Source organism: Enterobacter genomosp. O (assembly GCF_001022965.1).
Taxonomy (GTDB): domain Bacteria; phylum Pseudomonadota; class Gammaproteobacteria; order Enterobacterales; family Enterobacteriaceae; genus Enterobacter; species Enterobacter cloacae_L.
The window spans coordinates 1-112,946 of sequence record NZ_LECZ01000025.1 but is presented as its reverse complement, the minus strand read 5'-3'; the positions used below and the strand labels follow the sequence as shown (position 1 = coordinate 112,946).

General features: G+C 56.6%; 110 protein-coding genes, 2 tRNA genes, 4 pseudogenes and 1 riboswitch (1 of these 117 running past the window's edge). Of the genes and pseudogenes, 54 read left to right on the top strand and 62 right to left on the bottom strand.

What is annotated here, in order from left to right:
* The 3 genes from ABR39_RS10540 to pncB all read right to left on the bottom strand — a co-directional run.
* Positions 1-154 carry the start of a porin gene (locus ABR39_RS10540; protein WP_047346899.1) on the bottom strand. It extends 935 nt beyond the left edge of the window, so 154 of the gene's 1,089 nt are visible here — the first part of the coding sequence; it begins with the start codon at positions 152-154; its stop codon lies beyond the left edge, outside the window.
* Between the two features lie 605 nt (positions 155-759).
* On the bottom strand, positions 760-2,160 hold the full coding sequence (gene asnS / locus ABR39_RS10535; protein WP_047346898.1) for an asparagine--tRNA ligase: 1,401 nt from the start codon (positions 2,158-2,160) through the stop codon (positions 760-762).
* 166 nt (positions 2,161-2,326) lie between these two features.
* Positions 2,327-3,529: a nicotinate phosphoribosyltransferase gene (gene pncB / locus ABR39_RS10530; protein WP_047346897.1), complete on the bottom strand. Its 1,203-nt coding sequence runs from the start codon at positions 3,527-3,529 to the stop codon at positions 2,327-2,329.
* A gap of 254 nt (positions 3,530-3,783) precedes the next feature.
* Between pncB and pepN the strand changes: the two genes are divergently transcribed.
* Positions 3,784-6,396, top strand: a complete 2,613-nt coding sequence (gene pepN / locus ABR39_RS10525) for an aminopeptidase N (RefSeq protein WP_047346896.1) — start codon at positions 3,784-3,786, stop codon at positions 6,394-6,396.
* Between the two features lie 87 nt (positions 6,397-6,483).
* Here the strand turns inward: pepN and ssuB are convergent, their stop codons facing one another.
* Genes ssuB through ssuE form a run of 5 tightly spaced genes read right to left on the bottom strand, consistent with a single transcriptional unit; the run spans position 6,484 to position 10,724 of the window.
* Positions 6,484-7,254 carry an aliphatic sulfonates ABC transporter ATP-binding protein gene (gene ssuB / locus ABR39_RS10520; protein WP_047346895.1) on the bottom strand — a complete coding sequence of 257 codons (771 nt, stop codon included), beginning with the start codon at positions 7,252-7,254 and terminating at the stop codon, positions 6,484-6,486.
* Complete coding sequence (gene ssuC, locus ABR39_RS10515; RefSeq protein ID WP_047346894.1) at positions 7,251-8,042, bottom strand: aliphatic sulfonate ABC transporter permease SsuC; 792 nt, start codon at positions 8,040-8,042, stop codon at positions 7,251-7,253. Before ssuC ends, ssuB begins: the two co-directional genes overlap by 4 nt.
* 9 nt (positions 8,043-8,051) lie before the next feature.
* Positions 8,052-9,197: an FMNH2-dependent alkanesulfonate monooxygenase gene (gene ssuD / locus ABR39_RS10510; protein WP_047346893.1), complete on the bottom strand. Its 1,146-nt coding sequence runs from the start codon at positions 9,195-9,197 to the stop codon at positions 8,052-8,054.
* Positions 9,194-10,156, bottom strand: a complete 963-nt coding sequence (locus ABR39_RS10505; RefSeq protein ID WP_047346892.1) for a sulfonate ABC transporter substrate-binding protein — start codon at positions 10,154-10,156, stop codon at positions 9,194-9,196. The genes ssuD and ABR39_RS10505 overlap by 4 nt, the downstream gene beginning before the upstream one ends.
* Positions 10,149-10,724, bottom strand: coding sequence for an NADPH-dependent FMN reductase (gene ssuE / locus ABR39_RS10500; protein WP_047346891.1), 576 nt, complete (start codon positions 10,722-10,724; stop codon positions 10,149-10,151). Before ssuE ends, ABR39_RS10505 begins: the two co-directional genes overlap by 8 nt.
* Before the next feature lie 249 nt (positions 10,725-10,973).
* Here ssuE and pyrD point away from each other — a divergent pair, with 249 nt between their 5' ends.
* Together pyrD and zapC are read left to right on the top strand one after the other, a co-directional pair.
* A complete protein-coding gene (gene pyrD / locus ABR39_RS10495) occupies positions 10,974-11,984 on the top strand; it encodes a quinone-dependent dihydroorotate dehydrogenase (RefSeq protein WP_047346890.1) in 1,011 nt (336 codons plus the stop codon).
* 165 nt (positions 11,985-12,149) lie between these two features.
* Positions 12,150-12,692: a cell division protein ZapC gene (zapC, locus tag ABR39_RS10490; RefSeq protein WP_047346889.1), complete on the top strand. Its 543-nt coding sequence runs from the start codon at positions 12,150-12,152 to the stop codon at positions 12,690-12,692.
* Here the strand turns inward: zapC and ABR39_RS10485 are convergent.
* Positions 12,689-13,798: a YcbX family protein gene (locus ABR39_RS10485; RefSeq protein WP_047346888.1), complete on the bottom strand. Its 1,110-nt coding sequence runs from the start codon at positions 13,796-13,798 to the stop codon at positions 12,689-12,691. The two genes, zapC and ABR39_RS10485, sit on opposite strands and share 4 nt — an antisense overlap.
* A 98-nt stretch (positions 13,799-13,896) precedes the next feature.
* On the opposite strand from ABR39_RS10485, the gene rlmKL reads away from it, so the two are divergent.
* The 6 genes from rlmKL (at position 13,897) to rmf (ending at position 21,823) form a co-directional block, all read left to right on the top strand.
* Positions 13,897-16,005 (top strand): bifunctional 23S rRNA (guanine(2069)-N(7))-methyltransferase RlmK/23S rRNA (guanine(2445)-N(2))-methyltransferase RlmL, encoded by a 2,109-nt coding sequence (rlmKL, locus tag ABR39_RS10480; RefSeq protein ID WP_047346887.1) that lies wholly within the window; start codon positions 13,897-13,899, stop codon positions 16,003-16,005.
* Between the two features lie 12 nt (positions 16,006-16,017).
* Positions 16,018-17,925 (top strand): ABC transporter ATP-binding protein, encoded by a 1,908-nt coding sequence (locus ABR39_RS10475; RefSeq protein WP_047346886.1) that lies wholly within the window; start codon positions 16,018-16,020, stop codon positions 17,923-17,925.
* Between the two features lie 13 nt (positions 17,926-17,938).
* Positions 17,939-19,192 carry a membrane integrity-associated transporter subunit PqiA gene (pqiA, locus tag ABR39_RS10470; RefSeq protein WP_047346885.1) on the top strand — a complete coding sequence of 418 codons (1,254 nt, stop codon included), beginning with the start codon at positions 17,939-17,941 and terminating at the stop codon, positions 19,190-19,192.
* A 4-nt stretch (positions 19,193-19,196) separates the two neighbouring features.
* Positions 19,197-20,837 carry an intermembrane transport protein PqiB gene (pqiB, locus tag ABR39_RS10465; RefSeq protein ID WP_047346884.1) on the top strand — a complete coding sequence of 547 codons (1,641 nt, stop codon included), beginning with the start codon at positions 19,197-19,199 and terminating at the stop codon, positions 20,835-20,837.
* The gene (gene pqiC, locus ABR39_RS10460) at positions 20,834-21,400 is read left to right on the top strand and encodes a membrane integrity-associated transporter subunit PqiC (RefSeq protein WP_047346883.1); all 567 of its coding nucleotides are present in this window, start codon (positions 20,834-20,836) and stop codon (positions 21,398-21,400) included. The genes pqiB and pqiC overlap by 4 nt, the downstream gene beginning before the upstream one ends.
* A gap of 255 nt (positions 21,401-21,655) precedes the next feature.
* The gene (gene rmf, locus ABR39_RS24155) at positions 21,656-21,823 is read left to right on the top strand and encodes a ribosome modulation factor (protein ID WP_013097261.1); all 168 of its coding nucleotides are present in this window, start codon (positions 21,656-21,658) and stop codon (positions 21,821-21,823) included.
* Positions 21,824-21,894: 71 nt separating this feature from the next.
* On the opposite strand, the gene fabA is transcribed toward rmf, so the two are convergent.
* On the bottom strand, positions 21,895-22,413 hold the full coding sequence (gene fabA / locus ABR39_RS10455) for a 3-hydroxyacyl-[acyl-carrier-protein] dehydratase FabA (RefSeq protein WP_047347377.1): 519 nt from the start codon (positions 22,411-22,413) through the stop codon (positions 21,895-21,897).
* Positions 22,414-22,481: 68 nt separating this feature from the next.
* The gene (locus tag ABR39_RS10450) at positions 22,482-24,242 is read right to left on the bottom strand and encodes an AAA family ATPase (RefSeq protein WP_047346882.1); all 1,761 of its coding nucleotides are present in this window, start codon (positions 24,240-24,242) and stop codon (positions 22,482-22,484) included.
* Between the two features lie 186 nt (positions 24,243-24,428).
* On the opposite strand from ABR39_RS10450, the gene matP reads away from it, so the two are divergent.
* Positions 24,429-24,881 (top strand): macrodomain Ter protein MatP, encoded by a 453-nt coding sequence (gene matP / locus ABR39_RS10445; RefSeq protein ID WP_008499929.1) that lies wholly within the window; start codon positions 24,429-24,431, stop codon positions 24,879-24,881.
* Between the two features lie 63 nt (positions 24,882-24,944).
* Here the strand turns inward: matP and ompA are convergent, their stop codons facing one another.
* Complete coding sequence (gene ompA / locus ABR39_RS10440; protein ID WP_123156781.1) at positions 24,945-26,000, bottom strand: porin OmpA; 1,056 nt, start codon at positions 25,998-26,000, stop codon at positions 24,945-24,947.
* Between the two features lie 354 nt (positions 26,001-26,354).
* Positions 26,355-26,864, bottom strand: a complete 510-nt coding sequence (gene sulA, locus ABR39_RS10435; RefSeq protein WP_032649134.1) for an SOS-induced cell division inhibitor SulA — start codon at positions 26,862-26,864, stop codon at positions 26,355-26,357.
* Between the two features lie 217 nt (positions 26,865-27,081).
* On the opposite strand from sulA, the gene ABR39_RS10430 reads away from it, so the two are divergent.
* The gene (locus tag ABR39_RS10430) at positions 27,082-27,708 is read left to right on the top strand and encodes a TfoX/Sxy family DNA transformation protein (protein ID WP_047346880.1); all 627 of its coding nucleotides are present in this window, start codon (positions 27,082-27,084) and stop codon (positions 27,706-27,708) included.
* Here the strand turns inward: ABR39_RS10430 and yccS are convergent.
* Positions 27,665-29,827: a YccS family putative transporter gene (yccS, locus tag ABR39_RS10425; RefSeq protein WP_047346879.1), complete on the bottom strand. Its 2,163-nt coding sequence runs from the start codon at positions 29,825-29,827 to the stop codon at positions 27,665-27,667. The two genes, ABR39_RS10430 and yccS, sit on opposite strands and share 44 nt — an antisense overlap.
* A gap of 19 nt (positions 29,828-29,846) precedes the next feature.
* Positions 29,847-30,293 (bottom strand): YccF domain-containing protein, encoded by a 447-nt coding sequence (locus ABR39_RS10420; RefSeq protein WP_023311032.1) that lies wholly within the window; start codon positions 30,291-30,293, stop codon positions 29,847-29,849.
* A 123-nt stretch (positions 30,294-30,416) separates the two neighbouring features.
* Here ABR39_RS10420 and helD point away from each other — a divergent pair, with 123 nt between their 5' ends.
* A complete protein-coding gene (gene helD, locus ABR39_RS10415) occupies positions 30,417-32,471 on the top strand; it encodes a DNA helicase IV (RefSeq protein ID WP_047346878.1) in 2,055 nt (684 codons plus the stop codon).
* Between the two features lie 83 nt (positions 32,472-32,554).
* Here helD and mgsA read toward each other — a convergent pair whose 3' ends face one another.
* Positions 32,555-33,013, bottom strand: coding sequence for a methylglyoxal synthase (gene mgsA / locus ABR39_RS10410; protein WP_047346877.1), 459 nt, complete (start codon positions 33,011-33,013; stop codon positions 32,555-32,557).
* An 80-nt stretch (positions 33,014-33,093) separates the two neighbouring features.
* Entirely contained in the window at positions 33,094-33,756 is a 663-nt protein-coding gene (gene csgI / locus ABR39_RS10405) for a curli synthesis inhibitor (protein ID WP_047346876.1), read from the bottom strand.
* 173 nt (positions 33,757-33,929) lie between these two features.
* On the opposite strand from csgI, the gene ABR39_RS10400 reads away from it, so the two are divergent.
* Complete coding sequence (locus ABR39_RS10400; RefSeq protein WP_047346875.1) at positions 33,930-34,343, top strand: CoA-binding protein; 414 nt, start codon at positions 33,930-33,932, stop codon at positions 34,341-34,343.
* Between the two features lie 37 nt (positions 34,344-34,380).
* Here ABR39_RS10400 and hspQ read toward each other — a convergent pair whose 3' ends face one another.
* Together hspQ and rlmI are read right to left on the bottom strand one after the other, a co-directional pair.
* Positions 34,381-34,698, bottom strand: a complete 318-nt coding sequence (hspQ, locus tag ABR39_RS10395; protein ID WP_008499919.1) for a heat shock protein HspQ — start codon at positions 34,696-34,698, stop codon at positions 34,381-34,383.
* A gap of 60 nt (positions 34,699-34,758) precedes the next feature.
* Positions 34,759-35,949 carry a 23S rRNA (cytosine(1962)-C(5))-methyltransferase RlmI gene (rlmI, locus tag ABR39_RS10390; protein WP_047346874.1) on the bottom strand — a complete coding sequence of 397 codons (1,191 nt, stop codon included), beginning with the start codon at positions 35,947-35,949 and terminating at the stop codon, positions 34,759-34,761.
* A 173-nt stretch (positions 35,950-36,122) separates the two neighbouring features.
* Between rlmI and ABR39_RS10385 the strand changes: the two genes are divergently transcribed.
* The 3 genes from ABR39_RS10385 to yccX are packed head-to-tail and all read left to right on the top strand — an operon-like array spanning position 36,123 to position 37,772.
* Positions 36,123-36,680, top strand: a complete 558-nt coding sequence (locus ABR39_RS10385) for a kinase inhibitor (protein ID WP_047346873.1) — start codon at positions 36,123-36,125, stop codon at positions 36,678-36,680.
* Between the two features lie 10 nt (positions 36,681-36,690).
* Complete coding sequence (locus ABR39_RS10380; protein WP_047346872.1) at positions 36,691-37,479, top strand: AraC family transcriptional regulator; 789 nt, start codon at positions 36,691-36,693, stop codon at positions 37,477-37,479.
* An 11-nt stretch (positions 37,480-37,490) separates the two neighbouring features.
* The gene (gene yccX / locus ABR39_RS10375) at positions 37,491-37,772 is read left to right on the top strand and encodes an acylphosphatase (protein ID WP_047346871.1); all 282 of its coding nucleotides are present in this window, start codon (positions 37,491-37,493) and stop codon (positions 37,770-37,772) included.
* On the opposite strand, the gene tusE is transcribed toward yccX, so the two are convergent.
* The 6 genes from tusE to ABR39_RS10345 all read right to left on the bottom strand — a co-directional run bounded on the left by tusE (position 37,769) and on the right by ABR39_RS10345 (position 44,003).
* Positions 37,769-38,098: a sulfurtransferase TusE gene (gene tusE, locus ABR39_RS10370; protein ID WP_047346870.1), complete on the bottom strand. Its 330-nt coding sequence runs from the start codon at positions 38,096-38,098 to the stop codon at positions 37,769-37,771. The genes yccX and tusE overlap by 4 nt on opposite strands.
* 69 nt (positions 38,099-38,167) lie before the next feature.
* On the bottom strand, positions 38,168-38,719 hold the full coding sequence (locus tag ABR39_RS10365; protein ID WP_047346869.1) for a LuxR C-terminal-related transcriptional regulator: 552 nt from the start codon (positions 38,717-38,719) through the stop codon (positions 38,168-38,170).
* Between the two features lie 10 nt (positions 38,720-38,729).
* Positions 38,730-39,887 carry a CfaE/CblD family pilus tip adhesin gene (locus ABR39_RS10360; RefSeq protein ID WP_052952192.1) on the bottom strand — a complete coding sequence of 386 codons (1,158 nt, stop codon included), beginning with the start codon at positions 39,885-39,887 and terminating at the stop codon, positions 38,730-38,732.
* 1 nt (position 39,888) lies between these two features.
* Positions 39,889-42,606 carry a TcfC E-set like domain-containing protein gene (locus ABR39_RS10355; protein WP_047346868.1) on the bottom strand — a complete coding sequence of 906 codons (2,718 nt, stop codon included), beginning with the start codon at positions 42,604-42,606 and terminating at the stop codon, positions 39,889-39,891.
* Between the two features lie 72 nt (positions 42,607-42,678).
* The gene (locus ABR39_RS10350; RefSeq protein ID WP_047346867.1) at positions 42,679-43,185 is read right to left on the bottom strand and encodes a CS1 type fimbrial major subunit; all 507 of its coding nucleotides are present in this window, start codon (positions 43,183-43,185) and stop codon (positions 42,679-42,681) included.
* Positions 43,186-43,259: 74 nt separating this feature from the next.
* Entirely contained in the window at positions 43,260-44,003 is a 744-nt protein-coding gene (locus tag ABR39_RS10345) for a fimbrial protein (RefSeq protein WP_047346866.1), read from the bottom strand.
* 308 nt (positions 44,004-44,311) lie between these two features.
* On the opposite strand from ABR39_RS10345, the gene ABR39_RS10340 reads away from it, so the two are divergent.
* Both ABR39_RS10340 and ABR39_RS10335 read left to right on the top strand, forming a co-directional pair.
* The gene (locus ABR39_RS10340) at positions 44,312-45,067 is read left to right on the top strand and encodes a winged helix-turn-helix domain-containing protein (RefSeq protein WP_047346865.1); all 756 of its coding nucleotides are present in this window, start codon (positions 44,312-44,314) and stop codon (positions 45,065-45,067) included.
* A complete protein-coding gene (locus ABR39_RS10335) occupies positions 45,064-45,540 on the top strand; it encodes a hypothetical protein (RefSeq protein WP_047346864.1) in 477 nt (158 codons plus the stop codon). Before ABR39_RS10340 ends, ABR39_RS10335 begins: the two co-directional genes overlap by 4 nt.
* Before the next feature lie 56 nt (positions 45,541-45,596).
* Here the strand turns inward: ABR39_RS10335 and yccA are convergent, their stop codons facing one another.
* A complete protein-coding gene (yccA, locus tag ABR39_RS10330) occupies positions 45,597-46,256 on the bottom strand; it encodes an FtsH protease modulator YccA (protein ID WP_023335168.1) in 660 nt (219 codons plus the stop codon).
* 269 nt (positions 46,257-46,525) lie between these two features.
* Between yccA and ABR39_RS10325 the strand changes: the two genes are divergently transcribed.
* Both ABR39_RS10325 and ABR39_RS10320 read left to right on the top strand, forming a co-directional pair.
* A complete protein-coding gene (locus ABR39_RS10325) occupies positions 46,526-48,154 on the top strand; it encodes an ABC transporter substrate-binding protein (RefSeq protein ID WP_047346863.1) in 1,629 nt (542 codons plus the stop codon).
* Positions 48,155-48,284: 130 nt separating this feature from the next.
* Positions 48,285-48,372 (top strand) — tRNA-Ser (locus ABR39_RS10320).
* A 65-nt stretch (positions 48,373-48,437) separates the two neighbouring features.
* On the opposite strand, the gene ABR39_RS10315 is transcribed toward ABR39_RS10320, so the two are convergent.
* Positions 48,438-48,839 carry a GNAT family N-acetyltransferase gene (locus tag ABR39_RS10315; RefSeq protein ID WP_047346862.1) on the bottom strand — a complete coding sequence of 134 codons (402 nt, stop codon included), beginning with the start codon at positions 48,837-48,839 and terminating at the stop codon, positions 48,438-48,440.
* 312 nt (positions 48,840-49,151) lie between these two features.
* On the opposite strand from ABR39_RS10315, the gene ABR39_RS10310 reads away from it, so the two are divergent.
* Both ABR39_RS10310 and ABR39_RS10305 read left to right on the top strand, forming a co-directional pair.
* Positions 49,152-49,409: a YjhX family toxin gene (locus ABR39_RS10310; RefSeq protein ID WP_047346861.1), complete on the top strand. Its 258-nt coding sequence runs from the start codon at positions 49,152-49,154 to the stop codon at positions 49,407-49,409.
* A gap of 9 nt (positions 49,410-49,418) precedes the next feature.
* Positions 49,419-50,126 (top strand): SAM-dependent methyltransferase, encoded by a 708-nt coding sequence (locus ABR39_RS10305; RefSeq protein ID WP_047346860.1) that lies wholly within the window; start codon positions 49,419-49,421, stop codon positions 50,124-50,126.
* A 45-nt stretch (positions 50,127-50,171) separates the two neighbouring features.
* Here the strand turns inward: ABR39_RS10305 and ABR39_RS10300 are convergent, their stop codons facing one another.
* The 6 genes from ABR39_RS10300 to ABR39_RS10275 all read right to left on the bottom strand — a co-directional run bounded on the left by ABR39_RS10300 (position 50,172) and on the right by ABR39_RS10275 (position 56,420).
* Positions 50,172-51,008, bottom strand: coding sequence for an alpha/beta fold hydrolase (locus tag ABR39_RS10300; protein ID WP_047346859.1), 837 nt, complete (start codon positions 51,006-51,008; stop codon positions 50,172-50,174).
* A gap of 175 nt (positions 51,009-51,183) precedes the next feature.
* Positions 51,184-52,212 (bottom strand): diguanylate cyclase domain-containing protein, encoded by a 1,029-nt coding sequence (locus ABR39_RS10295; RefSeq protein WP_047346858.1) that lies wholly within the window; start codon positions 52,210-52,212, stop codon positions 51,184-51,186.
* Between the two features lie 158 nt (positions 52,213-52,370).
* Entirely contained in the window at positions 52,371-52,589 is a 219-nt protein-coding gene (locus tag ABR39_RS10290; protein ID WP_008499867.1) for an acyl carrier protein, read from the bottom strand.
* Between the two features lie 17 nt (positions 52,590-52,606).
* Positions 52,607-54,040, bottom strand: coding sequence for an AMP-binding protein (locus ABR39_RS10285; RefSeq protein ID WP_047346857.1), 1,434 nt, complete (start codon positions 54,038-54,040; stop codon positions 52,607-52,609).
* Positions 54,037-55,155 carry an MBOAT family O-acyltransferase gene (locus ABR39_RS10280; RefSeq protein WP_047346856.1) on the bottom strand — a complete coding sequence of 373 codons (1,119 nt, stop codon included), beginning with the start codon at positions 55,153-55,155 and terminating at the stop codon, positions 54,037-54,039. Before ABR39_RS10280 ends, ABR39_RS10285 begins: the two co-directional genes overlap by 4 nt.
* A 128-nt stretch (positions 55,156-55,283) precedes the next feature.
* Positions 55,284-56,420, bottom strand: coding sequence for a D-alanyl-lipoteichoic acid biosynthesis protein DltD (locus ABR39_RS10275; RefSeq protein ID WP_047346855.1), 1,137 nt, complete (start codon positions 56,418-56,420; stop codon positions 55,284-55,286).
* Between the two features lie 278 nt (positions 56,421-56,698).
* Between ABR39_RS10275 and ABR39_RS10270 the strand changes: the two genes are divergently transcribed.
* Positions 56,699-56,786 (top strand) — tRNA-Ser (locus ABR39_RS10270).
* A gap of 75 nt (positions 56,787-56,861) precedes the next feature.
* On the opposite strand, the gene ABR39_RS10265 is transcribed toward ABR39_RS10270, so the two are convergent.
* Complete coding sequence (locus ABR39_RS10265) at positions 56,862-57,728, bottom strand: AraC family transcriptional regulator (RefSeq protein ID WP_047346854.1); 867 nt, start codon at positions 57,726-57,728, stop codon at positions 56,862-56,864.
* Positions 57,729-57,957: 229 nt separating this feature from the next.
* Between ABR39_RS10265 and ABR39_RS10260 the strand changes: the two genes are divergently transcribed.
* The 4 genes from ABR39_RS10260 to ABR39_RS10245 are packed head-to-tail and all read left to right on the top strand — an operon-like array spanning position 57,958 to position 62,899.
* Positions 57,958-59,796 carry a DUF2264 domain-containing protein gene (locus ABR39_RS10260; protein ID WP_047346853.1) on the top strand — a complete coding sequence of 613 codons (1,839 nt, stop codon included), beginning with the start codon at positions 57,958-57,960 and terminating at the stop codon, positions 59,794-59,796.
* Positions 59,793-61,073 (top strand): oligosaccharide MFS transporter, encoded by a 1,281-nt coding sequence (locus tag ABR39_RS10255; protein ID WP_047346852.1) that lies wholly within the window; start codon positions 59,793-59,795, stop codon positions 61,071-61,073. Before ABR39_RS10260 ends, ABR39_RS10255 begins: the two co-directional genes overlap by 4 nt.
* Before the next feature lie 13 nt (positions 61,074-61,086).
* Complete coding sequence (locus tag ABR39_RS10250; RefSeq protein ID WP_047346851.1) at positions 61,087-62,277, top strand: glycoside hydrolase family 88 protein; 1,191 nt, start codon at positions 61,087-61,089, stop codon at positions 62,275-62,277.
* Between the two features lie 22 nt (positions 62,278-62,299).
* On the top strand, positions 62,300-62,899 hold the full coding sequence (locus ABR39_RS10245; RefSeq protein ID WP_047346850.1) for a DJ-1/PfpI family protein: 600 nt from the start codon (positions 62,300-62,302) through the stop codon (positions 62,897-62,899).
* Between the two features lie 123 nt (positions 62,900-63,022).
* Here the strand turns inward: ABR39_RS10245 and ABR39_RS10240 are convergent, their stop codons facing one another.
* The 3 genes from ABR39_RS10240 to hpxO are packed head-to-tail and all read right to left on the bottom strand — an operon-like array spanning position 63,023 to position 66,182.
* Positions 63,023-63,967 (bottom strand): PDR/VanB family oxidoreductase, encoded by a 945-nt coding sequence (locus tag ABR39_RS10240; RefSeq protein WP_047346849.1) that lies wholly within the window; start codon positions 63,965-63,967, stop codon positions 63,023-63,025.
* A gap of 12 nt (positions 63,968-63,979) precedes the next feature.
* Complete coding sequence (gene hpxD, locus ABR39_RS10235; protein WP_047346848.1) at positions 63,980-65,017, bottom strand: molybdenum cofactor-independent xanthine hydroxylase subunit HpxD; 1,038 nt, start codon at positions 65,015-65,017, stop codon at positions 63,980-63,982.
* Between the two features lie 10 nt (positions 65,018-65,027).
* On the bottom strand, positions 65,028-66,182 hold the full coding sequence (hpxO, locus tag ABR39_RS10230) for an FAD-dependent urate hydroxylase HpxO (RefSeq protein ID WP_047346847.1): 1,155 nt from the start codon (positions 66,180-66,182) through the stop codon (positions 65,028-65,030).
* Positions 66,183-66,421: 239 nt separating this feature from the next.
* Here hpxO and uraD point away from each other — a divergent pair, with 239 nt between their 5' ends.
* Both uraD and uraH read left to right on the top strand, forming a co-directional pair.
* Positions 66,422-66,922 (top strand): 2-oxo-4-hydroxy-4-carboxy-5-ureidoimidazoline decarboxylase, encoded by a 501-nt coding sequence (uraD, locus tag ABR39_RS10225; RefSeq protein WP_047346846.1) that lies wholly within the window; start codon positions 66,422-66,424, stop codon positions 66,920-66,922.
* Positions 66,919-67,242, top strand: a complete 324-nt coding sequence (uraH, locus tag ABR39_RS10220) for a hydroxyisourate hydrolase (RefSeq protein WP_047346845.1) — start codon at positions 66,919-66,921, stop codon at positions 67,240-67,242. The genes uraD and uraH overlap by 4 nt, the downstream gene beginning before the upstream one ends.
* On the opposite strand, the gene guaD is transcribed toward uraH, so the two are convergent.
* The gene (gene guaD / locus ABR39_RS10215) at positions 67,222-68,538 is read right to left on the bottom strand and encodes a guanine deaminase (RefSeq protein ID WP_047346844.1); all 1,317 of its coding nucleotides are present in this window, start codon (positions 68,536-68,538) and stop codon (positions 67,222-67,224) included. The genes uraH and guaD overlap by 21 nt on opposite strands.
* A gap of 102 nt (positions 68,539-68,640) precedes the next feature.
* On the bottom strand, positions 68,641-70,137 hold the full coding sequence (locus tag ABR39_RS10210) for an NCS1 family nucleobase:cation symporter-1 (RefSeq protein ID WP_047346843.1): 1,497 nt from the start codon (positions 70,135-70,137) through the stop codon (positions 68,641-68,643).
* A 144-nt stretch (positions 70,138-70,281) separates the two neighbouring features.
* On the opposite strand from ABR39_RS10210, the gene ABR39_RS10205 reads away from it, so the two are divergent.
* The 3 genes and pseudogenes from ABR39_RS10205 (at position 70,282) to puuE (ending at position 72,688) form a co-directional block, all read left to right on the top strand.
* Positions 70,282-70,998, top strand: a complete 717-nt coding sequence (locus ABR39_RS10205; RefSeq protein ID WP_047346842.1) for a GntR family transcriptional regulator — start codon at positions 70,282-70,284, stop codon at positions 70,996-70,998.
* Positions 70,998-71,871: pseudogene (gene hpxA, locus ABR39_RS10200) on the top strand (allantoin racemase). The gene ABR39_RS10205 and the pseudogene hpxA overlap by 1 nt, the downstream one beginning before the upstream one ends.
* The gene (gene puuE, locus ABR39_RS10195) at positions 71,789-72,688 is read left to right on the top strand and encodes an allantoinase PuuE (RefSeq protein ID WP_240477067.1); all 900 of its coding nucleotides are present in this window, start codon (positions 71,789-71,791) and stop codon (positions 72,686-72,688) included. Before hpxA ends, puuE begins: the two are co-directional and overlap by 83 nt.
* A 115-nt stretch (positions 72,689-72,803) precedes the next feature.
* Here the strand turns inward: puuE and hpxZ are convergent, their stop codons facing one another.
* From hpxZ to hpxW, 4 genes are read right to left on the bottom strand one after another with little or no spacing between them, the layout of a single operon-like run.
* A complete protein-coding gene (gene hpxZ, locus ABR39_RS10190) occupies positions 72,804-73,190 on the bottom strand; it encodes an oxalurate catabolism protein HpxZ (RefSeq protein ID WP_047346840.1) in 387 nt (128 codons plus the stop codon).
* Positions 73,187-74,584 carry an AtzE family amidohydrolase gene (locus tag ABR39_RS10185; protein WP_047346839.1) on the bottom strand — a complete coding sequence of 466 codons (1,398 nt, stop codon included), beginning with the start codon at positions 74,582-74,584 and terminating at the stop codon, positions 73,187-73,189. The genes hpxZ and ABR39_RS10185 overlap by 4 nt, the downstream gene beginning before the upstream one ends.
* On the bottom strand, positions 74,581-74,769 hold the full coding sequence (gene hpxX / locus ABR39_RS10180; RefSeq protein WP_047346838.1) for an oxalurate catabolism protein HpxX: 189 nt from the start codon (positions 74,767-74,769) through the stop codon (positions 74,581-74,583). Before hpxX ends, ABR39_RS10185 begins: the two co-directional genes overlap by 4 nt.
* Positions 74,770-74,779: 10 nt before the next feature.
* Complete coding sequence (gene hpxW, locus ABR39_RS10175) at positions 74,780-76,363, bottom strand: oxamate amidohydrolase (protein WP_047346837.1); 1,584 nt, start codon at positions 76,361-76,363, stop codon at positions 74,780-74,782.
* 143 nt (positions 76,364-76,506) lie between these two features.
* Here hpxW and hpxU point away from each other — a divergent pair, with 143 nt between their 5' ends.
* The 7 genes from hpxU (at position 76,507) to hpxK (ending at position 82,854) form a co-directional block, all read left to right on the top strand.
* The gene (hpxU, locus tag ABR39_RS10170; protein WP_047346836.1) at positions 76,507-77,346 is read left to right on the top strand and encodes a MurR/RpiR family transcriptional regulator HpxU; all 840 of its coding nucleotides are present in this window, start codon (positions 76,507-76,509) and stop codon (positions 77,344-77,346) included.
* Between the two features lie 191 nt (positions 77,347-77,537).
* Positions 77,538-78,320, top strand: a complete 783-nt coding sequence (locus tag ABR39_RS10165) for a transporter substrate-binding domain-containing protein (protein ID WP_047346835.1) — start codon at positions 77,538-77,540, stop codon at positions 78,318-78,320.
* A 4-nt stretch (positions 78,321-78,324) separates the two neighbouring features.
* Positions 78,325-78,990, top strand: a complete 666-nt coding sequence (locus ABR39_RS10160) for an amino acid ABC transporter permease (RefSeq protein ID WP_047346834.1) — start codon at positions 78,325-78,327, stop codon at positions 78,988-78,990.
* Positions 78,990-79,646, top strand: a complete 657-nt coding sequence (locus ABR39_RS10155) for an amino acid ABC transporter permease (protein ID WP_049008460.1) — start codon at positions 78,990-78,992, stop codon at positions 79,644-79,646. Before ABR39_RS10160 ends, ABR39_RS10155 begins: the two co-directional genes overlap by 1 nt.
* Positions 79,627-80,364, top strand: a complete 738-nt coding sequence (locus ABR39_RS10150) for an amino acid ABC transporter ATP-binding protein (RefSeq protein WP_032638731.1) — start codon at positions 79,627-79,629, stop codon at positions 80,362-80,364. The genes ABR39_RS10155 and ABR39_RS10150 overlap by 20 nt, the downstream gene beginning before the upstream one ends.
* 13 nt (positions 80,365-80,377) lie before the next feature.
* Complete coding sequence (locus ABR39_RS10145) at positions 80,378-81,619, top strand: pyridoxal-phosphate-dependent aminotransferase family protein (RefSeq protein WP_047346833.1); 1,242 nt, start codon at positions 80,378-80,380, stop codon at positions 81,617-81,619.
* Complete coding sequence (hpxK, locus tag ABR39_RS10140; protein ID WP_047346832.1) at positions 81,616-82,854, top strand: allantoate amidohydrolase; 1,239 nt, start codon at positions 81,616-81,618, stop codon at positions 82,852-82,854. The genes ABR39_RS10145 and hpxK overlap by 4 nt, the downstream gene beginning before the upstream one ends.
* Here hpxK and ABR39_RS10135 read toward each other — a convergent pair.
* Positions 82,851-83,966, bottom strand: a complete 1,116-nt coding sequence (locus ABR39_RS10135) for an ABC transporter ATP-binding protein (RefSeq protein WP_024909613.1) — start codon at positions 83,964-83,966, stop codon at positions 82,851-82,853. The genes hpxK and ABR39_RS10135 overlap by 4 nt on opposite strands.
* Before the next feature lie 321 nt (positions 83,967-84,287).
* Between ABR39_RS10135 and ABR39_RS10130 the strand changes: the two are divergent.
* From ABR39_RS10130 to ABR39_RS10105, 6 genes and pseudogenes are all read left to right on the top strand, one after another.
* Positions 84,288-85,501 (top strand): annotated as a pseudogene (locus ABR39_RS10130) (extracellular solute-binding protein).
* Between the two features lie 57 nt (positions 85,502-85,558).
* Positions 85,559-86,863, top strand: coding sequence for a carbohydrate ABC transporter permease (locus tag ABR39_RS10125; protein WP_024909615.1), 1,305 nt, complete (start codon positions 85,559-85,561; stop codon positions 86,861-86,863).
* Positions 86,864-86,874: 11 nt separating this feature from the next.
* Complete coding sequence (locus ABR39_RS10120) at positions 86,875-87,726, top strand: sugar ABC transporter permease (RefSeq protein WP_042715482.1); 852 nt, start codon at positions 86,875-86,877, stop codon at positions 87,724-87,726.
* Between the two features lie 2 nt (positions 87,727-87,728).
* Positions 87,729-88,931, top strand: coding sequence for a glycoside hydrolase family 53 protein (locus ABR39_RS10115; RefSeq protein WP_047346831.1), 1,203 nt, complete (start codon positions 87,729-87,731; stop codon positions 88,929-88,931).
* Between the two features lie 29 nt (positions 88,932-88,960).
* The gene (locus ABR39_RS10110; RefSeq protein WP_047346830.1) at positions 88,961-91,018 is read left to right on the top strand and encodes a beta-galactosidase; all 2,058 of its coding nucleotides are present in this window, start codon (positions 88,961-88,963) and stop codon (positions 91,016-91,018) included.
* Between the two features lie 139 nt (positions 91,019-91,157).
* The gene (locus tag ABR39_RS10105) at positions 91,158-91,400 is read left to right on the top strand and encodes a glucose PTS transporter subunit EIIB (protein WP_072250618.1); all 243 of its coding nucleotides are present in this window, start codon (positions 91,158-91,160) and stop codon (positions 91,398-91,400) included.
* Positions 91,401-91,504: 104 nt separating this feature from the next.
* Here the strand turns inward: ABR39_RS10105 and ABR39_RS10100 are convergent, their stop codons facing one another.
* Positions 91,505-92,770: a maltoporin gene (locus ABR39_RS10100; protein WP_010429455.1), complete on the bottom strand. Its 1,266-nt coding sequence runs from the start codon at positions 92,768-92,770 to the stop codon at positions 91,505-91,507.
* Positions 92,771-93,039: 269 nt separating this feature from the next.
* Between ABR39_RS10100 and ABR39_RS10095 the strand changes: the two genes are divergently transcribed.
* Complete coding sequence (locus ABR39_RS10095; protein WP_047346829.1) at positions 93,040-94,116, top strand: LacI family DNA-binding transcriptional regulator; 1,077 nt, start codon at positions 93,040-93,042, stop codon at positions 94,114-94,116.
* 42 nt (positions 94,117-94,158) lie between these two features.
* Here ABR39_RS10095 and ABR39_RS10090 read toward each other — a convergent pair whose 3' ends face one another.
* On the bottom strand, positions 94,159-95,160 hold the full coding sequence (locus tag ABR39_RS10090; protein WP_047346828.1) for a magnesium transporter: 1,002 nt from the start codon (positions 95,158-95,160) through the stop codon (positions 94,159-94,161).
* 60 nt (positions 95,161-95,220) lie between these two features.
* Positions 95,221-95,390: riboswitch (M-box (ykoK) riboswitch) on the bottom strand.
* 158 nt (positions 95,391-95,548) lie between these two features.
* Here ABR39_RS10090 and ABR39_RS10085 point away from each other — a divergent pair.
* Positions 95,549-96,052, top strand: a complete 504-nt coding sequence (locus ABR39_RS10085) for a DedA family protein (RefSeq protein WP_047346827.1) — start codon at positions 95,549-95,551, stop codon at positions 96,050-96,052.
* 1 nt (position 96,053) lies between these two features.
* Here ABR39_RS10085 and ABR39_RS10080 read toward each other — a convergent pair whose 3' ends face one another.
* Positions 96,054-96,803: an SDR family oxidoreductase gene (locus tag ABR39_RS10080; RefSeq protein ID WP_047346826.1), complete on the bottom strand. Its 750-nt coding sequence runs from the start codon at positions 96,801-96,803 to the stop codon at positions 96,054-96,056.
* Positions 96,804-96,903: 100 nt separating this feature from the next.
* Between ABR39_RS10080 and ABR39_RS10075 the strand changes: the two genes are divergently transcribed.
* Positions 96,904-97,263 carry a winged helix-turn-helix transcriptional regulator gene (locus ABR39_RS10075; RefSeq protein ID WP_047346825.1) on the top strand — a complete coding sequence of 120 codons (360 nt, stop codon included), beginning with the start codon at positions 96,904-96,906 and terminating at the stop codon, positions 97,261-97,263.
* Between the two features lies 1 nt (position 97,264).
* Here the strand turns inward: ABR39_RS10075 and ABR39_RS10070 are convergent, their stop codons facing one another.
* Together ABR39_RS10070 and ABR39_RS10065 are read right to left on the bottom strand one after the other, a co-directional pair.
* The gene (locus ABR39_RS10070) at positions 97,265-98,059 is read right to left on the bottom strand and encodes an SDR family NAD(P)-dependent oxidoreductase (protein ID WP_047346824.1); all 795 of its coding nucleotides are present in this window, start codon (positions 98,057-98,059) and stop codon (positions 97,265-97,267) included.
* A gap of 125 nt (positions 98,060-98,184) precedes the next feature.
* A complete protein-coding gene (locus tag ABR39_RS10065; protein WP_047346823.1) occupies positions 98,185-98,628 on the bottom strand; it encodes a winged helix-turn-helix transcriptional regulator in 444 nt (147 codons plus the stop codon).
* A gap of 152 nt (positions 98,629-98,780) precedes the next feature.
* Between ABR39_RS10065 and agp the strand changes: the two genes are divergently transcribed.
* Entirely contained in the window at positions 98,781-100,022 is a 1,242-nt protein-coding gene (agp, locus tag ABR39_RS10060; RefSeq protein ID WP_047346822.1) for a bifunctional glucose-1-phosphatase/inositol phosphatase, read from the top strand.
* A 34-nt stretch (positions 100,023-100,056) separates the two neighbouring features.
* Here the strand turns inward: agp and ABR39_RS10055 are convergent, their stop codons facing one another.
* Entirely contained in the window at positions 100,057-100,284 is a 228-nt protein-coding gene (locus ABR39_RS10055; protein ID WP_047346821.1) for a YccJ family protein, read from the bottom strand.
* 18 nt (positions 100,285-100,302) lie between these two features.
* Entirely contained in the window at positions 100,303-100,899 is a 597-nt protein-coding gene (gene wrbA, locus ABR39_RS10050) for an NAD(P)H:quinone oxidoreductase (RefSeq protein WP_047346820.1), read from the bottom strand.
* Between the two features lie 391 nt (positions 100,900-101,290).
* On the opposite strand from wrbA, the gene ABR39_RS10045 reads away from it, so the two are divergent.
* Complete coding sequence (locus ABR39_RS10045; protein ID WP_047346819.1) at positions 101,291-101,461, top strand: general stress protein; 171 nt, start codon at positions 101,291-101,293, stop codon at positions 101,459-101,461.
* A 118-nt stretch (positions 101,462-101,579) separates the two neighbouring features.
* Positions 101,580-102,500, top strand: coding sequence for a DMT family transporter (locus ABR39_RS10040; RefSeq protein WP_047346818.1), 921 nt, complete (start codon positions 101,580-101,582; stop codon positions 102,498-102,500).
* 101 nt (positions 102,501-102,601) lie between these two features.
* Here ABR39_RS10040 and rutG read toward each other — a convergent pair whose 3' ends face one another.
* The 8 genes from rutG to ABR39_RS24150 form a co-directional block, all read right to left on the bottom strand.
* Entirely contained in the window at positions 102,602-103,918 is a 1,317-nt protein-coding gene (gene rutG / locus ABR39_RS10035) for a pyrimidine utilization transport protein G (protein WP_047346817.1), read from the bottom strand.
* Between the two features lie 21 nt (positions 103,919-103,939).
* Positions 103,940-104,431: an NADH-dependent FMN reductase RutF gene (gene rutF / locus ABR39_RS10030; RefSeq protein WP_047346816.1), complete on the bottom strand. Its 492-nt coding sequence runs from the start codon at positions 104,429-104,431 to the stop codon at positions 103,940-103,942.
* Between the two features lie 12 nt (positions 104,432-104,443).
* A complete protein-coding gene (locus tag ABR39_RS10025) occupies positions 104,444-105,034 on the bottom strand; it encodes a malonic semialdehyde reductase (protein WP_047346815.1) in 591 nt (196 codons plus the stop codon).
* 9 nt (positions 105,035-105,043) lie between these two features.
* Positions 105,044-105,844 (bottom strand): pyrimidine utilization protein D, encoded by an 801-nt coding sequence (rutD, locus tag ABR39_RS10020; protein WP_047346814.1) that lies wholly within the window; start codon positions 105,842-105,844, stop codon positions 105,044-105,046.
* Between the two features lie 7 nt (positions 105,845-105,851).
* Positions 105,852-106,238 (bottom strand): pyrimidine utilization protein C, encoded by a 387-nt coding sequence (rutC, locus tag ABR39_RS10015; RefSeq protein WP_008499822.1) that lies wholly within the window; start codon positions 106,236-106,238, stop codon positions 105,852-105,854.
* A gap of 11 nt (positions 106,239-106,249) precedes the next feature.
* Entirely contained in the window at positions 106,250-106,939 is a 690-nt protein-coding gene (gene rutB / locus ABR39_RS10010; RefSeq protein WP_047346813.1) for a pyrimidine utilization protein B, read from the bottom strand.
* Positions 106,939-108,030, bottom strand: a complete 1,092-nt coding sequence (gene rutA, locus ABR39_RS10005; RefSeq protein ID WP_047347374.1) for a pyrimidine utilization protein A — start codon at positions 108,028-108,030, stop codon at positions 106,939-106,941. Before rutA ends, rutB begins: the two co-directional genes overlap by 1 nt.
* A 418-nt stretch (positions 108,031-108,448) precedes the next feature.
* Positions 108,449-108,928 (bottom strand): hypothetical protein, encoded by a 480-nt coding sequence (locus tag ABR39_RS24150; RefSeq protein ID WP_048339038.1) that lies wholly within the window; start codon positions 108,926-108,928, stop codon positions 108,449-108,451.
* 622 nt (positions 108,929-109,550) lie between these two features.
* Between ABR39_RS24150 and ABR39_RS25860 the strand changes: the two genes are divergently transcribed.
* Entirely contained in the window at positions 109,551-110,291 is a 741-nt protein-coding gene (locus ABR39_RS25860) for a hypothetical protein (protein ID WP_131701703.1), read from the top strand.
* 339 nt (positions 110,292-110,630) lie between these two features.
* On the opposite strand, the pseudogene ABR39_RS26210 reads toward ABR39_RS25860, so the two are convergent.
* Positions 110,631-110,765 (bottom strand): annotated as a pseudogene (locus ABR39_RS26210) (ISAs1 family transposase); the annotation flags it as partial.
* Positions 110,765-111,191 (bottom strand): annotated as a pseudogene (locus ABR39_RS09995) (tyrosine-type recombinase/integrase); the annotation flags it as partial. The pseudogenes ABR39_RS26210 and ABR39_RS09995, both read right to left, overlap by 1 nt.
* Positions 111,192-111,416: 225 nt before the next feature.
* On the opposite strand from ABR39_RS09995, the gene ABR39_RS09990 reads away from it, so the two are divergent.
* Positions 111,417-112,013, top strand: a complete 597-nt coding sequence (locus tag ABR39_RS09990) for a hypothetical protein (RefSeq protein WP_047346812.1) — start codon at positions 111,417-111,419, stop codon at positions 112,011-112,013.
* A gap of 102 nt (positions 112,014-112,115) precedes the next feature.
* Complete coding sequence (locus ABR39_RS09985) at positions 112,116-112,415, top strand: hypothetical protein (RefSeq protein WP_047346811.1); 300 nt, start codon at positions 112,116-112,118, stop codon at positions 112,413-112,415.
* A gap of 126 nt (positions 112,416-112,541) precedes the next feature.
* Here ABR39_RS09985 and ABR39_RS09980 read toward each other — a convergent pair whose 3' ends face one another.
* Positions 112,542-112,856, bottom strand: a complete 315-nt coding sequence (locus tag ABR39_RS09980; protein WP_052952191.1) for a DUF6678 family protein — start codon at positions 112,854-112,856, stop codon at positions 112,542-112,544.
* Between the last annotated feature and the right edge of the window lie 90 nt (positions 112,857-112,946).

The following is a 112,946-nucleotide window of genomic DNA, read 5'->3' as shown; positions in this document are numbered from 1 at the left end:
TGTTGTCACCTGAAGTCACGAAGTCGTGTTCACCAACCACTTTCCCGTACAGATCCAGTTTGTTGCCGTTTTTGTTATAGATTTCTGCAGCGTTAGCTGCACCGGCTACCAGCAGGGCAGGGATTACCACTGCCAGAATATTGCGCTTCATCATTATTTATTACCCTCATTGGTTTTTTTATGACACTCGCCACTGCCGTCAATAAATTCTGTCAATAAATATTTCCGGAACTATTGATGAGAGTTTGGTGTCTTTATGTATCTGTCAGGCATCTTTCCATTCACCGAAGCGTTTCGCTAGCCTCAAAGTGCTACAATTCTAAAGATTAAGTAACAACAAGAAAATATGTGTAACTAAATATGTATTTTCGGGAACTTTGTGAACCATCTCAAACTTCAGACCTCATTGGCGAATTAAGCGACAGTGCGATTCCTATATATATGAATTCCTTATGATTAATTTGGATAAAGGCAATTCATATAAACAGACGTTAAACGAGTCATTTTTTCTTATGCCCCCAAAGAGACTTCTGGATGGCTGAAAAAGTGGTTGAAATTTGTGCTATTACTTGAGGCTGCAATAATCGCAATAAGAATGGGGTTTATTTTTTGTGGCTGGATATTTCACGGAAACAAAACGTAACAGCTAGTGGTTGTGACGGGGTGAAGGTTTAAAGATGCTGACTTTACGCTGACGAAAACTGACAATGCAGAATAAAATAATGGCCAGCATATGCTGGCCATTTTCTGTTTTGTTGCTTAGAAGCTGGCGTTACGTGGAGTACGCGGGAACGGAATCACGTCACGTACGTTCTGAACGCCCGTAACGTAGGCGATCAGACGCTCGAAGCCCAAACCAAAACCGGCGTGCGGCACGGTGCCGTAGCGGCGCAGATCGCGGTACCAGCTGTAGTCCGCTGGGTTGAGCCCCATCTCTTCCATGCGCGCGTCCAGCACGTCGAGACGCTCTTCACGCTGAGAGCCACCGATGATTTCACCAATGCCCGGCGCCAGGACGTCCATCGCTGCCACGGTTTTACCGTCTTCGTTAAGGCGCATATAGAAGGCCTTAATGTCTTTCGGGTAGTTTTTAACGACAACCGGCGCTTTGAAGTGTTTCTCGGCCAGATAGCGTTCGTGCTCAGATGCAAGGTCAACGCCCCAGTAAACCGGGTTCTCGAACTTCTCACCGCATTTCTCGAGGATCGCCACCGCGTCAGTATAGTCTACCTGGGCAAAGTCAGCAGAGACGAAACGCTCCAGACGGGCCACCGCATCGCTGTCTACGCGTTCAGCGAAGAATTTCATGTCGTCCGGACGCTCTTCCAGAACCGCTTTGAAGACATACTTCAGCATCGCTTCCGCCAGGCCGGCAACATCATCCAGGTTGGCGAACGCCACTTCAGGCTCCAGCATCCAGAATTCCGCCAGGTGACGGCTGGTGTTGGAGTTTTCGGCGCGGAAGGTTGGGCCAAAGGTGTAGATTTTGGACAGTGCACAGGCATAGGTTTCGCCGTTGAGCTGGCCAGATACCGTCAGGAAGGCTTCTTTACCGAAGAAGTCTTTGTCATAGTCCACTTTACCTTCTGGCGTGCGCGGCAGGTTTTCCATGTCCAGCGTTGAGACGCGGAACATTTCACCTGCACCTTCCGTATCAGAAGCGGTGATCAGCGGGGTAGACACCCAGAAATAACCCTGCTCATCAAAGAAACGATGCAGCGCCTGAGCCAGCGTATGGCGCACGCGCGCCACCGCACCAATCAGGTTGGTGCGCGGGCGAAGGTGTGCGACTTCACGCAGGTATTCAATGCTGTGACGTTTTGCCGCCATCGGATAGGTGTCCGGATCGTCAACCCAGCCGGTGACTTCAACGGCAGAGGCCTGAATTTCGAAACTCTGGCCCTGGCCCGGTGATGCCACAACCACGCCGGTCACAATTACGGAACACCCCGTTGTCAGGCGCAGAACGTCATCATTGTAATTGGGCAGAGAATTATTAATGACGGCCTGTACAGGATCAAAGCAGGAACCGTCATAGACGGCAAGGAAGGAGATGCCAGCTTTAGAATCTCGGCGGGTACGCACCCATCCGCGCACGGTGACTTCTGAGTCAACGGCGACACGGCCCTGGAGTACGTCGGCTACAGGCACAACGCTCATAATATTCTCTCTGTTAATAGTCGGAAAAAATAAACACTTGTCCACCCTTATGGGGGGATATCTATGTTACCTGCCATCCGCTATCAGACAAGCAAATTTCGCAGTCAAAAGAGAAGATTTAAGAAATAAATAAGAAGAGGGGAGCCATCAAGGCTCCCTTAAGTGCTTAACTGGCTTTTTTGATCTGGGGGAGATCGAACGCTTTGCGCAACGCGCGGACAAACGCTTTGTCATGGCAGATGGTTTTACCCGGGCTATCGGAGAGTTTTGCAACCGGCTTGCCGTTACATTCCACCAGCTTAATAACGATATTCAGAGGTTTTACCTGAGGAATGTCGCAGGTCAAACGGGTACCAATCCCGAAGCTCAGGTTCACTCTGGTACTGAAATGGCGATAGAGTTCGACCGCTTTCGCCAGGTCGAGGTTATCGGAGAAGACCAGCACCTTGCTCATCGGGTCGATCCCGAGTTTTTGGTAATGGGCAATGGCCTTCTCGCCCCACTCAACCGGATCCCCGGAATCGTGGCGTAACCCCTGGTAACGCTCTGCGAACTCGGGACCAAAGTCGCGCAGGAAGGCGTCCATCGTAATACAGTCGGTGAGGGCGATCCCGAGTTGATTCGGGTACTCCTCAAGCCATGCGGCCAGTGCCGCGCGCTGGCTGTTAGCCAGGTCGGGGCTTATCTGCTGATGCGCCTGGAACCACTCGTGCGCCTGGGTGCCCATTGGCGTCAGGTTGAGGCGACGGGCGAGATCGTAGTTACTGGTACCTACGAACCACGGCTCCTGCTGCAGACGTTTAACGATGGCCTCCTGAACGTCGCGAGAGAAGCGGCGACGGGTGCCAAAGTCCATCAGGCGGAAGCGGGACATGTCCAGCCCTTCGGTCAGCGTGGAGAAGGCCGCGAGTTTGTTTTCCAGCGAGGCAACCGCCTGCTCTACGCCCGTTTCCGGTGAGCGGTAGCGGTGGGCCAGCTCGCTGATCACCGCCAGAAGCGGCACTTCCCACATGATCACTTCCCGCCACGGGCCTTCAAGGCGAATATCCAGCTTGCCATTATCGTTAACCACGGTGACCTGCTCCGGCTTATAGCGGAAGTCGCGCAGCCAGTTCAGATAATCGGTTTTGAAGAAAGGCAGGCCAGAAAGCCACTGATATTCGTCGTCCTGCAGCGTCAGATGCTGCATAGCATCGACCTGTTCACGAATGGAGTCTGCGTAGATACCGAGCAAGTCGTCGCCACGGCAGCGGAATTCCGCCGCGACATGCACGTCATAGTAGTGGTGGAAAACGGCTTGCTGCATATGCAGTTTATACGCGTCGGTATCCAGCAACGTATGCAGAACAGGGGAAGCGAATTGAGTCATAGGTGCGCAGTAGCATCCTCTCACAGGAGCGTTTAGTACAATAAACAACTCCGGAGTATACCTTGTTTAGTGATTTATTGAACCCCGATCACAACATAAGCGCGTTTTATGGTCGAGGGCATTTTGTGCCCCGTGTTATATAAATGTAGCAAAAAAGGGTTTTGTACCTGAAAAGATGAACATTCTGCATAGCGCGTTTTACACAACAGGAATATATTGAAACGTTACTCGACAAACGATGCATAAGGTTTTCTATGACACAACAGCCACAAGCCAAATACCGCCACGACTACCGTGCGCCGGATTACCTGATTAGCGATATCGACCTGACTTTTGACCTGGATGCCACTAAAACCGTTGTGACGGCGGTGAGCCAGGTGACGCGCCACAGCGCGACTGCCGTACCGCTGCGTCTGGATGGTGAAGACCTGACGCTGGTCTCCCTGCATATTAATGATGAAGCGTGGTCTGACTATAAAGAAGAAAACAACCAGCTGGTCATCGACAACCTGCCGGAACAGTTTACGCTGCGCATCGTGAATGAAATCAGTCCTGCCGCCAACACGGCGCTGGAAGGGCTTTACCAGTCTGGCGTGGCGCTGTGCACCCAGTGTGAAGCGGAAGGGTTCCGCCACATTACCTGGTATCTGGACCGCCCGGACGTCCTGGCGCGCTTCACCACCAAAATCATCGCCGATAAAGCGCTCTACCCATTCCTGCTCTCCAACGGTAACCGCGTGGGAGAAGGGGAGCTGGAAAATGGCCGTCACTGGGTTCAGTGGCAGGATCCGTTCCCGAAACCGTGCTACCTGTTTGCGCTGGTGGCGGGTGATTTCGACGTGCTGCGCGATACTTTCAAAACGCGCTCGGGTCGCGAGGTGGCGCTGGAGCTGTTTGTTGACCGTGGCAATCTGGATCGCGCACCGTGGGCGATGACCTCGCTCATCAACTCCATGAAGTGGGACGAAGAGCGCTTTGGCCTCGAATATGACCTCGACATCTATATGATCGTCGCCGTCGATTTCTTCAACATGGGCGCAATGGAGAACAAAGGCCTTAACGTCTTTAACTCCAAATACGTGCTGGCGCGTACCGATACCGCCACCGATAAAGATTATCTCGATATCGAACGCGTCATCGGACACGAGTATTTCCATAACTGGACCGGTAACCGTGTCACCTGTCGCGACTGGTTCCAGCTGAGCCTGAAAGAGGGCCTGACCGTGTTCCGTGACCAGGAGTTCAGCTCCGATCTGGGTTCACGCGCGGTGAACCGCATCAACAACGTGCGTACTATGCGCGGCCTGCAGTTTGCGGAAGATGCCAGCCCTATGGCGCACCCGATCCGCCCGGATAAAGTCATTGAGATGAACAATTTCTACACCCTGACGGTGTATGAGAAAGGCGCTGAAATTATCCGTATGATCCACACCCTGCTCGGGGAAGAGAACTTCCAGAAAGGGATGCAGCTTTACTTTGAGCGTCATGACGGCAGCGCGGCCACCTGCGACGATTTTGTTCAGGCGATGGAAGATGCCTCTAATGTCGATCTCTCGCATTTCCGCCGCTGGTACAGCCAGGCCGGTACGCCAGTTGTCACCGTCAAAGACGATTACAATCCGGAAACCGAGCAGTACACCCTGACCATCAGCCAGCGCACGCCGCCAACGGCGGAGCAGGAAGAGAAATATCCGCTGCACATTCCGTTCAGCATTGAGCTGTACGATAACGAAGGCAAAGTGATCCCACTGCAGAAAGGGGGCCACCCGGTACACCACGTGCTGAACGTGACCCAGGCCGAGCAGACCTTTATCTTCGATAACGTCTACTTCCAGCCGGTGCCAGCGCTGCTGTGCGAATTCTCTGCGCCAGTGAAGCTGGAGTACAAGTGGAGCGATCAGCAGCTAACGTTCCTGATGCGTCACGCGCGCAACGACTTCTCCCGCTGGGATGCGGCGCAAAGCCTGCTCGCAACCTACATCAAGCTGAACGTGAACCGTCATCAGCAGGGCCAGCCGCTGTCGCTGCCTGTCCATGTGGCTGACGCGTTCCGCGCGATCCTGCTGGATGAGACGATTGATCCGGCACTGGCGGCTGAAATCCTGACGCTGCCGTCCGCCAGCGAAATCGCCGAACTGTTTGATATCATCGACCCGATCGCCATCGTGGCGGTGCGTGAAGCCCTGACCCGCACGCTGGCGACCGAGCTGGCCGATGAGTTCCTCGCAATCTACAACGCCAATAAGCTTGACGCGTATCGCGTGGAGCATGCGGACATCGGTAAACGTTCCCTGCGTAACACCTGCCTGCGCTATCTGGCATTTGGTGAAACTGAACTGGCGAACACGCTGGTCAGCAAGCAGTATCACGAAGCGGATAACATGACCGACGCGCTGGCAGCGCTGGGCGCAAGCGTCGCCGCCGAACTGTCGTGCCGCGATGCGCTGATGCAGGAGTACGACGACAAGTGGCATCAGGATGGCCTGGTGATGGATAAGTGGTTCATTCTGCAGGCAACCAGCCCGGCGGAAGATGCGCTTAGCACCGTCCGCAGCCTGCTGAAGCATCGCTCCTTTACCATGAGCAACCCAAACCGCGTCCGTTCCCTGATTGGTGCGTTTGCCAGCAGCAACCCGGCCGCGTTCCACGCCGAAGATGGCAGCGGTTATCAGTTCATGGTGGAAATGCTGACCGAGCTGAACAGCCGTAACCCGCAGGTGGCGTCGCGCCTGATTGAGCCGCTGATCCGCCTGAAGCGCTACGACGCGAAGCGTCAGGCGAAGATGCGTGCCGCACTTGAGCAGCTTAAAGGGCTGGAAAACCTGTCTGGGGATCTGTACGAGAAGATTGCTAAAGCCTTAGCGTAATAACAAAATCGCCCGGTGGCGCTTCGCTTACCGGGCCTACATCTGGTTTTCTCCCTCTCCCCGTGGGAGAGGGCCGGGGTGAGGGCATCAGGCATTAGCCTTAACTCGCTGTAACTCCGTTTCCCCACGTTTCATCACCCGATCCAGCACTTCTGCCTCCAGCTCCGCCAGTCTTGCCGAACCGACGCGACGAGGGCGAGGAAGATCGACCGTCAGGTCCAGGCCAATTTTCCCTTCTTCTATTAACAGCACCCGGTCAGCCATTGCGACGGCTTCGCTCACGTCATGGGTGACCAGCAACACCGTAAAACCATGCACCTGCCAGAGGGAGCCAATTAAATCCTGCATTTCGATCCGCGTCAGGGCATCCAGCGCGCCGAGCGGCTCATCAAGCAACAGCAGGCCGGGGCGATGGATTAACGCCCGGGCCAGCGCCACGCGCTGTTTCTGTCCACCCGACAGCGCCGCAGGCCACTCGCCTGCGCGGTGTTCCAGCCCGACGGCCGCAAGCGCCTGACGGGCCTCATCGCGCCAGCTGCCCTTCAGGCCGAGCCCGACGTTGTCGATGACGGACTTCCAGGGCAGCAGGCGAGCATCCTGAAACATCATGCGAGTATCGTCCTGAATATTGGCCAGCGGCGTCGTGCCAGCCAGAATTTCGCCGCCGTTGGGGGACTCCAGCCCCGCTAAAAGACGCAACAGCGTACTCTTGCCGCCGCCGCTGCGCCCGACAACGGCCACAAATTGCCCGGCTGGAATATGCAGATCCAGCCCGTTAAGAACGGTGTTTTCACCGTAGCGTTTGGTCACGCCGCTGAGCAGCAGCGGTGTACCCTGAGTCAGTCGGGACGTGTTCATGCTTTCGCCTCCTGAGTGGTATAGGCCGGATTCCAGCGCAGCCAGCTGCGTTCCAGCCACTGGGCGCTGACGTCGGCGAGTTTGCCGAGCAGGGCGTAAAGGATAATGGCGACCACAACCACGTCCGTTTGCAGGAATTCACGGGCGTTCATCGCCAGATAGCCAATGCCGGAGTTGGCTGAGATGGTCTCCGCAACAATCAGCGTTAGCCACATCAGGCCGAGTGCAAAACGCACCCCGACCATAATGGAGGGCAGGGCGCCGGGGAGAATCACGTGGGTAAAAAGCGCGAAGCCTGATAAGCCGTAGCTGCGCGCCATCTCGACCAGGCCGCGATCGATGTTGCGGATGCCGTGCCAGGTATTAATGTAAATCGGGAACAGCGTACCCAGCGCCACGAGGAAGATCTTGGCGCTCTCATCAATACCAAACCACAAAATCACCAGCGGGATCAGCGCCAGATGCGGCACGTTGCGCAGCATCTGAATGGACGTATCCAGCAGCCGCTCGCCCCAGCGGGAAAGGCCGCTTATCAAACCCAGCACCAGGCCGATGCTGCCGCCGATGGAAAAACCAATCACCGCGCGCCAGGAGCTGATCGCCAGATGCTGCCACAGCTCGCCGCTGACGCTCAGCGACCAGAACGCTTCTACAACGCCCTCCGGGGAGGGCAGAATACGGCTCGACAGCCAGCCGGTGGACGACGCGAGCTGCCAGATAGCTACAATGCCGACGGGTAAAAACCACGGCGCGGCGCGCAGCAGCCATTTTTGTGAGGTGGCAGACATGGTCACTCCTTAGCTTTGCGCGGCTTTTCGCGGGATAAATTCGTTCGCCACGGCTTCGCCCTGAAGCTGAAGCGGCCGTGGCTGCGGAATTTCCGGAATGGAAACGTCCAGATGCGGGAATAACAGCTCGCCTACTTTATAGGCCTCTTCCAGGTGCGGATAACCGGAGAGAATAAAGCTGTCGATCCCAAGTTCTGCGTATTCATTAATGCGCGCTGCCACGGTCGGACCGTCGCCGACCAGCGCCGTACCCGCGCCGCCGCGCACCAGGCCGACACCTGCCCACAGGTTCGGGCTGATCTCCAGATTTTCACGCTTGCCGTTGTGCAGGGACGCCATCCGGTGCTGTCCGACGGAGTCGGTTTTGGCAAACGCGGCCTGCGCTTTCGCGATGGTTTCATCATCCAGATGGGAGATCAGACGGTCGGCCGCCTGCCAGGCTTCTTCATTGGTTTCACGCACAATCACGTGCAGGCGAATGCCGAAGCGCACCTTGCGGCCATGGGCGGCCGCTTTAGCGCGTACCTGAGCAATTTTTTCTTTCACCAGCTCGGGCGGTTCGCCCCAGGTCAGATAAAGATCGACCTGCTCCGCCGCCAGGTCCTGCGCCACATCCGACGATCCGCCAAAGTAGAGGGGCGGGCGCGGCTGCTGCACCGGCGGGAAGTAGAGCTTCGCGTCGCGAACGTGAATATGCTTGCCTTCAAAGGTGACGGTTTCCCCTTCCAGCAGGCGTCGCCAGACGCGGGTGAACTCGGCGGAGGCTTCATAGCGCTCGGTGTGGTCGAGGAACACGCCGTCGCCCGCCAGCTCCTGCGGATCGCTGCCCGTTACCAGGTTAAACAGGGCGCGTCCGTTAGACAGTCTGTCCAGGGTTGCCGCCTGACGCGCCGCCACGGTAGGCGAGACGACGCTCGGGCGCAGCGCAACCAGGAACTTCAGACGCTGGGTGACCGGGATCATCGACGCGGCAACCAGCCAGGCATCTTCACACGACCGTCCGGTCGGGATCAGCACCCCGGTAAAACCGATTCGGTCCGCCGCCTGCGCAATCTGCTGCAGATAGCCATGGTCAACCGGGCGTGAACCCTCTTCTGTACCAAGATAGTGTCCATCACCGTGGGTGGGTAAAAACCAGAAAAGATTCAGACTCATGATTTTGTTCCTTCTTTTCCAGCGGGTTGCCAGATGCGTTCGCGAATATCCACCTGCTTAGGAACCAGGTGATTTTGATAGAAGAGGTCAGCGGTTTGCTGCTGAAGTGCGGCGACGTGCGCGTCCACGGGCGTAATGGTGGTTGGTGGACGGTGGCTGAGATAGCTCGCAATCACTGGTTCAGGTAAGCCCATGGTTTTTGCCAGCAGGGCAATACTCTCCTGACGCTGGCTCTGGGTCAGCGCATCGGCCTGGGTAAAGGTATCAAGGACGCCCTGAATAAATGCGCCGTTCTTTTCCGCATACGGTCTTGCGGCAAGGTAGAACGAGCCTGTCTGCTTCAGCGTGGTGCCGTCTTTCAGCACGCGAACGCCGCCCTGCAGCAGTGCGGCGGAGTAGTACGGATCCCAGATGGCCCAGGCATCAACGTTCTTCTGCTGGAATGCGGCGCGCGCGTCGGCAGGCGTCAGGTAGACGGGCTGAATGTCGGTGAACTTGAGCCCGGCTTCCTGCAGGGCGCGCAGCAGAAGGTTGTGCGAGCTGGAACCTTTCTGGAACGCGACTTTATGACCTTTAAGATCGGCGACGCTTTTAATGTCGCTATTTTCAGGGACCAGAATCACTTCAGCCTTCGGTTTGGGCGGCTCAACGCCGACGTAGACGAGGTCCGCTCCGGCGGCCTGGGCGAATATCGGCGGAATATCGCCCGTACTGCCGATATCGATACTGCCAACGTTCAGGGCCTCCAGCATTTGGGGGCCAGCGGGAAACTCAACCCAGGAGAATTTGGTGTCCGGGAAGCGTTTTTCCAGAAGCTGGTGGCTTTTCGCCAGCACCATGCTCACGCTGCCTTTCTGATAGCCAATGCGTAAACTTTCAGGCGCTGTATCTGCGGCATGGGCCAGCGACGTAAGCGCCATCAAACCTGCCAGCCCGATGCGGGTTAACGTTTTAAACATGGGCGACTCCTTGAGGCTGACCAAACGCCGGAGCCTGGATATCCCTGCGGTGCAGGGCATGCCAGAAGGTTTCCAGGGCGTTATCGAGGCGTGTTTGCAGATTTGGCGTAAAGTGAGGTTTGTGCTGATAGTCAATGACCTGGGAGTCATCTGCGAAAACGCCGTGGAGGATCTCCTGCGCTTTCAGCGCGTTCAGAACTGGCTTTAGGGCATAATCCACCGCCAGTAAATGGGCCACCGTGCCGCCTGTGGCAAGGGGCAGTACCACTTTGCCATCCAGAGCACGCTCGGGAAGCAGGTCAAGCAGGGTTTTCAGCGCCCCAGAAAAAGAGGCTTTATAAATAGGCGTTGCCACGATTAAGCCATCAGCGCCTTTAAGCTGCTCAATGAGGGTTTTGAGCGCTGGGCTGTCAAAACGGGCATAGAGCAGATCCTCAGGTTCGAAGTTATGCAGGTTCCAGTGGCACACTTCCACATCCAGGGCATTGAGCTTTTCACGGGCATATTCCAGCAGAGCGCTGGAACGCGAAGGGAATCGTGGACTTCCGGCCAGGGTAATGACGCGCATACTTCCTCCTTATAACCAATTGTTTGCTTTTATCTAACATTCATAACAATTTTGAGGAGTGTGACACCGCGCGGTTATTCCACTAAATGATTTATCTGCAATTAAAATGCGAAAAACAGCATAAGAAGTATCCCGACAGGTAAACGTTTGCGTTTTACGCTGCTTTTTTTGCCGCAGGTCAATTCCCTTTCGTGCCGGGATCGCCCATAATCCCCTCCCGGTTTGCACACCGGGAATCCAGGAGAGTTCATGTACTACCCCTTCGTTCGTAAAGCCCTTTTCCAGCTCGACCCTGAGCGCGCTCATGAATTTACATTCCAGCAATTACGTCGCATTACCGGAACGCCGCTGGCCGCTCTGGTGCGTCAGAATGTGCCGGAAAAACCTGTGCAGTGCATGGGTCTGACCTTTAAAAACCCGCTGGGTCTGGCGGCCGGTCTGGACAAAAATGGCGAGTGCATTGATGCCCTGGGCGCGATGGGCTTTGGCTCCATCGAAATCGGTACCGTCACCCCGCGCCCGCAGCCGGGAAATGACAAGCCGCGCCTGTTCCGCCTGGTCGAAGCCGAAGGGCTGATCAACCGGATGGGCTTCAACAACCACGGTGTTGATCATCTTGTTGAGAACGTCAAAAAAGCGCATTTTGATGGGATATTAGGCATCAATATTGGCAAAAATAAAGATACGCCGGTAGAGCAGGGTAAAGATGACTATCTGATTTGTATGGAAAAAGTCTACGCCTATGCTGGTTATATTGCGGTGAATATTTCCTCACCCAATACCCCGGGCCTGCGCTCCTTACAATATGGCGAAGCGCTGGACGATCTTCTGAGCGCCATTAAAAATAAACAAAATGAGCTGCAGGCGATCCACCATAAATATGTTCCGGTGGCGGTTAAGATCGCGCCGGATCTTTCTGCTGAAGAATTGATCCAGGTTGCCGACAGTTTAGTTCGCCATAATATTGATGGCGTGATTGCAACCAATACCACGCTCGATCGCTCCCTTGTTCAGGGAATGAAAAACTGTGACGAAGCGGGTGGGTTAAGCGGCCGTCCGGTACAATTAAAAAGCACCGAAATTATTCGCGCGCTGTCTGCGGAATTAAAAGGACGTCTGCCGATTATTGGCGTTGGCGGCATTGACTCCGTGATTGCTGCACGTGAGAAGATGGCGGCGGGTGCGTCACTGGTACAAATCTATTCCGGCTTTATTTTTAAAGGGCCGCAGCTGATTAAAGAAATCGTTACTCATATCTAATCTTTTCTCCTAATCAGACAACCAGGGCTTTATTTCCGGCCCTGGTTGTTTTATATTCCGTCACTGTTGCTTATTTAGACATTATAGTCTTTTATTAATGGTGTTATAAACGAAGCGGCGAACAGGACATTTTTAGTACAGGACGTTTCGGGACGGGAGAGAAACATGCGAATTAAACCTGACGATAACTGGCGCTGGTATTTTTGCGAAGAGCACGATCGTATGATGCTCGATTTAGCCAATGGCATGTTGTTTCGCTCTCGTTTTGCTCGCCGAATGTTAACCCCGGACGCGTTTTCTCCGTCAGGCTTTTGCGTTGATGACGCTGCGCTGTATTTCTCCTTTGAGGAAAAATGCCGCGATCTGGTTCTCTCTAAAGAGCAGCGTGCCGAACTGGTATTAAATGCCCTGGTGGCTATCCGTTTTCTGAAACCGCAAATGCCCAAAAGCTGGCATTTCCTTGCGCATGGTCTGAGCTGGACCCCGGCAACGGGCGATGCGGCCAGCGTAAATCTGAGCGATACGGCAGAAGAGGTGAGTCTGCTGGTGGTCGAGCCTGGCGAAAATGCTGCGCTCTGTTTGCTGGCGCAGCCCGGCGTGACGATTGCCGGGCGGACTATGCAGTTAGGAGATGCCATTAAGGTGATGAACGACAGGCTGAAGCCCCAGCTTCGCGTGGATGCCTTCAGCCTGGAACAGGCCGTTTAAGCTTCCAGCTGTAGCGATGTTTTTGGAATACAGCTGCAGCACAGAATAGTCCCGTCTTCTGCAATCGCTGATTTTTTCAGCGCACTGACCTCGCCCTCTACCAGCTTGATTCGACAGCAGCCACAGATCCCCGCGCGACAGGAATAGGGTATGCGGATCCCCGCTTGTTCCAGTTGCTCAAGTAAAACCTGCTGGTTATTCCCCCGAATGACGTTACCCTGCCAGTGAATATCGACCGTCGAGCTGACCGGGGTCTCAACGTCGACGAACTCTTCCTCCTGACCTGAGCCGTACACTCTTGCAGGCCCTCGGGCAAGGATTTCAACCTCATCACCGACGCGGATCGCGCCGCTGGAGCGCGGAATAAGGTTCTGACCGAAGTCGACGTCGCCGTTGTCCTGTGCGGTACGAAATGACTGCAGCGTTTTCAGCGGCTCGCCGGAAGGGTGCTTCAGGCCTTTCTCCGGGCTGACGGTGGTAAAGATACAGCGGCTGCAAGGCTTCACCACGTCGAAAATGACGCTGCCGATACGGATGACTTTCCAGGTGTCTTCTTCCCAGGCGTCGGCACCCGTTACCACAAGATTCGGACGGAACTGTTCCATCTGAACGCTGGCTTTGCAGCGGCCTTGTAAATCACGCAGAGAGGCTTCGTTAGTCAGCAGGAAAGGGAAGCCATCGGCAAACGAGAGCGGAACCGCGTCATGGCGCTTAACGCGGCGCGTCAGCTCAGGCCCAACCCATCGCAGCTGCACGTCGCGGGAGAAGAAGCCGCTGAGCCAGCGGTTAATCTCCTCCGGGGCGATGCGCGCGGTAAAATGATTGCCCCACACTTCCGTTGGCGCATCGACAGGCGCAAAATCCGCAAAGCGGGTCACCGCGCTGGAACCGTCCGGTGCGGACAGGTGCAAACCGTCATGAAGCGGGGAAGGGGTAAAGCGAACCATCTGCGGGAACTGGCGTGCGGTAATGAACGTACCGTCCGGCTCGGTGACCATAAAAATACGATCGAAGGCAAATCCGCTCATGTCGGCCAGGGCGTGAGAGACGCCGATACCGCGCATGGATTTCACCGGATGAATAAAAAGCCTGGATAACGTCGCCACTGCACAGTCCCTCGAATGAAAATAAGCCTTCAACTTTATGACATACACGCCATATTAGCTATAATGCGCGACAATTTTCTAAGAGTAAAAGTGACGATATGAATTCTCTGTTTGCCAGTACGGCCCGTGGGCTGGAAGAGCTGTTAAAAACTGAACTGGAAGCCCTGGGCGCGCAAGAGTGCCAGGTAGTTCAGGGTGGTGTCCATTTTGAGGGCGACACGCGGCTTATTTACCAGAGCCTGATGTGGAGCCGTCTGGCGTCGCGCATCATGCTGCCGATGAAGGAGTGCAAGGTCTATAGCGACCTTGACCTGTATACCGGCGTACAGATGATCGACTGGACAGAGATCTTCACCCCGAATGCCACCTTTGCGGTGCATTTCAACGGCGTGAACGACGAGATCCGCAACAGTCAGTACGGCGCCCTGCGCGTCAAAGACGCCATTGTGGACTGCTTTACCCGTAAAAATAAGGAACGCCCTAACGTCGATCGTGAAAATCCCGATCTGCGTATCAACGTCTGGCTCAACGGCGATACCGCGAGTATTTCCCTCGATCTGAGCGGAGCGGGCCTGCACCTGCGCGGCTACCGCGATCGCACCGGTATGGCGCCAATCAAAGAAACACTGGCCGCCGCCATTGTGATGCGCTCCGGCTGGCAGCCGGGCACGCCGCTGCTCGACCCGATGTGTGGTTCCGGTACCTTGCTGATTGAAGCGGCCATGCTGGCCACCGACCGCGCGCCGGGCCTGCACCGCGGGCACTGGGGCTTCAAAGGCTGGGCGCAGCACGATGAAGCGCTCTGGAAAGAGGTCAAAGACGACGCGCAGACCCGCGCGCGTAAAGGTCTGGCGGAGTACACCTCCCACTTCTACGGTTCAGATAGCGACCCTCGCGTCATTGAACGCGCGCGCAGCAATGCCCGTCGCGCCGGTATCGGCGAGCTGGTCACCCTCGAAGTAAAAGACGTGGCGAACCTGACCAACCCGCTGCCAAAAGGCCCGTACGGTACCGTTATCAGCAACCCGCCATACGGCGAACGTCTTGACAGCGAACCGGCGCTGATTGCCCTGCACAGCCTGCTGGGCCGCAACATGAAAGACTATTTCGGCGGGTGGAATCTTTCCCTGTTCAGTGCCTCACCGGAACTGTTGAGCTGCCTGCAGCTGCGTGCCGATCGCCAGTTTAAGGCGAAAAACGGCCCGCTGGACTGCGTGCAGAAAAACTACCATCTGGCGGAGAAAGCGGCGGACAGTAAGCCATCGGGCGTGGCGGAAGATTACGCCAACCGTCTGCGCAAGAATCTCAAGAAATATGAAAAATGGGCGAAGCAGGAAGGGATCGAATGCTATCGCCTGTACGATGCTGACCTGCCGGAATACAACGTGGCGGTTGACCGCTATGCGGACTGGGTGGTGATTCAGGAATATGCCCCGCCGAAAACTATTGACGCACAAAAAGCGCGTCAGCGCATGCTGGACGTCATTGCGGCGACCATCGCCGTGCTGGGTATCGCGCCAAACAAACTGGTACTGAAAACCCGCGAGCGTCAGAAAGGGAAAAACCAGTATCAGAAGATGGGCGAGAAGGGTGACTTCATTGAAGTGGGCGAATACAACGCCCGCCTGTGGGTTAACCTGACCGACTATCTTGATACCGGCCTGTTCCTCGACCACCGTATCGCCCGTCGCATGCTCGGCCAGATGAGCAAGGGCAAAGATTTCCTCAACCTGTTCTCCTATACCGGCAGCGCCAGCGTGCATGCGGGTCTGGGCGGCGCGCGGAGCACCACCACGGTGGATATGTCCCGCACCTATCTGGAGTGGGCGGAGCGTAACCTGCGCCTTAACGGCTTAACCGGGCGTCAGCATCGTCTGATGCAGGCCGACGTGCTGGGCTGGCTGCGTGATACCGACGAGCAGTTCGACCTGATCTTTATCGATCCGCCGACCTTCTCCAACTCCAAGCGTATGGAAGACAGCTTTGATGTACAGCGCGATCACCTGCGCCTGATGACCGACCTGAAGCGCCTGTTGCGTAAGGGCGGCACCATTATGTTCTCGAACAACAAACGCGGTTTCCGTATGGATCATGACGGCTTAGCCGCCCTGGGACTGAAAGCACAAGAAATCAGCCAAAAAACGCTGTCTCAGGACTTTGCTCGTAACCGTCAAATTCATAACTGCTGGTTGATTACCGCGGTCTGAAAGGAAAAATAAATGTCTTTAATTAGTATGCACGGCGCGTGGCTCTCTTTCAGCGACTCACCGCTTCTCGATAATGCAGAGCTGCATATCGAAGATAACGAGCGTGTTTGTCTGGTAGGCCGTAATGGCGCAGGCAAATCGACGCTGATGAAGATCCTTAACCGCGAACAGGGCCTGGATGACGGGCGTATTGTTTACGAGCAGGATCTGATTGTCTCCCGTTTGCAGCAGGATCCTCCGCGTCACGTGACCGGCAGCGTGTACGATTTCGTGGCTGAAGGTATCTCTGAGCAGGCCGAATACCTGAAGCGCTATCACGAGATTTCGCATCTGGTGATGACCGACCCGAGCGACAAGAACCTCAACGAACTGGCGAAAGTGCAGGAGATGCTCGATCACCACGGTCTGTGGCAGCTTGAAAACCGCATTAATGAAGTGCTGGCGCAGCTCGGTCTGGAACCGGATATGGAACTGTCCGCGCTCTCCGGCGGCTGGCTGCGTAAAGCGGCCCTGGGCCGCGCGCTGGTCAGCGGGCCGAAAGTGCTGCTGCTGGACGAACCGACGAACCACCTGGATATCGAAGCGATTGACTGGCTGGAAGGGTTCCTGAAAACCTTCAGCGGCACCATCATCTTTATCTCTCACGACCGTTCGTTTATTCGCAATATGGCGACGCGCATTGTCGATCTCGACCGCGGTAAGCTGGTCACCTATCCTGGCGATTACGATACGTATCTGCTGGAGAAAGAAGAAAACCTGCGCGTGGAAGAGTTGCAGAATGCGGAATTCGACCGCAAGCTGGCGCAGGAAGAGGTCTGGATCCGCCAGGGCATCAAAGCCCGCCGCACCCGTAATGAAGGACGCGTGCGTGCCCTGAAGGCAATGCGCCGCGAGCGTAGCGAACGCCGCGAAGTGATGGGCAGCGCCAAAATGCAGGTGGAAGAAGCCTCCCGTTCCGGCAAGATTGTCTTTGAAATGGAAAACGTTAACTATCAGGTTGACGGTAAAGTGCTGGTGAAAGACTTCTCGGCACAGGTTCAGCGCGGAGACAAAATCGCCCTGATTGGCCCGAACGGCTGCGGTAAAACCACGCTGTTGAAACTGATGCTCGGCCAGCTTCAGGCCGACAGCGGGCGCATTCACTGCGGCACAAAACTCGAAGTGGCCTACTTCGATCAGCACCGCGCGGAGCTGGATCCGGACAGAACGGTGATGGATAACCTCGCCGAAGGTAAGCAGGAGGTCATGGTAAACGGTAAGCCTCGCCATGTGCTGGGCTACCTGCAGGATTTCCTGTTCCATCCGAAGCGCGCAATGACGCCGGTTCGCGCGCTGTCAGGCGGTGAGCGAAATCGTCTTCTTCTGGCGCGTCTGTTCCTGAAGCCAAGCAATCTGCTGATCCTCGATGAACCAACGAACGACCTGGATGTCGAAACGCTGGAACTGCTGGAAGAGCTGATTGACGGTTATCAGGGGACCGTGATGTTGGTCAGCCACGATCGTCAGTTCGTTGATAACACCGTGACCGAGTGCTGGATCTTCGAAGGTGAGGGCAGAATTGGACAATACGTGGGCGGTTATCACGATGCAAAAGGGCAGCAGTCGCAGTCTCTGGCGCAGAAACAGTCAAAGTCCAAAACAAGTTCCGAACCTGCTGTAGCAAAAGCAGAAACTGTCAAGAAAACATCGGCTAAACTAAGCTATAACCTGCAGCGCGAACTGGAGGGGCTACCGCAGCGTCTTGAAGAGCTGGAGGCGGCGCTTGAGGATCTGCAAAAACAGGTTGCCGATGCGTCATTCTTTACCCAATCGCATGACTATACTCAAAAAGTACTGGCTGATATGTCCGCGGCTGAAAAAGCCCTGGAAGAAGCCTTTGAGCGCTGGGAGTACCTTGAGTCTCTGAAAAACGGCGCATAAGCAGGGATAAAATATGTGTGACCAGCACCATGCCGACAGGCATATATTATGCTCGCAATGCGATATGCTCGTGGCGTTGCCAGAGCTTGGTCACGGACATAAAGCCCTGTGCCCACGTTGCGGCGCAACGTTGACAACCGAGTGGGACGCGCCGCGGCAGCGTCCCACTGCTTACGCTCTGGCAGCATTATTCATGCTGCTGCTCTCCAATCTCTTCCCGTTCATCTATATGAAGGTGGGCGGAATGACCAGCCAGGTCGATTTGCTCGAAATCCCGGGCGTGATGTTCTCTGAAGATTACGCCAGCCTCGGCACCTTTTTTCTGCTCTTTGTCCAGATAGTCCCGGCTTTTTGCCTGGTCGTTATCCTGATGCTGGTAAACCGCGTCAGGATGCCGTCGTCACTGAAAATCAAACTCGCGCGTATCCTTTTTCAGCTTAAAAGCTGGGGGATGGCCGAGATCTTCCTGGCGGGTATTCTGGTCAGCTTCGTGAAGCTGATGGCGTACGGTGACGTGGGGATCGGCAGTAGCTTTATTCCCTGGTGTTTGTACTGTGTCCTCCAGCTGCGTGCATTCCAGTGCGTGGACCGGCGCTGGTTGTGGGACGATATCGCCCCGGCTCCCACGCTTTCGCAAACGGTGAAAGTCGGCGTACCGGGTATTCGTCAGGGACTGCGTTCCTGCCCGTGCTGTACCGCCGTGCTGCCTGCCGATCTCGACGTTTGTCCGCGCTGCGAAACCAAAGGTCACGTGCGCCGTAAAAATAGTCTGCAGTGGACGATGGCGCTGCTGGTGACGTCCATCATGCTGTATTTGCCGGCCAATATTTTGCCGATCATGATTACCGATCTGCTCGGCGACAAAATGCCCTCGACGATCCTGGCCGGGGTGATATTGCTGTGGGGCGAGGGATCCTATCCGGTCGCCGGCGTGATTTTTATCGCCAGTATTATGGTGCCAACCTTAAAAATGATCGCGATCGCCTGGCTCTGTTGGGATGCGAAAGGCCACGGAAAACGCGACAGCGAACGCATGCACCTGATTTATGAAGTTGTCGAGTTTGTCGGACGCTGGTCAATGATTGACGTGTTTGTTATTGCCGTTCTCTCTGCATTGGTGCGGATGGGCGGTTTAATGAGTATTTATCCCGCGATGGGGGCTTTAATGTTTGCGCTGGTCGTGATTATGACCATGTTTGCGGCCATGACCTTCGACCCTCGTTTATCGTGGGATCGAGAGCCTGAATCAAGCCATGAGGAAGAGTAAGAGCATGGAAAATAAGAGTGGAGAGGCGAAAGTGCAGAAGGTCAAAAACTGGTCACCGGTGTGGATTTTCCCCATCGTGACGGCGCTGATTGGTGCATGGATCCTGTTTTATCACTACAGCCATCAGGGACCGGAAGTCACGCTTATTACCACCAATGCCGAGGGGATTGAGGGCGGTAAAACGACCATCAAAAGCCGTAGCGTGGATGTGGGCGTGGTCGAAAGCGCAACCCTGACCGACGATTTAACCCATGTGGAGATTAAGGCGCGCCTTAATGCCGGCATGGAAAAACTGCTGCATGGCGACTCGGTTTTCTGGGTCGTTAAACCGCAGGTGGGGCGTGAAGGGATCAGCGGCTTAGGCACGCTGCTCTCAGGGGCCTACATTGAGCTGCAGCCTGGCGCTAAGGGTAACCAGCCAGCCAAATACCAGCTTCTGGATTCACCGCCGCTCGCACCGCCTGATGCTAAGGGTATCCGCGTCATTCTCGACAGCAAAAAAGCAGGTCAGCTCACGGCGGGGGATCCGGTTCTGTTCCGCGGCTACCGCGTCGGGTCGGTTGAGAAAAGCACGTTCGATCCGCAGAAACGTGCGATCAGCTATCAGCTCTTCATTAATGCGCCGAACGATCGCCTGGTCACCAGCAACGTCCGTTTCTGGAAAGATAGCGGTATTGCGGTGGATCTGACCTCGGCAGGCATGCGCGTTGAAATGGGCTCGCTGACCACGCTGTTTGGCGGCGGCGTCAGCTTTGACGTGCCGGAAGGACTGGATCTGGGGCAGCCGGTTGCTGAGAACACCGCTTTCCGCCTGTTTGACGATCAGCGAAGTATTCAGGATGCGCTCTATACCGATCACGTTGATTTCCTGATGTTCTTTAAAGACTCCGTTCGCGGCCTGCAGCCGGGGGCGCCCGTTGAGTTCCGCGGCATTCGTCTCGGTACGGTTGGACAAGTTCCATTCTTCGTTCCGGGGCTTCAGCAGGTGCTGGATGATGATTACCGCATTCCGGTGCTGATTCGTATTGAACCAGAGCGTTTGATCAACCAGATTGGCGAAAATCAGGATATTGCCACCCATATCTCCCAACTGATGGAACGCGGTCTGCGCGGTTCGCTGAAAACCGGCAACCTGGTGACCGGTGCGCTGTATGTGGATATGGACTTCTATCCAAAAGCGCCGCCGATTACCGGTATCCGTGAATTTGGTGGTTACAAAATCATCCCAACGGTGAGTAGTGGTCTGGCCCAGATCCAGCAGCGTCTGATGGAAACACTGGATAAGATTAACAATCTGCCACTGAATCCGATGATTGAAGCGGCGACGAACTCGCTGAGCGAGAGCCAGGCAACGATGCGCCGTCTGCAAACCACGCTGGATAACATCAACAAGATCACGGCAAGCCAGAGTATGCAGCAGCTTCCGCAGGACATGCAGAAAACGCTGCGTGAACTGAACCGCAGCATGCAGGGCTTCCAGCCAGGCTCAGCGGCATACAACAAGATGGTGGCGGATATGCAGCGTCTCGATCAGGTCTTGCGTGAACTGCAGCCAGTTCTTAAAACGCTCAACGAGAAGAGCAACGCGCTGGTGTTTGAAGCGAAAGATAAAAAGGATCCTGAGCCGAAGAGGGCAAAAGAATGAATAAATGGCTATTGATGGCTGGCGCTCTGCTGTTAACGGCGTGCAGTTCAGGTGTAGATAACAAAAGCTACTATCAGCTGCCCGTGGCTACCCAGAGCGGGGGACAAAGCACGGCCAGCCAGGGAAACCGTCAGCTGTGGGTTGAACAGGTTGCCGTGCCGGATTATCTGGCCGGAAACGGTGTGGTCTATCAGACCAGCGACGTTAAATACGTGATTGCGACGAACAATCTGTGGGCCAGCCCGCTGGATCAGCAGCTGCGCAACACGCTGGTGGCCAATCTCGGCAGCCAGCTTCCGGGTTGGGTTGTCGCTTCGCAGCCGCTGGGCAACGATCAGGATACGCTGAACGTCACGGTAACGGGCTTCCATGGTCGCTATGACGGTGCGGTGGTGATCAGCGGGGAGTGGTTGCTGAATCATCAGGGACAGCTGATTAAGCGTCCTTTCCATCTGGAGCTCAAACAGCAGAAAGATGGCTATGACGAAATGGTGAAAGTGCTGGCTCAGGGTTGGGCACAGGAGTCGGCCAGTATCGCAAGGGAAATTTCCCGGCTGCCATAAGTAAAATTCATCATCAAAAACCGCAATTGGTCTGTCGCTGATTGCGGTTTTTTTTCGTTTTCACTTCAGTTCGTTACTTGTGCCGCATCACAATTTTTGTACAAATGATCTTCCAGCTAGCTCACAAATATGACACCCGTATGAATTTTGAACATTGACGCTGCGACTAATTCGGGGTATTCGTTATCTGTGCCTGTGCATTTAGTGCAGACACTGTTTTCTTTCCACCAGACAAAAGAATGAGGGAAACGAGGCATGAAGAGACAGAAACGAGATCGCCTGGAACGGGCTCATCAACGTGGTTATCAGGCCGGCATCGCTGGACGTTCTAAAGAAATGTGTCCTTATCAGACGATAAATCAAAGGTCACAATGGCTTGGAGGCTGGCGAGAAGCCATCGGCGACAGGGCACTCATAGCCTGATAACGTCTCTTTAAAAAAAGAAACCTCCGCAATGCGGAGGTTTCGCCTTTCTGGGGTCTCGAAAAGCAATATCAGAACGCGGAGGTGTCCTGGAACAGACCCACTTTCAGGTCGCTCGCGCTATAGATCAGACGACCATCTACCAGCACTTCGCCATCCGCCAAGCCCATAATCAGACGGCGGTTAACGATGCGCTTGAAGTGAATACGATAGGTCACTTTCTTCGCTGTAGGCAGAACCTGGCCGGTGAATTTCACTTCGCCCACGCCCAGCGCACGACCTTTACCTTCACCACCCAGCCAGCCCAGATAGAAGCCAACCAGCTGCCACATTGCATCGAGGCCCAGACAGCCAGGCATTACCGGATCGCCAATAAAGTGGCAACCGAAGAACCACAGGTCCGGGTTAATATCGAGTTCTGCTTCTACGTAACCCTTATCGAAGTTGCCGCCGGTTTCGGTCATTTTCACGACACGGTCCATCATCAGCATGTTCGGGGCCGGTAACTGCGGGCCATTAGCGCCAAACAGTTCACCGCGACCAGAGGCAAGAAGATCTTCTTTTGTATAGGATTCGCGTTTATCTACCATGTTCTCAATAAGCCTTATTTTAGTGAAGGACGCAGGATAGCTAACACGTGTACGCTGAACAAGTCCGATCAGTTCGAACTGAACCAGCCCAACCAGCGTAACGGCCATGGATAACGATGACGAGCATCCTGCTGTGTCGCCTGAGCAATTCGCTCCTGGATAGTCTGCATCAGGGTGGTCTGCCCTTCGCCATCCCATACCAGGTTTGTCAGTAAGGGTAGTGCATCCTCAATCCCTTCGATGGCCCAGATGGCGAATTGCTCCTGTTCAACGGCATCCAGAATATCCTGGCTGAGGCTTAAATGGCGTGCGTTGGGCGCGGGAATAATTACACCCTGCTTGCCGTTTAAACCGCGCTGCTGGCAGATGGAGAAGAAACCTTCAATTTTTTCGTTGAGGCCACCTACTGGCTGAGCGCGTCCGAATTGATCGACCGAACCGGTGATGGCGATGTTCTGATTGATCGGCACTTCCGCCAGGGCGCTGATTAAGGCGCACAGCTCTGCCATAGAGGCGCTATCGCCATCCACTTCGCTGTAGGACTGCTCAAACGTCAGCGAGGCAGAGAAGGGGATCTGTTGCTCGAGCTGCAGCTCTGACATCAAAAACGCCTGCATGATCATCATGCCTTTCGCATGAATGTTTCCGCCCAGCTCGGCTTTCCGTTCGATATCGGTGAATTCACCATCGCCAATATGCACAACGCAGCTGATTCGGGACGGTTCCCCGAACGCGCGCGGATGGCCAGGAAATTCAATCACCGACAGGGCGTTGATCTGCCCAACGCGTTCACCTTCGGTTTCCACGAGAATTTGTTCCAGCAGAATTTCATCCTGCATACGGTCAGCAAGATAGCCTTCTCGCCACTCTCGCTGAGCCAGCATCTGGGTGAGCTGTTCTCCGCTGAAAGCACCGTTACCGCTGATAACACCCACTTCACGCAGCTGTTTGCCAATCCAGAGCGGGCAGAGTGGCAGCGTTTCCTGGTCACCGGTATAGCGCACCGCTTCGCGAATCAAGCCTGGCCACGCGTCAGCCGCTGGCGTTGGCAATGCAAAACGTTCAGCAACGGCCATCACCCACTGGCACCACTGCGCCATATCGTCTGCATCGGCAATCTGGATGTTGTCTTCGTATTCGCTATACACCGCCTGCTCAGCCATCTCCGGCTCCATTTCCTGGAAGTCAGCCAGAGATTCACGGTCGCCCGTCAGCACGACGGTCAGCGACAGCGGCATAGACGGCACAGAGACGGGCAGGGGACGAGACTCATCGTAGCCGATCCAGTCGAAGCGCTGCTGGTGCACGATGGTTTTCAGACGCATCCACAGCAGCGGCTGCGAGAGCAGGGTGCGCAATGAAATAATGAGGACACCGCCATTTGCGCGATGTACCAGCCCCGGCTGCAGCGACAGTTCGCCGTTAAACTGGCGCAGGCAACCAAAGAGTTGTTCAGCCTCGACCCAGTTAGCGGTAATCACCTCGCCCTTAGCGGCAAAACGGCCATCAGCCTGAGCGGATGGTTCGAAAGTGACATCATGTCCCGCGATACGATATTGGCCGCCAAAGACTGCGTTCGATTCCGGCTGCAGCTGGCGCACGGCGTCCCCAAGCAGCGTCAGGTATTCCGCTTCTTCCGGGGCTTTGAGCAGCATGAAGGGCGCTGTTGCCCACGGGCTTAACACCTGCTCCAGCGCATAATGCAAACGTGGCTGCGTATCGCTAAGGATGAATTCGTTTTCTTTTGCGAGATCTGGCTGTGCAAACAGTTCCTGATAACTTTCGGTATCCGGAACAAGGTCACGCCATGCAAGTTTCGTAATGGTCAAAGTTGATGTTTTTTAGTCAGATGTAAAAGCGTGGAGTATACCGTAAGCGGGGGGCTCTACCCAAGCAGGATTGGGGATTTCGAGAGGGGGATTGGCTGCATTCACTCACAGGATATGATTTCTTTTCAGCAGATTGCTAAAAAACTGATATTCTGAACAGAGTTACGTGGTAACACTGAGATCGCAATGAAATATCAACAACTGGAAAACCTCGAAAGCGGCTGGAAATGGAAGTACCTGGTCAAAAAGCACCGTGAAGGGGAGCTGATCACCTGCTACATCGAAGCCAGCGCTGCGCAAGAGGCCGTGGATATTTTGCTGACCCTCGAAAATGAACCGGTACAGGTTAACGGCTGGATTGAAAAACACATCAATCCTGCGCTGTTAAACCGGATGAAGCAAACTATCCGCGCGCGACGCAAACGGCATTTTAACGCTGAGCATCAGCACACGCGCAAAAAATCAATCGATCTGGAGTTCGTTGTCTGGCAACGCCTGGCGGGACTGGCGCAACGCCGTGGCAAAACGCTGTCCGAAACTATCGTGCAGTTGATTGAGGATGCCGAACATAAAGAGAAGTACGCCAACCAGATGTCGACACTGAAGAACGATCTTCAGGCTCTGTTGGGTAAAAAGTAGATTTTTATTTTCTTCAGACAATAAAAAACCCCGCATTGCGGGGTTTTTTTATAAGACGATAACTTATGCCGCTGGCTGAGTTACAACGTCTTTGATGCCTTTAACTTCGATCTCTACGCGACGATCTGGAGCCAGGCAGTCGATCAGTGCAGCGCGAGCTTTCACGTTGTCACAGGTGTTGCCAGTAACTGGGTTAGATTCGCCCATACCACGTGGGGAGATCTTGTTAGCTGGGATACCTTTAGAGATCAGGTAATCAACAACAGACTGAGCACGTTTCTCAGACAGTTTCTGGTTGTAAGCGTCAGAACCGATACGGTCGGTGAAGCCCAGAACCACTACAGAACCGTCTTTAGGATCCAGGTTGCTCAGCTGGGTGTACAGCTGATCCAGTGCCTGCTGGCCTTCTGGTTTCAGAGTAGCTTTGTTGAAGTTGAACAGAACGTCAGACTTCAGAGTGAAGTGCTTGGTCTGTACTTCTGGAGCTGGAGCCGGCGCTGGAGCAACAACTGGTGCTGCATCTTCCTGCTGGCCGAAACGGTAGGAAACACCTACGCTCAGCATGCCGTTGTCTGGACGAACACCAACGGTGTTGCCGTCGCCGATGTTGTTAACCCACTGGTATTCCAGACGGGTAGCGATGTCACGGGTCACAGCCCACTCAACGCCACCAGCGAATACTGGGGAAACACCGGTGTCATGGTCGTCGCCAGCGTTGCTGTTGCTGGAGTCAGCGCGCCATACCATGCCGCCCAGACGGGTGTACACGTCCAGATCGTCAGTTACTGGGTAACCCAGTTTAGCGGTCAGCTGAACGCCCTGTGCTTTAAAAGCGCCGTTTACGGTGTCGCCTTTGTATGGCATACGACCTAACCAGTCGTAACCCATTTCAAAACCAACATACGGGTTAACCTGATAGCCACCGAACGCACCTGCACCAAGCTGGCTCTCGTGAGTCGGGCCATCATTGTTGTTTGCGCTGTTGTACCAGCCGGTGTCGTGGAACTGAGACCAGCCCAGTTTACCACCTGCATACCAGGTATTATCTTTCGGAGCGGCCTGCGCTACGGTAGCGAAGCCAGCCAGTGCCACTGCAATCGCGATAGCTGTCTTTTTCATTTTTTGCGCCTCGTTATCATCCAAAATTCGCCATGAAAGTCTCAAGAGAGAATCACGGTTAAATCCTTCACCGGGGGGCGTGGTCAAATATAAATCTACCGATATCTTCGGCTTAGGCCGAGCACCCCTGGCGATGTAAAGTCTACAACGTAGCTGAAAACTTACAAGTGTGAAGTCCGTCAGGCATATGAAAAAAAAAGTTCCGTATACCTATTATTTAACATTTCGTGAACGAATTTTGTGCAATAAAATTAAGGAGAACCGCACCAGACAAGCCTTGCCGCAATTTTAAGGCCGGGAACTAAAACCGCATCTTGAGGTCAAAAAAAATTCCAGGAAAAATCTTAATTTCACTCAATGATACAAATTTGAGTGAATTTTTAGCCCAGAAAGTTGTCCTCTGCGGTAAGAATCCGATCGAACCGGACGCATAATAAACCCGATCGCACTCCCTTCTTCGGCCGCTTCAGTCAGACGGAAATGTTCCTCTTCCGTCAGTTCTTCTGATAACCATCCAATCACCACGCTGTAATTTCCGGTGCGTAAAGCACGGATCATCGACTCAACGGTGTCGCAAGGCGAGAGTTGATTAATTTGCATCACCTTCGTCAGCGGCAGACCGGCGGACTGAACCCACTCGCGGCTCAGCTTTTGCTGAGGCGTGAGCCAAAGCTGCCAGCGCGATTGCTGACCGAGCTGTTGTAATAACGGCAACAGCAGTAGTTGCGTCAACAGGGGCTGGTCTTCACGATAAACCACTTCACTGATAAGCCCTGTGGAAACACGCTCGACGGAATTCTGCGCGACATTGCCTGCGGCAGAAGAGAGAGAGATTGCGCGATTTGCATAGCCTGAAGTGTGCATATTCATTCCAGCCCTGTAGTTACTGTATGGATATACAGTAACCCCTGTATGCATAAAGATCAACCTCATTTTCGGAAAGCGACTCGCAAAATTCATTCAATCTTGATGCCCGTCGAAAAATCATCTTGCTCAACGGCGATAAGTTGCCTATTTTCCTGCTAACGGATCCGCTAGTAAGAAATTTCGTTGTTAGTGAATGATTTTAAAAGGAAATATCATGAAAAAGATATCTTATGAACGGATTTATAAATCACAAGAATACCTCTCTCCGCTGGGCGAAATTCATCATCGTGCGCTGTTTGGCGGCTACACCCTGGCGGTGGATGATGCAGTTTTTGCCATGGTGTCAGATGGCGAGCTTTATCTTCGCGCCTGCGAGGAGAGTGCGAAGTACTGTGTAAAAAGTGCCGCCTCTTTTTTGACGCTGATGAAGCGAGGCCGTCCGGTGCTGCTCAATTATTATCGCGTGGATGACGGATTATGGCAGGACAGGGAGCGGCTGCTCCAGCTCTCCTCGTTCGCGCTCAGTGCAGCAAGAAAAGAGCGCTACCAGCGTCATCAACGAAACCGGCTTAAGGATCTGCCGAACCTGACGTTTCAGCTTGAAGTCTTGCTTTTTGAAGCAGGCATTACCAATGAAGAAACACTCCGGACGCTGGGCGCCAGGGCAAGCTGGCTGAAAATGCGGGCTAAAAATAAAGCGCTCAGTATTAAAGTGCTCTTCGCACTTGAAGGGGCTATTGAAGGGCTGCATGAGGCGGCGCTCCCGGCAGGCATTCGCCGGGAGCTGACGGAGTGGTTTAATGGGCTGCCTGAGCCGCAGGATAATCACTCTTCCAGGTAGAGATTTGCTGTTGCAGCCGGCAAATTTCAGGCAGCAAAGCGATGAGCAGGCCTATTTGCTGCAGAACCAGCGGCGCTTTGCTGTCGTTTCCCGGGTCAAGATGCGCAATGCGTTGAGCCAGTTCATCCAGAGCCTGCTGAACGCGTGGTTCATCGGCTGGTCGGTGATGAAGCGCGTCATCGACATAGCAGACGGCGTCATCCAGCAGGTTAAGGATACCGGGGTTGGTGAGTTTCTCACGGTGGGCACCCAGCGTCGAAATATAGCTGGTGAAGGTATGGTTCAGGCAAAGCAGGCGGAAAGCGGTCTCACGAATCTCTGCCGTGGCGCGAGGCTCCGTTGACATATTAGAGACAACAGAGGCCAGTTCTGCGTCGCTGTTGTGCGCATCGCGGCGTGCGATGCGGTATGCCAGACGGTTGTCGCGGCCCTGATGATACTGCTCCAGGATGGCGTCAAGGTAGCGACAGTTGGCGTTCATCGCCCTCTCTACCACGCGCGGCAAATTACGAAAACGCCAGTCCGGCCAGATAAAGCTGACCGCAGCCCAGGCAATAGCGCAGCCAATCAGGGTATCGATCACGCGGGGCAGGGCGACCTCAAACCCTTCACCCAGCAGGTTAAAGCAGAGCAGCACCAGCAGCGTGATGAACATGGTGGCATGCGCATACTGCACGTTGCGAAACGCGAAGAACAGCACGCCGGTGATCACGATCAGAATCAGCTGGCCTTCAATGGAGGGCACGAAATAGAGCAGAGGTAGCCCAATCGCGACGCCGACCAGCGTGCCGATAATACGCAGCGCAAGACGATGCCGCGTAGCGTTATAGTTCGGCTGGCAGACGAACAGGCTGGTCAACAGGATCCAGTAGCCGTGATGCAGCCCGGTTATCTGAATAAAGGCATAACCCACGCACAGCACCAGTGACATTCTTACCGCGTGACGAAAAAGAGCCGACTCCGGCGTAAAGTTGCGGCTCAGCCGTAGCCACATATCGCTAACGCTGTGCACGCTGTCATCAGCAAGCTGATTGTCCACCTCGCTGCCCGGAAGCGCCATTGCCTGCTCGGACTCGATGGTCGCTAACTGAGCATCAATAGCCCGCAGGTTATTGAGCAGAAATCCCAGTGCTTTGATGTTTTCCGGCGACGTTCCGCTGGCCTGAACGCGGTCAAGGGCCGCGTCAAGATGGCTAAATACGCGTTCAAAGCGCGGGTCATGCTGATAGGGAGTGCGCAGCAGAATGGAGCGCGAAAGCTGCTGGCACGCCTGGGACTGCATGGACAGCAGGCGCTGGAAGCGGAACATCACGTCGCTGTAGCGGAACTTCTCGCGCAGGGCGGCATACTGAACGTGTGAGGAGCTGGCGCGTTCATGAATGTCCTGCGCGGCAAAATAGTAGTGTAGGGTCCGTCGCGTTCCGCGCTGGCCGCGATCGCCGCGCAGACGGGTAAGCAGAGAGGCTTTCGTCTGGTTAAGGGTGGCGACCAGTTGACCGTTTGCCAGCGCCAGATCGTAGAGCGGTGCCTGGCTTTCCTCTTCGATATCCGGGTCGAACAGACGGGACTTCAGTTCCAGATAGTGGGCTAGCTGCTCAAAGCTGCGGGCAAGGTTATCCTGCAGGGGGCGAACCGGGAAGATGAGATGACCGGTTAATGTCAGCAGGTTATACCAGATGGCGCCCAGCAACAGCAGAACCGGCTGCTGGTACCACTGGTCGTAAAGGGACACGCCCAGCATGGTGTAGATGGCGATTAGCAATGCACCAAACGCGATGGTGGCATAGCGCTGCCCAAGGCCGCCCAGCAAAATAAACCCGCTGGTTGAGAGCGTAAGACCCAGGGCAAACAGCCAGGGCCATGGGAAAAGCAACTCAACGGAGGCTGACGCAATAAAAAAGCAGATGAGCGTAATGACCAGGTTACGTAAACGCCCGGCCAGACGGTCGTCCAGGTCCGCAAGCGCCCCGGCCACCACCCCCAGCGTAAGCGGAATGGTGAGTTTGACATCATTCAGCCACCAGGGCAGGGCAACCGTGCCGCAAAGCGCGATAAAAATCCTGACGTTATAAAGCCAGGTGCTGTTCCAGGTATAACGGCGAAGCAGTGGGCTTAGCATAAACGCGGCCAGTCCTTATTTACTGAAAACGACGACGTGCGTTTGCTTCACGCGCCGCCTGAGCCACTTCTACCGGAACAACCCTGCGCCCGACGGGCCAAAGAGCGATAGCGGCGATCTTAAAGTTCGCGATCCCCACCGGAATACCAATAATCGTGATGCACTGCGCAATACCCGCAAAAATATGCATGATGCACAGCCACCAGCCGAAGAAAATCAGCCAAAGAATGTTCAGCAGGGTCCCGCCCGTGTTCATCAGGGCGTTTTTGCTCTCCGGGTTCAGCTCGTCAACGTGGATGGCTTCATTCCCGTAAGGGATCAAGGAGAGTTTTGTGATTTCCCAGCAGGAACGAGTCAGGGGAAGCGTGAAAATCAGGACGATGCTCACCAGCGTGGCAAAAAGCCAGGAAAGGGTGGTGGCAAAACCGCCCAGCACAAAATTCAACACATTCAGAACGGTACGCATAAACGCTCACTTCCTTTCGATAAAATTAACGCCCAATGATTGTAACGTTTTTTTAGGCTGGAGCACCTTAAAACTGGCAGTTAAACTGTCAGGTAAATTATCTCTTCGTGGATTTGGCGGGACATGGAACTGAAAGCAACTTCGTTAGGCAAACGCCTGGCGCAACACCCTTACGACAGGGTTGTTCTCCTTAATGCCGGGGTGAAAGTCTCCGGAGAACGCCACGAATACCTTATTCCGTTTAATCAGCTTCTGGCTATCCACTGCAAACGCGGGCTGGTGTGGGGCGAGCTGGAGTTCGTTCTGCCTGATGATAAAGTCGTGCGACTTCACGGCACCGAGTGGGCGGAAACCCAGCGTTTTCATCACCACCTGAACGCGCTCTGGCAGCAGTGGAGCCAGGATATGAGCGTAATTGCCGCCCAGGTGCTGCAGCAGGTGCTGGACGATATCGCGCAAAGCAACGCACAGCACGCGTGGCTGACCCGTCAGCAGACCGCCGGGTTACAGCAAAAAATCAGGCAGGCGCTCGCGGCGCTGCCGTTATCGGTGACGCGTCTCGATGAGTTTGACAATTGTCGCGACGCCTGGCGGCAGTGTCAGGCGTGGCTGAATGACAAGGATAAAAGCCGGCTTGCCCATAACCAGGCGTGGACGGACGCCATGCTCACCCGCTACGCCGATTTTTTCAGTACGGTGGAATCTTCACCGCTTAATCCGTCCCAGGCGCGCGCGGTGGTTAACGGCGAGCAATCCCTGCTGGTGCTTGCGGGTGCCGGTAGCGGTAAAACGTCGGTGCTGGTGGCGCGTGCTGGCTGGCTGCTGACGACCGGGGAAGCGGTCGCCGATCAAATCCTGCTTCTGGCCTTTGGCCGCAAGGCAGCCCAGGAGATGGACGAACGAATTCAGGAACGCCTGCACACCCGGGATATTACCGCCAGGACCTTCCACGCGCTTGCGCTGCACATTATTCAGCAGGGCAGTAAAAAAGTGCCGTCCATCAGTAAGCTGGAAAACGACACGCAGGCGCGGCAGGCTCTGTTTATCAAAACGTGGCGCCAGCAGTGCAGTGAGAAAAAGGCGCAGGCGAAAGGATGGCGGCAGTGGCTGGAGGAGGAGCTTAGCTGGGAGGTGCCAGAGGGCAGCTTCTGGCAGGATGACAAGCTGGCGCGTCGGCTGGGCTCGCGGCTTGACCGCTGGGTGAGTCTGATGCGAATGCACGGCGGATCGCAGGCGGAGATGATTGAGAGCGCGCCGGAGGAGATCCGCGATCTGTTTTCGAAGCGGATCAAGCTTATGGCGCCGCTGCTGAAGGCCTGGAAAACCGCCCTGAAAGCGGAAAATGCCGTCGATTTCTCCGGTTTGATCCATCAGGCCATCATCATTCTTGAGAAGGGGCGTTTTGTCAGCCCGTGGAAACATATTCTGGTGGATGAGTTCCAGGACATCTCTCCGCAGCGTGCCGCATTGCTCTCGGCGCTGCGGGCGCAAAATAAACATACGTCGCTGTTTGCGGTGGGGGACGACTGGCAGGCCATCTATCGCTTCAGCGGGGCGCAGCTCTCCCTGACGACCGCGTTTCACCACTATTTTGGCGAAGGGGATCGCAGCGATCTGGACACCACCTACCGCTTCAACTCACGGATTGGGGAAATCGCCAACCGCTTTATCCAGCAGAACCCGCATCAGCTGGCAAAGCCGCTCAATAGCCTGCGGCCGGGGGATAAAAAAGCCGTCACCCTGCTGGCGGATGACCAGCTGGAGCCGCTGCTGGACAAGCTTAGCGGCTATGCGAAGCCTGATGAACGTATCCTGGTGCTGGCGCGTTATCATCACCTCAAACCCGCGGCGCTGGAAAAAGCCGCCACCCGCTGGCCGAAGCTACAGCTTGAGTTTATGACCATTCACGCCAGCAAAGGGCAGCAGGCCGACTATGTCATTGTGCTGGGGCTGAAAGAGGGGAGCGACGGTTTCCCGGCTCCGGCCCGTGAGTCGGTCATGGAGCAGGCCCTGCTGCCGGTGCCGGAAGACTTCCCGGATGCCGAAGAGCGGCGTTTGCTGTATGTGGCAATGACCCGCGCGCGGCATCGCGTGTGGCTGCTGTTCAATAAAGAGGAGCCATCCGCGTTTGTTGATATTCTGAAGAGTATTGATGTGCCGGTGGCGAGGAAGCCGTAGCGGGATTGCCGGGTGGCGGCTTCGCCTGACCCGGCCTGCAAAACCTGTAGGCCCGTGCAAGCGTAGCGCCGCCGGGCATAAAGCTACTTCAGTCTGTCGGAAAGATAGCGCTGATAGTCCGGAATCAGAATATCAACCGGTGAGTTGAACTGCGGCGATTCGATAATGAAATCCGCCGTCGACAGGTTCGTCGCCACCGGGATATTCCACACCGTCGCCAGGCGCAGCAGCGCTTTGACATCCGGATCGTGCGGAACCGCGTTCAGCGGGTCCCAGAAGAAGATCAGCACATCAATCTTTCCTTCGGAAATCTGCGCGCCTACCTGCTGATCGCCGCCCATCGGGCCGCTCAGCATCGCATTCACCTCCAGACCCGTTTCGCGCTGAATAAGGTTACCGGTTGTGCCGGTCGCCGACAGGGCGTGCTTTTCCAGCGAAGACTGATGGCGGCGAACCCAGTTAAGCAGCATTTGTTTACAGTGATCGTGCGCAACCAGAGCAATGTGTTTGCGTTCCGGCAGCGTGCGTGTTGTCAGTTCCATAATCATATCCATCAGGTTAACTGACTACACGATGACGGGAACCGTCTGACGCTGCAAGAGTAAGGCGTAAAAAATGTGGTTTATGATGAAGGTTGTTGTTTTGCCCACTGCAAAAACCGGGCTCGCGTGTCGGGATCGGCCTGCTGGAACCAGAATTTCAGGCGCTGTTCCGTCAGGGTCTGGGACTGGGGAGGAATAACGTCCAGCTCAGACACGCCGGATAGCAGCGTACTGTCGTCAGCCATCATGGTAGCAAACTGCGGAAGCGAGGCGCGTTTACCCGCTTTGTTGTAGGACTGTGTCGCGGCCTCGTAATCCACGCCTTTCGGTGAGGTCGTCAACGCCAGAATATCCAGCTTCACCGGAATCGGCATTGCATCTCCATCCACAAGCTCAACGCGAGGCGCAGCGTCAAAGGCCGCAGACTCTTTCTCCGTTTCAAGACGAGGCAGGGTAATGTTCACCTGACTGATTTGCTGGGTATTAAAGCTAACAATCAGCGGCGGGGAGATGTACATCCTTTGCTCACGATTGGCCAGCCCGATCGATTTTTCTACCCGGAAAACCAGCTGATGCGGCCCGTTATCCAGCTCAATGCTGTCTGCACCGCGCAATAACGAGCTGGAGACCTTTTTTCCGTCCAGAACCAGGAGATCGATGTCGGTAGAGAGCCGAAGCGTGGTAGCAAAAACGCAGACCGGCATCACTAACGCAATCAGAGCAGTGGCAATACCGGTTTTCATAGAAGGCTCCCGTCAGAAATCCTGTCGCCGCATTAATGTATCTAAATTTTTCGATAATCACGTTTACTAACATATAGACATATTTCGCCGTTTTGCCCTCATACATCTGTATGGGATGGATGGTTGAGATCTGCGGTTTGGCGTACACTTTTAAAAAACCCAGGAGGAAAACCATGAAAGAGAACGATATTGCCGAGATTCTGACATCCACGCGCACCATTGCGCTGGTGGGCGCGAGCGACAAACCCGATCGTCCAAGCTATCGGGTGATGAAATACCTTCTCGATCAGGGTTATCACGTTATCCCGGTGTCGCCAAAAGTGGCGGGGAAAACCTTACTGGGCCAGCAGGGTTACGCCACGCTCGCTGAGGTGCCGGAAAAAATTGATATGGTCGATGTCTTCCGCAATTCCGAGGCGGCATGGGAAGTGGCGCAGGACGCGATTGCTGTAGGCGCGAAAACGCTGTGGATGCAGCTGGGCGTGATTAACGAACAGGCCGCCGTGCTGGCGCGGGATGCGGGGTTGAACGTCGTCATGGATCGCTGTCCGGCGATCGACATCCCCCGTCTGGGGCTGGCGAAGTAATAAAAAAAAGCCCGTTCATCGGGCTTTTTTTACACGCTTAGTTGCGCAGGCGCGGGGCCTGTAACTGTTTGCGGATAGTCTGAGCAAGTTCATCCATCGTGGGTTGCTCCGGATGCTCTTCCTGCAGCTCGCTACTCAGCTGCGCTTCGGCCAGATAGGTGTGGACGGGCTGTCCATCATCACCTTCCATCACCACATGGTACCAGGGCGCGGCGCGAAGCTCTGCGTTCACCGCCAGCTCGTCTGCTGACGGTTCATCAAGGGAATACTCCGGGTCGATATCCACGACCACACCCAAATACCCTAGCAAAGTGTGGCGGACCTGCTGGCCGATACCGAATTTGCTGGCAATCATAGTCACCTCCCGGGAAATACGACTTACACGTTATGTGCGGGCAATATTTCTCTTTTCAAGTTACATGACGCGACAGGCAAACCCTTTCAGATAGAGCCCTTCCGGGTAGGTAGCAATCACCGGGTGATCGGCGGCCTGACGGAACTGCTCTATAAATTGTACATCACGGCCAGCATCTATTGCGGCATCGGCGATGATTTTCTGAAATAAATCTGTGGTCATCAGGCCGGAGCAGGAGAAGGTGAGCAGAACCCCGCCCGGGTTCAGCAGCTGGATGGCCAGCATGTTGATATCTTTGTAACCGCGGCAGGCGCCCATCAGCTGGCTTTTGTTTTCCACAAACTTTGGCGGATCCATCACAATGACGTCGAACTTCTCGCCACCATCGCGATATTTACGCAGCAGCTTGAAGACGTCATCGCGTACAAACTCGGCTTTACTCAAGTCCAGCTTGTTGAGCTCGACGTTCTGTCTTGCCACGTCCAGCGCTTCCTGAGAGGTATCCACGCTGACAACCTGGGCACAGCCGCCCATCAGTGCTGAAACGGCAAAACCGCCGGTATAGGAGAAGCAGTTCAGCACGCGTTTGTCAGCAACGTACTGACGCGTAGCCAGACGGCTGTCGCGCTGGTCGAGGTAATAACCCGTCTTATGCCCGCCCTGAATATCTACCAGCAGCTTCATGCCGTGCTCTTCAATCGGCAGCAGGGCAGGCGGCAGTTCGCCGGTCACAGGGCCTTGCGTCAGCTCCATGCCCTCTTTTTTGCGCACCGCCACATCGCTGCGGTCGTAAATGGCGCACTGCGGGAACAGCGTTTGCAGCGCGCTAATCAGCGCGGCACGCTGATACTCAGCCCCGGCGCTCAGGAGCTGCAGCACCAGGAAGTGACCGAAGCGGTCAATGGTGACGCCCGGCAGACCGTCGGACTCACCGGCAATCAGGCGGTAGCTGTCCAGCCCGTCGCGTTTTGCCAGCCACTCGCGCCACTGCTGCGCCTGCTGCAGGCGGCGGACGAAGAAGTCGATATCGATGGTTTCATCTTTATCGAAGGTCCAGACGCGGGCACGGATCTGGGACGCAGGCGAGTAAGCGCCTCGCGCTAACCATTTCCCCTGATGGTCAACGATATCAATGGTTTCACCGAGGCTAGCTTTGCCTTCCATACGGGCAACCGCGCCGGAAAAGACCCAGGGATGACGGCGCAGTAATGACTTCTCGCGCCCTTTGGCTAACACTAAACGTACACTCATAATTTGCTGTTCTGTCGATTTCAGGAAATGGCGCGTAGATTACCACATTCAGCAAGGCGCAATCATCTGCGGATGCCGTTGAGCGTTTCGGCACAAAATCAAATCGCTTAAGCACATTACGGCACTGCGGCGGGATATACAGTGGGCTTCCGGTTCAGCAAAGGAAACCCCCTATGAAAAAACGCAGTGTAATCGCAATAGCCGCTCTGGCGGCGATGAGTTTTCAGGTTTTAGCCGCAACGCCTTTCAGCATGACCAGTCAGGATATTTCCGGCGAACGGCGGTTAGCGCAACAGCAGGTGTTTGAGGGATTTGGCTGCCACGGTGGGAATACCTCACCGCAGCTGGCATGGACCAATCCGCCCACCGGTACGAAAAGTTTTGCCGTCACGGTCTATGACCCGGATGCGCCTACCGGCAGCGGCTGGTGGCACTGGACCGTAGCCAACATTCCCGTGAAGACGCAGACGCTGCCAGCCGATGCGGGTAACCTGAACGGCGAAAAATTACCCGCGGGCGTTGTGCAGGGGCGTAATGATTTCGGTTATTCTGGATTCGGCGGCGCTTGCCCCCCCGCAGGGGACAAGCCTCACCGCTATCAGATTACCGTCTGGGCGCTGGACGTGGATAAACTGCCCGTCGATAAAAATGCCAGCGGCGCGCTGGTCGGCTTTATGCTTAACAGTCACGTTCTGGCAAAGGCTCAGTTAACAGCAACCTACAGCAGATAAGGATGGCGGGGTGCAGGAGTTTCATTTTCGACATAAACATCTCACGGCGGGTGAAGTGAGTGCCAGCAAAATGCATCGCCTGCACCAGGTTAAACTCTTTTTTCCGGCGATTTGTCATATCACTCACGGCAGTAAGATGATTGTGCAGGACGACAACCGCCTGGTGGCAACCCGGGATGAGCTCATCATTATCCCTGCCAATACGGCGATGGAGATTATCAATCAGCCTGCGAACGGTCTGTTTCACTCGGACTTGCTGATGTTATCGCCGGAAATTGTTGCCGAGTTTAAAGCGCATTACCTGAAATCCTGGCCGCGCACGACGCTGCATTCGCTCTGCGCCCCGCTGAGCGAGGGGCTGGCATTTATGTGGGATAACCTGCTGCACGCCGTGCGTCAGGATTTACCGGAGGCGCTGCAAAAGCATCAGGCCTTCGGGCTTTTGCTGGCATTGCTGCATGACGGCGCGGCAGGCCCGCTGCTTATTGAGCGAAACAATAACCTGACCGAGCAGGTGCGGCAGTTCATTATGCTGTCGCCCGCCAGAGCCTGGACCGCGCAGGATGTCGCCAGCCGTCTGGCCCTGAGCGTGCCGACGCTGCGCAGACGGCTACGTGAAGAGTCGCAGAGTTTTCGCCAGATTGTGGAGGAGGTGAGAATGTCCGTTGCTTTGTCGCAGCTGCAGTCAACCCGATTACCGATTGGCGAAATCGCATTACAATGTGGGTATCTTTCCAGCTCTCGTTTCACCGCCCGTTTCCGGCAACACTATGGCTGTTTGCCGAAAACGCTACGTTAAGGAGAAGAAATATGTCTAAAGTCTGCACCATCGCCTGGGTTCACGGCGTCGTTCAGGGGGTCGGATTTCGCTACAGCACCCAGCGCGAAGCGCTTGAGCTTGGGCTAACGGGATACGCGCGAAACATGGATGACGGCAGCGTTGAGGTGGTCGCCTGTGGCGAAGCTGAGCAGGTTGACAAGCTGGTGGCGTGGCTGAAAGCGGGCGGGCCGCGCAGCGCGCGGGTTGATAAGGTCCTCACGGAACCGCATCAACCCGGTCGGGAATACATGAACTTCGGTATTCGCTATTAAATACACTTCACAGGTTTAGGCAGGCCGGCAATTTTGGTGGCCTGTTTTGCCGGGCCCTTCGGGAACAGACGATAGAGATAGCGGCTGTTGCCTTTCTCTTCACCGAACTTATTGGCCATCGCTTTGACCAGCATGCGGATGGCCGGAGAGGTGTTGAATTCAAGATAGAAGTCGCGGACAAAACGCACCACTTCCCAGTGTTCGGGGGAAAGGGCAATGCCTTCATTTTCCGCAATTTTCTCCGCCAGCGGTTCGCTCCAGAGCGTTGTATCTTTCAGATAGCCTTCGCTATCGGTCTCAATTTCCTGGCCTGCAAAAATGAACATAGTCTTCTGTCGTGTGTGAAAAAATCGGCGACAGTGTAGCAAAAAAGCGGCCTCAGGATAAACCGCGGCCTACAGCAGCAGCTGCAGCAGATTGTTGGCGTTGAGCTTCTTCAGCGCGTTGCACTTATGGGATGAAACCTGTTTCTCTGACATGTGCGTCACGATGGCAATGTGGCGAACCGGCAACCCGGTGAGCATGAGATCGAGCACGTTGAATTCAGGCACGGTAAGGCAGCAGTCCAGGCTTCGAACGCGGCGAGGCTCTTTGGCCAGCAGATATGCTGCATCTGCAACGGCGATCCTGTCATCGATGATATAAAGGGTTAACGTACCGAAACGCTTGCGTAAATGCGTCGCCAGCGCCCACCCCTTTTCGTTGCACACCAGATAAAGGCTCCCTTTCCAGCGGGCGGCCTCCAGCCTGAGCAAAATGTTGATCAGCGATTGATGCGTCGCCGCTACGGAAAAGCGGCAGCGGATGACAAGCACGCGACGGGTAAGCAGCGTTGGCTGCCATTTTACGGTGTCGCTTTGGATCTCTAACTGAACGCCCCGACGCAGCAGCGCGTAGCGCAACCCCTCAGCGTAAAATCGATTATTGTCGAGAATGGCGTAGCTCACGATGACCTCGTTATAACGTGCTGGGCGTATAGATAACGCGCAGTGTGCCGGTGTAGTCACCCGCGTTTTTGCTGCTGGCTGCAAACGCAGGGGTTTTCAGGATAATAGGCGCAGGAATGCACAGCACGCTCTCGCGCCCGCCGGGCAGCACGACCTGCCGCAGATACTGCGGATCGTTGGTACCTTGCCAGACCAGGGTTTTACCGTTCGCGACGGTTTCGGTTGCGCCTGTGATTGGATTGGTAACGGAGACCCAGTAGTCGAGTCGATCCCGCGCGTCGGTCTGGCTTCCACCGCGCCGCCTGATAGAAAATGCACCTTCGGCACGATCCGCTGAGGGGAGTCCGTCATCCTCAAAGCGAAGGTAAGCGCGGGTGCTGGTGCTGTTCTTGCCGTCGTACAGACACATATCCAGCGAGTTTTCCCCCTGGATCTCGCTGCCCCCGGGACGCCCCGGGAAGTTGGTCAGGTTGAGGTTAACGACGGGCGTTGAGTGCGGAAAGGCCGGCAGATAGATCTGCTGATTACCCGGATCGACCACCTCAATGCGAATATTTGCCTGCCACCTGGCGATGGTAAGATAGCCAGGACAGCCGACATTCACGTCATTGAAGTTCCCGCCGCAGTCGGCGCTCCCCCACTGACGCAGGTCCTGCTTTAGCGTTGCGGTCCAGATCCCCGGCAGGGCGAGCTTATCCAGCTCGCTTTTCACGATATAGAAATCGAAGTAGGGCTCTCTGTTCCAGGCGGTGAGATCGCCCGTCCCCCCGGTGACAAAGCTGGCAAAGGTGAACACCTTATTGTTGATAAACATGTAGTGATCGCCATACACCTTGATATCTATCGTCTTGCCGGTGAGGGCATGCGTAAAACGTAATGTGATGGCATAGGGCGCGGCCGGGTTCGCCGAGAACCAGACCGGGGCGGTCATGCAGGCCCCGTACGTGGTGTCGGCCCGGGACTGACAGGTCAGGGTATTGCGGCCCCACTTTTGCGGGTCGGCAGCGTCATAGCCACCTGGTTCATGGAGCCAGATATCAAAACGGGCAGGCGGTGCCGTGCGATCGAAGCTGATCCCCGCGCTGGTGTTTCGTCCCGCGGGAGCACCCGCCAGCGTCTGGCCGGCCCACAGGCTTAAGAACAGTAAAATAAAGAGGTACTTAATCACATCATTTCCCTTTCATGAGATTGTCGGCGTTCATGGCTGTCGGGCTGGCTGGGGTCGTTCGTCCGGCCAGCATCAGCTGCGCCTGCTGCTGGACGGCTTCCGGCAGGGCGGAGAAGGTTAATTCCCGGCAGGGGATCGACCCGACGTAGCGCACGACGTCGCGCATACTCTTCACGTTCAGCGCACACTGATAAAACTGCTGCTGACGCACCAGGTAGAGGTTATGCAGCAGGGCATCGCTTTGGGCGCTAAACCCGCCGTTGCCAAGGTCGCTCCAGCCGTTGACGTTCAGCGGCACGCCGCCGATAAACGGTGAATGATGCTCGTCGGTTAGCTGGCCGAGCCAGGTGTAGCTGGCGGTGGTTTGCACGTCCCGACGCAGCAGTTTGCCCGGCACCATAAACAGCGTTCTGCTGCCTGAGCCCTGCGTGATTTCACTGCTGGCTCCCCGTGAGACATCCAGCGATTCATTTATCGTCAATGTTGTCTGCTGATAGCCCGGTACGGCGAAAAGCGCGCGGCTGTTGCCCGGAATGTCCGCGCTGCCGCCGTTATCCAGCGACACGGCGACGCTCGGATCCTGAGAATCTTCCGGTGTAGCAACGTTAACCGCGACGGCTGAAGCGGGACGACCGTCGCTCCAGCGGCCCAGCCACAGGCCAGAGCGCGAGAGCGCAAGGGTCGAGCTGTAGTTGCCGCTGCTGCTCAGGGTGTGGCGGCTGTCCTGCCGATCCCAGGCATCGCTCATGGTCAGGCTGCCGTTGCCGTATCGTCCGCCCTGGCGCATATAGGCTGAAGCGTTCAGCGAATCGCTGTTAATGCCCGACGCGCTCAGGCCATACTCATTTTCCCCGCGCGCATCGGCATACCAGTTATGCGCCACGTTGTAGCTCAGCTGATTCTTTTCACGCTGCTGGTGCTGCCACGTTGCGCCCAGAGAGGTATAGCTTGACGCATCGCCCTGACGGTTATGCGCCATGGACAGGCTCACGCTCAGGTAGCCGCCTTTATCCCTGCCTTCCCGGGAGTCATCGTTACGCATGAACAGGTTAATGCTGCTGTTAATGTTCAGGCCATGGGTGCTAAACGCGTTGCTCAGCCCACCCTGCCAGGCGCGCGTGCGCGTGCGGGACATATAAACCGATTCCCACGGCAAACCCGCATCGTGGCGATCGTCGCTGTCCGGCAGCTCCCGGCGTGAAACGTACCGTCCTTCGTTGCGGTTATCCGAATACCCCAGGCTCGCATACCAGGTGCCGACAGGGACGGAGAACATCACTGAGAGGGTGCGATAACAGCCGTTCACGGCGTCAAATCCCGCGCTTTGGGTGTTGCAGTTTTCCGCTGATAGCGCGTTGCGATAGAGGCTCAGTGAAAAACCGTCGTTGTAGCTGATTTGCTGAATATTGCCGCGTTGACCTTCGCTACCGTAAAGGTAGCTAAACCGGGTACTCAGCACGCCATCGATCGGGCCCGCGTTGAAGCCCCGGCTCCAGTCGAGCGCATTTTCCAGGAAATGCTGGTTTTTCTTGAACGTTGCGCCGCTGGTCAGCGCCAGCGTCGGGGTGACGGGCACACGTACGCCCGCCTGCGCAACCGCGCTGCGCTCTTCGTTCCGATCGCTATTGTCGGTTTCGCCCGCCTGCAGGAACCACTCGACGCGGTCGAATGGCGTAATGCCGGTTCGTGTAAATGGCACCTGCTCGGTGCGCGTCAGCCGGTTATTTTCATATATGGAAAGGGTCACGGTGTAGCTCCCGTCCGGGAACGATCGCGTGTCCAGAGTTTGCGCCCCGGCATTCAGGTAGAAGCTCGCCAGCAGCTGATTGCCACGGCGAGCATCGATACGCGCGTCATGGGAAAGCAGCACGGTGACAGGGGTTCCCTTCGACTGCTGCACCGGATTAATCCACGCCCGTGTCGAACCCGTGCGCAGACCGCGAATCTTGCCGAGCGGCAGCTGGCTAAGGTTGATATTTCCGCCGGCATTACTGAACAGATCGCGGGTATCCATCTCGCCGGCCTGGACGTAGTACTGACGCAGAATATCCTGGCGGAACCAGGCGTTGTTGACGGTGATCTCCTGTTCCTGCTGGTGCCTTGAACGCTGCCCAAGCCAGGTCCAGTCGAGGTTAACATAGCCGTCCTGCGTGAGCGCCAGCGCGCCATTGCCCTGCACGGTGGCTGACTGATAATCCCTGTCGGCAACAAAATTAATATTCTGCTGATGGATAAGCGCATTTTCGGTGTCTTGCGTGGGCTGATACCACTGGTTGTCCGATGTCGGCTTAGGCAGAAATTTCTTGTCCAGAAACAGGCCAATGCGGGCGTTATTCTCGTCATAGATAATGGCCGCGCGGTCGGTATCTATGTAATCGCATCCCGCTGCGGAGCCGTTGCTGCTGCACGCCAGGTTGCCGTTACGGGCAAGCGGAACGGCCAGCGCGGCTGATACGGTGGCAACGAGGGCAGGATCGTCATTGAAGCGGCGTTTGATGGCCGCAACCACGGTTTCAGGCGCGACAAAGCTCACCGTTTCAAGCGTAATATCCGTTTCAAAAAGGCCAAGCGACTCGCCGTAGAGGTTCACCTCGGTCCACAGGCGCTGCGTTTTCGCCAGATCTTCAAAACCTGGCGGGACGGCCATCCCGGCACAGGCGAGTTGGATGGATGCGGGTAACAAAGCAACAAAGAGGAGAGTATTTCTGTGAAACGCCATGAACGAGCCTCGACATCATCCTGACGTCAGAGGGTGGGCACCCTCTGACGTTATTCCTTAGGTGCTGTGGTGTTACGCACCGCCTTCCGTGGTGGTCGCCTGCGTCAGCATCAGGCTGACTACGCCGCTGTACTGACCGGTTTTCAGAATGCCTTTGGTGGTCTGAGAAATGGTCAGCGGCAGTACCGCTGAGCCGTTTTCAATGCTCCCCGGGAACAGTTCAGTACCGGTATATTCAACATCTGCGGTGGTGAGGGTTTTATCGCCCAGCTTCACCGTCATAGGGATGGTCTCAGCACCGTCGGCGTTCGCCAGCTGCGCTGCGCTAACCAGACGGACTTTCACGTTGCTGGTGGCGGAGTTAGACCATACCTTGGTATTCAGGCGGTAGCTTTCCAGACCACGGCCAGGCAGGTACTGCATATCGATGCTTGCCGGCAGCGGCGTGTTATCGGCCTGGGTCATATCCAGCTGTGAATCAACGCTGGCGTTTACGGTAATGTCTTTTTGAATGGCCAGCGCGCTAAAGGACGTGGTCATCGCGGCAACAATCATCAGGGGTTTAAAATACTTACGCATTGATATCTCCATATTTACAAATGAGCACCCTGGCTCTTTAAACAACCCACATGGGGTTTTACAGTGACGTCGTGTTAATGCACGACGGGTAAATCAGCTTCTTCAGCGGTTTTATTCACCCAGTTGAAGTAGCGGAATTTATATTTCTGGCCTTGTATCGCTGTGAGCGTTTTTAATTTTCGTTCGGTGTCTGGATAAATCGTCGCGTCCTCTTTTATCCATTTACACGATGAATTTGCATCACAAATACCAATCTCTCTCAGCGGCACGCGCAGCGTGCCGTTGTTTTTTATCGTTCCCCTGAGAGGGTCAAACGACAGTGAAACCACGCTTTTTTCTGGCGCGAGGTGGATCAAGGCACCCCAAATGACATTGATGCCCAGCGTCGCCGTCGCGGCAGGGTTTTCTGCCTTGCCCGGAATAATGCTGTCAGGTTGCTTAACCCCTTCAAAATAGACGCGCCAGGTGGTCTCTTTTTCCGGTGGCGTAAGCGATACCAGGCGAACCACGCGCATTGCGCCTGCCGCAAGGGCAAATTTTTCGGGCGTGACAACAACGCCGCCTTCTTTCCACGAGGCCACATCAATCTCTTTTTCCTGGGCGGTGCCGGGATTAAGAATTTTCTTTTGCCTCACCCGAATGAACTGAATATCATCCGTTTTCGAAGCCACCTTAATTTGCGCCGCACCGGACTTATCCACATTAAGTTCCATGGGGTACACGCTCATATTGGCCATTGTCATTTCTGAGAAAAATGGCAATGACAGCGCGGCGACATAAAAGGCTGTTTTCACGTTCACTCTATTTTTCTGTTTCACATTCAGTCTGCCTGCTCTGAGTTCTTCGGCGGCGCGTTAACACCAGGTCACCGTCTGCTTACGTATCGCTTCAGGGCAGGGAAACTTTAACCAGAACAGCGGTTTGTGAAAATTTGTATTAATTAACTCATTAAATACAGTTTTTTATCCTGATTTTCTGGCTTTAAGGTTGTATAGTTAAGCGAAAATACCGCGACCAGGGATGGGAAGAAAATTCCTTCTGATGAAAAAATAAGCAGTTCAGGAGGCGGTTTTCATGTCGATGTACCAGGGATAAAAAAGCATGCGGTAACAGCCGAGAATAAAAGATGTTTTTTATATGCAATAATTCGTTGTTATTCGATCCTGAAGCACATGCAATAAGTCTTGTTGGACAACCAGAAACTGTATTAACGCTTTCGGCGCCAGCCGTTCGGCTTTTGCAGGAATTTATTAAACACAAAGGACGCGACCTGAGTCGGGAGGAATTGATCACTCGGGTGTGGGAGGAATTTGGCTTTACGCCATCGGGAAATAACCTCAATAAAGCGGTTAGCGAATTACGTAAAAGCTTCCAGTCTCTGGGAGAAGGGCACGAATTTATCGTGACCGTGCCCCGTTACGGATTCCGTTTTGAGGCCGATGTGATTTTTCAGCCCGGAGAGAATAGTCAATCCGCCGCACCTCAGCCCTCGTCCGTACCACAAGAGGTAAAGCCTCGACGCGCGTCCATGAAAAAATGGGCGATTGTGGCCTTATTGATCGTCGCTGCGCTGGGGGCAGCCCTCTATTTTAGCCGACAGCAGGAGATTTTCGTTCCGGCGAAACTCAAGCCGGTTAAGGATAAAATCGCGCGTTGCAGCATCTGGATTATTAACGATCACGGAAGACCGCTGGTGTTATCGAAATTAGCGGAGCGGCTGGAGGCCAGTAACGTGGCGTGCGAACGTGAGGAGTACGACATTTATTATTTCAGCGCCCGTTTTTCTCTTTCCGCTGCAGATGAGGTGTTCATTGGCGCCTGCCCGGTCAGTCAATCCAGCCTGTGTAAAACCATACGTTATAAAGGCGGGGCGCAACAATGAAAATAAAACTTCTTTTTGGGCTGGGCGGTGCGCTGGCCGGTGGTGCCCTGGCGCTGTTTTACTATTCTGGCTTTGCGGGTAAAAAGGATGCGCTGGCCTGCGGCACGGAATTTAACTTTACGCGCAATGAGGGAAAAGCCAGTGAAGTGAAGGTCAATGCCGTGGCCCAGTTCTATTTTCATCGGGACGGTACCGGGTTCACCACCTATAAGGGCGCGGCAAGGGCCGGCGGGCAAAATTTGATCGTTGACCGGGATGTGGATTTTACCTGGGCGCAGCGGGACGATGATAAGGTCATTGTGTTGAGCTACACCAAAACCTGGCGGCGGCACAATGACAATACGCCGGATGAACAGTGGGGTAGCTTCGCGTATCCGACCGCACGCTACTACCTGACGATCTCTGAGCTCGCGCCTTCCGTGTGGCTGATTCAGGACCGGCGATACCCTACCTATATTTGCCGGGGTGAGTAGGGCATAAAAAAAGGAGAATGCCATCGGCATTCTCCTTTTTGTTTCAGCTGGTCGGCTTAGTCGCGGCTGGCGAAGCCCAGGATGCTCAACAGGCTGACGAAGATGTTGTACAGCGACACGTACAGGCTCACGGTGGCGCGGATATAGTTCGTCTCACCGCCGCGAATGATGTTGCTGGTTTCGAACAGGATCGCGCCGGAAGAAATCAGAATAAACACGGCGCTAATCGCCAGATGCAGGGCCGGAAGCTGCAGGAAGATGTTTGCCACCATACCCACCAGCACCACCACGACACCCGCCATCAGCATACCGCCGAGGAAGGACATATCCTTACGCGTGGTCAGCACGTAGGCCGAGCAGCAGAAGAACACCAGCGCGGTACCGCCCAGCGCCATACCGATAAGGTCGCCCATTCCGGCAGACAGATACGCGTTCAGCATTGGCCCCAGGATGTAGCCCAGGAAGCCGGTGAAGGCAAACGCAGACAGAATACCGACCGGTTTGTCAGCGGTTTTGTAGGTCAGGAACATCAGACCGTACATGCCCACCAGCGTCAGGATCAGCCCCGGGGACGGCAGCATCAGCACGGTGCTGGCGGTTGCGGTGATCGCTGAAAATGCCAGCGTCAGGCTGAGCATGAAGTAGGTATTGCGCAGCACCTTGTGGGTACTGAGTAGCGATGTGCGGTCGCGCGAAGAAGTAATTATACGATCCATGAGTCACTCTCTTATGACAGATGTAATTAACGGAAAGAATAGGAAACGGCGCGTCAGTCTCAAAGTGGTTTTACCCATCTTTACTCAGCACCTTAGCGCCGGAGGTGGTAGTTTCTTCTGCGAAAGTTCATTTCACCAGTATGAACAGCGGTTTAAAAGTATTTACCAGATCAAGCTCTTATAGGTTACTGAAAAATATTGCGTTATTAACGTTCGGGCGCTAAGAGTTATTTCCGGATCGTCATAAAACAGACAATAAGGCGAAGGAAATGAAACCACAAGCACGCACTCACTTTACGCTCTCTTTACTCACCGCCGGGATCCTGTGCGCCAGCACGGCAACCTGGGCGGCGAACGTGCCGGCAGGAACCGCGCTGGCCGATAAGCAGGAACTGGTCAGGAATAACGGCAGTGAACCGGCTTCGCTCGACCCGCACAAAGTCGAAAGCGATGTCGAATTCAATATTATCAGTGATTTATTCGAAGGGCTGGTGAGCGTATCCCCGGCAGGCGAAGTCCAGCCGCGGCTGGCGGAAAAATGGGAGAACAAGGACAACACCGTCTGGACGTTCCATTTGCGCCCGGGCATCACCTGGAGCGACGGCACGGCGATTACCGCAGAGGATGTCGTCTGGAGCTGGCAGCGCCTGATCGACCCGAAAACCGCTTCGCCGTACGCGAGCTATCCGGGAAACATGCATATCGCCAACGCGGCCGATATCGCCCAGGGGAAAAAAGCGCCCGATACGCTGGGCGTAAAAGCGATTAACGACACCACGCTGGAAGTGACGCTCACCCAGCCAAACGCGGCGTTCCTCGCGATGCTGGCGCACCCGTCGCTGGTGCCGGTGGATAAAGTGCTGATTGGTCGTTTCGGCGATAAGTGGACCAAGCCGGAGCATTTCGTCAGCAGTGGGGCGTACAAGCTGTCGCAGTGGGTGGTCAACGAACGCATCGTGGCGGAGCGTAACCCGCGCTACTGGGATAACGCGCATACCGTGATTAACAAGGTCACTTATCTGCCCATTACGTCTGAGGCCTCGGACGTGAACCGCTTCAAAGCGGGCGAGATTGATATTGTGTATACGGTGCCGATTAACCAGTTTGCTCAGCTGAAGAAAAACCTGGGCAGCCAGCTGGATGTCTCTCCGCAGCTGGCGACATATTACTACGAATTCAATACCACCCGGCCGCCGTTCAACGACGCGCGCGTGCGCAAGGCGCTGAACATGGCGCTGGATAAAGGCATCATTGCCGGGAAAGTCTTAGGGCAGGGGCAGCGCCCGGCGTGGCTCATCAGCCAGCCGGATATCGGCGGCGTTAAGCTACAGAACCCGGATTACGCCAGCTGGCCGCTGGACAAGCGTATCGCTGAGGCGAAAAAGCTACTGAACGAGGCCGGGTATAACGCCAGCCATCCTCTGAGCTTCAACCTGCTCTATAACACCTCTGAATCGCACCAGCGTATTGCCATTGCTGCCAGCTCCATGTGGAAGAAAAACCTCGGCGTGGAGGCAAAGCTGCAAAATCAGGAGTGGAAAACCATGCTGGATACCATGCATACGCACAACTTTGACGCGGTGCGCTACGCCTGGATTGCCGATTATGACGACGCGGCGACCTTCCTGAACAACTTCCGCACCGGCGACAGCGAAAACACCAGCCAGTACAGTAATCCGGAATACGACGGGGCGCTGGTGAATGCCGCAAAAGCCAAAACAGCCGAGGAGCGGGGTAAGTACTACCAGCAGGCGGAAGATCTGCTGGGACGCGATGTGCCGGCCATTCCGGTTTATCACTACGTGCGTACGCACCTGGTGAAACCGTGGGTAGGCGGATTTACGCCGGACAAGCTGGGGTACTATTTCACGAAAGATATGTACATTAAAAAGCACTAAGCCTGTGCTGATAAAATCGTCGATGTGTCGTCAGTTCAACCGATTAAACACGTTTTGACTATTTTTACAGCGAACGAATGGCGCGACTCTTTACAGCGCGCGGTGAGGTGTTTATAGTTCGCCTCACTTAGGAAGTGTGGCCGAGCGGTTGAAGGCACCGGTCTTGAAAACCGGCGACCCGAAAGGGTTCCAGAGTTCGAATCTCTGCGCTTCCGCCAGATATAAACCCCAGGTTACTCGTGAACCTGGGGTTTTTCTTTTTGTCTTGCCGCGGATTTCCCCTTCACCAGACTCTGGCCATTCCTTCGCTTGTCGGGCGAACGAGCGTAAAACCAAATTTGGCATAAAGCTCTGGCACATCCGCCATTAAACAAACGTACGCCCCTTTACAGGCATGGTTATCCAGCCAGGCAACCAGCGTTTCCATGATGACCCTGCCGAGCCCTTTCCCCTGATGAAGGGGATCGACGGCGACGTCAACAATATCGAAATTCAACGCACCGTCCCCCACGATTCGCCCCATACCCACCGGTTTACCCTCACACAGAATATGCATGCCATAACAGCTGCCGGGCAGCGCTTTTCGGGCCGCCTCCAGCGGGCGAGGGCTAAGACCCGAGATTTCGCGCAGGCGGCAAAAGTCCTCCGCAGCGGGTACGGTTTCAACCACGGTATAGTCAGGCATTAAAAAGCTCCAGTCAGCGTTCAGTAAGATGCCCAGTCTGGCAGTAAAAGAGAGTAAAGACGATTTCACGGACCGATCCAGATCACACTTTTAACCTCCCGCTATTCCCCTGTAAAAACCAGGCGTTATCATTCACCCCGTAAATATCTATTCATCTCTTACCGAGGCTTTGATGCTGGAAAATGTTTTCATCAGATAATCAGTTTCCCGCCCTCTTCAGGACGGACTGGTTATCGCTGCGCTTAAACCTTACGCACGCACCTTTTGGTGTGGGCTCGTTTTTACGCATGATGATTACACAGGTTTTTCAGTATGAATTTATCCCGTCAGGAACAACGTACCTTACACGTTCTCGCCAAAGGTGGACGTATTGTGCACGTCCGCGACAGTTCTGGCCGCGTCACGTCCGTTGAGTGCTATACCCGAGAAGGGGTGGTGCTGAGCGACTGCACGCTTAACGTCTTCAAAAAACTCCGTACTAAAAAGCTGATCCGTTCCGTGAACGGGCAGCCTTACCGCATCAACACCACCGGGCTGAACAACGTTCGCGCCCAGCTGGATAATCGCTAAGGAGCAGTGATGAATACACCTTACACAGATAGCTATGACCGCGCTTTTTTGCTCGACACCATGATGGGCCCAAACGCCATGCGGCTTACCGAGGAGCTGGTTGCACAACTGCAGATTGATCCCGGGATGCGCATTCTCGATCTCGGCTGCGGGAAAGGGATCTCTTCTATCCTGCTCGCTGAAAAATATGACGCCACGGTTTTTGCCGCCGATCTGTGGATTACGCCGGGTGAAAATGCTGCGCGCTTCAGTGAACGGGGTCTGGACGGGAAAATCTTTCCGCTTCTGGTTGATGCCACAAAAGCGATCCCGTTTGCGCATGACTACTTTGACCTGATCGTCAGCGTGGATGCTTATCAATACTTTGGCAACAATGACGCCATGCTGGGCACGCTGCTACCTTTCCTGAAACCCGGAGGACATATTGCGGTTGCCGTTCCCGGGTTTATCGGAGAGTACAGCGAAACGCATCTCCCGGAGGTGGTTAAACCTTTCTGGACCCCAGAGTGGTATTTCTATCCGCTCTGCTGGTGGAAAGCGCTGTGGGAAAAAGAGCCCGGTGCGATTCTGACCACCGTGCGGGAAATGGACACCTGCCAGCAGGCGTGGGATGAGTTTATGCAATGCGAGATAGCCCAGGAGATGATGGTGCCCATTATGGACGCGGGCGCCGGGGCCTATTTCAACATGATCCAACTGGTTGCGCAGAAGCGCTAAGAGGTAATAAACAACGCCACCCTTGGGTGGCGTTGAACGTAACGTCTATGAGCGGATAAAGGCCAGAATGTCGGCGTTAATGGTATCCGCATGGGTGGTATGCATCCCGTGTGGGAAGCCCGGATAAATTTTCAGTACGCTGTTCGCCAGCAGCTTGTCCTGCAGAAGGGCGGCGTTCTTATACGGCACGACCTGATCGTCGTCGCCCTGCATCACCAGAACGGGAACCGTGATGGTTTTCAAATCTTCCGTCTGGTCGGTTTCTGAAAACGCCTTGATCCCCTCATAGTGGGCCTTGGCGCTGCCGATCATTCCCTGACGCCACCAGTTCTGGATCGTACCCTGCGAAACGTCTGCCCCATCCCGATTAAACCCGTAGAAAGGACCGCTGGCGACGTCGAGGTAAAACTGGGCGCGGTTAGCCGCCAGCGCTTTGCGAAAGCCGTCGAAAACCTCGACGGGCGTGCCGCCAGGGTTAGCGTCCGTTTTGACCATCAGAGGCGGGACGGAGCTGACGAGCACCGCTTTGGCGACGCGCCCCTGCGGCTGGCCGTACTTCGCCACGTAGCGGGCGACCTGGCCGCCGCCGGTGGAGTGGCCCACGTGCACGGCATTGTGTAAGTCCAGGCTTTCAACAACGGCCGACGCATCGGACGCATAATGATCCATATCATGCCCTTCGCTCACCTGATCCGAACGTCCATGACCGCGGCGATCGATAGCGATAACGCGATAGCCTTCCGCAAGGAAGAAGAGCATCTGGTTATCCCAGTCATCGGCACTCAGCGGCCAGCCGTGGTGGAAAACAATGGGCTGAGCCTCTTTAGGGCCCCAGTCTTTGTAGTAAATGTTGACGCCGTCTTTCGTTGTTACGAATGCCATACCGCAGACTCCTCTGTTAAAGACAAAACGAGCGCCGGCTCAGCGCGCAGCGAAACAGTAATGTCTTAATTAAGTTGGCTTTTTTCTGTTTACCGTACCGACAGTACCCCTAAAGTGTAGGTGAAATAGTTAATGCAGTTGGTTTCATTTCGGTTAAAGGCATTCATCAACCCCATCAGCGTTCCCCCGGCGATGACCGCTTGCGGGTATACATCGCCTTGTCTGCGCTATTGAGCAACGTATCGGCATCGGCGGCGTCATGAGGAAAGCGTGCGATGCCGATACTGCCGGAGATAGCAATCACCTGCTCGTTAATCAAAAATGACTGGGCCAGCGCAGCGCTGACCTTTTCCGCCGTTTGTAAGGGTAATGGATCGCTGGTCGCTAAATCGGGGAGCAGGGCGACAAACTCATCACCGCCGAGGCGGGCAACCGTGTCGCCTTCGCGCAGGACGCTTTGCAGACGAAATGCCACCAGCCGCAGCAGCTCATCACCAACGGCATGACCGTGGAGATCGTTCACCGGTTTAAACCGGTCGAGGTCGATAAACAGCAGCGCCACTTCCCGGTCGTTGGCGATAGCCTGTGTTATTGCCTGCTCCAGGCGGTTAACGAATAATCTCCGGTTCGGTAACCCCGTCAGGGCATCAAAGTTGGCGTGCAGCCAGGCGATGTGTTCACGCTGTTTGCGGTCGGTAATATCGCGGATGAATGCCGAAAAGATTTGCTTACCCGCTTGCTGATGCGGCCATATCGACAGCTCAATAGGGAACTCGCCTTTGGTGCGATGCAGCGCAGCGATCTCGATAGTGCGGTTGAGAATATTCGACGGCTGGGCGGCCTTAAAGCGCTTCAGGCCGCGCGCGTGCTGCTCGCGAAATTCTTCGGGCACGATCATATCGCCAAGACTGTTACCTATCGCTTCTTCGGCTGACCAGCCGAACATGCGTTCTGCCGCCTGGTTCCAGTTCACGACGATCCCGGCGTGATCGATGGTGATCACCGCGTCCTGTGCGGTCTCAACCAGCTGGCGATGATACTCTTCACTCTCTTCCAGCGCCTGCTTCATCGTCTCTATCTGGCTGATGCTTTCCTGCAGTTCGCGGTGTATTTCCGCCAGCGAAAGGGAGAAGAAGCGGATCCGCTCTTCAACGGACATATTTTTCATTTCTGAATAGAGGTCGCTGGCGGTACGTGGCGGCATAATGAATTCCTGACAAAAGGGTTAAGCACCTGTCAATTATGGTGCTTTAGATAACTTTTTGTACTCGGATTATGGCTGGACAACGGCAGGAGGCGTGCAGGCAATTTGGGCAATAGATATGAAACGGGCTCTGGAGCATACCTCCAGAGCCTGCCGGGTTAGCGGTTTTCTTCGATATAGCGGGCCAGGTCCGCCGGGGTTTTCAGCACCGTCGCCACGTCGGTTGGCGGGATCATACAGCCGTAAACGTCCTGCACTTCCAGCACCATATCGACTGCCAGGATGGAGTCGAGAATATCGGATTCAATCAGCTCATCGTGAAAGCCCACCTTACGGGATAACACTTTTTCGAACAGGGCGAGAATTTCTTGTTCCATAATTTTTCCTGGGGTCATTAATTTGTGCGGGCGTAAGCGTCCAGCAGCTTGCGGTCAATTTTGCCGTTAGGGTTCAGCGGCAAAGCGTCTTTTACGATAATTTGTGAAGGCACCATGTAGTGCGGAACCACCTTCGACAGCGAGGTTTTGATCGCATCCGGTGCCAGCTCCGTCACGCAAAACGCGGCAATGCGCAGCACGCTGCCGCAGGATTTCATCAGCGGCAGAACCACCGCTTCGCTGATGCCGGACATGGCCAGCAGGCGGTTTTCAATCTCGTTGATCTCTATACGGTAGCCATTCAGCTTGACCTGGCTATCGTTGCGCCCCTGGCAATAGATAAGCCCCGCGTCATAGCCCAGATCGCCGGTCCGGTAGCCGCGAAACGCTTCATTTTCCCGACGGAGTAATTTTTCCGCGTTCTCCTGCGGCAGGCCGAGGTAGCCGCGCATGACGTTTTTACCCCAGATAATCAGCTCGCCCTCGGGAGAAATTTCCATTTTGCTTTCAGGCATCATGACCCCCACCGGCAGCACGGCGCTGTCGCTGTTGAGGATCTCATCCGTTATCTCAACCACGGTTGTCGCGATAGTCGCTTCCGTTGGGCCATAGGAGTTAATGATTTTGGCCTGCGGGAAACGGCGGCGTAACTGTTTAACCAGCGCCTTATTGAGCACTTCACCAATGAAGATAAAGACGTTGAGCGCCGGCAAATACTCACTGTTGAACTGAGGGGAAAGCAGCTGCTGGTAAGCAAAAGAGGGGGTAGAAACCCAGGCTGAGACCGCGTTGGCTTTCAGTCGCGCCAGCCAGTTCTCTTTCTGAATATCCTCTTTGGCGTTCAGCACGATGTGTCCGCCCATCGCCAGGTTCGCCAGCAAAGGGATCAGGGAGAGGTCAAAACTGAAAACCGCGTGGTTCATCAGTACCGGTTTTTCCGGCAGTGAGAAGTCCTGGCTGACCCATTTCATGAAGTGCCATACGCTTTCACGCCCAATCTGCACGCCCTTAGGCTTCCCGGTGCTGCCTGAGGTAAACATGATATAGGCCAGATCCTGCTCCTCAAGCACCTTGCCCGCTTCACCGGTGGCGATGAACTGCCGGGTCGCGACGTCGTAATAGTAAGGGGCACTGGCCAGATGGCAGATCTCGCGAAGGCGCTCCTGCGGGTAAATGCAGTCCACCGGGATGTACGGAATGTTGTGCAGCAGGCAGCTATAAATCGCCACGGCGAACTCGGCCTGCTGGTGTCCGTACAGTACAACCGGCGTACCTGCAGCAGGCTGGCAACGCTGATAGCGCTGCGCCCAGTCCGTCACGGCAGCAGAAAGCTGTAGCCAGCTTAAGGCTTCGTCGCTGCCGCTGATGGCCAGCTGCTGCGGACAGGCCGGGTCGCATAATGCCGCACGCAAGAAATCCTGCAGTTCCTGAAGATCGGAGTGATTTTTCATAGAGGTGACATTCCACTGAAGATGTAAAGGGATCCCGCGGCGCTTCCCAGCGTCAGAATTCGCCCTAAAAACGCAACAGCCGGATACTGCAATCCCCGGTGTAACGCCGGGCTGCGTTTGGCTGACCACAGCAGCATGTTATGTGCGACGGAAATCGCGCCGAACAGCGCGCCGCTGATGACATAATGGCGCTCCAGGCCATTCCACGCGCCCATGCAGAACAGGGTGCAAAAAATACCGATATTTTGCGCCAGCGTTTTGTTCTGGCGGAAAAAGTTGAACTTCATCAGGTTCATGTACACCGGCATAAAGACCACATCGCGCAGCCATTCAGACAGGCTGATGTGGAAGCGGCGCCAGAAATCCTGCGGGTTCTTTGCCAGAAGCGGCATATTGAAGTTTGCCGGAATGTTCAGACCGAATAAGCGGCCTGCACCGATGGCCATATTGCTGTAACCCGCAAAATCAAAGTAGAGGTAGGCGCTATAGGCAATTGACATCACCACGCCCACGGCCAGCGTAAACGGCTTATGGCTCCACGGCTGTACAACGAACGTATCGACAAGCATGGCAAACAGGAACTTCTGGATAATACCTGTAACGATCTGCTCTAACGCCACTAAAAACTGCTCGCGGTTAAGGGCAAATACGGGCTTGCTGACGTCGCTCATCCATGTCCGCCAGCGGTACATTGGGCCGGCCAGGATAATAAAGGGCATAAACAGATAGCAGAAATAGTGCAGGAAATTCTGACCTTCTTTTTTGCTGCGATAGAGCAATACGTCCACCGCGCGGAACGTCATAAATGAGAGGCCGATCATTCCCCAGTGGTTATTTAAATGCAGCTTCACTAAAAATAAGGGCAGCAGCGTTAAAATGATTGCCTGCCAGGTTTTTAACCAGCCTTTCTCTTTAAAGGTCGCGAGCATATAAAAAGTGATAAAAACGGCCGCGGGGACAATATAATCCCTCTGAAATATATAGCCCCAGCCGACTGCCGTCAGTACCGACAGCGCCGACAGCCCGGTCAGGCGATGGCGCAATACGCGATTAACCAGCGTAAACGCCAGAGCGGATGAGAACAAATAGAGAAAAAACATGCCTGAGCTGTACATCATTCGGCCTCAGAACTTTTGATATTCAAAATGCAGCTGCATACTCATGCTGTCATCGACAGAGGTCCACGCGACGATGGTGATCGCCAGCAGGAGATAAAGGAAAAAAAGACGGATCGCGATTTTCATTATTTAAAGCTCTGTGCAATAAAGCGAATCATAGGAACCCAGGCCAGTTCGGAAGGGTGCAAACGATCCCAGTTCCAGCCATTCTGATAAGGCATTGCGTACATATCTAAATAAGGGATCTGGCTCTCTTCCAGAATGGTTTTAATTTGCTTATCCACCGGGCGGAAGGTATCGGTATTGTAAAGCGCCCAGGGGTTGACCGGGTCGACGATAGCGATGACCTGTACGTGACGCGCTTTCAGCAGCTGGACGGTTTTTCTGAACGCGGTGATTTGCGCAGGCACTACCGGCGTGTCATCCCACTGCTGCGGCTTACCGTCCTCTTCGTAAATCGTTTTGTCCATCCACAGGGTGGCCGCGCTCTGCTGGCGTTTTTTATTTAACTCGCGCGCATTCGCCAGCTCTTTATCCCAGTCAGGCGCAATGTGGGCTATGGGCTGCTGCGGCCAGGGACGTACCGCCTCGGGCGTCACGTGGAGCAGGGCCAGCCAGTCGTTTTTAATCAGGGTGCAGATGTTGGCAAACTGGAAACTCAGCTCGTCCCACATCAGACCGGGATGCCAGCCAAAGACGCGCATTTGGCTAAAGGTTAAATGGCTTATCTCTTTAGCATCAATATGTTTTAAATAATTAACCAGTAACGGACGCGCCTGCGGATCCTTCATCAGAGGATTAAAAACAGAACTCGGGAAATTATCTGCATAGATAGCAGGGGGCAGACCTTTTGAATAAAAACTGTCGGGTGCCAGAAGTAAAACAACTTTACTGTTTGCGTTAAGGCTATTTTTAAAACGTGAGAACAGTAAAAATTGCGTTTCGTCATCCACAAACGCATCGCCATACGCCACGACGGGTTTATGCAATTGCTTATTAAAGTAATTATATACTGCGTAATGTTCATCTTCTGAGGTGGCAACCTCAGAGGCGCCAATGAAGAAAATAGCATTTCCTTCTAAGGCATGAGAAATGGTGGCAATTTTTTCCGCCTGTTCTTTAGGCGTGCCCGCCATTGATTTAATCAGCGGCTGGAAGGTGAGCGGCGGGTTGACGCTCGTCACTAACGGATGAACACAGAGAAACAATATGGCCAGGGTCGCCATCAGGATATGTAAGCAAAGCGTATTTTTGATTTTCATCATCAACCAGTAAGACTACATGGCAGTAATTTCTACAATCTGTGAGTAATCAGATTTATGACAATTACACAACAAATGGCCGTTTATTTTTTTGGGCATTCTATACCAGAGCGATTTAAAAGGATGAGCGTTGCTGTGTTACGGTATGTACAAGAGTCAGAGACGCTGGCCGGGGAAGCGACCGGGTGACTTTTTGCGCAGTCAAACGCCTGTGGGTAAAAATAGAAAAATTCCTGCTTTACAAGGCGCTAATAGATGTTTATAGTGCGCCTCACTTTGGAAGCGTGGCCGAGCGGTTGAAGGCACCGGTCTTGAAAACCGGCGACCCGAAAGGGTTCTAGAGTTCGAATCTCTACGCTTCCGCCAAATTTGAAACCCAGGTCGTTATGCGACCTGGGTTTTTTTATGCACAGAAAACCCCTTTCGATCTGTTAATGACGTTCAAATACAGGAACAGGACGTTCTGGCGCTGAGGTGACTTCGTCGATACTGCAGCGGCGTCTGGCGCATCATCTTTTTAAAGCAGGTAATGAAATAGGTTACCTCGCTAAACCCAACTGCCAGCGCAATGGCGTCAATACTCTCATCGCTGTACCGCAAGAGATCGCAGCTGCTTTTTATCCGCCGGGTCAGCAAGTATTCGTGGATGCTACCGCCGGTCTGCTGGCGGAAAATTCGTGAGGTATAGCTGCGCGAAAGCCCCAGGTCGTGGGCTAGCTGGTCGAGCGAAAACTTGCTGGCATAGTGGGCTTCGACCCAGCTCATAATCCGCGAGGCGACGGTCTGCTGGCGCGGCGGGTAGGGCTGCGGCTGCTCGGGCAGAAACGTCATGAGCTGCATCACCAGAAATGCCACCTCGCAGGCCACGGTCTGCTCGTTGCCCTCCAGGCACTGAAACTGTTCAAGGATCCTCTCGATAAACGCCGCGTGCTCGCTGAGATCGTAAATTTGCGCCGGCAGATTGCTGGCGGCCAGCGCGGCGAACCGGGCCTGATGGCGCGGGAAGGCGCTGAGCGCACTTTCGACGACCGATTGCTCAATGTGCATGGTGGTGCGGTGATAGGGGTTTTTATCGCTATGATCGACCTGCACTTTGTGCAAACGGAAGGGCGGGAAGATAAATAATCGCCCCGGACGGGCGGTGTAGTGCTGATTATCCACCACCACGATGCCGTAGCCGCTGGAGATATAGAGCAATTCAACGCATTGATGCCAGTGGTAGTAAATCGCGCTGGTGGTGTACATGCGGTTAAAAGAAATGGCCTGCCGATCGAGCGTAATACGTTCCAGCAGCTGCGTTTCACCCATTTTGCCTCCAGGACAACAGATTTAAATTTTTAGGCCATCATTTGTAATTTATCCCCCTCCCGATCGACAAAATCCAGCAAAAATGAAATGGCGGTTTAATTTTGTGAGTCCGCTCACTCAGCGCCGGGAATAAAAGCAGTTACTCTTCATTCAGACGTCGCACGCGTGGCTTTAAAAAAGCCTAATAACAATAACTTATCTCTACCCTCGTGTAATGCGGGAGGACCCTGTGCAACCTGAAAACATTAAGCTGGATAACCCACTGACAAGCCGGGAAGAGGTGCAACGGCTGGTCAACGACATGCTGAACACGGTGGCGCCCTTTTTTAAAAAAGACGCCAGCCGCATTGATTTAGCGAACTTTACCGCTCACTACGGCCAGCAGGTCGCGAGTATGGAAACCTTTTCCCGCCTGCTGTGGGGCGTGACGCCGCTATTGGCCGGCGGCAGTGAGCCGCAGCGCTTCTCTTTCTACTTACAGGCGATAAAAAACGGCACTAATCCGCAGCATGCCGATTACTGGGGCGACGTCGCGCCCTACGATCAGCGAATTGTCGAGATGGCGGCCTACGGGCTGCTGCTGGCGCTGGCGGGTGATACCGTACTGGCACACTTCACTGAGGCGGAAAAAGCGAATTTATGGCGCTGGCTGAAGCAGTGCGAGACCCAGGATATCCCCGATAACAACTGGCACTTCTTTCCGATTCTGGTTCAGGTCGGCTTCCATTATTGCGGCATGCCCACCAACCCGCAGGCGCTGGAAGACCATTTTGCTGCCATGGAGCACTACTATCTTGGCGACGGCTGGTACTCCGATGGTCCGGGCCGGCCGCGCGACTATTACATCTCGATGGGCTTCCATTTCTATGGCCTGATTTACGCGAAGCTCATGGCCGATGTCGATCCAGAGCGTTGTGCAACGCTGCGTCAGCGGGCCGAGCGTTTCTCCTCTGACTTCATTCATTTCTTTGCCGAAGACGGCGCGGCGATCCCGTTTGGTCGTAGCCTGACCTACCGCTTTGCCGAGGCGGCGTTCTGGAGCGCGGCGGCCTTCGCCGGGCTGGAGGTCTTTTCCCCCGGCGTGATCAAGGGCATCGTTTTGCGCCATCTGCGCTGGTGGCTGAAGCAGCCGATGTTTGACCGCGACGGCGTGCTGAGCGTTGGCTACAGCTACCCGAATCTGGCGATGGCGGAAGACTACAACGCGCCGGGTTCGCCGTACTGGGGCCTGAAGACCCTGCTGGTGCTGGCATTAGACGAGGGCGATGCCTTCTGGCAGGCGGCTGAGCAGCCTCTGCCGCCGCTGCCCGCGCAGCACACGATAGCCCACGCGGATCAGGTGGTGGTGCATCAGGCCGATCACCTGTGGATGCTGACTTCCGGCCAGCTGGAGCTGAACAACTTTGTGAATACCGAAGCGAAATACTGCAAGTTTGCCTATTCCACCCGCTTTGGCTTCACCATTGAACGCGGGCGCTACGGCCTGAACCATGCCGCGCCCGATTCGATGCTGCTGCTGGCCGAAAAGGACAACTACTGGCGTGGCCGCCGCGAATGCCAGCACGTGGTCACCGCTGACGGCACCATTTACAGCCGCTGGCTGCCGTGGCGTGACGTGGTGATTGAGAGCTGGTTGCTGGCGCTGGGCGACTGGCAGCTGCGCGTCCATCGTATCAATACCCGGCGCGCGCTGGACTGCGCGGAGGGGGGCTTTAGCCTGGCAAACCGCCCGCAGCCGCAGGCACACGAGAGTGACGGCGCCTGCTGGTTACGCAGTACCCAGGACGTCTCGGCCATCTTCTGTTTACATCCGCACGCCCGCCGCGGCGAGACGGTGTTGACGCCGCCAAACAGTAATCTGCTGTTCGCCGAGCGCGCGGCGGTGCCGCTGCTGCGCGGCGAGCTCGACCCCGGCACGCATTTGCTGATAAGCGCGGTGTGGGCGGGAAACGCCGCCGACTTCGATCCGCAATGCTGCCCGCAGGCCTTCATGAGCGATGACGCGGTACGCTTCGTGACGGCACGACAGGAAACAACGCTCGTTCTGGCCCCGGAGGCATCCCTATGAGCACATCATCGTCCGTACGCGCCGCGCAGTACAAAATGAGTACCTTTGTTTTTCTTTACTTCTTCACCTGGTCATCCAGCTTTGGCCTGTACGCCCTGTGGCTGAGCCAGAAAGTGGGCCTTGATAGCGTCACCATCGGCAGCGTGTTCGCCATCAACGGCGTCTTCGCGGTGGTCCTGAAACCGGTGTACGGCTACATCATGGACAAAATCGGCATGAGCAAGTGGCTGCTCTATTTTGTCTGCGCCATTTCTGCGCTGATGGCGCCGTTCTTCGCGCTGGTGTACCAGCCGCTGCTGCAAAGCCATGCGATGGCGGGGATTATCATCGGCGCGCTGTATCTGAGCCTGGGCTGGTACGCCGGCGTGGCGGCGTCTGAATCCTACGCCGACCGCTTTAGCCGCCTGTACGGGCTGGAGTTTGGCCGCATCAGAATGTGGGGTTCGCTGGGCTGGGCGATGGCGGCCTCGGTCTCCGGGCTGTTGTTTAACTTCACGCCGCTGGCCAACTTTCTGCTCAGCAGCGGTACCTCGGTGCTGATGCTGCTGGTGCTGATCAGCCTCAAAATCGGCGATGAGCAGCTGCGCAACAACAGCGTCATCTCCGCCAATAAGATCGTTTTTGCCGACGTGCTGATGCTGCTGAAAAACCGCAAATTCTGGATGTTCAGCCTCTACGTCGCCGGGGTGGCGTGGATGATGTTTATCGCCGAACAGCAGTTCCCGCGCTACTTCGTGTCGTTCTTCGCCACCAAAGAGCAGGGGAATGCCTGGTACGGCTACCTGAGCACCGTCCAGTCGGGGATGGAGTTCGTGATGATGATGTTTATCCCGTGGCTGGTGAACCACTACGGCGCGAAGCGCGGCCTGCTGTTCTGCGGCTGCGTGGTAGGGGCACGGCTGATCGCCTCCGGACTGACCAGCGACCCGATTGTTATCTCCATCATCAAACCGTTTTATGGCGTCGAGATCGCGCTGCTGCTGATTTCGGTCTTCAAATACATCGCCGAGCATTTCCATCGTCGGGTTAACGCCACGATGTACCTGCTGGGCTACCAGGCGATGATTTACGTTGGCTCAATTGTGGTCGCTCCGCCAGCCGGCTACCTGTACGACAGGATAGGCTTTGAGCATACCTATCTGCTGATGGGCTGCTGCGCCCTGATATTTACGCTGATTTCCGCCTTTACGCTGTCGCGCTGCCAGTCGACGCGCGATGCCTCACGACCTTTTGCTCCGGCTTTAGATACCGCCCCGGTTGAACCGGCCAAACATTAATTCAGGAGTTGTTATGACCAAATCTGTTATCACCGAAGCGCTGCGGCCGATCGAACTGCATCAGGTCGATCGCCTGGCACTGAGCCAGAAGCTGGAAGCGGCCTTAACCCGCGTAACGCGCAAGCTCGACAACAATATTGTCGCCTTCGGCGATAAGTTCCCCGGCGAAGCCTGCGAGAAGGGCGTTTGGCCGCGCACCGATAACGTGGAGTGGACCACCAGCTTTTGGCCTGGCCAGCTGTGGCTGGCGTGGGAGATGACCGGCAAAGCGCACTATCGCGAAGCCGCCGAGCGCTATTTACCGTCGTTCGCCCGGCGCATTGAGCAGCGTATCGACACCGCAACGCACGATCTCGGGTTCCTTTATTCGCTCTCCTGCATCAGCGCCTGGCGGCTCACCGGCAACGAAGCCGCTCGCCGGTCGGCGCTGCTGGCTGCCGATCGCCTGATGGAACGCTTTAACCCGACGGCCAATATTATTCAGGCGTGGGGCGACTTAAACGACCCGGAGCAGCAGGGGCGAATGATCATCGACTGCAATATGAACCTGCCGCTGCTGTACTGGGCCAGCGAACAGACCGGGGATCCGCGCTATGCGCAGGCGGCGACGGCTCACGCCGGGCAGGCAGCGAACTATATCGTGCGTGAGGATGCCTCGACGTATCACACCTGGTATATGGACGTGCAGACGGGCGAGCCGCGCTTTGGCAACACCCATCAGGGCTACAGCGATACCTCGTGCTGGTCGCGCGGCCAGGCATGGGGCATTTACGGCTTCCTGCTTAGCTATCAGCACACCGGCGATAAGCAGATGGTTGAGCTGTCGCGCAGCCTGGCGCATTACTTCCTCAACCGCCTGCCGGAAGATGACGTTTGCCACTGGGATCTGGCGCTGCTCGGTACCGACGCCGTGCGCGACAGTTCAGCGGCGGCGATTGCCGCCTGCGGCCTGCTGGAGCTGGTCAAGGCGCTGCCGACGCTCGACGTAAACCGCGCGTATTATGAGGAGATGGCGCTGCGTATTGCGCAGTCGCTGACCGATAACTACCTTGCTCACGACGACGATCCGACCGAAGGGCTGCTGCAGCACTCGGTTTACCATATGGGCAGCGGTAAGGGCGTCGATCAGTGCTGTAGCTGGGGGGACTATTTCTATCTTGAGCTGCTTGCGCGGCTGCGGCAGATTTGGCACCCGTACTGGTAACCCTTAAGCAATGGAGAGCAAGATGAAAAGCGTAGCCGTGCTATTAGCCCCCGGTTTTGAAGAGGGGGAAGCGATTGTCACCATCGATATCCTGCGCCGCCTGAATATTACGGTGCAGACAATTGCCTGCAGCGAGCGTCGCGAAGTGGTGAGCTATCACGCCATCCCAATGGTGGCGGATAGCACCCTGAAGGCCAGCCTCGATCGGACCTTTGACGCCGTGGTGCTGCCGGGCGGCCCGGAAGGCAGCGTCAACCTGGCGAAAAGCGCGGAGGTGATTGCCTTCGTTCGCCGCCATGATGACGCGGGCAAATATATCTGCCCGATTTGCTCGGCCGCCGCCCGCGTGCTGGGGGGAAACGGACTGCTCAAGGGGCGCCGTTATGTCTGCTCCGGCGATTTGTGGAAAACGGTCAGCGATGGCATTTACGTCGATGCCGACGTGGTGGAGGACGGCAATCTGCTAAGCGGCCGTGGGCTGGGCAACGTGTTTGATTTTGCCTTTACCCTGGCGGCGCGATTACAGGGCGATGCAGCACTGGCGCGCGAGCAGGCCAGTCATATTGAGTACGCGTGGCAGGATAGCGAGCCCGTTTACGGGCTGGCAAAGTGCGATTTGTGAGTGTCGCCCGGCGGCGCTACGCCTGCACGGGCCTACAATAAAACGTGCAACCAATTGAAAAGTCTGCGCAATGTAGGCCGGGTAAGCGCAGCGCCACCCGGCAAGAAAGACTGTGCAGGTGGTTTACAGCCCGATCACCAGCTCCCCGGAATGACTCCGCGAACAGCACAGCGCTACCTGCTGGTCCGGCGCGCTTTTTTCCGCCTCTGACTGCACGCTGTCCCGATGATCCACCACGCCGTCGATTACCGGCGTCAGGCAGGCCCCGCAGATCCCCATCTCGCAGGAGAGGGGAACTTCCACGCCGTGTTCCTGCAGCACCTGGGCGATGGTTTTATCGGCAGGCACAGGCCAGCGCTCCCCGGTGGAGGCCAGTTTGACCGTAAAGATCTCGCCGGTTTCACCGCCTGCGGCAGGGGCTGCGGGCTGAAACGCCTCGCTGTGAAGATGGTCGTCATCCCAACCTTTCGCCGTGGCGACTTCACGCACTTTATCCATAAAGCCAGTGGGTCCGCAGACCCAGGCGTGAAGCCCCGCCTCGGCCGCCGGGAGATGCTCTGCCAGCCCGGTGCGCGGGCTGTCGGTATGGATGACGCACTCATCGCACCCGGAAAGCGCGCGGGCAAACGCCGCATTTTTCCTGTTTCTGACGTAGTAGTGCAGCGTAAACGGCGTTCCGGCGGCTCTCAGATGCAGGGCCATCGCATACAGCGGCGTAATGCCGATCCCCGCTGCCAGCAGCAAAACCCGCTCTGCCTGACGAAGCGGAAACAGGTTGCGCGGGGTCGATATCATAAGCTTCTGCCCGGGACGCAGCGTCTCGTGAACGTAGCGCGACCCGCCGCGCGAGGCGCTTTCCCGCCCCACGCAGATAAGATAGCCCTCATCTTCGCAAGCCCCGGTCAGGGAGTACTGGCGAATAACCCCGCAGGGCAGGTGCACGTCAACGTGCGCGCCGGGCTGCCACGCCGGCAGCGCTTCGCCGTCTTCGGCCACCAGCCTGACGGCGAGGCTTTTGTCGCCCTCGCGCCACAGCCCGTCAACGATAACGCTCAGTATAGTGCTCATCACGTGCCTCCGTTAGACTAGGAAAAAATCGCCGAAGCCCATCTTCTTCAGTCCCCGACGGTAGGCAATCGAGCTTTTATCCGCCGGGATATGGGCTTCCAGGGTGAGATCAAGCGGCAGGTTTTCCGGACGCTGGGTTTCGACCATCAGGCGGTCTTCTTCAAAGATGCGCAGGTTAAAGGCATGTACATCCTCCACCGGAATATGCAGGTCAAAATTGCGGGCGATAGGGGCAAACATGCGGGTCACGCGTGATGAAACGGGCGATGCGGCGTTCATGATTGCCAGCCGGGATTCACCGGGAAAATGAATCGTCAGGGTGGCGGTAAACGGCAGGTGCATTTCAAAGTGGCGTAACCACTGGAAGCCTTCTGGTGCCTGCACGTCCGAGCTGGCGGGGTAGTTGCTCACCGAGCTCCAGTAATCCGCCACGAAGCCGAACGGCGTCTCCTGCGGCTGGTAGGCCGGCACGATCGGGTTATCCGGATCCGCAAAGGTATCGGTGTGGATCCAGGCGAAGTGCGCCACGTCCAGAAACCCCTCTACCTGACGCCCGGCAAAGCCATTCACCTCAAACGCCGGGCAGTTGATCTGCTGAAATCCGTCGTCATCCCAGTGCGGCATGGTGGGCAGCGGGGCGGGGTTTTCCGCATCAAACGCCAGGCAGGTCCAGATCAGGCCGAAGCGCTCCTCCACGGCATAGTTAATCAGGTTCAGCTTCGCCGGAACGGGCTGGTCGGGGCTGGACGGAATGCGGTTGCAGCGCCCGTCCTCCCCGAAGCGTAAGCCATGATAGGGGCAGATAATGCCGTGCTCGTCGTGAAAGCCGAGCGTCAGCGGCACGCCGCGGTGCGGGCACACGTCACGGGCGACCACGACCTGGTCGTGGATCCGGTAAATCACCAGCTGTTCGTCCAGCAGGGTCGCCTTAACCGGCGCCGGGCCGATGTCGCAGGAGCGCGCGACCGGATGCCAGCATTTCGCCAGGCGCAGCCAGTCCTCTGGCTCAAACGTGCAGTGGGCGGGTGGAGTCGGTTCTCTTTTCATCATTATCCCTCGTTCAGCCTAGCGGGCCGCCCTGAATGGTGTCGCACAGACCGTTGATAATGCGCTCGCCGGTCTCCTCTTTGAGTTCCTGATACCAGGCTTCCGTCAGCGCCATGTCTTTGCCGTGGGTGACGTCGCAGCGCTTACGCGCCTTCAGCACCAGGTCGCGCACCCGGTCGCAGCGCAGCGCTTCGTACTGCCGCAGCGCCAGCGTCACGCTGTGGTTTTCGCGCAGGCATTGACCCAGCACCACGGCATCCTCCATGGCGGCACAGCCGCCCTGGCCGATGTCCGGCGTGGTGCTGTGCGCGGCATCGCCGAGCAGCGCGACGTTGCCGCGCACCAGGCTGTCGAACGGCTCAATGTCGTGGATTTCAATGCGGTTGGTTGTCTCGGGGTCGAGCGCCGCGATAAGCTTTTGCACCGGCGGCGCCCACCCGCGGAAGTAGCCCGTGAGGTCGGCGCGCAGGGTGGTGCGATCCTCTGCCAGGCCCGCGGGCAGCGGCACGTCAAAAAAGAAGTAGAAACGACCGCCGGAGACGGGCATCAGCGACACGCGTTTGCCTTCGCCAACGAAGGTGGTCCACTGGTGCGCCGGGGCAATCTCTTCATCAATCTTCACCAGCCCGTTCCAGTTCACGTATCCGGCGTAGCGGCGCTCCGGGGTGTAGCCCAGCACGTAAGGGCGAACCGCCGAGTGGCTGCCGTCAGCGGCAATCAGAAAATCGCCTGTTGCCATGGTGCCGTCGGTGAAGGTCACGCTCACGCCCGCGTCGTCTTCATGAACGTGTTCCACACGCTTGCCGAACTGCACCCTGTCGCGCCCCCAGAAGTCCAGCATTTCGCGCTGGAGTTCAGCGCGCGAAACGGGGCAGGGTCGCCCGCCGGTACGCTCAACCAGCGGGGCAAGGCTAAAGCGGGTCAGGGTCTCGCCGCGCCAGTAATCCTTGTAGGCCATAAAGCGCATCGGCCCGCCGTAGGTCTCGATGATGTCGCCCATGCCGAGGTGCTGCATGCATTTCACGCCGTTAGGCCAGATGGAGATGGCCGCCCCGACGGGCCTGATCTCTTTTACGGCTTCAAATACGGTACAGTCGATGCCCGCTTTCTTCAGCGCGACGGCGGCGCTCAGGCCGCCAATACCCGCGCCAATGACGATTGCTCTCATGCTTCTCTCCTTTTGCAGGGTGTAACGTCATTCAGCAATTTGCGTACCAGGCTGCAGAGCGGGGAAAACGGCGTTGTGGGAGGGGCATTTGCACTGCTAAGGTGCGCAAACGCGGTGAGCGTGCCTTTTTATGAATCAAAAATTTCCGGTTTACCCATCCGGAATCAACTGTTTCACCCCTGCGGCAAGAGTGGCGTGCTTTGTGCAACGACCCGGGAAAGGACAACACAGGAGACGCTATGATCGCACTGCACGACTTTAATCATCTTCCGGACGCCGACGCGGTGGCGCTGCTCCATCCCTGCGTGGCGATCCCGGGCTGGGCCGACGCGCTGGTGCGCGGGCGGCCTTACCCGAGCCGGGACGCCTTGTTCCTCACGGCGCACGCCCTGACGCAGCGCTGGGACGACGCGGCGCTCGCGCAAGCCCTTAGTGCGCATCCGCGCATCGGAGATAAGCCCGCGGGCGCAGGGGCGGAGGCGGCGCTGTCGCGTCAGGAACAGGGCGCGGTGAATGACCGCGATGCCGCCCTTGCCCAGGCGCTGCGCGAGGGCAATGCCCGCTATGAAGCCCGCTTTGGACGGGTCTTTCTGATCCGCGCGAAGGGCCGCAGCGGTGAAGACATTTTACAGGCGCTGCACGCGCGGCTGGAGAACAGCAACGCGCAGGAAGTCCGTGCCGCGCTGGAACAGCTGCGGGAAATAACGCTGCTACGGCTGGAAGGAGTCATTAGCGAATGAGTACGTTAAGCACGCATATTCTGGATATCTCGACGGGCAAACCGGCGCAGGGCGTGACGGTTTATCTCCAGCAGGAGGGGAAGACGCTCGCCACGGGCGTGACCAACGCGCAGGGGCGTATCCCCGCATTCGTTCCCTCTCTGCCCGCAGGCCGTTACCGGCTGGTGGCGGAGATCGGCGCGTGGTTTCGCGACACCGGTCGCGACACGCTCTACCCCTGCGCGCAAATTGATTTTGTGACGGGAGAAACGGCAGACGAGCACTTCCACCTGCCGTTTGTGATTGCGCCTGGCGGGTGGTCAACCTACCGGGGCAGTTGACCATACCCGCTCGCCGTTAACCCAGGTCTCGCTGATGTTGCGCTCGTCGCCCAAAGTCATCAGCACAAAAAGCTGCTCGTAAATATCCTTGCAGCGGCGGTTGCGCAGGCGCTGCAGCGGCGTCACGTCGGGGTCGATAACCACAAAATCCGCCTCTTTGCCGGGCGCGAAGTTGCCAATCTTATCGTCGAGCCTGAGGGCGTGCGCGCCGCCCAGCGTGGCGTGGTAAAATGCCTCGCTGGCGCGCAGGCGGTAGCTCTGAAGCTGACCGACCTTGTACGCTTCCCCCAGGGTGCGCAGCATGCTGAAGGTGGTGCCCGCACCGACGTCGGTGCCGATGCCCATCCGCACCCGGTGCTGCCAGCAGGCGGGCAGGCGAAACAGCCCGCTGCCGAGAAACAGGTTCGAGGTGGGGCAAAACGCCACCGCCGAACCGGTGTCATGCAGGCACTGCCACTCGCTGTGGTGAAGGTGAATCGCGTGGGCAAACACGCTGCGCTCGCCGGTCAGGCCGTAGTGGTGATACACGTCCAGATAGCGCTCGTGCTCCGGCCAGAGGTCGCTCACCCAGGCCACTTCGTTAGGGTTTTCGCTCAGATGGGTCTGCAGCCAGGTATCCGGGAACTCCTCTCTGAGCAGGCTGACCGCGGCGAGCAGCTCGGGGGATGACGTCGGGGCAAAGCGCGGCGTAATGGCATAGCCCAGCCGCCCCCGGTGGTGCCAGCGTTGGATCAGCGCCCGCGTCTGCCGGTAGCTCTGCTTCGCGTCTTCGCTCAGGTAGTCCGGCGCGTGTCTGTCCATCATCACCTTGCCGGCGATAAGGCGCATGTTCAGGCGCAGGGCTTCGGTAAACAGCGCCTCGACCGATTCCGGATGCAGCGTGCAAAACACCAGCGCGGTGGTGGTGCCGTTGCTCACCAGTTGCTGAATGAAAAATTCGGCGATCTCTTTCGCGTAGGCTTCATCAGCAAACTGGCTCTCAACCGGAAAGGTGTAGGTGGTCAGCCACTCCAGCAGCTGTTCGCCAAAGGCGCCGATCATCTCCGTTTGCGGGTAATGGACGTGGGTGTCGACAAAACCGGGCAGCAGTAGCTTACCGCGCAGGTCGGTATAGCCTTTATGAGGGTCAAGATACTGCTCGCCCTCCTGCCACGCCATGTGCGCCAGAATTTTTCCGTTCTGTATAAACAGCACCCCGTCCTCAAGATAGCGCGCGTGCCGGGCAATCGCGTCTGCGCTGTCGCAGACCTGGGCAATGTCAAAAAATGCGCCGCGGATCGCAGTCTGGTAATCCATCATGGTTCCTGCCTTATTGTGTACATCACGGGGTGATAAGGCTCAGCAAGAACGGTGCCAGAATGAACGGGCCGCAGATAAGCTGCGGCCCGAAAGGAGAGGTTACTCTTTTTGCGTCGCCACGCGGGAGCTGAACGACGTCGCGCCTGCCGTCTCGCGCTCTTCCCGCGCCAGCCAGCGATAGGTGACGCCGCCGAGGAAGACGCCGATGAACCAGCTGAAGTTCGCCACCTCATGCAGGCCCGGGATAAAGCTAATCACAAGACCGACGGCAACGGATGGGATCAGCGCGCCAATGGCTTTCGGGTTAAAGCCGTTGCGGTACCAGTATTTGCCCTTTGGCGTGTCATCGAACAGATCGTCGACCGATACCTTGCCGCGTTTAATCAGGTAGAAGTCGGCAATCAGAATGCCGAACAGCGGGCCGATAAACGCCCCAAGCACGTCGAGGGTGTAGTGGATAAGCTCCGGTGAGTTGAACAGGTTCCACGGGGTGAGCAGGATCGAGCCGACGGCGGCAATCATCCCCCCGGTGCGGAAGCTGATCTTCTGCGGCGAGCAGTTAGAGAAATCAAACGCCGGGGAGACGAAGTTCGCCACGATGTTGATCCCAATGGTGGCGGTGATCATCGTCAGCAGGCCAATCGCCACGGCCAGATCGTTACCCACGCGGCTGACGGTTTCAATCGGGTCGGTGATCATGCGGCCAAACAGCGACTGGGTGCCGGAGACAATCACCACGGTGACGATGGAGAACAGCAGGAAGTTAAACGGCAGACCCCAGCGGTTGCCGCGGCGTATTTCCCCCATGCTTTTCCCGTAGCGGGAGAAGTCGCCAAAGTTGAGCAGCGGGCCGGAGAAGTACGAAACCACCAGCGCGGTCGCGGTGATCATCTGCCAGGTTTGCTCGCCCGCGCTCAGGGATTTGCTGGCGAGGGTAAAGGAGATCCCGTCAAAACCGGTCCTGTATACAATCCAGCCTGCGAGGGCCAGCATCACCACGTAGACCGCCGGACCGGCGATATCAATAAAGCGCTTAATGGCGCTCATGCCGTGCCAGAAGACCATCGCCTGCAGGACCCACATGATGGCAAAGCAGATCCAGCCCAGGTGCGACAGGCCGAGGAACGCGCCGGTGGTGAGCGAAGAGAGCGACGGCCAAAACTTCAGCGCCACCAGCATCAGGGCGTTGGCGGCCAGATAGGTCTGAATCCCGTACCACGCAAAGGCGATAAGGCCGCGGATCACCGCCGGAATATTGGCCCCAAAGACGCCAAAGGCCTGACGGCTGATCACCGCATAGGGCACGCCCGCCATCTGGCTCGGTTTGGCCACCAGGTTGGCGCACAGCTGCACGATGCAAATCCCCACCAGCAGGCAAAGCAGCACCTGCCAGCTTGCCAGCCCGAGCGTAAAGAAGCTCGCGGCGACAACGTAACCCCCCATGCTGTGGACGTCCGACATCCAGAACGAAAAGATGTTGTACCAGCTCCAGTTCTGGTCACGCGTCGGTGCCAGATCCTCATTGCAAAGACGTGGGCTGTAAACCGCACCGGAATCAGCGGCCGTACCCTGCTGCGCGTTTTGACTGTTTGGCATGAAACCTGCTCCTGTGAATGAAAACCCGTTAAGTGGGAGTGCAGACGGTGTTGCAGGATCCAGGCCAAAATAATAAATCTTGTATGCAATATTTTATTTTTATGTATACGATTCGATAACGAAAAGTAAAAGACGGAGTGGTTAATGAACAATATAAATGCCCTGCAGACCGCGCCAGACCTGCATGACAAAGATGAATCGATCTTTCAGGCGCTGATGACCGCGATAGTCGAACATCAGCTGCTGCCGGGAAGTAAATTGCCGGAAGAGGCGCTGGCCGAGGTCTTTGGCGTGAGCCGCACGGGCATCCGCAAGGTGCTTCAGCGACTCGCCGCTGTGCAAATGGTGACCTTAACGCCCAAGCGTGGTGCACACGTGGCCAGCCCGACGGTTGAAGAGGCGCGGCACATCTTCCGCACCCGCGCGCTGCTGGAGGTCGCCAACCTGCCGGACGTGCTGGCGCACTGTCAGCCGCCGCACCTTGCCGCGCTGGAAGCCATTATTCGCCAGGAGCAGCAGGCGCACGAGGCGTACGACGGCCCGGCGGCGATCCGCCACTCTGCCAATTTCCATATTCAGCTGCAGGCGATCTCCGGCAACCAGGTGCTGACGGAGATGGTGACCGGCCTGAGCCAGCGCTCCTCGCTGGTGATTGCCACCTGGGGCGCGCCGTGGCGTCAGGGCTGTCGCTGCAACGATCACGAACAGCTTGTGGATCTGCTGCGCCAGAAGGCGCTCCAGCCGCTAAGCGATGCCCTCATGCACCATTTTGAACATATCGTCGCCAGCCTCTGCTTCGAGCGTGCGGGCGAGTGCCTGCCTGATTTTGCCCGGCTGTTTGCCGGCCACAAGGAGTCGTAATGTCCTCTGTCTGTATACAAGTCATAAACCCCAATACCAGCCTCGCGATGACGGAAACCATCGGCGCGGCGGCCCGCGCGGTGGCGGCACCGGGCACGGAAATTCTCGCGGTCTGCCCGAGCGCGGGCGTGCCGTCTATAGAGGGCCACTTTGACGAGGCCATCGCCGCCGTGGGGGTTCTCGAACAGGTCAAGCTCGGCAGAGAGCAGGGCGTGGACGGTCACGTCATCGCCTGCTTTGGCGACCCGGGCCTGCTGGCGGCGCGCGAGCTGGCGCAGGGGCCGGTGGTCGGCATCGCCGAAGCCGCCATGCATATGGCCACGCTGGTGGCGACGCGCTTCTCGGTAGTCACCACGCTGCCGCGCACGCTGATCATTGCCCGCCATCTTCTGCACCAGTATGGCTTTCACGATCGCTGCGCGGCGCTGCACGCTATCGATCTCCCGGTGCTGGCGCTGGAGGACGGCTCCGGTCTGGCGCAGGAGAAAGTGCGCGCGCGCTGTATACAGGCGCTGAAAGAGGACGGCTGCGGCGCCATCGTGCTGGGCTGCGGCGGCATGGCGACGCTGGCGCAGGAGCTGACGCGCGAGCTGCGCGTGCCGGTGATCGACGGCGTCAGTGCGGCGGTAAAGATGGTGGAATCGCTTGTGGCGCTGGGGCTGTCGACCAGCAAGCACGGGGACCTGGCGTTCCCGGAGAAAAAAGCGTTAAGCGGACAATTTCAGGCATTGAATCCATTTTAAATTTTGGGGGTGGCATGGGGCTTTTTGAACAGGATTACCCGCGGGATCTGCGCGGTTACGCGGGCAAACCGCCGCACGCGCGGTGGCCGAATCAGGCGCGCATCGCGGTGCAGTTTGTGCTCAATTATGAGGAGGGGGCGGAAAACCACGTTCTGCACGGCGATGCCGGGTCGGAGCAGTTCCTGTCGGACATCATCGGCGCGGCCAGCTACCCGGACAGACACATGTCGATGGACTCGCTCTACGAATACGGCAGCCGCGCCGGGTTCTGGCGGATCCACGGTGAATTTCAAAAGCGCGGCCTGCCGCTGACGGTCTTCGGCGTGGCGATGGCGCTGGCGCGTCATCCGGAGATCGTTGAGGCTATCAAAGCGGCGGACTACGACGTGGTCAGTCACGGCTGGCGCTGGATCCACTATCAGAACATGGATATCAGCCAGGAGCGCGAACACCTGCATAAAGCGGTGCACGTTCTGAGCGACCTCTTCGGCAAGCCGCCAACCGGCTGGTACACCGGGCGCGACAGCCCCAGCACGCGTCAGCTGGTGGTGGAACACGGCGGCTTCGACTACGACAGCGACTACTACGGCGACGACCTGCCCTTCTGGACGGAAGTGGCCTGCAGCGACGGCACCCGCAAACCTCACCTGATTGTGCCCTATACGCTGGATGCGAACGACATGCGCTTCGCCACCGCTCAGGGGTTTAATACCGCCGAGCAGTTTTATACCTATCTGAAGGACAGTTTTGACGTGCTGTACGAAGAGGGGGAAAGCGCGCCGAAGATGATGTCCATCGGCATGCACTGCCGCCTGCTCGGGCGTCCGGGGCGTTTTCGCGCGCTGCAGCGGTTCCTGGATTACGTGCAGCAGCACGAGCGGGTGTGGGTCTGTACCCGCCAGCAGATTGCTGACCACTGGCGGGAGGTGCATCCGTTTCAGAAATAATTGCGCCGTGTTTTGCCGGGTGGCGGCTGCGCCTTACCCGGCCTACAGGACCCGCAGAGCATACGGGACATTGTAGGCCCGGTAAGCGCAGCGCCACCGGGCAGGTTTTTCAGCGTTACACCATCAAACTCACCTGCGCCGCCACTATCCGCCAGCCGTAAGCAAACCGCACCCACGTCTGCTGCTGGCGGCCAATGCGTTCCGTCCCCTCGCGGGTAAATTCGGTGCTGCACACCGCGTAATCCTCACCGAAGGTGGTGATCACTGTGTGGCGCAGCGTCCGCTGTAAACCGGCGGACGGGCGCGCCGCCCGAAAGGCGCGGATTTCATCAATCCCGTACAGGTTTTCACCCGCCCCCAGACGCACCGTGTTTTTGTCGTGCCAGAACAGCTCGTCCAGCACCGCAACGTTGTTGCTCACCAGGGCGTCTTCATAGCGGTAAAACGAGGCCGTCACCTCTGCAACCACCCACGGGAGGTTAATGTCATCGTGATTCATCATGCTGCCACCTCCGCCGCGCGCGCATCGGTGATTCCACTCTCTTCCAGGACGCGCGCGACGCGCAGGCAGGCCTGCTCGTTAAACGGCGCGGCAATCAGCTGCAGACCAATCGGCGCGCCCTGCGCGGTGCGCAGCGGAACGGTGGTCACGGGCAAACCTAAAAACGAAATCGGCTGGGTCAGCATGCCCATGCTGGCGCGAATGGGGAGCGGCTGGCCGTTAATCTCCATGGTTTGCTCGCCCGCCAGCGTGGCGCTGCGCGGGGTTGCCGGGGCGATCAGCACGTCGGCCTGCGCGAAGAGGGTTTTAAATGCCTGCCGGGCGTGCGCGCGAAACCGCTGGGCCTGAATATACCAGGCGGAGGGGATCATTGCGCCGGCCAGCAACCGTTCCCGGGAGTGCGGTTCAAAACGCTCTGGCTCGCGGCGAAGCGCGGGCAGGTATTGGTTTCCCCCTTCGGAGGCGCTGATGATAAACGCCGCGGCGCGCGCCAGCTCGGCGTCCGGGAACTGCAGCTCATTCTGCACGTCGAGCGCCTTCGCTACCCGCGCCACGGCGTCGCGCGCGTCACTGTTGCACCAGGTGGTGAAATAACCGCCCAGTACCGCGCAGCGCAGGCCCTCCAGGCCGCGGTCGAGCAGGGGACGCGTCAGCTCGCGCGGATGCTCAGCCTGAAAACCGTCGCTGCCGTCACGCCCCTGAAGCGCGTCGTACACGGACGCCAGATCGCACACCCGGCGGGCAAAGGGGCCGATGTGATCCAGACTCGCGACAAACGGATGGCTGCCGGATCGCGACAGGCGGCCAAAGGTGGGCTTCAGGCCATAGATGCCGCACAGGGACGCCGGAACGCGAATCGAGCCGTTGGTGTCGGTCCCGAGCGAAAAGTGCACCAGCCCGGTGGCCACGGCGGCGGCCGAACCGCCGGACGAGCCGCCCGCAATGCGCGCGAGGTCGTGCGGGTTACGCGTCGTGCCGTAGTGGCTGTTTTCGGTGGTAAAGCCGTAGGCGTAGGCGTCCATGTTCACCATGCCGGTCAGCAGCCCGCCCGCGCTGCGCAGCTGGCGCACCGCGAAGCTGTCAGCGGCTGCGGCAGGGCGCTGGCTGAACAGCTCGGCCCCGGCGAGGGTGGTATGGCCGGCAACGTCGAACAGGTTCTTCACCGCGTAGGGCACGCCCGCCAGCGGCGGGAGGGGGCGCTTCTCGCGCCGCAGGGTATCGATGTTTCCGGCCTCGGCGAGCATGCGCTCTTCCGTCACCGCGGTCCAGGCGCCGATCTGCGGGTTAACGCGCGCAATCGCCTCCAGCGTCTGGCGGGCGATGTCGCGGGCGCTCAGCTCGCCTGCGCTGAGCGCCTGCTGAATGTCGCCGATACTCATCTCGTGTAGCCTCATGCTTTGTACACTCCTGCAATCTCCAGGCGGTCGTCGAGCGGTAGCGCCATCAGCGGCGCGGCCAGGGTGGCAATGCGGCTGAACTGCAGCTGCAGCTCGGCGCGGCGGGTATCGTCCAGCGCCACGCCGAGCACGGACTCCATTTGCGCAAGATAGGCTTGCCAGTCGGGTTGTGGTGTCGTCATTGTTTTCTCCTCAGAATCCGGCGGACGCGCCGTTGCTGCGCGGGTCAAATGCCCCTTCGAACAGCCCGTTGGGGTGACGGACAATCGCCCCCGCGTGGCCCATGGCTTCGCTAAAGTCCGGGAAGCGTTCCACCTCATGCCCCCGCGCCCGCAGCGCGGCGACCGTTTCAGCGGTAAAGCGTCCTTCAAGCTTTAACGTGTCCGAGGTTTGCCCCCAGGTGCGTCCCAGCAGCCAGCGCGGGCGGGAGATGCTCTCCTGCAGGGGCACGCCCTGGATCGCGTAGCGGGTAAAGAGCGCGGCCTGGGTCTGCGGTTGCCCGTCGCCGCCCATTGAGCCGTAGACCATCACGCGCCCGTCCTTAAGACGCGCCGCCGCCGGGTTCAGGGTGTGGAAAGGCTGTTTGCCCGGCGCGAGGGCCAGAAGATGATTGGGATCGAGGCTGAAGGACGCGCCGCGGTTCTGCCAGACGATGCCGGTATCGGGCAGCACCACGCCGCTGCCGAACTCGTGATAAATGCTCTGGATAAACGACACGGCAAGGCCGCTGCTATCCATCACGCCCATCCACACCGTGTCGCCGGGGCCTTTGCCGCTACCCCACGGGGCGGCGCGGCTGTCGTCAACCTTGTCGGCTAACGCCTGAAGGACCGCGGGGTCAAGCAGGTTCTGAATATCGGTTTTTAGCTCGCGCGGGTCGGTGATGTGGGCATCGCGCAGGCCAAAAGCCAGCTTGGTGGCTTCAACGATGCGGTGAATAGTGTCGGCGTCGTCGGCCTCCGCCATGTTCAGCCGATCGGTGATGCCGAGTATCGCCAGCGAAACCAGCCCCTGCGTCGGCGGGGCGTGGTTAAAGATCTCCCCCTGCTGGTGCTGCAGCTTCAGCGGCGCGGTGCGCCGGGCGGCGTGGGCGTGTAAATCGTCCCGCGTTACGGGCAGGCCCAGCGTCTCCATGCCGTGCGCCAGCACGTCCGCCAGCGGGCCGCGGTAAAAGCTGTCCAGACCGTCTTCCGCCAGGCGTTTAAGGGTAGACGCCATGGCCGGCTGATAAAAGCGGCTGCCGACCTCTGGCGGCTTACCGTTCACCAGCCAGGTTTCCGCAAAACCGGGGATATCTTTCAGCTCGTCGAATTTGCTCGCCGTGGCATGGGCCTGCGACGGCGTGACCGGCGTGCCGTTTTGCGCATGGTCAATGGCGTCGGCCAGCAGGCGGGCCAGCGGCAGCGCCTTGCCGGTCATCTCGCGCGAGACCTTAAGCGCCTCGTCCCAGCCGCTTACCGTTCCGGCGACGGTCAGCGCCGCGCGGGGGCCCCGATGGGGGATTTGCGCCACATCATCGTAGGCGGCAAGGGTTGCCAGAGAGCCGGCCGCGCCGCTGGCGTCAATGGCGATCGGGTCACCCTGCGGGGGAACGATGAGCCAGAAGCCGTCCCCGCCGAGACCGTTCATGTGCGGATAAACCACGGCGATGGTGGCCGCAGCCGCGACCATTGCTTCAATGGCGCTGCCGCCTTCGCGCAGCACCGCTAGCGCGCTCTGGCTGGCAAGATGGTGGGGCGCAACGGCCATCCCGCGTGTGGAGACATTACTGTGCATAGAGAGTCCTCATAACCCTGAAGGTCACAAGGCGCTGCAAAAGCTGTTCCAGTTCTGAAAGAAAAGTTTCAGTAAACTGGCATGTATAATGAATACGTACCATAAAAGGTACAATGTGATGAAACAAAAGTTACAGAGGCGCTATGGAACAGTTGGATGAACGTCTGAAGGCACAATATCCGTCGCTGTCGCCGCAGGAGCAGCGGGTGGCGGATTTTATTTTCGATCATTTTGACGACCTGATTAGCTACAACAGCGCCGAGCTGGCGCAGCTGAGCGGAGTATCAAAAGCGACGGTCAGCCGTCTGTTTAAGCGGCTGGGCTATGAGAAATATAAGGACATGCGCGACGAACTGCGCACCCTGCGCCAGAGCGGAATGCCGCTCACCGATAACCGCGACGCGGTGCAGGGCAACACGCTGCTGGCGCGCCACTATAAGCAGGAGATGGCGAACCTGACTCAGTGGGTCAATGCCCTCGACGCGCAGCAGTTTGCCGACGCCATGGCCTGCATGGTGAAGGCACGGCGCATCGTCATTATCGGTATGCGTAACGCCTATCCGGCGGCGCTGCACCTGCGCCAGCAGCTGCTGCAGGCGCGTGGTCAGGTGCTGGTGCTGCCGCAGCCGGGGCAGAGCCTGAGCGAGGAGCTGGTGGATTTAACCCCCGACGACCTGGTGGTCATGATGGCCTTTCGCCGCCGCCCGCGCATTATCCGCCCGCTGATGCAGCAGCTTCAGAGCAGCGGCATTCCGGTGCTGCTGATGTGCGAGCCGCAGGCCCACAGCCTGTTTCCGCTGGCGAGCTGGCAGCTCTGCGCGCCGCTGGACAGCGTCTCGGCCTATGACAGCTATTCATCGGTCAACAGCCTGATCAACCTGCTGGCGAACGCTTTTCTGCATGAGATCCTCGATAAAGGCCGTCCGCGCATTCACGAGATTGCCTCTCTCTACCAGCAGCTGGACGAGCTCGAACAGCGATAATGGGGCATCAGGCTGGTGCTTTGCATTAAAATGGTGCAGATGGACGGGGCGAAAATGGAGAGCATTTTCGCCCCGTCCGCGTTTTATCAGGCTTTAAGATAAAATTCCCCGCGTCGTCTTATCTGGCACATTAGTTGCAAAATCACACTCAAAGAATCTTTTGTTTCATGTTAACGTTACGGGGAAGCACCATGAAAAAATTGTTGATTGCACTGGCCGGGGCCGCATGTCTCTTCACACAGCTGCCCGCGAAGGCAGACCAGCTTCAGGATATCGAGAAGCGCGGCACCCTCCGCGTTGCCGTTCCGCAGGATTTCCCGCCGTTTGGCTCGGTGGGGACCGATCTTCAGCCGCAGGGCTATGACATCGACATGGCGCATTACCTGGCCAAACAGATGAAGCTCAAGCTGCAGCTGGTGCCGGTGACCAGCGCCAACCGCGTGCCGTACCTGCAAACCGATAAGGTGGATCTGGTCATTTCAAGCCTCGGCAAAAACCCGGAGCGCGAGAAGGTGATCGACTTTAGCCGCGCCTACGCGCCGTTCTTCCTCGGCGTGTTTGGCCCGAAAGGGGCCGAGCTGAAAGATGCCGCCGCGCTGAGCGGAAAAACCATCGGCGTGACGCGCGGGGCGGTGGAGGACATGGTGCTGACCAGCCTCGCGCCGAAAGACGCGGACGTGAAGCGCTACGAAGACAATAACACCACGCTCTCCGCCTACCTCTCCGGACAGGTGCAGTACGTGGCAACCGGCAACCTCGTGGTGGCGGCCATTTCGCGCCAGAACGCGGCTAAAGCCCCGGTGCCGAGCTTTATGCTGAAAGACTCGCCGTGCTTTATTGGCCTGAAGAAGAACGAACCGGCCCTGAAGGCAAAAGTGGACGCGCTGATTGAGCAGGGCATTAAGGACGGCACGCTGAACGGCCTGTCCGAGCAGTGGCTGAAGGCTCCGCTGCCGGCCAACCTTGGCGCCTGAGCCGATGACGGAGCAACTTGATTTTTCCGCGCTCTGGCCGCACTGGCCGGAGCTGCTGGCGGGGCTTTGGGTCACTATTCAGCTGACGGTAATGGCGACCGTGGGCGGCCTGGCGACAGGCATTTTCGGGGCGGCAATCCGCAGCGCGCGCCCAACGTGGTACAGCCGGATCTGGGGCGCGTACGTGGAGATCATCCGCAACACGCCGTTTGTGGTGCAGCTGTTTTTCATCGTCTTCGGCCTGCCGAATCTGGGGCTGAAGATGACGGCGGGGGAAGCGGCGCTGCTGGCCATGGTCGTGAACCTTGGCGCCTACAGCACCGAGATTATCCGCGCGGGCATTCAGGTTACGCCGAAAGGGCAGTGGGAAGCCGGACGCGTGCTGGGCCTCACCCGCCTGCAGACCTTTATTCGCGTGGTGCTGCCGCCCGCGCTGCAGCGCATTTACCCGGCGCTGGTAAGCCAGTGCATTATCGTGATGCTCGGCTCGTCGGTGGTGTCGCAGGTCTCGTATGAAGAGCTGACCTTTGCCGCCAACCTGATCCAGTCGAGAACGTTTTTAAGCTTTGAGGTCTATCTGGTGACCACCGGCATTTACCTGGCGCTGTCGATTACCCTGCGCCAGCTGATGATGGCGGCGGGACGCAAATGGCTGGGGGTGCAGGCATGATGACCACCTTTACCGACTGGGACATTATTCGCAATCTGCTGCTGGCCGGGCGCTGGACGGTGCTGCTGTCGCTGGTGGCGTTTGTCGGCGGGGCGGTGGTGACCCTGCCGCTCCTGCTGCTGCGCCTGACGGGCGGGCGCACGGTGAAGCGCATCATCCGCGGCTACATTGAGCTGTTCCAGGGCACGCCGCTGCTGATGCAGCTGTTTCTGGCCTTCTTCGGCGTGGCGCTGTTCGGTATCGACGTCTCGCCGTGGACCGCCGCCTCGCTGGCGCTGACGTTCTACACCAGCGCGTTTCTGCTCGACATCTGGTTTGGCAGTATTCGCGCCTTGCCAAAAGGGCAGTGGGAAGCGTCGCGCTGTCTGGGGCTGACCTTCGGCCAGACCCTGTTTCGCGTGGTCGCCCCGCAGGCGCTGCGCATCGGCATCGCCCCGACGGTCGGCTTTGCCGTGCAGGTGATCAAGGGCACCGCGCTGGCTTCGATTATCGGCTTTATCGAGCTGACCAAGGCCGGGACGATGCTGACCAACGTGACCTATCAGCCGTTTAAGGTCTTTGCGCTGGTGGCGCTCGGCTACTTTATTCTGTGTTATCCGCTGTCGCGCTACAGCCGCTATCTGGAGACGAAATTCAATGCCTCTCATCACCATTAATCAGGTGCAGAAGTACTACGGCGATAACCACGTGCTCAAGGGCGTCGATCTGGATATCGACATGGGCCAGGTGATCTCCATTATCGGGCGCAGCGGATCGGGTAAAAGCACGCTGCTGCGCTGCATCAACGGGCTGGAAGGGTATCAGGACGGCAGCATCAAGCTCGGCGGCATGACCATTACCGACCGGGATTCTCAGGCGCGTGAAATCAGCCGCTCGGTCGGGATGGTGTTCCAGAGCTTCAACCTGTTCCCGCACATGACGGCGCTGGAAAACGTGATGCTGGCCCCGCGTCGTGTGCTGAAGAAAAGCGCCGCCGAATGCCGCGAGCTGGCGCAGCAGATGCTGGAGAAAGTGGGCTTAGGCGATCGTCTGGATTACTACCCGTCGAGCCTCTCAGGCGGCCAGCAGCAGCGCGTGGCGATAGCCCGGGCGCTGGCGATGTCGCCTAAAGTATTACTGTGTGACGAGATCACCTCCGCGCTCGACCCGGAGCTGGTGGGCGAAGTGCTCAAGGTGCTGGAGCAGCTGGCGGCCGAGGGGATGACGCTGATACTTGTTACCCATGAAATGAATTTTGCCCGTGAAGTGGGCGACCGCGTGGTGTTTATGCACCAGGGGAAAGTCTGGGAGCAGGGCGACAGCAAAACGCTGTTCGCCAACCCGCAGACCACCGAACTGAAGCAGTTCATCTCCTCCGTGCGCGGCCTCAACTGATAAGGACTTAACAATGGATATCGCACATTTTCCGCAAATCAATCCGCCCCAGCGCCTGCTGATGGGGCCGGGCCCGATCAACGCCGACCCGCGCGTGCTGCGCGCCATGTCGAGCCAGCTGATCGGCCAGTACGATCCGGCCATGACCCACTACATGAACGAGGTGATGGCGCTCTATCGCGGGGTGTTTCGCACCGAAAACCGCTGGACGATGCTGGTGGACGGCACCTCCCGCGCGGGAATTGAAGCGGTTCTGGTCTCCGCCATTCGCCCGGGAGATAAGGTGCTGGTGCCGGTCTTTGGCCGCTTTGGTCACCTGCTGTGCGAAATAGCCCGCCGCTGTCGGGCAGAGGTGCATACCATCGAGGTACCGTGGGGCGAGGTGTTTACCCCGGATCAGGTGGAGGATGCGATCAAGCGTATTCGTCCGCGCCTGCTGCTGACCGTGCAGGGCGACACCTCCACCACCATGCTGCAGCCACTTGCGGAGCTTGGGGCCATCTGCCGCCGCTACGACGTGCTGTTCTACACCGACGCCACCGCGTCGCTCGGCGGCAACGCGCTGGAGACCGACGCCTGGGAGCTGGACGCGGTGTCGGCCGGGATGCAGAAGTGCCTCGGCGGCCCGTCGGGCACGTCGCCGATCACCCTGAGCGCGCGCATGGAGGAGGCGATCCGCCGCCGCAAATGCGTTGAAGAAGGCATTCGCACCGACGCCCACCGTGACGGCGATGAGGAGATGATCTACTCCAACTACTTCGATCTCGGCATGGTGATGGACTACTGGGGCCCGGAGCGGCTGAACCACCACACCGAAGCCACGACCGCGCTGTTCGGCGCCCGCGAATGCGCGCGGCTGATCCTGCAGGAAGGGCTGGATAACGGCATCGCCCGCCACAAGCTGCACGGCGATGCGCTGCTGAAGGGCATTCAGGCAATGGGGCTGGAGACCTTCGGCGATCTGAAGCATAAGATGAACAACGTGCTGGGCGTGGTGATACCGCAGGGCGTCAACGGCGACCAGGTGCGCAAGCTGATGCTGGAGGATTTCGGGATTGAAATCGGCACCTCGTTTGGCCCGCTGCACGGCAAAGTGTGGCGCATTGGCACCATGGGCTATAACGCGCGCAAGGACTGCGTGATGACCACCCTGAGCGCGCTGGAGTCGGTGCTGAACTACCTGAAGTTCACGACCACGCAGGGGGCGGCGATGCAGGCCGCGTGGGATCACTATCGCAGTGAGACGCCGCAATGAGCCCGGCGGCAGAACGGGTGATGGCGCGTGCCGACGCGCTGGCCGCCATCAGCGAAACCCCGGATGCGCTGACGAGGGTGTACCTCTCGGCGCAGCATTTGCAGGCCAACCAGCTGGTCGGCGAGTGGATGCGCCAGGCGGGGATGACCGTCTGGCAGGACAGCGTGGGCAATATCTGTGGACGCTATGAAGGCCAGCAGGAGGGCGCGAAGGCGGTGCTGCTCGGCTCGCATCTGGACACTGTGCGCAACGCCGGGCGCTACGACGGCATGCTCGGCGTGCTCGCGGCCATTGAGGTGGTGGACAGCCTGCACCAGCAGGGGCTGCATCTGGCCCAGGCGATTGAGATTGTCGGCTTTGGCGACGAAGAGGGAACCCGTTTTGGGATCACCCTGTTAGGCAGCCGGGGCATTACGGGCACCTGGCCGCAGGGCTGGCTGGAGACCTGTGATGCTCACGGCATCAGCGTGGCGCAGGCGATGGTGCAGGCCGGGCTCGACCCCGCCCGCGTGGCGCTGGCGGCACGCCATCAGGACGATTTCAGCGCCTGTCTGGAGCTGCATATCGAACAGGGACCGTGCCTGGAGCAGGAAGGGCTGGCGCTGGGGGTGGTGGAAGACATCAACGGCGCGCGCCGCCTCAGCTGCCGCTTTACCGGCGAGGCCGGACACGCGGGCACCGTGCCGATGAATCACCGTAAAGATGCCCTGGCCGCCGCCGCCGAATGGATGGTGCTGATTGAAAACACCACCCGACAGCGCGGCGGGAATCTGGTGGCGACGGTGGGCGAACTGCGCTGCCTGCCCGGTGCGGTCAACGTGATCCCCGGCGAGGTTGCGCTCTCGCTGGATATTCGCGGCCCGCAGGATGCCCCGCTTGACGCGCTGCTTACTGAACTGCTGGCGCAGGCGCAGACGATAGCCGCCCGCCGCGGGATGAGCTTTGGCGCCGAGGAGTATTACCGGATCGCCGCCACGCCGTGCGATGCGCGCTTGAGGCATCTGCTGGGGGACGCCGTTACGTCGGTGCAGGGGCGTGCGTTATCGCTGCCCAGCGGCGCCGGGCACGACACCATCGCGCTGGCAGAACGCTGGCCGGTCGGCATGCTGTTTGTGCGCTGCAAAGGGGGCATCAGCCACCATCCTGCGGAATCGGTGATGGCTGAGGATGTTGCCCTGGCGATCGAGGCGTTTGGGCGGGCGGTGAGAAAGCTGGCTGACGGTGGCGCGCGTTAAGCCACCGAACGCACCGCATCTTCGATATCCGCGCTCACCCGGACATCCTGCTCGTCAAAGACCATGCAGTGGCGATCGTCAAAGGCCACGTCTATCTTCTGCCACGGGGCGAATTTAACGTCCCCCGGCAGCAAGATTTTGACGTTATCGTGGCCATAACACTGGCCAAACAGATAGGTGTTGTTCCCGAGTCGTTCAACCACTTCGCAGTGAAACTCCAGCGGTGTGCCCAGGCGAAGGTCAGTGGTTAAATGTTCCGGACGGATGCCCAGCGTGACCTGACTGCCCGGCTGCAGCGGCGTGGTGGTCACGGCGAGCGTCAGTGATTTCTGCTGTGACAATCTCACCGTCAACGCGCCCGGCTGCCATGCTTCAACCGTGGCCGGCATGAAGTTCATCTTCGGCGAGCCGATAAAACCGGCCACGAACCTGTTCACCGGCTTGTAGTAGAGATCCATCGGCGCGCCCATCTGCTCCACTTTGCCGTAGTTCATCACCACAATTTTATCGGCCAGCGTCATGGCCTCAATCTGATCGTGGGTGACATACACCATGGTGGTTTTCAGCTCCTGGTGCAGGCGAGCGAGGTGCAGGCGCATCTCCACGCGCAGTTCGGCATCCAGGTTGGAAAGCGGCTCATCGAACATAAAGACGCGCGGGTTACGCACGATAGCGCGGCCAATCGCGACGCGCTGGCGCTGGCCGCCGGAGAGCTGTTTAGGCTTACGGTCCAGCAGGTGGGAGAGCTGCAGCGTTTTGGCGACCATCTCAACCTGATGGCGGATCTGATCTTTCGGCACTTTATTCACCTTCAGCCCGTAGCCCATGTTTTCGGCCACCGTCATATGCGGATAGAGCGCGTAGGACTGAAAGACCATCGCCACACCCCGATGGGAAGGGGCGATGTCGTTCATCACCTCGTTACCGATCAGCACTTCACCCTCGCTTATCTCCTCCAGCCCGGCAATCATGCGCAGCATAGTGGATTTGCCACAGCCGGAAGGCCCGACGAATACGGCAAACTCACCGTCCTCAATATCAAGATTAACGTTGTGGAGCGTGACGGTGTCGCCAAAGCGCTTGGTGACATTCCTCAATTGTATGTTCGACATCAGTGTTCCCCAGGTAAACCGCCGAGTATGTTTTACGTATAACAATTGTGTTCAACGTGGCCGGACGGTGCAATTTGTCTGCCTTGACTATAACTTCCAGCATTCATGCGCCCTATATAGATATTCCATTAATGTTATGACGATCACACAACTTACAGTTTTATGTAGAGTTATCATGATGTGAAGGGTAGCGTATAACAAACCAAAGGCATTTGGTGTCAGACGTACAACGCCAGTTTTATCAGGATATATTCCGGGGTTTGTAGGGCGTCAGATGCAATAACAACCATAAAATTGTTATACCTTCACATGAGGTTGATAATGAAAAAGAACATACTCGCTGCTCTGATCCTCTCTACGCTCGCGGTACAGGCTCACGCCACCGCACAGCTTAACGTCTGGGAAGACATCAAGAAGTCGTCCGGTATTAAAGATGCGGTCGCGGACTTTGAAAAACAGTACGACGTTAAGGTCAACGTGCAGGAAACCCCTTACGCACAGCAGCTGGAAAAACTGCGCCTGGACGGCCCGGCAGGCATTGGCCCGGACGTGCTGGTCATTCCTAACGATCAGCTGGGCGGCGCCGTCGTGCAAGGGTTATTGACCCCCTGAATCTGGAGGCTAAGCAGACCGAACAGTACACCCCGGCCTCGATTAACGCCTTCAAAATGGATAACGCCCTCTACGGCGTGCCGAAAGCGGTTGAGACGCTGGTGCTGATCTACAACAAAGATCTCATCGACAAGCCGCTCAACTCGCTGCAGGACTGGTACGACTTTTCTAAACAGCAGCGCGCAAAAAACCAGTACGGTCTGCTCGCCAAGTTCGATCAGATTTATTACAGCTGGGGCGCGATCTCCCCGATGGGAGGCTACATCTTTGGTCAAAACGGCAAAGGCGGCTATAACGCCAGCGACGTCGGCCTGAACAAGCCGGGCGCGGTAGAAGCCGTGACGTACCTGAAAAAATTCTACGCTGACGATATTTTCCCGGCCGGGATAGTCGGTGACAACGGCCTGAACGCTATCGACTCCCTGTTCACCGAGAAGAAAGCGGCAGCCGTCATCAACGGCCCGTGGGCGTTCCAGCCGTATGAAGCGGCAGGCATCAACTACGGCGTGGCGCCGCTGCCCACGCTGCCGGACGGCAAGCCAATGAGCTCCTTCCTCGGCGTGAAAGGCTACGTCGTTTCCACCTGGAGCAAGGACAAAGCGCTGGCGCAGAAATTTATCGAATTCATCAACCAGCCGCAGTACGTGAAAACCCGCTACGTGGCCACGCGGGAGATCCCGCCGCTGACCGCAATGATCGACGACCCGGTAATCAAGAACGACGAGAAGGCGAGCGCCGTTGCAGTGCAGGCCGCGCGAGCCACCGCCATGCCGGGTATCCCTGAAATGGGCGAAGTCTGGGGGCCGGCCAACGCCGCGCTGGAGCTAAGCCTGACCGGCAAACAGGATCCCAAAGCCGCGCTGGACAGCGCAGAGAAACAGGTCCAGATGCAAATCGAAGCCATGCAGGCCAGCAACCAGTAATTTTCTGACGTCGCAGAACGGGAGGCCACTCTCCCGTTTTATTGAAAGGAGTTGTCTGTGAGTATCATCCCGGAAAATTTTGCCAGACCGCACGGGGCCGGGCGTCACGCCTGGACCGGCCTGCTGCTGGCGGTCATCCCCGGCTTCGGCCAGTTCTATCACCGCCAGTGGCTGAAGGGCGTTATCTTCCTGGTGCTGCTGGCCAGTTTTATCGGCGTTTTTGCCGATTTCCTGCGCGAAGGACTTTGGGGGCTGGTGACGCTGGGGGAGGAAGTGCCGCGGGATAACTCCATCTTCCTGCTGGCAGAAGGGATCATTAGCGTACTGATCGCCGCTTTTGGCGTGATGGTGTATTACCTGTCGATGCGCGATGCCTGGGTCAACGGCCGAAAACGCGATGAAGGGCTGGGGCTAAACAGCGTGCGTAAGCAGTATCAGATGCTGCTGAGCGACGGCTTTCCGTATCTGATGATCACGCCGGGCTTTATTCTGCTGGTGTTTGTGGTGGTTTTCCCGATCCTCTTCGGTTTTGCCATCGCCTTTACTAACTACAATCTTTACCACACGCCGCCGGCTAAGCTGGTGGACTGGGTTGGCTTTAAGAACTTCATCAATATTTTCACGCTCTCCATCTGGCGCTCAACCTTCTTTGACGTCCTGCAGTGGACGGTGGTCTGGACGCTGCTCGCCACCACGCTGCAATGTACCGTGGGCGTGCTGCTGGCTATCCTGGTGAACCAGAAAGACCTGCGCTTTAAGCCGCTTATCCGCACCATCTTCATTCTGCCGTGGGCGGTGCCGGGTTTTGTCACCATTCTGGTGTTTGCCGGAATGTTCAACGACTCTTTCGGTGTGATAAACAACGCCATTCTGGCCTTCTTCGGCATTGCGCCGAAAGCCTGGATGACCGATCCGTTCTGGACCAAAACGGCGCTGATCCTGATGCAGACCTGGCTCGGTTTCCCGTTTGTTTTCGCCATGACCACCGGCGTGCTGCAGGCGATCCCTGACGATCTGTACGAAGCCGCCACCATGGACGGGGCCAGCAGCGCGACCAAGCTACGCACCATCACGCTGCCGCTGGTGCTGTACTCGATTGCGCCGATTCTGATCACCCAATACACCTTCAACTTCAATAACTTCAACATCATCTACCTGTTCAACAACGGCGGGCCGGCGGTGGTGGGGTCCAATGCGGGTGGGACAGATATCCTGGTGTCGTGGATCTACAAGCTCACCATGTCGTCGTCGCAGTACGCGATTGCGGCGACCATCACTATCCTGCTGTCGATCTTTGTCGTCGGCCTGGCGCTGTGGCAGTTCCGCGCCACCAAATCTTTCAAAAACGACGACATGGCGTAAGGGACGTAACAATGGCTCAATCACAAAGTATTAAACGTGAGAAGTGGGTACGCCTCTCGCTCTCCTGGCTGGTTATCGTGCTGGTGTCGACGATTATCATCTACCCGCTGGTGTGGACGGTCGGCGCGTCGTTTAACGCGGGTAATAGCCTGCTCAGCTCCTCAATTATTCCTGAGAACTTTTCGGTGCAGCACTACGCCGACCTGTTTAACGGCCAGGTGAACTACATGACCTGGTACTGGAACTCGATGAAAATCAGCTTCCTGACCATGGTGCTGACCTTAATCAGCGTCAGCTTTACCGCCTATGCCTTTTCGCGCTTTCGCTTTAAGGGACGCCAGAACGGGCTGATGCTGTTCCTGCTCCTGCAGATGATCCCCCAGTTCTCGGCGCTGATTGCCATCTTCGTGCTGTCGCAGCTTTTGGGCCTCATCAACAGCCATCTGGCGCTGGTGCTGATCTACGTGGGCGGCATGATCCCGATGAATACCTACCTGATGAAAGGCTACCTCGACGCCATCCCGAAAGATCTGGATGAATCCGCGCGCATGGACGGGGCCAGTAATTTCCGGATTTTCATCGAAATTATCATGCCGCTATCGAAGCCAATTGTTGCGGTGGTGGCGCTGTTCTCCTTCACCGGGCCGCTGGGGGATTTCATCCTCTCCAGCACGATTCTGCGCACCCCGGACAAATACACCTTACCCATCGGGCTTTATAACCTGGTGGCGCAAAAAATGGGTGCCAGCTACACCACCTACGCGGCTGGTGCCGTCCTGATTGCGGTGCCGGTGGCGATCCTCTACCTCGCCTTACAAAAATATTTCGTCTCCGGACTGACCTCCGGGAGCACAAAGGGATAATCATGAAAAGACTCAAACCCGCTTTGCTCGCCGTTTGCCTCTCCTGCGGTCTTGCCGCTAGCGCTTTTGCTGCGGACGGGGTGAAAACGCGTCCTTTTAACGCCATGCCCGCGGACTTTATCAAGGGCGCGGATATTTCGACGCTGCTGGAAGCCGAACAGCACGGCGCGAAATTCTATAACCAGAGCGGCCAGCAGCAGGACACGATTGCGATCCTCAAAGCTAACGGCGTGAACACCGTACGTCTGCGCCTGTGGGTAGACCCGCAGGATGCGAGCGGCAATACCTACGGCGGCGGCAGTAATAATCTCGAAAACACTCTCGCGCTGGCGAAGCGCGTGAAGGCGCAGGGCCTGAAGCTGCTGCTCGATTTCCACTACAGCGACTTCTGGACCGATCCGGGCAAACAGTTCAAGCCAAAAGCCTGGGAGAAGATGGACTATCCGCAGCTCAAAACGGTGATTCATGACTACACCCGCGACACGATTGCCCGCTTTAAGAAAGAGGGCGTCCTGCCGGACATGGTGCAGATCGGTAACGAAATCAACGGCGGCATGCTGTGGCCGGAAGGCAAAAGCTGGGGGCAGGGCGGCGGCGAATTTGACCGCCTGGCCGGGCTGCTCAACGCCGCGATTGGTGGGCTAAAGGAGAACCTGACCGACGGCGAGCAGGTGAAAATCATGCTCCATCTGGCCGAAGGCACCAAAAATGACACCTTCCGCTGGTGGTTTGACGAGATCGCGAAGCGCGACGTGCCGTTCGATATTATCGGCCTGTCGATGTACACCTACTGGAACGGCCCGATTAGCGCGCTGAAGGCCAATATGGATGACATCAGCAAGCGCTATAACAAAGACGTGATTGTGGTGGAAGCGGCATACGGCTATACGCTGGAGAACTGCGATAACGCCGAGAACAGCTTCCAGGCGAAAGAAGAAAAAGACGGCGGCTATCCCGGCACCGTTCAGGGTCAGTACGATTATATTCACGATTTAATGCAGTCCGTTATTGATGTGCCTGACCGTCGCGGCAAGGGCATCTTTTACTGGGAACCGACCTGGATAGCCGTTCCGGGCACCACGTGGGCCACCAAAACCGGCATGAAATATATCCATGACGAATGGAAAGAGGGTAATGCCCGCGAGAATCAGGCGTTATTTGATTGCCAGGGTAAAGTGCTGCCGTCAATAACGGTATTTAACTAGTTTTTATCTCCATTCAGGACGTTTTAAATATGAATAAATTTGCGCCTTTAAGTCCAAAGGTCGCGGCGTTATTGCATGGCGCCGACTATAACCCGGAGCAGTGGGAGAATTACCCCGGTATTATTGAAAAAGATATCGCCATGATGCAGCAGGCGAAATGCAATGTCATGTCGGTGGGCATATTTAGCTGGGCAAAGCTGGAGCCACGTGAAGGGGAATATGATTTTGCGTGGCTGGATAATATTATTGAAAAACTCTATGCGGCAGGTATTCATATTTTCCTGGCGACGCCAAGCGGCGCGCGTCCGGCGTGGATGTCGCAAAAATACCCTGAGGTGCTGCGCGTCGGGCGCAACCGCGTCCCCGCGCTGCACGGAGGACGGCATAACCACTGTATGTCATCGCCGGTGTACCGCGAGAAGACCTTCACCATTAACCGCCTGCTGGCGGAGCGTTATTCACACCATCCGGCGGTGCTGGGCTGGCATATCTCCAATGAGTACGGCGGCGAATGCCACTGTAGCCTGTGCCAGGAACGCTTCCGCGACTGGCTAAAGGCGCGTTACAAAACTCTCGACGCGCTGAACCATGCGTGGTGGAGCACCTTCTGGAGCCATACCTACACCGACTGGTCGCAGATTGAGTCCCCCGCACCGCAGGGCGAAGTGTCGATTCACGGCCTGAATCTCGACTGGCGCCGCTTCAATACCGCGCAGGTCACCGATTTTTGCCGGCATGAGGTGGCACCGCTTAAGGCCGCCAATGCCGAACTGCCGGTGACGACCAACTTTATGGAGTATTTCTACGATTACGACTACTGGCAGCTGGCGAAAGCGATCGACTTCATCTCCTGGGACAGCTACCCGATGTGGCACAAGGAGAAAGACGAAACGCAGCTGGCCTGCTATACCGCCATGTACCACGACATGATGCGCAGCCTGAAGGGCGGTAAACCCTTTGTGTTAATGGAGTCCACGCCGAGCACCACCAACTGGCAGCCGACCAGCAAGCTGAAAAAGCCGGGGATGCATATTCTCTCCTCTATTCAGGCGGTAGCGCACGGGGCGGATTCTGTGCAGTACTTCCAGTGGCGTAAGAGCCGCGGGTCGGTGGAGAAATTCCACGGTGCGATTATCGATCACGTGGGGCATCTTGATACCCGCGTCGGGCGCGAAGTGACGCGTCTGGGGGAGATGCTGGCGCGTCTGCCTGAGGTGGTGGGGTGCCGCACCGACGCGCGCGTGGCCATTATCTTTGACCAGCAAAACCGCTGGGCGCTGGACGATGCCGAAGGCCCGCGCAACATGGGGCTGGAGTACGAAAAAACCGTCAACGAACACTATCGTCCGTTCTGGGAAAAGGGCATCGCGGTCGACGTCATCGACGCTGACGGCGATCTGAGCCGCTACGCGCTGGTGATTGCCCCCATGCTCTACATGGTGCGCGAAGGTTTTGCCGAGCGGGCGGAAGCCTTTGTGGCCGCGGGCGGGCATCTGGTGACGACCTACTGGAGCGGGGTAGTGGATGAGACCGATCTCTGCCACCTCGGCGGTTTTCCGGGCCCGCTACGCAAGCTCCTCGGCATCTGGGCTGAAGAGATTGACTGCCTGGGCGAGGGGGAGCGAAACCTGGTTCAGGGGCTGGCGGGCAATGCGGCGGGCCTGCAGGGGCCGTATCAGGTCAGGCATCTGTGCGAGCTGATCCATACTGAATCCGCACAGGCGCTGGCAACCTACCGGGATGATTTCTACGCCGGTCGCCCGGCGGTGACGGTCAACCGCTTCGGCAAAGGCAAGGCGTGGCACGTAGCGTCGCGCAACGACCTGCCGTTCCAGCGCGATTTCTTCGCCGGGATTATCGACGAGCTGGCGCTGCCGCGCGCAGTCGAAGGGGATTTCCCTCCGGGAGTGGTCGCGACGGCGCGCACGGATGGCGAAACCGCCTGGGTGTTTGTGCAGAACTACACGGCCCAGCAGCAGCTCATCACGCTGCCGCAGGGGTATACCGACTGCATGACCGACGCCGCCGCGGCGGGCGATACCGTGCTGCTGGCGTGGGACTGTCGGGTGCTCAGGCGTAAAGCGTAAGAACCGCCCGGCGGCGCTGCGCTTGCACGGGCCTACAAAACCCGTAGGCCGGGTAAGCGCAGCGCCACCCGGCAACAAGGCACAAAACGCCTGCTCCCCGAGCAGGCATTTTTTTATCTGCATAACAGAGAGGCGTATTATGGACAGTCAAATTACCCAGCGTTTAATTCCGGCATTTGGCGGCGACGATAATATCGAGCACGTCGAAGCCTGTATTACCCGCCTGCGCGTGACGGTAAAAGATTTAAATAAGGTCGATTCACAGGCGTTACAGAATGAGGGGGCGCTGGGGGTGATTATTATCGGTCAGCAGGTGCACGCTATATTCGGCAGGCAGTCTGATACATTACGGAAATTATTAGACGAACATTTTAATCAGTAAATATAAAAAAGGGATAGCCAAAGTAATGGCTATCCCAAAGCAGTAAAATAGACTGCAGGTTGCTGGAGATACGATAACGATTAACGCAAATTATGAATTACGATTTACCACCAGGCCTCGACCTGCACACCAAAGTTCCAGGTATTGTTGGCCGTGCCATCCTCGAAGGATTGCCCTTTTTCGGAGTCATTCAGATAGGAGGCGAACACGCGCAGTTCAGGACGTGACATAAACTCAGGACCATCTGCCAGGCCCAGCGCGAGGGTGTACTTCTCGCCGCTCTGCTTGTACTTAGTGCCGTCGGTGTAAGTATCTTCCTGGTAGAATCCGCCCACTTCGCCAATCAGACGCACGTACTCGGTGAACTGATACTGTGCGCGCCCCACCAGCGATACCAGGCGTGATTTGTCCGTATACTGCGTGGTGTCGTCTGCCGAGCCCCATGTCAGGACGTGGTTAAAGGAGAACTTGTCGGTAATCGGAATTAAGCCGGTGTTAATCACGCGGTAGCCGGTGGCGTCGTTCACGTAGTTCCACATGTCGTACCAGCCCCCACCCTGTGACACCATGTTCTGGGCCAGACCTTTATTGGCGTACTGCAGCACCAGCTTGTTATAGCCGCCAAACATATCCTGGCTGATCTCACCGGTGACCATCACGCCGTTATCGGCCTCGTACAGCCCGCCGTACTCTTTCTGCTTGTTGGTCGGGTTTGGCATAGCGTAATCAATACCCACTTCCGTCCACGCGCCCGCCCACGGCTTCCAGCCCGCATAGCGAAGGTCGATGTAGTTGATGTTAACGTCGCTGTCGCCATCCACGCGGTAGTCCACGTCGTTGGCATCGCCGCGGATCCACGCCACGGAGACCGCGCCGGGGCCGAGCGTATAGTTCTCAATACCTGCACCGGATCCCGAGATATTCCAGTATTTGGTATCAATGATGTGCAGGTCATGGCGCTGGTAGTAGCGCTTACCGCCCCAAATTACCGCATTGGGATCCCCGGGGATCAGCCCCTTGATCTGCAGGTTAAGCTGGCGCAGGCCGAACTGGGCATCGTCATCTAAGGTGGTTTCATTGTCGTTGGAGCCGTCTGATACCATGCTCACCATGCTGTCGAGATAGAAACTGACGTCGTTCTTTTTGTATACCTCGGAGCCTAGCTCCAGCTCGCCGTAGGTGTCGGCCTCGTTACCCAGACGGCCAATTTTGTTTTTTTGCCACTCCTCCATCCCACCATCCCGTGAGACGCCCACGCCGGAGCGAAGATATCCATGAAAATCAATCGGTACTGAAGACGCTGCAAACAGCGAAGGCGATGCCAGCGCGGCAGCCAACGCAACAGATACAGAGCGGATCGTCGTGTTCATTGTAACCCTCTTATTGTTTTGTAATACGTTCACAAATCCGCTGTCATAAAATGCCTAAACCCGTTGACTGGCAATTGCACGATCCGAAATGTGTGATTAACTGCAAATAAAATAGACAATTTTGTTACGAGTAATGAGATTGGACACAAATTATGGCATTGTGAGCGTCATACTTTTTGATGGTGTTATGCCTGTGGCGAGAGGGTGGTAAGCGTTTTTTTTCAGCACCCCTGTTACAATCAGCGCATAACAACATAAGGAACCGGACCATGAAGTCGAAAAGCGCAACGTTAGAGGACGTGGCACGCCATGCGGGCGTCTCCTATCAGACCGTGTCCAGGGTACTGAATAAGTCTGCCAATGTATCCGACGCCACGCGCAGCAAGGTGGAGAAATCCATAGAGTTATTGCGGTATGTACCCAACCGACTGGCTCAGCAGCTGGTGGGCAAGCAGAGCCAGACCGTTGGGCTGGTGACCATTTCGCTGGCGCTGCACGCGCCTTCGCAGGTTGCTGCGGCGGTGAAACGCTATGCCAATGTGGAAGGCTACCAGGTACTGATCTCAATGATTGATGAGAACGTCAACCACAGCATCCAGGATTCCATCAACGAACTGAAATCCCAGCTGGTGAGCAAGGTGATCATCAACGTGCCGCTGGAGGCTGAAGCGGCGCAGAAAATCGCCACCGACAACGATGATATTGTCTGCCTGTTCCTCGACGTGGACCCGTACAGTTCCGTGTTTAACGTTTCGTTTAACCCGGCGGACGGCACCCGCGCCAGCGTCAAATATCTTTACGAACTGGGGCATCGCGACATTGCCCTGCTGGCGGGGCCGTCGTCTTCCGTGTCGGCGCAGCTGAGGCTGAAAAGCTGGATCGAGACCCTGAAGGGCTACGGCCTGGAGCCAGCATCGGTCATTCGCGGCAACTGGGATGCGCAAAGCGGTTATTCGGGAGCGTTGCAAATGCTGCGGGAAACGGCGCAGTTTACCGCCGTGCTGGTGGCTAACGACCAGATGGCGCTCGGCGTGCTGAGCGCGTTCCATCAGCAGCAGATTTCAATTCCGGGCGAGAAGTCGGTGATTGGCTACGATGACACCTATGAAAGCTCGTTCTTCTACCCGGCGCTGACGACGGTATCGCTGGATTTAGATCTGCAGGGTAAAGAGGCTGTGCGCCGTATTCTCGACAGCGGTGAAGAGAATGCCCAGCGCATGTCGTCGATTTTACCTGCCCGTCTGGTGGTGCGTCAGTCCACCGGGCCAAAAGGGGAGAAGGGGAAAAACCTGCAGGCGCTTGCCCAGCAGCTGCGTGAGATCGCGCATCAGCTCGGCGATGCGTAGCGAAGTGAGCACCTCAATCATGTGAATGAGGTGCTCGCAAGCTTACTCTAGCCCCAGCGTGTACTGGGCAATTTTGAAGTAGATAATCAGCCCGGTGCCGTCGATAAGCGTCGCGATGAACGGCGCGGAGACGACCGCCGGGTCAATGCCGCAGCGCTTGAGCACCATGGGGATCACGGACGACACAATCGCGCTCCAGAGCGTGATACACACCAGCGTCAGGCTGACGATAAGCGTGATCTCCAGGCCGATACCCATCATCCAGGCGCGGATACACCCGGCGATACCGAGCGTGGCGGCAATCATCAGCGAGGTGGTCATCTCTTTGCGCAGCACGCGCCCGACGTCGCGAAGGTGGACTTCTCCCAGCGCCATCGCGCGCACCAGCGTGGAGGTGATCTGCGTCCCGCTGTTGCCGCCCGTGCCGATCAGCAGCGGAATAAAGAACGCCAGCGCAATCGCGGACTCCAGCGCCTCTTCAAAATGCTGGATGACCGAGCTGGTATAGGCTTCGGCGACAAACAGCAGCAGCAGCCAGACGGAGCGTTTTTTCCACAGGCTATACGGGCTGGTGTCCAGATAGGGCTTCTCCAGCGGCAGCGTCGCCCCCTGAAGCTGGGCATCTTCGGTGACGTCATCTTCCAGCAGATGTGCAATTTCGCGTTCGGTCAGGCAGCCGACGAGCTTGCCGTGGGTCACCACCGGCACCACATCCGCGCCGCCGTGCGCCAGCAGTCCGGCGACATCGGCACGTTCATCTTCCGGTTTGACCTGCAAAAACTGAGAAATCATCAGCGATTTCACCGGCTGTACCGTGTCGGCGGTTTGCAGCAATTTGCGCACGGCAATCATGCCCGCCAGGCGGCCATTGTCTTCAATAAAAATATGCGACGGAATATCATCGTCTTTTAATTTTTCGAAGAATTGCTCGCGCGCCAGCGCCACGCATAATGAAATATCGAGGACGATAAAATCGGTATTCATATATTGCGCGATAGCGCTGTCATTGAATGCCAGGTTTTGGTTATGAATAGCGTAAGACATAGTGAATTCCCTTTGAATAATAAAATCTCTCAGGGGCGAGCAAGACAGGGCATGTCGAAGAGGAGATCCCCACGTCCTGGGTTCAGCACTGTACACCGTATCCCGCGAGGGAAGTTATACTGACAAAGCCTTGATTCGACAGTGCCTGTTTTACCCTGTGCCGGTTCTCTCGAACCCACCAGAGCGATAACGTGTATTTGTACAGGAGCCTCGCCATAACGAGATCGTTGTAAAACGAGAGGGATAATACGCTTATTTAATTTTGCCGCTCAGGAATTTAAATAATGTTTAAGAACGGTTTAGGAGAATCTTATTAATAAAGTGTTGAGGGTTTATTTAAGTTAATTCATTTTAAATGAAGAGTGATATTTACATCGGAGGAGGGTAAATGACGTGGCTTGATACTTTGCTGAATCACTTTGCGCTCTATCCGACACATCTTTTCGCGCTGTTATTTATGATGGCGCTGAGTAAATCGACGGTGCTGATCTCCTCCGTGCTGCCTCCCGCCTCGGTGATGCTGCTGACGGGCATTACTGTCAGCCAGGCGAGCATGCATCCGGCGCTGGCGTGGCTGGCCGTGATGATGGGAGCAACGCTGGGATCGGGGCTAAACTACCACATCGGTCAGCGGATGGGGCATACGCGATGGATGACCCGCTTCACCGCAAAGCACGCCAGTAAATTTTTGCGGGTGCAGCATCAGCTGCAGAAAAACGGTGTGCTGGTGCTGTTCACCGCTCGCTTCCTGGCGGTGCTGCGCTATATCGTGCCGCTGGCGGCAGGCATGCTCAGGCTCAATGTGGCGAAGGTTTACGGAGTGAGCCTGCTCTCTGCCGCCGTCTGGGCGGCGCTGTATGTCGGTATTGTCACCGGCATCAGCGCCTTTTGAGTTACAGACTTCCCATTCCGCCGTCCACCAGCAGCTCCGTGCCGACCGTGTAGCTGGACTCGTCGGAAGCCAGATAGAGCGCGGCTTTTGCCAGCTCCGTCGTCGAGCCCATTCTGCCCAGCGGCACCAGCTTGATGATGTCCGCCATCATCGCGTCAAGCGCCTCATTGCTTAGGCCCGTCTTCGTAAACGCCGGGGTTTCCACCGGACCGGGACTCAGACCGTTGACGCGGATCCCGCGCGGCAGTAGCTCCGCCGACAGCGTACGCGCCAGCGACAGCAGGGCGGCCTTGCTCGCGGCATATACGCTGCTGGTGGGCAGGCCGATGCGCGCGCTGACGGAGCCGCAGAGGATCACCGAGGACGGATTATTCAGCAGCGGCAGCAGCGCCTGAATTAAAAAGAACGGTCCCTTCAGGTTGATACCCATCAGGCGATCCCAGGCATCCTCCTGCCAGGCTTCCAGCGGCGCGTGCGTCACGTCGCCGGCGTTGAGAAACACCGCGTCCAGGCGCGGCCAGCGGGCGGCGAGCGTCTCCGCCAGCGCTTTTTGCGAAGCAATATCTCCCGCATCGGCCGGGATCACCCAGGCCTTATCGCCAAGAATGCGCTCTGCTTCGGCGAGGGTGTCCGGATTGCGCCCGGTGACGGCAACGCGTGCGCCTTCGGCGATGAACGCCTGCGCGGTGGCAAGACCGATGCCGCTGGTGCCGCCGGTAATCAGCGTATATTTATCTGTTAAACGACCCATGTTCTTCTCCTGAAATGTCTCTGGAGAAAGCACTATAGAAACGTTAGTATCGAAAGGAAACCAGGTACCAAATGGATACTAACGAGGCAAGAGGTGTGCTATGGCAGAAATGCTGGACGTGGCCTGCGAAAAAAAATCTGAGACGTATACCTGCCCGATGACGCAGTTTGTCAACCTGATTTCCGGTAAGTGGGCAATCCCCATTCTCTATCGCCTGATTGTGTTCAATACGCCCGTTCGCTTTGGCGATCTGCTGCGGGCGGCAGCGCCGATTACGCAAAAAGAACTGACGAAGCAGCTTCGGCTGTTTGAGCAGCGCGGGCTGGTGACGCGGACGGTCTACCCGGAAATCCCGCCGCGCGTGGAGTATCAGATAACCGAGTTGGGGTTAACCCTGCAGGATGCGCTCTCACCGCTGGCCGCCTGGATGAGCGAGTACGGCGACCAGCTGGAGCGTTAGGCTACCGTTTCACGTAGCGCGGTGCCGGAATACCGGTGCGCGCGCTGTTAAACAGCTCAAGACGTGCCGTTTCGTAGCGATCCCACAGGCCGGCGTCATGCATCGGCGGGATGGTGATCGTTTCGCCCTGATCCAGGCCCGCCAGCGAGGCATCCACCATATCGTCGGTGGTCATTACCGAGCCTTCCGGCAGATCGTTAACCGTGACGCCCGAATGGCTCCAGATCTCCGTCGCGGTGGCGGCAGGCAGCACGGCTTGAATGCGCACGTTGCTGTCGGCAAACTCTTCCTGCAGCCCGCGGGTAAAGCTGAGCACCCACGCCTTGGTAGCGCTGTAGAGCGCGCTGCCCGCCCGCACGTGCAGGGCCAGCACGGACGCGATATTGATCAGCGTGCCGCGGTTATTCTGCGCCAGGCGCGGCAGGATAGCGTAGGTTAAGCGCATCAGCGCCGTGGTGTTCAGCGTGTTAATCGCCTGATGCTGGGACACATCACCCGCGAGGAACGGTGCCATCTGCGCGGTGCCAGCGTTGTTAACCAGCGTATCGATGGCGGTATTGCTGCGCAGCTCCTCTTCCACAGCGCGGATCCCGGCTTCATCCGTCAGATCGGCCACCAGAACATCGACCGCCACGCCATAGCGTTCGCGCAGTTCGGCGGCCAGCGCCTGCAGCCGTTCCTCGCGACGGGCGACCAGCACCAGGTTGACCCCGCGTGCGGCAAGACGATCGGCATAAACGGCACCAATTCCGGAAGACGCGCCCGTAATCAGGGCAGTCGTGATTTGCTTAGTCATCGTGTGTTACCTCAAAGCGGAGTGGGTTATTTGGTTTCAATATGAAACTGAATCAACTCTCTGCTATTTGGTTTTATAATGCAACCATTTTGGTGGCCATTTTGTGCTTTTGCCGTCGGGTGCGATCAGGAGGGGAGTTTTGCCACGATCTGCTCAGGCGTCAGCTCGCGCCCGTCGTCGGCGATAAGCGCCAGCTTGCGCAGGGGTTTGCGCTGTTCGGCGTCGACCAGCACGGTGCCGCATTCGTGTTCAGCGAACAAAAATTCATTGCCCCACTGCGACAGGGCAACCAGCACCGTCTGCAGGGCGCGTCCCTTGTCGGTCAGGACATACTCCTGCCAGGCGCTGCCGTCGGAGGCGGGGCGCAGCGTGAGGATACCTTCGTCAACCAACAGCTTAAGCCGCGTGGTCAGCATGTTTTTCGCAATACCGAGGCTTTTCTGAAACTCGCCGAAGCGCGTAATCCCGCGCAGCGCGTCGCGCACGATCAGCAGCGACCACCAGTCGCCGATGATATCCAGCGAACGGGCGACGGGGCAGGTGCTCTCTTCAAGGCGGGTACGTTTCACAGCGAATTCTCCGGTGGGGTGTGGTTTTATTATAAAACTAATTGGTTCACACCGTAAGCAGGTTAATCATCAGTTTGAGAAATGCTTCCCGGAAAATTGTCACCAATCTGTCACACTGAACGCGACATTTTAAAACGAGTGAGGAATTAGGGATGAGAAAAGCACTACTCGCGCTGGCAGTCGCCGGTTCCGTTTCAGCAACGTTTGGCGTGCAGGCGCAAGAGACGCCGGAAGGGTATCAGCTGGAGCAAGTTTTAATCATGAGTCGTCACAACCTGCGCGCGCCGCTGGCCAACAACGGTAGCGTGCTGGAGCAATCGACGCCAAAGCAGTGGCCTGAATGGGAGGTGCCGGGCGGGCAGCTCACCACCAAAGGCGGCGTGCTGGAGGTCTATATGGGCCATTATATGCGCGAGTGGCTGGCCCAGCAGGGGATGATCAAGACCGGTGAGTGCCCGCCAGCAGATACTGTCTATGCCTATGCCAACAGCCTGCAGCGTACCGTCGCCACCGCGCAGTTCTTCATTACCGGCGCGTTCCCGGGGTGCGACGTGCCCGTGCATCACCAGGAAAAAATGGGCACCATGGATCCAACGTTCAACCCGGTGATTACCGATAACTCCCCTGAATTCCGCGAAAAAGCGCTGAAGGCGATGGAGGCCGAGCGCCAGAAAATGCAGCTCGCAGAAAGCTATAAGCTGCTGGAGCAGATGACGAACTACGCCGATTCGCCGTCGTGCAAAGAGAAAAAAGTCTGCTCGCTGGCGGACGCGAAAGATACCTTCAGCGCCGACTATGAAAAAGAGCCTGGCGTATCCGGGCCGCTGAAGGTGGGTAATTCGCTGGTCGATGCCTTCACGCTGCAGTATTACGAGGGCTTCCCGGCCGACCAGGTGGCCTGGGGGGAAATCAAAACCGACCAGCAGTGGCGCGTGCTGTCGAAGCTGAAAAACGGTTACCAGGACTCGCTGTTTACCTCCACCGAGGTGGCGCAAAACGTGGCGAAACCGCTGGTGAAATATATCGATAAAACGCTGGTCACCGAACAGGCAAAAGCGCCGAAAATTACCGTGCTGGTGGGGCATGATTCGAACATTGCTTCCCTGCTCACCGCGCTGGATTTCAAACCGTACCAGCTGCACGACCAGCAGGAGCGCACCCCGATTGGCGGCAAAATTGTCTTCCAGCGCTGGCATGACAAAAATGCTAACCAGGAGCTGATGAAAATTGAATATGTCTACCAGAGCTCGGAGCAGCTGCGTAACGCCAGCGTGCTATCGCTGCAGTCTCCGGCGCAGCGCGTGACGCTGGAGCTGAAAGGCTGCCCGGTGGATGCGAACGGCTTCTGTCCCGTCGATAAATTCAATGCGGTCATGAACAACGCGGCGAAGTAAGAAGAGAACCCCCCGCGGCAGCGGGGGGAAACGCTTAGACGTTTTTACGTTCGATGGTTTGCTCGCCCCAGAAGAGCGAGTCTTTGTCCGTCTTTTCGAAGGCGCGCACCAGCACTTCATCGCTGCCTTCTTCCCAAATCTGCTCTGCCAGTTTCTCGTCATATTTCGCGACTTCAAAAATGGCTTCGGCGATCTCCGGAGAGGTGTTGCGTAAACTTGCCCATTCGCCCACGTGGTGGGCTTTAGATTCTTGAGTTGGCATGCTTGTCCTCCTGTTGGGTTAGCCGTTCAGTTTTTTGGCGAGGCCCGCGACGTGCTCACCCTGGTAACGGGCGATAGCGAGCTCTTCATTGCTCGGCTGTCGGGAGCCATCGCCGCCGGCAATGGTGGTTGCGCCGTACGGCGTGCCGCCACGTACCTGAGACACATCAAATAACTCCTGTGCGCCGTAGCCAATCGGCACGATCACCATCCCGTGATGAGCAAGGGTAGTCCAGGTGGAGGTAATTGTCTGTTCCTGGCCGCCGCCGGTTCCGGTGGAGCTGAAGACGCTGGCGAGTTTGCCGTATAGCGCGCCTGAAGCCCACAGGCCGCCCGTCTGGTCGAGGAAGGTACGCATCTGGCCGGACATATTGCCGAAGCGGGTCGGGGTGCCAAAGATGATGGCATCGTAGTCAGCCAGTTCCTGCGGGGTGGCAACCGGGGCATTTTGCGTTTTCCCCCCGGCCTTCAGGAAGGCTTCCGCCTGCATGGTTTCCGGTACGCGTTTGACCACAACCTCAACGCCGTCCACCCTGTTTGCACCCTCTGCTACCGCGTGAGCCATGGTTTCAATGTGTCCATACATGGAATAATAGAGCACCAGAACTTTTGCCATTTTGCTTCACTCCTCGTTTGTTTTTTCTGACAGCGGATCGCTGCGCTCTTTTAAAGATATGCCATCACGGCCAGACTGCAAAAATGAACGCCATTTCTTTGATTTATAACAATATGGTAACCAAAAGGCTTTGTAGCAAAATGAAACAACTTTTCGGCGACGGATTTTTAAAACGATAAGAAAGGCTTATGGATCAGCGGCGCGCTATCTCACCCGAAAGACTGAGTTCATGTTGCAGAATATTACCTGCGGCTTGCCGGATAGCGGCATTCCACTAAGCTTAGTTTCACGCGGCACAGATAAAGGCACTGTCCTTGTGTTGCGAGGTGAAAGAATCCTCTTTTACTGAATGCAATATGATGTCTAATGTTTCACATTCTGGAGGTTAGAGATGGCAAACCATCGTGGTGGTTCAGGTAATTTCGCAGAAGACCGTGAAAGAGCATCAGAAGCAGGCCGTAAAGGTGGCCAGCATAGCGGGGGCAACTTTAAGAATGACCCGCAACGCGCATCTGAAGCTGGCAAGAAAGGGGGGAAAAACAGCCACGGCAACAGCAAGTAACACGCCGGGTTGAACCCCTGCCGCCGGGATGTCCCGGCGGTTTTTTTTATTTCTGCAACATTGAATTGTAACCAAAGGCAACGCACACTAGAGAATTGATGTTAACTGCGAGTGCCGCATGTCTGTTTCCCGTTTCAAATTCTCCGTTAAGCCGCAGGAAGCCATCCTGATTCTCATCACCATGTTCTGGGGCGGGACGTTTCTGGCCGTCCAGTACGCGGTAACCCTCAGCGACCCGTTCTTTTTCGTTGGCCTGCGCTTTGCGACGGCGGCGATTGTCGTGGGGCTTTTCTCACTTAACACGCTGCGGGGTCTGACGCTTAAAGAGCTGAAGGCCGGCGTGGCGATTGGGGTGGCGATAGCGATGGGCTACAGCCTGCAGACGTGGGGGTTGCAGACCATCTCCAGCAGCAAATCTGCGTTTATCACCGCCATGTATGTGCCCCTGGTGCCGCTGCTGCAATGGCTGTGCCTGGGGCGGCTCCCGGGGCTGATGTCCTGCATCGGGATCGTGCTGGCGTTTATCGGCCTAATCCTGCTGGCCGGGCCGGAAAACAACCTGCTGGCGCTGGGGCCAGGCGAGATCATTACCCTGGTAGGGGCGATTGCCATTGCGGCGGAAATTATTCTGATTAGCGCCTGGGCGGGCAAGGTAGACGTCAAACGCGTGACGGTGGTGCAGCTCGCCACGGCGTCGCTGGTGGCGTTTGCGACGATGGTGCCTGCCGGGGAGTCCGTGCCGCCGATGTCCACCGGCCTGATCGTGGTCGCGCTGGGGCTGGGCATCTTTAGCGCTATTATTCAGGTCACCATGAACTGGGCGCAGCGCAGCGTGTCGCCGACGCGGGCAACGGTGATCTACACCGGTGAGCCGGTCTGGGCAGGCATTTTCGGGCGACTCGCCGGCGAGCGTTTGCCGCTGCTGGCCCTGGTGGGCGCGGCATTTATCGTTGCCGGGGTGCTGGTGAGCGAGTTGAAGTTAAAAAAACGACGTAAGTCGATTGCCGGGTTGGGCACTGAACAAGGGGCAGATAGCTAACAACGCGCATGCTGCCCGTTTGCCCGGCGGCGCTTCGCTTGCACGGGCCTACAATTGGCATGTAGGCCGGGTAAGCGTAGCGTCACCCGGCTATTTCAGGTTCAGGGGGTGATGGCCTCCGCTTGCGCTTCATCTCCTTTCTGGCGGCTCAGCAGGGCGTTAAGCAGAATTGCCCCAAAGGTCGCCGTGCCAATCCCGCCAATCGTGAATCCGCCCAGCGTCAGGGCAAAATCGCCTGCGCCCAGCACCAGCGTGACCGCCACCATGATCAGGTTGCTGTTCTGGCTGAGATCGACGCGGTGCTGCACCCAGATGCGCGCCCCGGCCACGGCGATCAGCCCAAACACCACAATCGATGCGCCGCCGATAACCGGCGACGGAATGGTGTGGATCAGCGCGCCAAACTTCGGTGAGAAGCCGAGCAGCATCGCCATCACCGCCGCCGCCACAAACACCAGCGTCGAGTAGACCTTGGTCACCGCCATCACGCCGATATTTTCGGCATAGGTGGTGACGCCGCTGCCGCCCACGGAGCCGGAGAGCATGGTCGCCAGACCGTCACCGACAAACGCGCGGCCCATGTACGGGTCCATGCTGCGCCCGGTCATGCCCGCTACGGCCTTCAGGTGGCCCAGGTTTTCCGCCACCAGGATAACGGCGACGGGCGCGATAAGCATCATTGCCTGCGTGTTGAAGGTGGGGGAGGTGATCTTCGGCAGGCCGAACCAGGCGGCCTGATGAAGCAGCGTAAAATCAACCGGCTTGCCGAGGCCAAAAACGTTCGCCAGCAGGGCATAAGCCAGACAGGCAACGATCAGCCCGACAAGAATCAACAGCCGCTGGATCATCCCCCGCGTAAAGACCGCCACCAGGCCGATGCACAGCACGGTGATCACCGCCATCCAGCTTTCAAACGGCGAGGCGGAGACGCTTCTGACCGCAATCGGCGCGAGGTTCAGGCCTATCGCCATCACCACGGCGCCGGTCACGACCGGGGGCATCATGCGTTCGATCCAGCGCGTGCCGATCTTCATCACCACCAGGCCAATCAGGGTGTACACCAGGCCGCAGGCGATGATGCCGCCGAGGGCCACGCTCAGGTTAGGGTTAAGCCCCTGGCCGGTAAACCCGGTGGTGGCAATCACCACGCCGACAAAGGCGGCGCTGGAGCCAAGATAGCTGGGCACGCGCCCGCCGGTGACAAAAAAGAACAGCAGCGTGCCGATGCCGGACATCAGAATCGAGAGGTTGGGATCCAGCCCCATCAGCATCGGCATCAGCACCGTGGCGCCAAACATGGCGACCGCGTGCTGCACGCCCATGACCAGGGTTTGTCCGAGCGGGAGCCGCTCATCCGGCGCGACCACGCCTGCGTCTGTGGAGGTCGATTTCAACTGCCAGTGGGGAAATCCGAACATGGTCTGTCTCCTTAAGGCGGGTTAACAGGCGGGTCGCATGAGCGCGTGGTAGCCACGGTCAAACCACACCAGCCCCTGCGGTGCCGGGTGGCGAATAATCGAAACGATGTCGCAAAACAGAATGTCATGGGTACCGACGCTGACCACCTGGCTGATGCGGCAGTCAAACGAGGCCAGCGCATCCTCCAGCCGCGGGCAGCCCGTGTCGCCCGTCTGCCAGCGGGCGGCGGCAAAGCGTTCTTCCATCGGCGTTTTGCCGCCAAACAGGTTTGAGAGCGGCTCCTGTCCGGCGCTCAGGGTATTCACGCACAGCGTGCGGTTTTCGCTGAACGTGGGCCAGACGGACGCGCTGCGGTTCAGGCACACCAGCAGAGTGGGCGGTGAATCCGTGACGCTGCACACCGCGCTGGCGGTGAAGCCTGCCAGCCCCGCCGGGCCGTCGGTGGTGATGATATTGACCGCCGAGCCCACGCAGGCCATGGCGTCGCGAAAGGTTTGTTTATCCGGTGTCATCACTAACCTCCCTTACGCCAGCCCGCAGGCATCGTCGAAGTCCAGACGCGGCAGGCGTCCGTACAGTTTGGTTGTATCGCCGTAGCCAATGTTGATCAGCAGATTGCTTTTAAGCGTTGTGCCGGTGAAAAAGGCGTCGTCGACCTTTTGTCGGTCAAAGCCCGACATCGGGCCGGTGTCCAGCCCCAGGGCGCGGCAGGCGAGGATCAGGTAGGCGGCCTGCATTGAGCTGTTGCGAAAGGCCGTCTCTTCGGCATGCGCGGGGCTGCTGGTAAACCAGCTTCTGGCATCGCCGTGCGGGAACAGCTCGGGCAGTCGCTCGTAGAATTCGCCGTCCCAGGCCACGATGGCCGTAACCGGTGCCGTGAGCGTTTTCTCCAGGTTGCCGCTGGAGAGCGCCGGACGCAGCTTCTCTTTTCCCTCCGCGCTTCGCACAAACACTATCCGCGCCGGGGAGCAGTTGGCGGACGTTGGCCCCCATTTCATCAACTCGTAGATCTCGCGCAGCGCGTCGTCGCTGACCGGCAGATCCTGCCAGCCATTATGGGTGCGTGCGCCGGTAAAAAGCGTCTCCAGCGCGGTAGGATTAATGGCTTCGCTCATTACAGCTCCTTATAAAGCGTGTTCATGGCTGTGCAGCAGGCTGGCAAGCCCGTTTAGCAGCAGGGTGTTAAAGGTGTCCGGCTCGGTGACGTTGCAGGCATGCCCGCCCTGGCGCATCACCGCGCTGCGGCTGTGCGGGATCGCGTCCTGCAGCTCGGACGAGCAGACGGACGGTACCAGCATGTCGTCGGCGGAACAGATAATCTGCACCGGGCAGCGGACGCGCGCGGCGTGGCGGCTGAAGTCGGCCTTTTTCAGGGCGCTGAGCCGGTGCAGCAGGTTGGTTTTTCCCTGAAAATGGGCCAGCGCCAGGGCTTCTTCGGCCTCCAGACGGGGGGCGCGGGCCGCCATCCAGTCTGCCGGGTAGAGAAACAGCGGCTGCGCCTCGACCCACGCCTGCGGGCCGCCGGAATGCAGCAGGCGCTCGCGGATCTGAAAGCAGCGGCGGGTGTGCGCGTTAAGGGTCAACCAGCCGTTGACGCACACCAGCGCGGTCAGGGCGTCGGGATGATCCAGCGCCAGCTGCAGGCCGACCAGCGCCCCCAGCGCATGGCCCACGACGCTATAATGGCTAATCCCGGCATCCGTCAGCGCCCGAGCCAGCTCGTCTGCCATCTGGGCAAGGCTGTAACCTTCCGGCAGGGCGTCGGGGTTATTGCCCGTTCCCCGCTGGTCATAACAGACCACCTGATACTCCTGCTCCAGCGCGGCCAGCTGGGGCAGCCAGTAGCTGCCGCTGCCGCCGAGACCGGCAATCAGGACCACCACGGGCGCACCCTCATGCGGGGGCGGTGAGATGGAGAGTTTCATGGCTGCCTCACTTCGCGATGTGCGCAACGGTGGCGATCTCAACCAGCGCGTCAGGCTTCACCAGCCCGCACTGAATGCAGAACCGGGCCGGCTTATCGCCGGGGAAGAACTCCGCGTAGATTTCGTTAATCGCGGCGTAGTTTTTCCAGTCGGTGATAAAGATGCTGTTGAAGGTCACATCCTCCATCGTGCCACCCGCCGTTTCGATCACGGTTTTGATCGTCTCCAGCACGTGGCGGGTTTGCGCCTTTGGGTCGTTGATAAACACCACGTTGTTGTCTTTATCAAACGGCAGCGTGCCGGAGACATACACCACGCCGTCGGCGAGGGTGCCCGGCACAAACGGGGCGATGGGCGTGCTGGTGCCCGGCGGAATAATCACGGATTTCGGCATCAGATGTCTCCTCAGGCGATACGGGCGAGCGGAGGATTCAGGGCGTCGCAGAACTCCGCAACGCTGCTGACCCAGCCAAAAAAGGTTTCGATATTGAACAGGGCCGCCTTCTGGGCGAATTCCGGCCCGGCCTGATGGGTCGCGTCTTCCAGCACCACGCCAAAATACTCGAGGAAGAAGCCGTCGCGCAGGGTCGACTCCACGCAGACGTTGGTGGCGATGCCGGTGAACACCAGGTGGCGAATGCCCCGGCTGCGCAGCAGGCTGTCGAGCGGGGTGTTGAAAAAGCCGCTGTAGCGCGGTTTGGGCAGGACGATATCGCCCGCCTGCGGGACCAGTTCGTCCACCAGCTGATAGTCCCAGCCGCCTTTCGCCAGCAGCTTGCCCTGCAGTTCGGGACGTTTACGCATGGTTTTCAGGGCGTTCGACTTGTGGAAGTTGGGTGAGCCGGGGCCACCGGCCTCGACGTACTGGTCATCCCAGCCGTTCTGGAACCAGACGATGAGCATGCCCGCGGCGCGCGCGGCGGCCACGGCGGTTTTGATGTTCTCAATCACCGGCCGAGTGGCGGAGACGTCGAACCCCGCCAGATCCAGATAGCCGCCCTGGCTGGCGTAGGCGTTTTGCATGTCCACCACGATCAGCGCGCTCTGCTCTGGCGCAAAGGTGATGGCTTCCGGGCGTGCGTTAAGGGTCGTCATTACGCCACCTCCTTCGTAACGGCAGGGATGTGGGCGCGGCACTGCATCAGCGGCTGGATGCGCTCGCCGAAGGTCTCTACGCCGGTGAGGAAATCATCGAAGGTCAGCAGGACGCCTTCCGCGCCGGGAACGGCCGATACTTCGTCAAGCATTCTGGCGACGCTGGCGTACGAGCCGACCAGGGTGCCCATGTTGATATTCACCGCAGAGGTGGGGTCGGCCATCTGGCGAACGTTGGTGTCCGCGCCGGAGCGGGTATCCTTTTGGCTCTGCTCGGTGAGCCAGCTCAGGGCCTCCTCGTCGGCGCCGTCCTTATAGCGCTCCCATTTGGCGCGCGCGGCGTCGTCGGTCTCGTCGGCGATGACCATAAACAGCACGTAGGAGCCCACGTCGCGCCCGGTTTTGTCGGCGGCCTCTTTCATCCGCGCGGCGGTCGGGGCGAAGGCGGCAGGGGTGTTGACGCCTTTGCCGAAGCAGAAGTTGAAGTCGGCGTATTTCGCCGAGAATTCCATTCCCGCGTCGCTCTGCCCGGCGCAAATCACCTTCATGGGGACCGAAGGCTGCGGGCTGACGCGGCAGTCGTTCATGGTGAAGAAGTCACCTTTGAAATCGCTTTTACCTGTGCCCCACAGGTCGCGCAGAACCTGCACGTATTCGGTCAGGTAGTCGTAGCGGCGCGAGAAGTAATCGTCACCCGGCCAGAGACCCATCTGCTCGTACTCCGGCTTTTGCCAGCCGGTCACCAGATTGACGCCAAAGCGCCCGCCGGAGATGGAGTCAATGGTCGAAGCCATGCGCGCCACAATCGCCGGGGGCAGGGTGAGGGTGGCGGCGGTCGCGTAAATCTGAATACGCGAGGTGACCGCGGCCAGCCCGGCCATCAGGGTGAAGGACTCCAGGTTGTGATCCCAGAATTCGGTCTTGCCGCCAAAGCCGCGCAGCTTGATCATTGAAAGCGCAAAGTCGAAATGGTAGTGCTCCGCTTTTTGCACAATGGCCTTGTTCAGCTCAAAGGTCGGCATGTATTGCGGTGCGGTGGTCGAGATAAGCCAGCCGTTGTTGCCGATGGGTACAAATACGCCAATTTTCATCACGAACCTCTCTTCATCTCTGTGTGGGGTGAAAGTCAGACGTGGCGCTGCATCCTGCATATCCTGTTCAGCCTCGTGAAAAGGGTTTTGCAAAGCGGATGCCAGTTTTTAAAATGGCTTTGTTGTTAATGTGTTAGCGCGATGTTGGCGAGTTGAGTGCAAATAAAGTGGACTACATGGTCAAAAGAAATGCATGCAAAGCAGGCAACGGTGCGCGATGGCGGTGCAGGGGTGGTGAGGGTAATGCAGCTGACCTGTCCCCCGTTGAACCACACAGATTGTTGTTAGCTACTTCCGCGCCTGGACACATAAGAAATTCATGCTTAGCAAGGTTCGTAGTGAGCGAAGGGCGGAAGTTTGCAATCGCTCTCGTTGCTGATGAGGGCCGCGCCCGTGGCAGGATAAGAGGTGTTGTTATTCAATCTATCCAGGGTACAGATTCTCCAATATAAGTGTGTGTACAGCAGCGGCAAGTCACCTTAACGTCCTTTATCGTAATTGAAGTATTTACCTGTTGCAGAATTCCATTCTCATCAACAAACAGACCTGGATAAAAACTGCTTTCGCCAATGCAGACTAAATCCCTTCGCTGATGCTCATGTAGCGCGACCAACCAGAATACAGGCTCGGTGGTATCAAGACGTCCACAGACTTCGCTGAATATTTCATTCCACGGTTTGCCAATCTTTTTGATCAGAAAATAAAACAATGGTGTGTAGTCTCGGCCACGCTTCTGTCCGCCATGCATTGACTCGCGCTTGGCCAGTAGTTCATCCCCGACTCTTTTACGATTACGTTCCCAGCGATACTCAGCACCTGGATTATTAGAATGGTGCCGCGTAGTCGTGTTGACGCTGCGATACAGTTTACGGGGCTTATTCAGTTGATGATTACGCATAATCCGATCCCGTACATCCTTTATTCTGTGAGTTAGTAACCCCTGCCGGAGCTAGATTTAATAGTTGGAGACTGCATAAAAAAATGGTCATGCTTAAAGGCAACCTCATTTTGCTGAAATACCATCCCATTGACAACAACTAAAAGCCCGCTGCTGGCTGTGAGTTCAACGGATCGAAGCAATTACCAGCTTGGACGTTCAGGTTGTTCTGTCCAATTTTCTGGTAATGGAAAATTCACCTTTCGAATATATTTCATAGGTTTATACATAAAATGTATGAATTGTTTTCATGAACTATTTCTTCTATAATTTGTGCCACGACATAAACATCCAACATAATTTAGGTCGCAAAGATATGTACAAGTGCCTCAGGTTGCCTTTTGACAAAGTAAAAATCGACAGAATGTGTGATGAGAAAGGTAACAATGCCTCATATGTAAGAATCACCTACAATGAGTTCTACTATTATTTAAGTTACTACGATCTGAGACCAGTCACACCAAATTTTAATTCCATTGAATGCATTCCCAAAAACAGAGATCTTTATATCATTGTATATAAAATATCACCTAATAGCTATAGGATATGTTGGCTAGGAGATTGCGATTGCATCGAGTTCAGAATGATGGACACTGAAGGAAATCGTGGAAACTCTGCATCTTTAGCTGTATTACTTGGTCTGATTTTATTTTCACTTTCTATAGGTGCGTATTACTCATCTAGCACTGACATATTTGTATGTTATGTCCCATTTTTATTACTGAGCTTGTTTGGTTTTATCCTGACACTCCTTGATTTTTGTCATACATACTCAGTTGAATTCATCCAATTTCGAGATTTGATGCGAAAAAACCTTATGCAAGAAAAAGGTTTATTTTCCTCTTTTACAAACTTACCATCAAGTTGCCAGCATGAACAAGATTATGAGCTAAGCCTAAGATTACCTAAGGAGCTCAACCGAAGAATAGTCACCATAGACTCTGTATACCGGGAGAGAAGAAATGTAACTGTATACGAGTCCAATACTGGATCAGACTTATCTTATAGTACAAGCTATACAAAATGCATGGTGAATATGGTTTGTGATGGAGAAAAATTTACATTTGAGTATAAGGAGGCTTCTGGTGAGCCCGCTCCATTTATTGCAAAGGGCGATAAAGCCAAACTATATTGGTATGGACCGGAATACGAAGTAATTCCTCGTGATCGCGAAGATATTACTTATGGAACACGTCTTATCTGTTTACATAATATAACAACGGATAACTTTTACGAAAGTCGTTGTTGTAATGAACCGGGTAATGTTTTCAAAGTAGTGCAGAAGGGAGGACAGGATATGTATAACCACTACTCGCAGTGTTGATTAAAAATTCATCTATCATGCGATCCCGCCAGACGCACTTCCGATAAGAGCTGGATGCAGCCATCGAGCCGCACCAGCCGTCTTTTCCTCACTCTTTTAATTCCCCGCAATCACTTGGACATACAGTATTTTATATCCACTGGGACTGATAACATATCAGTTCGAAAATACCCTATATAAAACAACCGCAACCAGACAAATAAACGCTGCTAGTGACATTTTCCCAAGTCTGGACCCGTATTTGAAAACCATAAAAACCAAAAGAAGAAAAGCCAGAGCAGGCAGTCCCCATACCACAAAAAACACCGTTAATTCAAATGCCCAACCAAAATACGGGAGCTCCAAGAAAATGGGTTTCATCATGTAGCGTTTCTGTTTCATCGGCACGCTAATCTTGGTTGGTTCGGCTCTGAGCATGTTAAGCGCCATGTGCCTTAACCCTGCTAGGTTTTCAGCAGCGTTTTCTCGGTAAATTAGACTTCAATCGATTCAGCGATCTCTAACGCATCATCAACTTCAATGCCCAGATAACGGACTGTGCTTTCCAGTTTCTTATGACCCAACAGAAGTTGGATCACCCGGAGATTCTTGGTTTTCTTGTATATCAGGTAAGGTTTTGTTCTTCTCAAGGAGTGTGTGCTGTAAAGCGAATCTTCGAGACCAAGCTTTTCTACCCACTCATGAAAAATTCGGTTGTACTGCCGGGTTGATATGTGCCGGTTCGTTCCAACTCGAGACCGAAACAAGAAGTCTTTACTATGCAAATTGCCAAGCTTTATCAAAGCATCAACAGTATCTCTTGTCTCTTTGGTTATCTCAAATTGCACAGGGCTACCGGTTTTTTTGTTACAATACCGTTGCTCTGCTTGAAACAGATCTACCATATGCAACATCAGATACTTACCGTATGGCTGTCCCTTATGAGTGAGGAGCTGGCATTAGAACGTACCTGTCACATTTGAAGCTGACAATATGCTGCTTTAAATGATGTTAAGCTTCTTTCTGGTCGTGGTCGTGGGATTGGAGGTAGTTTCCTTTCAGAGTAGCAATACGTTATGCTCATTTCGCCCGTCATATCTTATATGATGTTAACATACACCATAAAATTTCTAACCGGTATTGAAGATGGAAAATTCAGATTACAAATATAATTTCAAGGAACTTCTTTGTTTAAAAAAGTTTAGTGATACATTTAACGTGTTCAGTTCAGATGAATTTTGTCAGGCTGTAGTTTGTTGGGCTGAAAGAGAGGTGATAGCGGGTGCAGACTCTGAAACCCTTCTTATAATTGCATCACTGGGTCTTGATTCAAAGATAGATTCTTATGAAGTCGAGAAGTACTTGCTTATTTACAAAAAGGAATTGAGTTTTCAAGAACCATCAGAACGCTATAGTGCTCTGGTGTGGCTCCGCGTGCAATTGGAAAAATTAATAGCGGCATCATCGGCACAGGAAGTCGAATGTAGGCTTTCATTTTTCACTCATTATTTTTTAGACTATCCTCCACGAGCCTTTGCTTGCATAACATACACACTATCCAATTTATATTGGGAACTCTATGATGAAGCAATCCCTGTTTTCAGCTCCAGAGCATCTGAAATGAGCGAGGATCAACTTTTAGCACATATTAAAGAACGTTTATTTCCCTTCTATCGGATACTAAGCAATCCTGATTGGATACAGGTTTTAGCGTCTTCATCTGACTCAATGGCATCACAGTAAGGGTGATAGATCTGCCCTGAGCGAGGAGCGCACATTCTTGTACAAAACTTGGTGTCAGATTACAAATTGATTGATAAGTGAGCCGAATCAGAAAGGTAGCAAATGAGACAAAAACTACGCAAACATAACCAAGCCTGGATATCAAGGCAATTGCAACGTGCAAAAAAAGAGACTATGCCGTTAAGTTTCTTTATTAACTTTTCCTCAATACGCGTAGCTGCGTGTAATGGTGAGCGACTTAAACGGCGAGGTCGTCTCAAGCCGGACTGGAATCTTGCATTGTTTCATCAGGGGTGGGGAGAAATGCCGATTGTTGGGCCAGGAGAGGGCGTTTATTGGTTTGAGGTTTTCGATAAGGAACAATTACCTGGAGAATTGATGCCGCTGTGGGAAGATGCCTGACTATATTGACTTTGATTTAATAGCTTTCAGGTAACGCGTCATCCACACTATAGACTGCGAGATGCAGAAGCCAATTCTAAGTAAAGACTAAAATTATCCTGTTAGCTATTTAACGATATTGTCCAGCTAAAGATAATCCACATTGCTGACCGAATCTGCGTATCCAAAAATCCTAAATCCGGTTGAAGTCTCAACGCCAGGGAGATGAATCGCCCGAAGAATAGTTCCAACCGTGGCATGCTGTTCAACAGACTTAGTCAAAACATCAAGGTACTGGATATCCAAATAGCCACCTTCACTAAAATGATAAAACCACTCGTAATCAACCACTGATTCATAGCCATTGAGAAACGTGATTTTCCATAAAGGAGGAGATTCCATGTCAGACATTGCCAGCCGGATTTCATTCCATTTTGTATTATTCATGCAGCTATAAAGCATTCGAACCTCCCAAGATCTGCTCGCAGATTAACATACTTTATGGTGAGCAACATTCGCACCTGCCCCCCACACCGCTTTCCTTTTTCGGTT

Coding starts and splice junctions, on each gene's coding strand:
- rlmI (WP_047346874.1), bottom strand. CDS start 35,949: ATGAGTGTACGTTTAGTGTTAGCCAAAGGGCGCGAGAAGTCATTACTG.
- hpxX (WP_047346838.1), bottom strand. CDS start 74,769: ATGACGACACCACAACCCGACTGGCAAGCCTATCTTGCGCAAATGGAG.
- ABR39_RS10300 (WP_047346859.1), bottom strand. CDS start 51,008: ATGGCATTCGTAACAACGAAAGACGGCGTCAACATTTACTACAAAGAC.
- ABR39_RS10240 (WP_047346849.1), bottom strand. CDS start 63,967: ATGAGCACTATACTGAGCGTTATCGTTGACGGGCTGTGGCGCGAGGGC.
- ABR39_RS10265 (WP_047346854.1), bottom strand. CDS start 57,728: ATGGGTGAAACGCAGCTGCTGGAACGTATTACGCTCGATCGGCAGGCC.
- pyrD (WP_047346890.1), top strand. CDS start 10,974: ATGTACTACCCCTTCGTTCGTAAAGCCCTTTTCCAGCTCGACCCTGAG.
- ABR39_RS10420 (WP_023311032.1), bottom strand. CDS start 30,293: ATGCGTACCGTTCTGAATGTGTTGAATTTTGTGCTGGGCGGTTTTGCC.
- ABR39_RS10205 (WP_047346842.1), top strand. CDS start 70,282: ATGAACAATATAAATGCCCTGCAGACCGCGCCAGACCTGCATGACAAA.
- ABR39_RS10315 (WP_047346862.1), bottom strand. CDS start 48,839: ATGCCTGACTATACCGTGGTTGAAACCGTACCCGCTGCGGAGGACTTT.
- uraD (WP_047346846.1), top strand. CDS start 66,422: ATGATCGCACTGCACGACTTTAATCATCTTCCGGACGCCGACGCGGTG.
- pepN (WP_047346896.1), top strand. CDS start 3,784: ATGACACAACAGCCACAAGCCAAATACCGCCACGACTACCGTGCGCCG.
- ABR39_RS10335 (WP_047346864.1), top strand. CDS start 45,064: ATGAAAATAAAACTTCTTTTTGGGCTGGGCGGTGCGCTGGCCGGTGGT.
- ABR39_RS10085 (WP_047346827.1), top strand. CDS start 95,549: ATGACGTGGCTTGATACTTTGCTGAATCACTTTGCGCTCTATCCGACA.
- hspQ (WP_008499919.1), bottom strand. CDS start 34,698: ATGATTGCCAGCAAATTCGGTATCGGCCAGCAGGTCCGCCACACTTTG.
- ABR39_RS10165 (WP_047346835.1), top strand. CDS start 77,538: ATGAAAAAATTGTTGATTGCACTGGCCGGGGCCGCATGTCTCTTCACA.
- rutF (WP_047346816.1), bottom strand. CDS start 104,431: ATGACACCGGATAAACAAACCTTTCGCGACGCCATGGCCTGCGTGGGC.
- rlmKL (WP_047346887.1), top strand. CDS start 13,897: ATGAATTCTCTGTTTGCCAGTACGGCCCGTGGGCTGGAAGAGCTGTTA.
- ABR39_RS10025 (WP_047346815.1), bottom strand. CDS start 105,034: ATGAGCGAAGCCATTAATCCTACCGCGCTGGAGACGCTTTTTACCGGC.
- rutA (WP_047347374.1), bottom strand. CDS start 108,030: ATGAAAATTGGCGTATTTGTACCCATCGGCAACAACGGCTGGCTTATC.
- csgI (WP_047346876.1), bottom strand. CDS start 33,756: ATGAAAACCGGTATTGCCACTGCTCTGATTGCGTTAGTGATGCCGGTC.
- fabA (WP_047347377.1), bottom strand. CDS start 22,413: ATGGTAGATAAACGCGAATCCTATACAAAAGAAGATCTTCTTGCCTCT.
- ABR39_RS10290 (WP_008499867.1), bottom strand. CDS start 52,589: ATGGAACAAGAAATTCTCGCCCTGTTCGAAAAAGTGTTATCCCGTAAG.
- tusE (WP_047346870.1), bottom strand. CDS start 38,098: ATGTTCATTTTTGCAGGCCAGGAAATTGAGACCGATAGCGAAGGCTAT.
- ABR39_RS10385 (WP_047346873.1), top strand. CDS start 36,123: ATGAAAAAACGCAGTGTAATCGCAATAGCCGCTCTGGCGGCGATGAGT.
- rmf (WP_013097261.1), top strand. CDS start 21,656: ATGAAGAGACAGAAACGAGATCGCCTGGAACGGGCTCATCAACGTGGT.
- hpxO (WP_047346847.1), bottom strand. CDS start 66,182: ATGAGAGCAATCGTCATTGGCGCGGGTATTGGCGGCCTGAGCGCCGCC.
- matP (WP_008499929.1), top strand. CDS start 24,429: ATGAAATATCAACAACTGGAAAACCTCGAAAGCGGCTGGAAATGGAAG.
- ABR39_RS10255 (WP_047346852.1), top strand. CDS start 59,793: ATGAGCACATCATCGTCCGTACGCGCCGCGCAGTACAAAATGAGTACC.
- ABR39_RS10115 (WP_047346831.1), top strand. CDS start 87,729: ATGAAAAGACTCAAACCCGCTTTGCTCGCCGTTTGCCTCTCCTGCGGT.
- ABR39_RS09990 (WP_047346812.1), top strand. CDS start 111,417: ATGGAAAATTCAGATTACAAATATAATTTCAAGGAACTTCTTTGTTTA.
- agp (WP_047346822.1), top strand. CDS start 98,781: ATGAGAAAAGCACTACTCGCGCTGGCAGTCGCCGGTTCCGTTTCAGCA.
- rutB (WP_047346813.1), bottom strand. CDS start 106,939: ATGACGACCCTTAACGCACGCCCGGAAGCCATCACCTTTGCGCCAGAG.
- ABR39_RS10400 (WP_047346875.1), top strand. CDS start 33,930: ATGAAAGAGAACGATATTGCCGAGATTCTGACATCCACGCGCACCATT.
- ABR39_RS10475 (WP_047346886.1), top strand. CDS start 16,018: ATGTCTTTAATTAGTATGCACGGCGCGTGGCTCTCTTTCAGCGACTCA.
- ABR39_RS10310 (WP_047346861.1), top strand. CDS start 49,152: ATGAATTTATCCCGTCAGGAACAACGTACCTTACACGTTCTCGCCAAA.
- ompA (WP_123156781.1), bottom strand. CDS start 26,000: ATGAAAAAGACAGCTATCGCGATTGCAGTGGCACTGGCTGGCTTCGCT.
- mgsA (WP_047346877.1), bottom strand. CDS start 33,013: ATGGAACTGACAACACGCACGCTGCCGGAACGCAAACACATTGCTCTG.
- rutC (WP_008499822.1), bottom strand. CDS start 106,238: ATGCCGAAATCCGTGATTATTCCGCCGGGCACCAGCACGCCCATCGCC.
- ABR39_RS10070 (WP_047346824.1), bottom strand. CDS start 98,059: ATGACTAAGCAAATCACGACTGCCCTGATTACGGGCGCGTCTTCCGGA.
- hpxU (WP_047346836.1), top strand. CDS start 76,507: ATGGAACAGTTGGATGAACGTCTGAAGGCACAATATCCGTCGCTGTCG.
- ABR39_RS10430 (WP_047346880.1), top strand. CDS start 27,082: ATGAAAAAGATATCTTATGAACGGATTTATAAATCACAAGAATACCTC.
- asnS (WP_047346898.1), bottom strand. CDS start 2,160: ATGAGCGTTGTGCCTGTAGCCGACGTACTCCAGGGCCGTGTCGCCGTT.
- ABR39_RS10185 (WP_047346839.1), bottom strand. CDS start 74,584: ATGAGGCTACACGAGATGAGTATCGGCGACATTCAGCAGGCGCTCAGC.
- hpxD (WP_047346848.1), bottom strand. CDS start 65,017: ATGATGAAAAGAGAACCGACTCCACCCGCCCACTGCACGTTTGAGCCA.
- ABR39_RS10080 (WP_047346826.1), bottom strand. CDS start 96,803: ATGGGTCGTTTAACAGATAAATATACGCTGATTACCGGCGGCACCAGC.
- guaD (WP_047346844.1), bottom strand. CDS start 68,538: ATGGATTACCAGACTGCGATCCGCGGCGCATTTTTTGACATTGCCCAG.
- ABR39_RS10285 (WP_047346857.1), bottom strand. CDS start 54,040: ATGAAAAATCACTCCGATCTTCAGGAACTGCAGGATTTCTTGCGTGCG.
- ABR39_RS10040 (WP_047346818.1), top strand. CDS start 101,580: ATGTCTGTTTCCCGTTTCAAATTCTCCGTTAAGCCGCAGGAAGCCATC.
- helD (WP_047346878.1), top strand. CDS start 30,417: ATGGAACTGAAAGCAACTTCGTTAGGCAAACGCCTGGCGCAACACCCT.
- ssuE (WP_047346891.1), bottom strand. CDS start 10,724: ATGCGCGTCATTACCCTGGCCGGAAGTCCACGATTCCCTTCGCGTTCC.
- ABR39_RS25860 (WP_131701703.1), top strand. CDS start 109,551: ATGATGGACACTGAAGGAAATCGTGGAAACTCTGCATCTTTAGCTGTA.
- uraH (WP_047346845.1), top strand. CDS start 66,919: ATGAGTACGTTAAGCACGCATATTCTGGATATCTCGACGGGCAAACCG.
- hpxK (WP_047346832.1), top strand. CDS start 81,616: ATGAGCCCGGCGGCAGAACGGGTGATGGCGCGTGCCGACGCGCTGGCC.
- ABR39_RS10135 (WP_024909613.1), bottom strand. CDS start 83,966: ATGTCGAACATACAATTGAGGAATGTCACCAAGCGCTTTGGCGACACC.
- ABR39_RS10105 (WP_072250618.1), top strand. CDS start 91,158: ATGGACAGTCAAATTACCCAGCGTTTAATTCCGGCATTTGGCGGCGAC.
- ABR39_RS10280 (WP_047346856.1), bottom strand. CDS start 55,155: ATGTACAGCTCAGGCATGTTTTTTCTCTATTTGTTCTCATCCGCTCTG.
- ABR39_RS09980 (WP_052952191.1), bottom strand. CDS start 112,856: ATGCTTTATAGCTGCATGAATAATACAAAATGGAATGAAATCCGGCTG.
- ABR39_RS10090 (WP_047346828.1), bottom strand. CDS start 95,160: ATGTCTTACGCTATTCATAACCAAAACCTGGCATTCAATGACAGCGCT.
- ABR39_RS10325 (WP_047346863.1), top strand. CDS start 46,526: ATGAAACCACAAGCACGCACTCACTTTACGCTCTCTTTACTCACCGCC.
- ABR39_RS10355 (WP_047346868.1), bottom strand. CDS start 42,606: ATGGCGTTTCACAGAAATACTCTCCTCTTTGTTGCTTTGTTACCCGCA.
- yccA (WP_023335168.1), bottom strand. CDS start 46,256: ATGGATCGTATAATTACTTCTTCGCGCGACCGCACATCGCTACTCAGT.
- ABR39_RS10095 (WP_047346829.1), top strand. CDS start 93,040: ATGAAGTCGAAAAGCGCAACGTTAGAGGACGTGGCACGCCATGCGGGC.
- ABR39_RS10075 (WP_047346825.1), top strand. CDS start 96,904: ATGGCAGAAATGCTGGACGTGGCCTGCGAAAAAAAATCTGAGACGTAT.
- hpxW (WP_047346837.1), bottom strand. CDS start 76,363: ATGCACAGTAATGTCTCCACACGCGGGATGGCCGTTGCGCCCCACCAT.
- ABR39_RS10275 (WP_047346855.1), bottom strand. CDS start 56,420: ATGAAAATCAAAAATACGCTTTGCTTACATATCCTGATGGCGACCCTG.
- ABR39_RS24150 (WP_048339038.1), bottom strand. CDS start 108,928: ATGCGTAATCATCAACTGAATAAGCCCCGTAAACTGTATCGCAGCGTC.
- sulA (WP_032649134.1), bottom strand. CDS start 26,864: ATGCACACTTCAGGCTATGCAAATCGCGCAATCTCTCTCTCTTCTGCC.
- pqiC (WP_047346883.1), top strand. CDS start 20,834: ATGAATAAATGGCTATTGATGGCTGGCGCTCTGCTGTTAACGGCGTGC.
- ABR39_RS10155 (WP_049008460.1), top strand. CDS start 78,990: ATGACCACCTTTACCGACTGGGACATTATTCGCAATCTGCTGCTGGCC.
- ABR39_RS10120 (WP_042715482.1), top strand. CDS start 86,875: ATGGCTCAATCACAAAGTATTAAACGTGAGAAGTGGGTACGCCTCTCG.
- ABR39_RS10150 (WP_032638731.1), top strand. CDS start 79,627: ATGCCTCTCATCACCATTAATCAGGTGCAGAAGTACTACGGCGATAAC.
- ABR39_RS10505 (WP_047346892.1), bottom strand. CDS start 10,156: ATGTTTAAAACGTTAACCCGCATCGGGCTGGCAGGTTTGATGGCGCTT.
- ABR39_RS10295 (WP_047346858.1), bottom strand. CDS start 52,212: ATGCCGCCACGTACCGCCAGCGACCTCTATTCAGAAATGAAAAATATG.
- yccS (WP_047346879.1), bottom strand. CDS start 29,827: ATGCTAAGCCCACTGCTTCGCCGTTATACCTGGAACAGCACCTGGCTT.
- wrbA (WP_047346820.1), bottom strand. CDS start 100,899: ATGGCAAAAGTTCTGGTGCTCTATTATTCCATGTATGGACACATTGAA.
- zapC (WP_047346889.1), top strand. CDS start 12,150: ATGCGAATTAAACCTGACGATAACTGGCGCTGGTATTTTTGCGAAGAG.
- pqiB (WP_047346884.1), top strand. CDS start 19,197: ATGGAAAATAAGAGTGGAGAGGCGAAAGTGCAGAAGGTCAAAAACTGG.
- ABR39_RS10210 (WP_047346843.1), bottom strand. CDS start 70,137: ATGCCAAACAGTCAAAACGCGCAGCAGGGTACGGCCGCTGATTCCGGT.
- rutD (WP_047346814.1), bottom strand. CDS start 105,844: ATGAAACTCTCCATCTCACCGCCCCCGCATGAGGGTGCGCCCGTGGTG.
- ABR39_RS10110 (WP_047346830.1), top strand. CDS start 88,961: ATGAATAAATTTGCGCCTTTAAGTCCAAAGGTCGCGGCGTTATTGCAT.
- ssuC (WP_047346894.1), bottom strand. CDS start 8,042: ATGTCTGCCACCTCACAAAAATGGCTGCTGCGCGCCGCGCCGTGGTTT.
- ABR39_RS10340 (WP_047346865.1), top strand. CDS start 44,312: ATGTTTTTTATATGCAATAATTCGTTGTTATTCGATCCTGAAGCACAT.
- ABR39_RS10350 (WP_047346867.1), bottom strand. CDS start 43,185: ATGCGTAAGTATTTTAAACCCCTGATGATTGTTGCCGCGATGACCACG.
- ABR39_RS10100 (WP_010429455.1), bottom strand. CDS start 92,770: ATGAACACGACGATCCGCTCTGTATCTGTTGCGTTGGCTGCCGCGCTG.
- hpxZ (WP_047346840.1), bottom strand. CDS start 73,190: ATGATGAATCACGATGACATTAACCTCCCGTGGGTGGTTGCAGAGGTG.
- ABR39_RS10305 (WP_047346860.1), top strand. CDS start 49,419: ATGAATACACCTTACACAGATAGCTATGACCGCGCTTTTTTGCTCGAC.
- ABR39_RS10055 (WP_047346821.1), bottom strand. CDS start 100,284: ATGCCAACTCAAGAATCTAAAGCCCACCACGTGGGCGAATGGGCAAGT.
- ssuB (WP_047346895.1), bottom strand. CDS start 7,254: ATGAACACGTCCCGACTGACTCAGGGTACACCGCTGCTGCTCAGCGGC.
- pncB (WP_047346897.1), bottom strand. CDS start 3,529: ATGACTCAATTCGCTTCCCCTGTTCTGCATACGTTGCTGGATACCGAC.
- ssuD (WP_047346893.1), bottom strand. CDS start 9,197: ATGAGTCTGAATCTTTTCTGGTTTTTACCCACCCACGGTGATGGACAC.
- ABR39_RS09985 (WP_047346811.1), top strand. CDS start 112,116: ATGAGACAAAAACTACGCAAACATAACCAAGCCTGGATATCAAGGCAA.
- rutG (WP_047346817.1), bottom strand. CDS start 103,918: ATGTTCGGATTTCCCCACTGGCAGTTGAAATCGACCTCCACAGACGCA.
- ABR39_RS10250 (WP_047346851.1), top strand. CDS start 61,087: ATGACCAAATCTGTTATCACCGAAGCGCTGCGGCCGATCGAACTGCAT.
- ABR39_RS10160 (WP_047346834.1), top strand. CDS start 78,325: ATGACGGAGCAACTTGATTTTTCCGCGCTCTGGCCGCACTGGCCGGAG.
- ABR39_RS10245 (WP_047346850.1), top strand. CDS start 62,300: ATGAAAAGCGTAGCCGTGCTATTAGCCCCCGGTTTTGAAGAGGGGGAA.
- pqiA (WP_047346885.1), top strand. CDS start 17,939: ATGTGTGACCAGCACCATGCCGACAGGCATATATTATGCTCGCAATGC.
- ABR39_RS10145 (WP_047346833.1), top strand. CDS start 80,378: ATGGATATCGCACATTTTCCGCAAATCAATCCGCCCCAGCGCCTGCTG.
- yccX (WP_047346871.1), top strand. CDS start 37,491: ATGTCTAAAGTCTGCACCATCGCCTGGGTTCACGGCGTCGTTCAGGGG.
- ABR39_RS10045 (WP_047346819.1), top strand. CDS start 101,291: ATGGCAAACCATCGTGGTGGTTCAGGTAATTTCGCAGAAGACCGTGAA.